Raw genomic sequence first — 113,664 nt, forward strand, 5'->3', positions numbered from 1 at the left:
TTCAACGCCAGTCCGGCAATTGACGCGCCCGGCTGCAGGCAGGCGTCAATCAGCTTGCGCTTACCCTCAGCGTCAAACTTGCGCTTGCCTGCCGCGGTGACGCCGCTCACCCGCAGCGGAAGGAAATCAACTTCGTTCTCAGTCATAGGTTGCGTCCGCAAGTTGTAGTTGCGGACGCAAGCCTGCGCTCGTTCAGCTTCCGATTCTAGGTGCGCTTAAATTCGCGCTTACAGTACATCAACGCTGACCGCTTGCAGGTGGCCACGATCTCTTCCCGCTGATTGAAAGCCATGTGCCGAAAGACGACGATTCCATTGTCCGGACGCGACTTGCTTTTGCGCAAATCAAGCACTTCGGTCTCGACGCGAACGGTATCGCCCTCGAAGAGAGGCTTTGGGAAGCGGACTTCGTCCCACCCGAGGTTTGCAACCGTGGTACCTAACGTCGTGTCACTGACGGAAATGCCGACCATAAGCCCCAGAGTGAAGATGCTATTCATCAACGGGCGGCCGAACTCCGTTGTACTCGCGTATTCCCTATCCAAGTGAATTGCCGCTGGATTATGAGTCATTGCGCTGAACATGACGTTGTCCGTCTCTGTGACAGTCCTCCGCACGTCGTGCCTGAACACTTGCCCAACCTCAAACTCGTCAAACCATAGTCCGGCCATGTCTAAGGCCCCTCCGCAATGTTCGCCGCACGCTGTAGCAGTGGCCGGGAACGGCTCGAGCACCGATCATCGGCATAACAGTTCGCTTGCATACTATATCAATGCCATACCAACTGCAAGGCATTGTTTGGCATGTCGGACGTACTTGCCCCCAGTCGCATCGCGAACGCGTCTTGATCGAGCAGGGTAGTATTTTCGGCGACGCGCGTTGTACGCGGTCCTTACTGGGTTGCTACGGTCATGGATTCATTCGGTTGTCAGCCGCCACCGAGCGCCTTGAACGCAGCGACCGCCGCGCGAGCCGATTCCGCTTGTGCCTGGACCCGCCCATCGGACGTGCACAACAAGCTTTCCTCCGCCTGCGAGACTTCGATTAGGCTGACAGCACCTTTTTGATAGGCCGCGAATGAAGCCGCTCGAGCGCGGCCGAGCGAGTCCATGCCCTCGGCGCTTTATGCCGGCCAGCCCCGTTGATTGGAACTGCTTGAGAAAAACGTTCGAACCTGGCTAAAAGTGTCCTTGAGGAGCGAACTGGGAACGCCGACATGAATAACAACGACGCCGGCCCGAAGGCCACGTCGATTGCGGAAATCTCCGCGTTAACCCTCAAGCTTTTCTTTGCTCAGCGCGCGCGGCGAGCTTTCTGGACTCACTTCGACGTGGCCTTGCGAGGCACCGATGTTCACGCGTCCCAACTTGTAATGAGATCTGAAATGGCCGAGCGTCACTCATTGTCGCGGACGATAGCTTGCAGATTTCGTTTAACGCGGGTTAGCAAGTTCGTCAGATTTTCGCGGTCTTCAGCGCTCAGCCCTTCGAGGATACGCTCGTTCATCTGATCGCTGCGTACCTGCATTTCCTTAATCAGTTTCGCGCCCGCAGGCGACAAATAGATTCGCTTGGCGCGCCGATCAGCGTCATCCGCGCCACGGCGGACCAGGCCAGAAGCCTCGAGCCGGTCAATCAGTCCCCCAAGAGCGGCCTTCCCCAACTCGAGCAACTTAGCCAGGTCACTTTGGATCATGCCGTCGTGGCGAGCGAGATAGATCAGCACCCACCACTGGGAGCGCGTGATATTCAGCGGCTTCATATAGCCGTCGTAGGCGGTGCGGCGCAATCGTGAGACATCGTGCATCAAAAAACCGAGCCTCTGATCCCAGCCGCCTTCTTCCCGATTTTGCTGCACGCTATTGTTTGCCGGCGCGCTCGTCTTCTTCTTGCGGGCCGGCAACTCTGCCTTTTGGTTCATCCGTCATCCTTGAATGTTCGCTTACCCCGTTCCGGGCCGAAGTTCGAGCCCTTCTCGGAAACCATGACATACGTGTTTACCATATGTTAGCAGGCATTTCCGACGTCCCGCCACAACGCTCTCCCTCGGCGCGCTCCGTCTCAGACGTCGCTCACATGGCCGATTGGCGGTCGCACGCTGCAAAAGCCCGGGCCACGCCCCCCTCGTACGCAGCCAATCAATCACCCGCAAAGCTCCTCCACCATCAGGGACGTCAAGCGAATATCGCCTTGACGTTATGGTTCTCCGACAGTATTGTATGTGTACATACGGTATGCACATGTCCATAACTTCAGGTGCATATCGCAAGTGCCTCGGCACCCTCGACTGTAGTAGGTAGTACGCTTAATAGTCGAAGGCGGCGCTTATAAATTATATCGATGGAGACGATGCAGATGACACTTCGACATGGCGACGCCCCGCTGTATGGTGTCCTCGCTGCTTTGGGCATCTTGGGTGCAGGCGTCCGATGGTACCTGGCAGACAATCCTTCGAACGGTCTAATGGAATTCGTCATCTCCGTGAGCGCGGCGTTGTTCGTCTGTTTCGGAGTCACCGCACTCGGAGGATTCGTGAGCCTCGCCATCGGCAAAAAAATCGGCGAACAGCAGGACTTCTTTGCCTTCCTCGGAAGCATTGTGGGCGCCATTATGTTTTTTGTGTGGGTAGTCGCATCCGGTTGATCCGCTACAGCGCAGCTTGCATCGGAGAGACACTGTCGTTTCGCATATGCGACCCACTTCCCAAGAGACCGATTCGATCGTTGTCCACGGAGAGGCCGTGCCAACGTCATGTCGACGGCTACGCAGACCTTTATGTCTGACGATGTCCTGCTTCGGCCCCTCGCGTAATGGAAAACGAACGGCGCTGAACACCGCTCGTCAGAAACGCGAGCCAGCAGATGACGGCGTCAACCCTCGCACGATGTCAGGAGTTGAAGCATGGAAACCAAACCTTCTTTAGCCGTCATTGGTGGCACCGGTGACCTCGGATCAGGGCTTGCGCTTCGATGGATCGAAGCAGGATACCCAGTGATCATCGGTTCACGCGATCGTGAAAAGGCGGCAGCGGCTTGCAACCGCCTGCGCAGCGTTCTCGCCGAGCGAGGGGTAGCTCACGCGCACTTGACGGACATGGACAATGTTGCGGCAGCCGACGCTGCCGATATCGTCGTGCTGACTGTCCCGTTCAGCCATCAGCAGGGTACGTTAGCGGCTGTCAAAGAACATATCAACGGCAAAATCCTGGTCGACGTTACAGTACCGCTCGTGCCGCCCAAGGTCGGCACCGTCCAGTTGCCAGCGTCCGGCTCCGCCGGCCAGGCCGCGCAGGCCTTTCTTGGCGATGCCGTGCGCGTGGTATCGGCATTTCAGAACGTTGCGGCCGATCACCTGCAGTCGGGGCACGATCTCAACTGCGATGTGCTCGTCTGCGGCAACGACCCTGAGGCCCGGGCGGCGGTCGTGAAACTTGTCGAAGCATGCGGCATGCGCGGCTTCCAGGCCGGCCCGATCAACAATGCCGCGGCGGCGGAAGCCCTCACATCGGTGCTGATCACGATCAATCGCCAGTTCAAATGCCATGCGGGGATCCGTATTACGGGTGTTTAGCAGGCACGTCCCACGACCGTTATCTGCCGGAAACCGTACCAAAGCGAGTCAACCGTGCCAACCCAATTGACGCTAACCGCGCTGCCGGAAATTCCGGCGATTGAGCCAGGAGACGATCTCGCACAGATCGTATTAGACGGCTACGCGCGAGCCAGGCTTGAACCGAGCACTGGCGACGTCGTAATCGTCGCGCAAAAGGTGGTGTCCAAAGCGGAGGGCCGCTACGCACGGCTGTCGGAAATCACGCCGTCTGCCGCGGCCCTCGAACTCGCCACCACTACCCAGAAGGATCCACGAGTGGTGGAGCTGATCTTGAAGGAATCGCGTGAGGTGGTGCGCCAACGGCCGGGCGTGATCATCGTCGAGCATCGGCTTGGTTACGTACACGCGAACGCAGGCATTGACCGCTCTAACATCACGTCCGATGACAATGAAGATCCGCGCGTGCTGCTGTTGCCGGTAGATCCCGATATGTCGGCTCAAGCTCTGCGCGATACGCTGCGCGTACGCTGCAACGTCGATATTGCCGTGATCATCAACGACTCAGCCGGACGAGCTTGGCGCAACGGCGTCGTGGGCTTCGCGATCGGTTGTGCGGGCATCGAGCCGGTGCGCGACATGGTGGGCCAACCCGACCTGTTTGGGCGCAAACTTGAACGCACGCAAATTGCCATCGTCGATGAATTAGCTGCCGCCGGCTCCCTCTTGATGGGGCAGGCCGACGAAGGCACGCCGGTCGTACTCGCACGTGGGGTTCGCTTCCGCTGCAGCAGCGCTGACGGCAGGGCGTTGATTCGCCCGAAGAGTGAGGACTTGTTCCGATGAAGAAAATCAGCACGATTGCGTTCTCCGGCGGCGTCGGAGGCGCAAAACTCGCGCTCGGCCTTGCACGCGCTCTACCGCCCGACGAACTGCTTATAGTCGCTAACACAGCCGACGACTTCGACCACCTCGGTCTACATATTTGCCCGGACCTCGATACCATCACCTATACCCTTTGCGGCAGGGCAAATCGATCACAGGGCTGGGGCGTAGAGGGCGAGACATGGAGCTGCCTGGACGCACTGTCCGAGCTTGGTGGCCCGGACTGGTTCCGTCTCGGCGACCGCGACATCGCAACGCATCTATATCGCACTCAGCGGCTGCGCGAAGGGGCACGCTTGAGCGAGGTCACAGCCGAGATGTGCGCCGCCTTCGGCATTGCGCAGCGCTTGTTGCCCATGTCTGACGACTCTGTGAGCACCATCGTCCATACAGCGGAAGGCGAACTGCCTTTTCAAGACTACTTCGTACGCCGTCGCTGCGAACCTCGCGTCACGGGTTTCCACTTCGCTGGAGCGGACAGCGCCGCCATGCATCCCGAGCTGCGTGCCGGACTTGACTCTCCCCATCTTCGCGCGGTGATCTTCTGCCCGTCGAATCCCTTCGTTAGTATTGCCCCCATGCTAGCCATTCCCGGCATTGAGGAAGCGCTGCGGTCCATCCACACACCTATCGTCGCGGTGTCACCCATTATCGGCGGCAAGGCCGTCAAGGGCCCCGCCGCAAAGATGATGAGCGAGCTGGGACTACCGATCTCCTCGCTTGCCGTAGCAAAGCACTACCGCGATCTGGTCACCGCCTTCATCGTCGACGAGACGGACAGTGATGAGGTCGCGTGCATACGCGAGCTGGGCCTCGCCTGCGAGGCCATGCCGACATTGATGAACAACGACGACGACAAACTGCGTCTCGCACGGTCCGTGATCGCATATTGCCATGAGCTCTCGCGCTGACGTGATTTGGGCCGTCGTGCCCGTCAAAGACTTTGCCATGGCGAAGAGTCGGCTGGCGGCCACCCTGAGTTCCGCCGCCCGCGCCGAACTCGCTCGCGCCATGTCCGAAGACGTGATCTCCGCCCTGCAAAGCGCGAAGGTTGCTGAGCACGTTTGCGTGCTGTCGGATTCGCCTGCGGTTCAGCAACTGGCAGCCCGCAACGGCGCGGTCTGGCTTGACGAAAGGACCGTCGCTGGGGCACCGGGATTGAATGCCGCGATCGCCGGCGCCGCGCGAGTCGCGGCCGCAAGAGGCGCGACCGCGCTGCTGGTCGTGCATGCCGACCTGCCGCTGCTGACTGCAAGTGCCCTCACACATGTGCTCGATACCTGGAGCAATCTCAGCGGCAAGGGGCGCGTCGTGCTTGCCCGTTCGCGCGATGGCGGTACCAATATTTGTCTAGCTGAGCGGCCAGACGCATTCACTTACCACTACGGGACAAATAGTCATGCTCTGCACGTCGACGAATGCGTTCGGCAGCATCGCGTCGTCGCCAACGTTGAGATGCCTGCTACCGCGCTCGACGTAGACACCGTAGACGATCTCGAGATACTCAGGGCCGCTGCACGAACGAACGCGTGCAGTTCACACACTGCCGCATTTCTCGCCAAAATCGCCACCCCGGTATTCGGGAATGAAATCGAGGCCGCACCATGACCGATATTCAATCTGTGATTCGCGCCGCCGCGAGCGGGGCTCTGCCGTCCGCAAGGGAGGCGCTCATGCTCGCCGCCTGCGATGACATGCCACTGCTGTTGGCCGCGGCGACGGAAATTCGCGACCGTGGCGCGCGTAATGTTGTCACCTATTCCCGTAAGGTGTTCTTGCCGGTCACGCGGCTTTGCAGGGACGTCTGCCACTACTGCACCTTTTCACGGCAGTCTCCATCCGTCCATACAGCATACCTGACGCTCGACGAGATGCTCGAGACAGCCCGTGCAGGCGCCCGCATGGGATGCAAGGAAGCGCTGTTCACGCTTGGAGAAAAACCGGAACTGCGTTATCCCGCTGCACGGGAAGCATTAGATAAGCTGGGCTTCGAAACGACCATTGACTACGTGGTGCACGTTGCCGCAGCGGTGTTCAGGGAGACCGGACTGCTCCCGCATGTCAACGCCGGCTGCCTCTCCGATGAGGAGATCACCAAGCTACGCCGCGTGGCGCCCTCCATGGGCATCATGCTGGAATCCGCGTCCGACCGCCTCTGCCAGCGTGGGATGCCCCATTTTGGTAGTCCCGATAAAATCCCGGCGGCGCGACTAGCCACGCTCGAGGCTGCAGGACGGCAAAACGTGCCCATGACTTCCGGGATTCTCATAGGTATCGGAGAAACCCGGCGCGAGCGCGTCGAAGCCCTGCTAGCGTTACGCGAGATACACGCTCGCTACGGCAATCTACAGGAAGTCATCGTCCAAAATTTCCGAGCGAAACCAGGCACTCCGATGGCCGGTACCAGCGAGCCAAGCCTCGATGAATTGTGCTGGACGATCGCAGTCGCCCGGATCATTTTCGGCTCGGACATGGGGATCCAAGCGCCTCCCAATCTTTCCCCAGGCGTGCTGCGCACACTGTTGGAAGCCGGCATCAACGACTGGGGCGGCGTGTCGCCTTTGACTGCGGATTTCGTCAATCCCGAAGCCCCTTGGCCTCATCTCGAAGAGCTGACCCGGGAAACACTGGCGAGCGGCAAGTACCTGCAAGAGCGGTTGACTATCTACCCTCGATTCGCCGCTGACATTGCCCGTTGGGTCGACGAAGGACTGCGTACCGCCGTGCTCCGCAAGATCGACACCGAGGGTTTTGCGCGTATTGACGATTGGGTGGCGGGAGGCCAGGTGCCCCCGCCGGCCGCCGACCTCTCTTACTTGCGCGAAGCCGATCGTGCACTGGTCAGCCCGGATCTGGACGAGATCGTCCGGCGCGCAGCCAATGGAGGCGCGCTAGGCGAGCAAGATGTGATCCGACTGTTCCAGGCACGGGGCGAGGACTTTGCACACGTCTGCCACGCGGCAGATCAATTGCGGCGAGCCCACTGCGGCGATACGGTGAGCTACGTGGTCACGCGCAACATCAACTACACCAATATCTGTTACTTCCACTGTCAATTCTGTGCGTTCTCCAAAGGCCAACGCGCCCACCGCGGCGCCGGATATGACCTCGATCAAGCCGAGATCGGCAATCGCGTTCGCGAAGCATGGGAACGAGGCGCGACGGAGGTTTGTCTGCAAGGCGGCATTCATCCGTCGTATACGGGGGAAAGCTACCTCTCGATTCTTAAGACCGTCAAAGCGGCCGCGCCCGACATTCACGTTCACGCTTTCTCGCCACTCGAGATCTGGCAAGGTGCTCAAACGCTCGGCCTGCCGCTCAAAGAATATTTGTCGCGCTTGAAGCATACCGGCCTCGGCACGCTCCCGGGGACGGCCGCAGAGATCCTTGACGACGAAGTGCGGGCTACGCTTTGTCCCGACAAACTGAAGACGGATCAATGGTTGGAAGTGATGTCCGTTGCTCATAGTCTGGGCCTGAAGAGCACAGCCACGATCATGTTCGGCCACATCGAGCGGCTGGAACACTGGGCCCGCCATCTTCTCCGGCTGCGGAACCTCGCGGCCGACACCGGGGGCATCACCGAATTCGTCCCGCTTGCGTTTGTCCACATGGAATCGCCGATCTATCGCAAAGGCAGATCGCGCAAGGGCCCGACGTTTCGCGAAGCGTTGCTCATGCATGCCGTATCGCGACTCGTGCTCCATCCGCACGTTGGGAACATTCAGACATCGTGGGTCAAGATGGGGCCGCTCGGTGCACAGGCCGCACTCCGGGCGGGTGTGAACGATATGGGCGGCACGCTAATGAATGAGTCGATCACGCGCAGCGCTGGTGCCGTTCACGGCCAGGAAATGACGCCTTCAGCACTGTCGGCGCTCATCACGTCAGAAGGTCGGCTGCCTCGACAGCGGACCACCGCCTATGGTACGGCTCCGGAAGAGCGGATTGCGGCCAGCGCAGCCCACGTCGGTCCGAGCGATTCAATCAGCATCAAGGTAATCCCGGTTTCCGCCTCCGAGGGATAAACGCTTACCGCAAGCAAAGCGGCAAACCGTCACCCTGCACGGTTCGGATCGTCCCATATTGCATACGAAGGACAGGACGCAAAGATTGTGAAACTCCGGAAAAGCCAGGAGGAGACTGCAATGAAGCGACGCACTCGAGCAATTCTGATGATTGTGGCGGCAGGTATTGTAAGCGCCGTCTGTTTCGCGGTCTTCTCTCGGCCCGCCCTAACCGAGGAACCATGCATCTATTATCAAGGCAAGTGCATCGATATACGTGTTCTGATGACCCCATCGCCTCGTCATCTGTTACCGTGAGCAAGGGCTGGTCAGCACTCAGCGCGACGTCGTCGCGCGTAGTTCGGATTCCGTCTCCTCTTGAGCCCTATACACGTTCGAAGATAGCCGCGATTCCCTGCCCTCCACCGACGCACATCGTGACTAGCGCGTATCGGCCGCCAGTGCGATGCAGCTCGTGGATCGCCTTGGTGGCAAGGAAAGCCCCAGAGCAGCCGATGGGGTGACCCAACGCGATGGCACCCCCATTCGGATTTGTCTTTTCCATGTCGAGTTCCAGCGCGCGTGCCACCGCGATAGCCTGCGCGGCAAAAGCTTCATTGCTCTCGATCACGTCCATCTGATGGAGCTCAAGTCCGCTCTTTTTCAGCGCCAGCCGCGTAGCGGGAATCGGGCCTTCGCCCATAACGTCGTTGGGCACCCCAGCCACAGCGTAAGACACCAGCCTGGCGATCGGCTTGTGGCCGGCCGCAGCCGCCGCAGCCGAATCAGCAATGACGAGAAAGGCCGCTCCGTCGTTGATGCCCGAGGCGTTGCCCGCGGTAACCGACCCGTCCTTTTTGAACGCCGGCTTCATCGCGGCAAGGATATCCAGCGACGTGTTCGGTTTCACGTGCTCGTCGGTGTCGAAAATCGTTTCCCCCTTTTTCGTTCTCTTAACGATGGGAATGATCTGCGATTTAAACCGCCCTTCCGCGATTGCCCGTGCCGCACGACGATGCGACTCAACGGCCAGCATGTCCTGCTGTTCACGCGTTATGCTCCATTTGGCCGCCAGGTTCTCGGCCGTGATACCCATATGACCCACGCCGAACGGATCGGTCAACGTGGCGACCATCGTGTCGACTAGTTTCGTGTCCCCCATGCGCGCGCCCGAGCGCATCGCGGTGGATAAATAGCCGCCGCGACTCATCACCTCGACGCCGCCGCCGATGCCGAAGTCACAGTCACCGAGCAACACGCTGTGGGCACTCGTCACAACTGCCTGGAGGCCGGAGGAGCAAAGCCGATTAACTGACATCGCAACGGAATCCATCGGGAGTCCCGCGTTGATGGCCGCCACGCGGGCCACGTAGGCGAATCGGCTGTCGGTGGGAATCGTATTGCCTACCGTCACGTAGTTGACCGCAAGCGGGTCGACACCGGAGCGCGCGACGGCTTCCTTCATTACGATGCCGGCAAGCTCGGGAGGCTCCATGTCGGCGAGAGATCCGCCGAAACTTCCGATTGCCGACCGGACCGCCGAAAGGACCACTACGTCACGCTTGCTCACGGTTACTCTCCTCGTCCATTGAATAACGGAAAATCCGCCCATGCGGTCGCCACCGCATCCCGGCCTCGCTGGCTAATGCTAGCCCAGCAGTGAAGTCGTCTTTGACGCGACGAGCGCGTCAGAACACAGAATTCGTCACACCGCCATCGATAACCAGGCTTTGCCCGGTGATGTAATTGCTTTGCTCAGCGCAAAACATCGCCGCGATGCAACCAAAGTCGTCCGCCGAACCAAACCTGCCCGCAGGAATCGGTATCGATCGCACTGCCTCGGCTATCTCCCAATCCACGTCCGTGCCGTTTTCGGCTGCCTTAGCACCGTAGATAGCTCGAATCCCGTCTGTATCGTGCATCGCAGGAAGCAGCGTGTTTATGGTGACGTTGTACTGAGCAACCTGTCGAGCCACCGCAACAGAGTAATTAGTCAATGCGGACCGCGGTGCGCCCGACAAGATTCGCCAAGGGTGGGGGAACTTGGCCGCTGCTGTAGCAATGTTCAAGATGCGCCCCCACCTGCGTTCAGCCATGCCGTCTACCACACATCGCATGAACTCGACCGGAGAAATGATTGTGAGCTCGAAATTGCGACGCCAGTCATGTTCTGAGATCGAGCGAAAATCCTCGATGTAGGGCGGTGGCGAGCAGGTGCCAACGAGGATATCCGGCTCCGGGCAGCGAGCTAGAATTCGCGCTCGGCCTTCCGTCGTCGCGTGATCTGCGACTACAGCTACAACCTTCGCGCCGGTGGAGCGACGGATCGCTTCGCAGGCATCGTTCAACCTTGCTTCGTTACGAGCCGAGATGAAAAGATCGACGCCTTCGCGAGCCAGCGCATAGGCTGTTCCTAGACCAAGTCCGGCGCTCCCACCGTTGATAATCGCTTTCCGCCCTCGAATACCGAGATCCATTTCGTTCCTTTACACGCGACAAAAAATCGATCGCTGAACGTTCTACCGTTGGACTTGCGCCGATACGGGGCTACGGGATGAGCGCCCGCTCACACGTTGGGCGATAGCCGCATCGCATCACGTCGTTGAATCTAGCCGAGCAAGCCAAGCGCTGCCTTCAGATGACCAATGCGGGTGGGATAGTAGGCCTTGAGCGCCATGTTGACATCCGCGGCATGTTCACTACGAGCATCCAAGCCGGCCACCCAGTCGACGCGAGTAGATTCGGCGCTAAGCGGTGTCAGCGTAATGCAACCCTTTACGCCAATGTTCGCCACCCGACTGCATTCGACGACCGTGTACTTGATGACGCGCTCGAGACCGTCCAGTCGCTCAAGCCGCTCGGTCGCCCACCAGTCACGGAAGTGCACCGTCCGCAAGGCGCCCACACCGTGGCCGACGGTCTCGCACCGAATGGCTTCCGGGTGCCACCGCTTGAGCCCGCTAAAGTCGGCGACGATCATCCACACTCGCTCGACAGGCGCCTTGATGAAATCAGTGACGACAATGGTCATTGTGTGCCCCCGGCCATCGCGAGACGCGAGCAGGCCATCAGGCCTGCCCCTGAGCCTGTCGACGCGTCGCTGAACGACGGTTATTCTCGCGGAAGGTCGGGATGCACCGCGATCATGCCCCCGTCGACGACCAACTCGGCGCCCGTGACGAACGGCGCTTCGTCCGACGCAAAAAAGACTGCAGCCGCGGCAACCTCCTCGGGCCGCCCCATGCGCCCCACGGGGGCCATCGCGTTCAGCGCCTTCATGATCGGGGCCATATCCGTCCCCGCGGGCACGGCATGCGAAAAAATAGCCGTGTCGATGGGCCCAGGATGGATGGAATTACACCGAATGTTTGTCTTCGCCTGAGCACACCAAACAGCGACCGACTTCGTGAGATTCCGCACCGCTGCCTTAGTCGCGCTGTACGCGATGTCATGACTCAACGCGACGTATGACACGGTAGACGCCGTGTTGATGATAGAGCCGCAAGACCCCCCCGGATTCCGGCGCATCAACTTCACGGCGTGGTGGCAACCGAGCAACACCCCAGTCTGATTGATGGAAATTAGACGATTCCATACAGCGAGATCGATTCGATCCACGGTGTTCTCGCCGCCTACAACTCCCGCGTTGTTGAATAGAACGTCAAGGCGCCCAAAGCGTTTCTCCACCTGAGCAGCCAGGCTTATCCAGTCCTCATTGCTCGCAACGTCGAGACGCGCGAAGGTCGCCCCCGTTTCCTTGGCCACTTCGCCGCCAAGATCTTCCTGAATATCGGCCACAAACACTTCCGCACCTTCGGCTCGAAATCGTTTTACTGTGGCAGCGCCCATCCCCGACGCACCGCCCGTGACAATCGCGACCTTTCCAGCCAGACGTCCCATGCTCATCAGTGCCCTCACTTACCGTTCGTTCAGAAAAAGGGCGGCGCAGATTCGAGTGAATAGAGGTTCGCACCTCGCCCAAAAGTCAGCACCATCCCATTCGATCCGCCGGCGCCTTAAAAAACATCGGTAGGGCGATGGCGATACTGGTATCGTACCATACCATATGGTAGATTCCTAGCGCTTCACCGCGATCCATCACAAACATGTGACATCGTCCGCCTCTTGCAGGCAATTCTGCTTCGCAGACCACCACGAGGGAGGCGTGCGATCGAGCAGCTACAAGGCGATCGGCTGCGTGAGGCGGAAGTCGCATCCGGCAATACCTGGCCGACCTGAATCAGCACGTGCGCTGACCTCGCACGGGGGACGGTGTGCATCGCGATCGCCTAGGATCGGCCTGACGTGGCGCAGCCTCCTCTCCATTACAATTTACCGCCATGATCTATGATCTACGCCATTGGGCACAGCGCCACCCCGAGCAAATTGCCGTTCAGATCGGCGATACCGTGCTCACCTATGCCGAGCTGGAATCTCAGGCAAATCAGTTGGCGCGGCTTTTCGACGCCCTAGGGCTGAAGCGTGGCGACCATGTCGCGGCCAGCCTGACCAACTCGCCGTTCACGCTGGTCATGGCTTGGGCCGCCTGGCGCAGCGGTCTGTATTACACGCCGATTGCCACCACGCTCGCGCTGCCCGATGCGGCCGCCATCATCACAAATTGCAGAGCCCGTCTGGTGGTTGCCGACCGATCGGTGCAAACCCATGTGGCGAAACTGCCTGCGCACTGCGCTGCGGTGGCGCACTGGTTCTGGCACGGTGATGCGGTGCCGGGCTTCCGATCGCTGAGCGAGGACATGGCAGACCAAAGCGAGTTGCCGCGAGTCGGTGAAGCACCTGGCGCCTTGATGCTCTACACGTCAGGCACCACGGGGGCGCCAAAGGGCGTCTGGCGTCCTCTACCGCCGGCCGATCAACGGGCAACCCCGACCTTTGCGGCCGACCTGATTCCGCTCTTCGGCTTCGACCACGGCGTGCGTTATCTGTCCACGGCGCCGCTTTATCACGCAGCCCCATTACGGGCGGCACTGGCGGTTACCGCTGCGGGCGGCTGCGTAATCGGTATGCGCAAGTTCGATGCGGCCGAGGCGCTCCAGCTGCTCGCGACGCAGCACATCACGCACTCGCAATGGGTGCCTGCTATGTTCCAGCGCTTGTTGCAACTGCCTGAATCAGCACGCCGGGACTTCCGGTCGCCCTTGCACCGCGTGGCGCTGCATGCGGCCGCGCCGTGTCCACCGCAAGTGAAACGCGCGATGATCGACTGGTGGGGGCCGATCCTGGTCGAATACTATTCGGGCTCGGAAGGCGTGGGCCTTACGATGATCAGCACGCAGGAGTGGCTGACCCATCCAAGCTCGGTCGGGCGCACCGTCAAGGGCGTGCCGCACGTGTTGGACGAAGAATTCCGCGAGCTGGCACCAGGTTGCACGGGACGCATCTACTTCTCTGGCGTGACACCGTTCGAATACTTCGGAGATCCGAACAAGACGGCGGATCGAACGAGCCCGCAGGGCTACCAGACGCTTGGCGACATCGGCTACCTCGACGCGGAAGGCTATCTATACCTGACCGACCGCATGGACGACGTGATCATCTCCGGCGGCGTGAATATCTATCCACAGGAGATCGAAGCCGCACTGCTGGAAATGGTGGGCGTGGCAGACGTGGGCGTAATCGGCACCGAGGACGAGAAGTTCGGCGAACGTCCTGTCGCGTTCGTTGTCGCCGTGGCCGGATGCGACGAGCACGCGCTTCGACGCGATCTGCCGGCGTGGTGCGAGGCGCGGCTGGGCCGCATCAAGGCTCCGGCCCGCTTCGAATTCGTGCATCAGTTGCCCCGTTCGCCAACGGGCAAGCTGATTCGACGCGAGTTGCGCGAACGGCTGTATCAGCATCAGCCACCAGGCGCGAACTGAGCCGGGGCGCCTTGGGGTGCCGGTTCGGTAGTCTGTACAGCTTTGGGTGCGTAGGCACGCAAGAACGTGTCGATGGCGCGGCTGGACATGCGCCGGACATCGACGTCGGCAATCGGGCCGTCGGTCGCACATAGCAGCAGCGGGTCGATCACCTCCGCCTCGAGGAGCAGGCGCAGCTGCGTGGCGGCAATGTGCGCGTCGGCTCGGTGCAACCGCCCGTGTGCCATCCACCTCGAAACGAAGGACGCGAGTTCCTGCTGAAAAGTCTGGAATCTTTCGTAGAACATCCGGCCAACACCGCCGCGCTGCGCCTCGCTGATCATCAGGCGCCGAACCGAGACGACCTCTGAAGTGCACGCTAGGCGGAGAAAGGATTCGCCGAACTCCCGCAACTGCGCGTCCAGATCGTTGCTTTCGGCGCGCAGGCCTTCGAGCATGCGGGCCATCGAGTACTCGGGTACGGAGAACATGCAATCGACGAAAAGCTTCTCCTTTGATCCGAAGTGCGCATAGATCGTCCCCTTGGACCCACCGACGACGGCCACTATCGCAGACATCGAGGTCCTCTCGAAGCCGTTTGTACGGAATAACTGGTACGCCGCCTCCAGGATCGCTTGTCGTTTCTTCAAGTTTCTGACCGCCACTGTTCCCATCTCCTTTTCACCATCGCGCCGAGAGCTCGGCTTGCTATGCGCCACCTTGACAATCGGCCCGCTCGATATGTACGATACCATATCGTACTGTACGGTACGATTTTCAATTAAATGCGCTCACAGTTGCGCGGGCTAGGAGACACGATGCCAATGACGCCATTAGTCAGCCAAGTTCTACCCGCCCGCCCAAAGCGGTTCGGCGTCTGTCCAGACGCTCAACCGGTGAGGCGCGCCTGATGGCCCGCCTCGTCGTGATCCGGCGCGATGGCGCCGAGTCGGTCATCGAGGCGGGTGATGGCCGTTCAGTCATGGAACTGATTCGCGATCATGGCATCGACGAAATGCTCGCGATGTGCGGTGGCTGTTGCTCGTGTGCAACCTGCCATGTGCACATCGTCGATCTAGCGTTTGCAGACCGGCTGCCGCCTATGAGCGGCGAAGAGAGCGATCTGCTCGACAGTGCCCGATCGCGCGACGCGACATCGCGCCTGTCGTGTCAGATTCCGTTCACCGAGGCGCTGGATGGCTTACGCGTGACTATCGCCGAGGAGGCGTGACATGGACCGTTCGTATGACGCGCTGATCGTGGGGGCGGGCCATGCCGGTGCCCACACGGCACTGGCGCTGCGCCAGCAGGGTTTCGACGGCAGCATCGCCCTGCTCGGTGACGAGCCCGAACTGCCCTATGAGCGACCCCCGCTTTCGAAGGAATTCCTCAGCGGAGAAAAGCCATTCGACCGGCTGCTGATCCGTCCGGCATCGTTCTGGGTTGAACGCAATGTGCAGGTATTGAGCGGCCATCGTGTCGTCGTCGTCGACCCTGCCGCACACACTGTGCGGACGGCGGGCGGCGAGACCTTCGGTTACGGTCGGCTGGTATGGGCCTGCGGTGGACGGCCACGCCCTCTGAACTGCCCGGGCGCGGAGGCCAAGGGTGTCCATGGTCTGCGCACGCGTGCCGATGCGGACGAAATCCAGCGCGCAATGACCGGCGTTCAGCATGTCGTCATCGTCGGTGGCGGTTACATCGGCCTGGAAGTAGCCGCGGCGCTGGTGGCGAAAGGCAAGTCGGTCTCCGTGCTAGAGGCCCGCGAAAGGGTGCTGGCACGCGTGGCCGGTGAAGCGCTGTCACGGTTCTATGAGGCTGAACACCGCGCGCGAGGCGTCGTCGTTAAGCTCGGCGCGATGGTCGATGCTATCGAGACATGCGACGGCCGGGCCACCGGTGTCAGGCTCGCCGATGGCAGCGTGTTACCTGCGGAGATGGTAGTAGTGGGCATCGGCATCGACCCTGCCGTCGAGCCCCTGATCGCGGCTGGCGCCGCGGGGTCCAACGGCGTCACGGTCGACGCGTTCTCGCGCAGCAGTCTGCTCGACGTCCTGGCCGTTGGTGACTGCGCGCTCCACCCGAACTCGTTCGCCGACGGCGCTCACGTTCGTCTCGAATCGGTTCAGAACGCGGTGGACATGGCCACCACAGCGGCGCGCACGATCGTCGGCGATCCACGTCCATACCACGCGGTGCCGTGGTTCTGGTCGAACCAATTCGACTTGAAGTTGCAGACCGTGGGGTTGTCGACGGACTACGACCAGACCGTGGTCCGCGGCGACATGTCGACACGGAGCTTCTCGGTTGTCTACCTGCGGCGCGGGCGAGTGATCGCGCTCGACTGCGTCAATGCCGCTCGCGACTTCGTGCAAGGGCGCGCGTTGGTCGCCAATGGCGCAAAGATCGAGCCGGCCCTGCTGGCGGACGCTTCCCTGCCCCTCAAGCAAGCGCCCGCTACACCGGTGTGAACAGATGCTCGCGGCTTTCCACTACTCCTTTTTTCCGAGCCCGTAAAACCGCTCATCCGGAGCCACGATGAACCAACACCCCGACTGAGGTAGAACTCAAGCCCCGCCCGCAGATCCCTTTTGAATTGAGCTGCACTTCACAAATACCTAAACGAGGTAACCGACTGTGGCAATTGACTTTGACGTGATTGTGATCGGTGGTGGAGGTGCCGGATTGTCCGCGGCGTGCCATGCGGCAAGGAATGGTGCGTCCGTGATGATCCTGGAAGCCGACAAGATGCTGGGAGGCGCCACCGCGCTTGCGGGCGGCGTTGTTTATGCGGCGGGTACCCGTGTCCAACGGGATGCCGGCATTGTCGACTCACCGGAGGCGATGTTCCAGTACATGATGTCCCTTAATCAATGGTCAATACGGCCCGCGCTTGCAAAAATCATGTGCGAGGGTGGCGCTTCCATCATCGACTGGTTGATTGAACTTGGCAATGAGTTCCCGCCAAGCGCCATTGTGGAATCCGGTGTGGGCGGGTGCCCGCGTGGACATCAAAGCATTGGCGCAGGAATTGGCATCGTACAGTCGCTCGCCAACGATGCGGGCGCGAACGGCGTGGAAGTGGCGCTGGGGTCGCGAGTTTCTGAACTGATCGTCGAGGGGGGGCGCGTGTGCGGGGTTCGCGCTGCAGGAACGGAATTGCGTGCGAAGGCAGTCATCGTCACCACGGGCGGATTTGGAAACAGCTTGGAGATGATCAAACGGCTTTGGCCGACCGCCGCGGCCCACGGCAGCCGTGTGTACTCCTTCTATGAAAAGGTGCCGTTCAATATGGGCGACGGTATCAAGCTCGGCGAGAGCGCGGGCGCCAATGTTACCGGAATTGACAACGGCTTACTCGTATGTAGCCCGAATTTCGTCAAAGATACTGAAGCGTTTCTTCCCGACTGGGCGATGGTCGTCAATCGCGACGGTCGCCGTTTCATTGCGGAGGATGCTTCCTATGCGGTCTCGGGCTACCTGGTGAACGAACAGCCTGAAATGCGATGTTTCGCGATTTTCGACGAGCCGGCACTTGCCGAGGCCTGCGCCGACGAGAATGTGGTGAAACACTACATCAATGATCCCGGATCGGAAAGCTGGCGCGTCAATGTCATCCGCAGGCACGTGGAAACCGGCAGAGTGAAAGTGGCCGACTCGATCGAAGAACTCGCGCACCGCGCAGATATCTCCGCTGAGGCTCTACGCGCTTCGCTAGATCGCTACAACGAATACGCTAAAACGGGCGATGATCCCGAGTTTTTCAAGAAGACGAAAAAGATGTACTCGTTCCGGACCCCGCCGTTCTATGCACTGGAGATTCGGGCTTCGACCATCGTCTCATGCCACGCCGGACTGGATATCGACAATTTCGGCAGGGTGCTGGACGCGAATGGTCGATCGGTTCCTGGCCTCTACGCGGGCGGCGAAGTGCTTGGATGCACCATGGGACGCCGCTACGTCGGTGGGGGGATTGGTATCGCCAATGCATTAATTTTCGGCAGACTGGCTGGCCTGACTGCAGCGGCAGACGTTCACTCCGCCGCAAACTAAGACCGCACGGTGCGGGCCGCGGCGGGCGAAGCGCTCGCCTACGGCCAGCTGATCTGAGCTGCCGGTGGACGAGCGCGCACGCTGACATGCAACGGAGTTGAAGTCATCGGCGTCCATAACGACGCGCTCTTGACATTTTTGTAACGGCCGAATTGAAGGCCGACCAGACGAGGCCCGCGCCATGCGACGAGGCCCGCTTGACCCATCGCCCGGAGCTCGGGTGCAAGGAGAGATAATGAGCATCGAAGCCAGTAACCCGCCGATCAGCTTCGCCGACCGCGAAGTCTATGCTTGCCCGTTTGCGGCCTATGACCGTCTGCGCGAAGAGCAGCCGGTGTACCGCGATCCGAAGTCCGGCCACTATATCCTCACGCGGTACGACGACGTGCGCAAAGCGATGCTGAATGTCGCTGCGCTGAGCAACAACACGGGGGTGATGGGCGATCGTTGGGCATTGGAAGCCAACCGTCTGTTCGAGACGGAAGGCTGGCTGCCCATGAACACGCTGGTGTCGAACGACCCGCCAGGCCATCGCACCTATCGCACACTCGTCGATAAGGTCTTCACGACGCAGAAGGTAGCGAGCCTGGAGCCCCGAATTCAGGAGCTCATTGACGAGCTGATCGACGGCTTCGCAGGCCAGCCCGAGATTGACTTCCTCGACGCGTTCGCAGTGCCGCTACCCATGTACGTGATTGCCGAGCAGTTGGGCGTGGCACGCGAAGACCGGGAGCGATTCAAGCGGTGGTCGGACGTCGCCATGCAAAGCCTTGACCCGCTGCTCACGCCAGAACAACAGGTCGATCTCGCGCGCGAGTTGATTGAAATGCAGCAATACATGGCACGCCAAATCGAACGTGTGCGCGCGACGCCCGACGACAAGCTCCTGAGCCGTCTGGCAAACCTCGACACCGATGGGCGTCGGCTCGACATGCGCGAGTTGCAGAGCTTGATCTTGCAGATCTTGGTCGCGGGCAACGAGACGACCACGACGACCCTCGCGCTTGGCATGAAGACGCTGATCGAGCGCCCGGAACTCGTCGATGAAATCCACCTAAACCCCGATCGGGCGCGTGCGTTCGTCGAAGAGACGTTGCGTGTGACCGCACCGCTGCAGACACTGTTTCGGCGAGCGCTTATCGATGTCGAGATCGGGGGTGTGACCATTCCTGCCGGCTCGATGGTCGAGGTACGGTTCGGCGCAGCGAACCGCGACCCACGCCAATTCGGCTGTCCGGCGGACGTCAACCTGGATCGCCCGAACAGTGCGAGTCATCTGAGCTTTGGTGCAGGCATCCACCTATGCGTCGGCAATCAGCTTGCGCGCGGCGAACTGCGCCTCGCGTTTCAAACCCTGACCCGACGGCTGACCGATTTGCGCATGTCGCGTGGCGCCGACAGCCTGCACTGGATAGATAATTACGCCGCCTACGGACCCGATCGGATGTGGATGGCGTTCACTGTTCGGCCCCACTGAGATCATAGATTGGGATAATTCGGCCCGCCGCCGCCTTCGGGTGGAACCCACACGATGTTCTGCGTCGGGTCTTTAATGTCGCAGGTCTTGCAATGCACGCAGTTCTGAGCGTTGATCACCAGCCGGTCGCTGCCGTCGTCGTTCTTTACGAATTCATACACGCCCGCCGGGCAAAACCGGCTTTCTGGCCCCGCGTATATTCGCAGGTTTACATTTACGGGCACACTCGCGTCCCTGAGCGTCAGGTGCGACGGTTGGTTCTCCCCGTGGTTCGTGTTAGAGATAAACACCGAGGATAGGCGGTCGAATGTCAGCTTGCCATCGGGCTTCGGGTAAGCGATCGGCTCGCACTGCGAAGCCGGCTTCAGCATCTCGTGATCCGCATGCTTGTGATGTAGCGTCCACGGCACGTTACCGCGCATCACCTTCTGCTCGAGCCCGACCATAAGCGTGCCAAGATACAGTCCCTTCGCCATCCACTGCTTGAAGTTGCGCGCGCGATACAGCTCCCGATACAGCCAGGACTGCATGAATTCGTCGGGGTACGCGCTCAGTTCGTCCGCCCGGCGGCCGGTGCGAACCGCGTCGAACGCGGCTTCGGCAGCCAGCATCCCCGTCTTGATCGCCGCATGACTGCCCTTGATGCGCGATGCGTTTAGAAAGCCCGCTTCGTCGCCAAGCAACGCACCGCCAGGGAATACGAGCTTGGGCAACGACAAGAGGCCGCCGGCCGTGATCGCTCGCGCGCCGTACGACACACGCTTGCCGCCTTCGAGGAACGCACGGATCGACGGGTGCGTCTTGTAGCGCTGAAACTCTTCGAACGGCGACAGGTACGGATTCGTGTAGCCGAGACCGACCACAAAGCCGACCACCACTTGGTTGCTGTCCATGTGATACAGGAACGAGCCGCCATACGTATCCGACTTGAGCGGCCAGCCGGCCGTGTGGACCACAAGGCCCGGCTTGTGCTTCGCGGGATCGACTTCCCACAATTCCTTGATGCCGATCCCGTATGCCTGCGGATCGGCGTTCGCGTCGAGTTTGAACTTCGAGATCAACTGACGGCCGAGATGGCCGCGGCAGCCTTCGGCGAAGAGCGTGTACTTCGCGTGTAGTTCCATGCCGAGCTGGAAGTTTTCGAGCGGCTCACCGTCCTTGGACACACCCATATTGGCAGTCGCAACGCCCTTTACGGAGCCGTCGTCGTTGTAGAGAATTTCGGCGGCCGGGAAGCCGGGGAAAATCTCGACGCCGAGCGCCTCGGCCTGTTGCCCAAGCCAGCGCGTGACATTGCCCAGCGAGATTACGTAGTTGCCATGATTCTTGAAGTTGCCGGGCAGCGCCCAGTTTGGCGTCGCGACCGCGCCCTTCTCGGACAGGAACAGGAAGCGGTCCTCCGTCACTTCGACGGTGAGCGGCGCGCCCCGTTCCTTCCAGTCGGGGAACAGCTCGGTGAGCGCGCGCGGGTCCATTACGGCCCCCGACAGAATGTGGGCGCCAATCTCGGATCCCTTTTCCAGCACGCACACGCCGATCTCGGTTCCACTATCAGCGGCCAACTGCTTGAACCGGATCGCGGCCGAAAGACCGGCTGGGCCGCCGCCGACGATCACGATGTCGTATTCCATTGAATCGCGTGGGCCGTATTGATCGACAAGCGTGTCGCTAGGCATTATGCCTTCCTCACTCCGTAGTTAGCGTGTTACTGCGCGGACTCGATATGGGTCGTATGGTCAAGCTACCGCCTTGACCATTTCCTCGATGGTCTTTTTGGCGTCGCCGAAAACCATCATCGTCTTGTCCATATAGAAGAGATCATTGTCGAGGCCCGCATAGCCCGCCGCCATCGAACGCTTATTGACGATCACCGTGCGGGCCTTGTACGCCTCGATGATCGGCATGCCCGCGATCGGCGATTTCGGATCGTTCTTCGCGGCCGGGTTCACGACGTCGTTCGCCCCGAGCACCAGCACCACGTCCACTTGGCCGAATTCGCCGTTGATGTCCTCCATCTCGAGCACAATCTCGTACGGCACTTCAGCTTCCGCGAGCAACACGTTCATGTGCCCCGGCATTCGCCCCGCGACCGGGTGGATCGCATAGCGCACGTCAATGCCTTTCTCGATCAGCTTGTCCGTCAATTCCTTCAGGGCGTGCTGCGCGCGGGCGACGGCAAGACCATAGCCCGGCACGATGACGACCGATTCCGCGTTGCCGAGCATGAACGCCGCGTCGTCCGCCGAGCCCGATTTCACCGGGCGTTGCTCCTGCGCAGCGCCCGCTCCGCCAGCGGCCGCGTCGCCACCGAAGCCGCCGAGGATCACGTTGAAGAATGACCGGTTCATAGCGTGGCACATGATGTACGAGAGGATCGCACCCGACGAGCCGACGAGCGACCCGGCGATGATCAGCATCGCGTTGTTCAGCGAGAAGCCGATGCCAGCCGCGGCCCACCCTGAGTATGAGTTCAGCATGGACACGACCACCGGCATGTCCGCCCCGCCGATCGGGATGATGATCAGTACGCCGAGCACGAATGCGATCGCCGTCATGATGACGAACGGCAGCCACGACTGCGTGATGAAGAACAGGATGCCGAAGCCGAGCATCGCGAGCGCGAGCATCAGATTGATCAGGTGCTGGCCCGCATAGACGACCGGCGCGCCCTGGAACAGCCTGAACTTGTACTTACCCGATAGCTTGCCGAACGCAATCACAGACCCGGAGAACGTGATCGCGCCGACGAAGGTGCCGATGAACAGCTCGACGCGGTTGCCGTACGGGATGAAGCTCGACGACACCGCGTCCTGCGGCACGAGGCCGAACGCTTCCGGCTGCGACACCACCGCGTACGCGATGCATACGGCCGCGAGACCGATCAGCGAATGCATCGCCGCGACGAGCTCGGGCATCTTCGTCATCTCGACGCGCGCGGCGACGAACGCACCGACGCCGCCGCCGACAATCAGCGCGCCGAGCACGAGCGCGATGCCGAGCGGCAGGTTCGCGCCGAGCCACGCGGCCTGCTTGACGATCAGCGCGATCGTCGTGAGGATCGCGATGGCCATCCCGACCATCCCGAACAGGTTGCCGCGCCGTGCGCTCTTCGGGTTCGACAGGCCCTTCAGCGCCTGGATGAAGCACACCGATGCGACGAGGTACAGCAGCGTGACGACGTTCATGCTCATCGCGCGCCCTCCTTGCCGCCCTCGACACGCTTGGGCTCCTTCTTCCGGAACATCTCGAGCATTCGCCTCGTCACGAGAAAGCCGCCGAACACGTTGACGGCCGCGAGCGCGACCGCGAGCGTGCCGAAGGCCTTGCCGGCCGCACCGACGGTGAGCGCCGCCGCGAGCATTGCGCCGACGATCACGATTGCGGAGATCGCGTTCGTCACGGCCATCAGTGGCGTATGCAGCGCAGGCGTGACGTTCCACACCACGTGGTAGCCGACATACACCGCCAGGACGAAGATGATCAAGTTGATCACCGTGTGATTGATGACTTCCATGGTCTCCTCCGTTATTTGCGGGTCACTTCGCCGTCGCGGCAGAGCAGCGTCGCGGCGACAATGTCGTCTGTCAGGTCGACGGTCAGCGCGCCTTCCTTCGAGATGATCAGCCTTGTGAAATCGAGCACGTTGCGCGCATACAGCGCGGAGGCGTCCGATGCGACCATCGATGCGAGGTTCGTGTAGCCGGCGATGGTCACGCCGTTGTGCACGATCACTTGATCGGCGACCGTCAGCGGGCAGTTGCCTCCCTTCCTTCCGTCGATGTCCGGCCCGCGGCCAGCCGCGAGATCGACGAGCACCGAGCCTGGCTTCATCGACTGGACAGTCTCCACGGAGATCAGAGTGGGCGCGGGGCGCCCGGGGATCAGCGCCGTGGTGATCACAATGTCGGCTTGCTTCGCACGCTCATGCACCAGTTCAGCCTGCCGCGTCAGCCAAGACTGCGGCATCGGCCGAGCATAGCCGCCTACGCCTTGAGCAGCCTCCCGCTCTTCGTCGGTTTCGTACGGGACGTCGAGGAATTTCGCACCGAGCGATTCGATCTGCTCCTTGACCGCCGGGCGTACGTCGGACGCTTCGATCACCGCCCCCAGCCGCTTTGCAGTCGCGATCGCCTGCAAGCCCGCGACGCCTGCGCCGAGAATCAGCATGCGCGCAGCCTTCACGGTGCCCGCCGCCGTCATTAGCATCGGCACGAAGCGCGAATACAACGACGCGGCGACGAGCACTGCCTTGTAGCCCGCAATGTTTGCCTGCGACGACAGCACATCCAGGCTTTGCGCGCGCGTTGTACGCGGCGCCGCTTCGAGAGCGAAGGCGGTCACGCCGGCTGCAGCAAGCTTTTGCGCACTTTCGGCGTTAAATGGATCCAACATGCCGATCAAAACCGCGCCGCGCTTGAGCCAGGACAGTTCCGACTCGGTTGGCGACTGGACTTTGAGAACCAGGTCGCCACTGAAAGCTGTAGCTGCATCAACGATTTCCGCACCAGCAGCAGCAAACGCCTCGTCTTGAAAGCTGGCGGTTGTTCCTGCGCCGCTACCAATGGTGACCCTATGGCCTTGCGCCACGAACTTCCTAACCGTTTCGGGCGTTGCGGCGACGCGTGTTTCGCGCGCATGCGTCTCGGCAGGCACTCCGATGTGCATTGTGTCTCCGTTTCCGTTTTCGTTGGTGAAAATGCATCAGCACTGATCGAGCCGCGAGAGCGGCTCGCCGCCGGTCGAATGGGAAGCTATATAGATGAACTACTCGACGGTTAGTAAGACTTCGGCAATCCGAGGACCTTTTCCCCGATAAAGCTGAGTGCTAACTGAATCGAAATGGGAGCAATACGAGGCAACATTGCTTCGCGGAAATATCGCTCAACGTGATATTCCTTTGCGTACCCCATACCGCCATGCGTCAATACGGCGGTCTCGCAGGCCCGAAACCCCGCCTCCGCACAGAAAAACTTCGCTGCGTTCGCTTCCGCCCCGCAGGATCGTCCTTCGTCGTAGAGAAACGACGCGCGTTGATATAGAAGGGTTGCTGCCTCGAGATCCACCCAGCGCTCGGCCAAAGGATGCTGGATGCCCTGATTCATGCCGATAGGACGGTCGAAGACGACGCGCTCCGCTGCGTATGTCGATGCCCGGCGCAGCGCAGCCTTGCCCAAACCGGTCGCCTCTGCTGCGACAAGGATGCGCTCTGGATTGAGGCCGTGCAGGACATACTCAAATCCCCGCCCCTCCTCGCCAATACGATCCTCCAACGGGATCTCCAGTCCGTCGATAAACAGCTGATTTGAATCCACGGCCTTTCTGCCAAGCTTCTCGATTTCTCGCACTTCGACTTTGCTACGGTCCAAATCCGTATAGAAAAGGCTCAGCCCATGTGTTGCCGCCGCCGCTTCATCAGCGGGGGTCGTGCGCGCAAGAAGCATGATCTTATCGGCGACCTGGGCGGTCGAAATCCAGACCTTCTGACCATTCACAACGTAGCGATCACCTTGACGAACAGCCGCCGTCTTCAGCTTGAGTGTATTCAGGCCCGTATTCGGCTCCGTCACCCCGAAGCACGCTTTGTGATGTCCGTCGATGATCGATGGCAGCCACCGCGCTTTCTGTTCATCCGTGCCATGGACAACGACTGGATGAAGACCGAACACGTTCATATGTATAGCTGATGCCGCCGATAGACCTCCGCCCGAGGCCGCAACGGTCTCCATCATCAGCGCCGCCTCGGTAATGCCCAGCCCTGCGCCACCGAATTGTTCCGGCATCGCTATCCCGAGCCATCCGGCCTTAGCCATGGCCGCATGGAACTCGTGAGGAAACCCCCCATCCCTGTCACGCTTGAGCCAATAGTCATCGTCGAAATATCGACAGATTTCTTCAATGGCGGAGCGTATGGCAATCTGATCGTCAGTAAGAGCAAAGTTCATAAGGGTTTCGTCTTGATGTGGACTTCACATGCCGCCAAACATCGACGCATGCAAGCGCAGCTGCATTTTTCTAACCAAGCTCTTTGACGAGTTCCGGTACGATCGTGAACAAGTCTCCGACCAAGCCATAATCGGTGACGCTGAAAATCGGGGCCTCGGCGTCCTTGTTAATAGCGACGATGATCTTGCTATCCTTCATGCCCGCGAGGTGCTGGATCGCACCAGAAATTCCGACCGCGACATACAGTTGCGGCGCGACAATCTTGCCCGTCTGGCCGACCTGAAAGTCGTTGGGCACGAAGCCCGCATCGACAGCCGCGCGCGATGCTCCGAGCGCCGCATGCAGCTTGTCGGCAAGGGGTTCCAGCACCTGCCTGTAGTTGTCGCCGTTGCCGAGACCTCGACCACCGGAGACGATGATCTTCGCCGACGTCAGCTCGGGACGATCAAGCTTCGTCACTTCACGGCTTACGAACTGCGAGATGCCTGCATCCGCCGCTGCGTCGATGTTCTCCACCGATGCGGTGCCGCCTTCCGCCGCTGCCGCGTCGAAGCCGGTCGTACGCACGGTGATGACCTTGATCGGGTCGGTCGATTGCACCGTCGCAATAGCGTTCCCTGCGTAGATCGGCCGCTCGAATGTGTCCGCGCTGTCCACTGCGGTGATGTCGCTGATTTGTGCGACATCGAGCTTCGCGGCAATACGCGGCGCGATATTTTTACCGTATGCCGTTGCAGGCGCGAGGATGTGCGAATAGTCCTTTGCAATGTTCAGCACCGTTGCCTCGACGTTCTCCGCGAGGCCTTCGGCGAGCTGCGGCGCGTCGGCGAGCAAGACCTTGCTGACGCCCGCGATTGCCGTAGCGGCATTCGCCGCAGCCTGGGCGTTGTGGCCGGCCACCAGCACGTGAATGTCGCCACCGATCCTCTGAGCGGCGGCGATGGTGTGCAATGTCGCGGACTTGATGGATGCGTTGTCGTGTTCTGCCAATACCAGATTAGCCGGTTTCGTCATTTTTCCAGTCCCCTCTCACAACACCTTAGCTTCGTTCTTTAGCTTCCCGACCAGCGTTTTCACGTCCGGCACCGTCACGCCGGCGGAGCGCTTCGGCGGCTCCACAACCTTCAGGGTTTTCAGTCGCGGTGCGACATCGACACCAAGGTCTTGAGGCTTGATCGTTTCGAGTGGCTTCTTTTTCGCCTTCATGATGTTCGGCAGCGTGACGTAGCGCGGCTCGTTCAGGCGCAGGTCTGCCGTGATGAGAGCCGGAAGCGTAAGCGACAGCGTTTCCGCGCCGCCATCCACTTCACGCAACACCGTGGTTTTGCCGTCAGCAACGGTGATTTTCGCCGCGAACGTCGCTTGCGGCAGGTGCGCCAAGGCTGCAAGCATCTGGCCCGTTTGATTCGAATCGTCGTCGATCGCCTGTTTGCCAAGAATGATGAGTTGCGGCTGCTCCTTGTCCACTAACGCCTTCAACAGTTTGGCAACGGCAAGCGGCTGCAGCTCTTCTTCAGACTCGATCAGAACCGCGCGATCTGCGCCGATCGCCAGAGCGGTACGCAGGGTTTCCTGCGATTGAGGTCCCCCTGCGGACACCGCAACCACTTCTGTTGCAATCCCGGCTTCCCTCAGACGAACCGCTTCTTCAGTCGCAATTTCGTCGAAGGGGTTCATTGACATTTTCACGTTTGCGATGTCGACACCCGTGCCGTCTGACTTGACTCGCACTTTGACGTTGTAGTCAACGACCCTCTTGACCGCCACCAGTATTTTCATTTCACATTCCATTCAATGACTTCGATAGATCACTCTGCCCATCCCCCCAAAAGATAGGCCGAGCTTCCGTGCCGCGACCCGATCCTCTCTCATGCCGCGAGCGCCGCTAACGGATGTGGCGCGCAACACGTCCACGGCGAAAAGAACTTGTCCAGAACGGCGGAATTGACGTCTTCAAGCGTAGGAAACATCCAGCGCGGAGCGTTGTCGCCATCAATCACGTGCGCCCTAACCCCCTCGCAAAAATCACCCACCTCTATTGCGCGCATGGTCAGGTCGAATTCCATGCGGCAATTTTCGGCAAGCGTCATTTTCCGTCCGCGCAGCAAAGCTTCACGCATCACGTTCAGCATCAGTGGAGAATGTGCTCGAAGGGAATCAAGCGTTGCTTGAAACCATGCCCGCTTGGCCGCTTCCGACTCACGACGGAACCCATTTGAGAGCGATCCAATGCACTGCTCAACCGAATAATGAGCAGCGAAGTGTTCTCGAATCAACGGCAGGAAAGCCGCCAAGGAGGTGTCCGGAACAACGTCCGATGGAGACACGAATACCTCTCTTAGGCTTTGCCGAAGGTCGCTTGCATCCAGCAGATTTAAGCGCCTTTCAAATCCACGCAGAGACGAACTGGATGCATAGGCGTCGGCAAGACCGCACCCGATCGCATCGGCACCGGTTATCGTTGCTGACGTCAAACCGATATACAGCATCAACTCGACCGGCAGCTTGCCCAGGAACCATGTGGCACCTCCATCCGGAACGAACCCAATGCGTGGTCCGTTTAACTGAAACCTGCTTCGTTCACTGACAATGCGCAGCGACGCGCATTGCACCAAGCCAATGCCGCCCCCTGTTGAAAAGCCGTCCATTACAGCCACCAGCGGCTTCTTCAGTTGCTGGAAGGTAAAAATTAGCCGGTACTCGTCGGCGATAAGCTGACGCCACTTCTTATCGCCTGCCATGGCGGCTAGATACAAGGTCCGAAGGTCGACGCCCGCGCAAAACGTATCGCCCATCCCCATCACGATAACTGCCGCTATGTCTCTGTCGACCCCACAGTGCTCGATGTGAAGCGTCAATTCGCGCACCATTTCTGGCGACAATGTGTTGAGCGCGGACGGTCGATTCAGCGTAATGATCGCCACGCGATTGACCACTCGAAACATCACGGGTAAATCGCTCGATGTGCGCCCCAGGACCCGCGGACCTTCTCGATCAACCGCCGCGATGCATCCAATCTTGCTCATGATCGAACTCCTTGCCGCTCCACGATAACTTTCCGACGAATTCCGTCGCCAAGTCGCTCCTAAACCAAATACTTTCTGTTGTCATCCACGCGGATCCGAGCATCACACCAATCACAGTGCGCGAAACGGGTTGCGCGACCTAGACCATGAGCTTCAGGAGTACTCGAGCTCGGCGGTCGACTGTCACCCCGACTATAGTATGGTTGCAGACGATATGCAAGTATCTGCAATTGTCGGGCGATGGTCGATGTGTGCGACGTGGACCAATGTGGAGACATTGCGTCGGGCTACGGCTTGAAAAGATCGCTTACGGGCGATGTCTGATCGGGAAGCGCGAGCGGCCTTAAACAGCACCGTGCGCGGCTCCTCCGATAGAGGGAGCTCGCATCGCCGCGGCGTCCCGGCGAACGAGCGCTGCGAATGACATCAACTTCGTGGTTGACGCCTCCAAGGTCGCGCTGCATACTTAGTATTGAAGCATACTATAGTCATGCAGTACATTTATCAAAGACTCCCCTGACCCGGGAAGCTTCCGCCTAACCGCAACTTAAAGTCGAGAGCATCTTCCTATGGAACGTCTTCTGGAAGGAAAAGTCATCATCGTCACCGGCGCCGGAGCTGGCGTCGGCAAATGCATTGCCCTTGAAGCGGCTCGCCAAGGCGCGAGCGTTATCGTCAACGATCTCGGCGTCAACATCGACGGTTCGGGAAGCGACACCGGCCCAGCGCACCAGACAGTTAAGGAGATTCAAAGCTTCGGCGGCATAGCGACCGCCAACACGAATAGTGTGGCCGAGTGGGATGCGGCGCAGGCAATCGTGCAACAAGCCATAGACGTATATGGACGTCTCGATGGCATTGTGAACAACGCGGGCAACCTCCGCGACATCATCTTTCACAAGATGAGCGAGGATGATTTCGATGCGGTAATCCGAGTGCATCTGAAGGGCAGTTGGAACATGTCACGTGCCGCCGCCCCGCATTTCAAGGCTCAAGAAGGGGGCGCGTTCGTACACATGACCTCCACATCCGGTTTGATTGGAAATTTCGGGCAAGTCAACTATTGCGCTGCGAAAATGGGCATCGTGGGCATGTCGAAGGCAATCGCGCTGGACATGCAGCGATTCAACGTCCGCTCAAACTGTATCGCTCCGTTCGCTTTCACTCGTATGGTAGGAACCATTCCCACCGACACTCCGGAGGGGATCGAGCGCACGAAGATCAACATGCGCATGGAAGCCGCCAAGATCGCGCCGTTCACCTGCGCGCTTCTTACGGACGGCGCAAAGGACGTCACAGGTCAGATATTCGGGGTGCGTAGCAACGAAATTTATCTGTTCTCGCAGCCTCGCCCTATTCGAACGGCGCACGCCGGCGACGGATGGACCGTCGAGAGTTGTGTCGAGCGCGCTATTCCGATGCTGAGTGGATCGTTCTCTCCCTTAGACCGGTCGCGCGATGTATTCACTTGGGACCCAGTCTGATCTCTGAAGGGACCGTGACCTATGAACCTCGAAAGATTACTTGCCAAGCGGTTTTCGCCGATTGCTCAGCACATTAGCCCGCAGGACTGCATTCTGTATTCGCTCGGCATAGGCATCGGCGCAGCACCCAGTGACAGGAACCATCTGCAGTTCACTTACGAGGATGGGCTAAAAGTATTCCCATCCATGGTTAACGTAATCAGCCATCCAGGGGCTTGGCTCAAGGAACCTGAGCTGGAAGTAGATTGGGTCAAGATTCTGCACGGCGAACAGTCATTCGCGATTCACCGTCCGCTCGAACCGGGGAAGACTTACGTCGGCTCCTATCGCATCAGCGGAGTCATCGATAAAGGGGCCGGCAAGGGTGCCATGCTGTACCTCGAAAAGCAGCTGCGCGAAAAGGATCGCGACGACATCGTCAGCACAGTCACCTCCACATACGTCTTGCGCGGAGACGGGGGGTGCGGGAGCACCATTGCCAACGCTCCACCGGTCCACTCGATCCCGGAGCGTCCAGCAGACTTTGAATGTTCGGTTGATACGCTGCCCCAAGCCGCTCTTATCTACCGCTTGTCGGGTGACTACAACCCGATCCATGCCGACCCTGAACTAGCCAAGAAGGCAGGTTTCGAGCGGCCTATCCTCCACGGACTATGCTCGTTCGGTGTCGCCACGCGCGCCATTTTGCAAACATGCTGTGACAACCGCCCTGAACGGCTACGCGCAATGCAATTGCGTTTCTCCTCGCCGGTTTACCCCGGGGAGACAGTCGTTACCGAAATTTGGCGAGACAGCGAAATCTTCAGTTTTAGGTCGCGTGTAGCGGAGCGCGATGTGGTCGTGCTCAACAACGGGCGCGCCGAAGTCGAAGCAGCGTGATTTCGATCGGCTGTGACCACACACTACGCATCAACAGGCCACCGGCTGCAAGAAGACCTTCAACACTATCGTAACCCGTGCCGTTGCAGCCAGATCTTCCGGTTCGAAAGAGGAACTGAACATGCTCGAATACGTCAAGTTTGCTGTCAACGAACGGGTCGCAACTATCACGTTGGATCGTCCCGAGGCTCGCAATGCCTTAAACCCTGAGCTCACCAGCGAGCTGATTCATAAGGTACGTTTGGCTAGCGCCGACCCAGCGGTCAAATGCATCGTCATCCAGGCAGAAGGTGAAGCCTTTTGCGCTGGGGGAGACCTGAAAGGCTTCAGCGAGCTGCTGTACCTCTCCTCCGAAAGGCGATTCGATGCCTTCGAACAAAAACTCTTGATCGGCAATCGGCTGCCCAAGGTTTTACTCGACTCGCCGAAACCGATCGTCGTTGCCACGCGTGGAGCGGTGGCTGGCGCCGGGCTATCGCTATGCTTGGCGGCTGATTTCGTCATCAGCGCCGAGAGCACGTATTTCATTGCCGCGCACGTGCTCGTTGGTTTGTCGTTGGACTGTGGTCTGAGTGGGATGCTTACGGCAGCGATGGGCATAAAGGCTGCGAAGCGGCTCGCGCTCCTCGGAGAGCGGCTTGATGCAAAGCTGGCCATGGATTTGGGCATTGTCACGCAAGTAGTAAGTGAATCGGAGCTACAAGACGCAACCCAAAAGCTAGTGCGGCGCCTAGCCGCAGGGCCCGCCACCGCCATGGCCAAAACAAAGGCTCTTCTCAACCGTGCTGCCTACGGCAGTTTTGACGACCAGTTGGCCCAGGAAGCGACGGCCATTGCTCACTGTGCCGCCACTGACGACTTGCGCAAGGGCGTCGAGGCAGCGTTGGGAAAGCAACGTAGCAACTTCGACTGAATGTTAGTGCACACGGCATGCCTTCTGTCGAGCCCCCTGCAACATATATCTGCGAGCGTCGAACAACATGCCCAGTAATGAGCTTGATGCAAACAAACAAACAGCACTTCGCTTTCTTGCACTTGCCTTCGAAATGAAAATGCAGGAAGCGATCTCGTTGCTCACCGATGATGCAACCTGGTGGGTCATCGGCGACCCTGAGCGCGTAAAGGTCGCGGGCCCCAAGGATGCTGCACGAACGCGTCGCATGATGACCAATATGCATCGAGTGTTACCGAACGGAATGGAGCACCGAGTACTTGGCCTCACTGCCGAAGGTGATCGAGTCGCCGTTGAGTTGGAAGCGGAAGGCGAGTGGCACGATGGCCGAACGTATCGCAATCGGTACCACTTCCTGGTTCAGATTCGCGATAACAAGGTGTCGTCCATTCGCGAGTACATGGATCCGATGCAGATTCCGGTCTAGCAAAACCTTTGAAGGAGAAATCCATGCCGGTTGACCCTCGTGTGCAAGAACTTCTCGACGCCATGGCCGCCGCCGGTGTACCAAAGGTCGGCAGCATTTCTGTCGCTGCGCTTCGAGAGCTCACGCGGAGCCTCAGCGCTCGCGCGTTGCATGGGCCAGAGCTTTGTAGCGTCAAAGACTGCACTGTGCCCGCCGCAAACAGGGCAATTGCCGTCAAGAAGTACCTGCCTTGCGAGCAGCCTTCCGCGCTAATGGTTTATTACCACGGTGGGGGCTGGACCGTAGGGACGCTTGAGGACTACGATGCGGTCCTCCGAAAACTGACCACTCGCACAAACTGCGCGATCATCTCGGTCGACTACCGGCTCGCTCCTGAACACCCGTTTCCCGCCGCTGTTGACGATGCTTACGCTGCGTTGTGCTGGGCGGCAAACAACATGGAAGGCATCGCCGGGAAGACGGTGCCGGTCATCGTGGCGGGCGATAGTGCGGGCGGTAACCTTGCCGCAGTAGTGTCGCAACTTGCTCGAGATGCCGCGGGACCGATAGTCTCCGCGCAGGTTCTCGTCTATCCGAGCGTCGCCGGCGACATCGACTCCGAATCTATGCGTAAGTTCGAGCCACCGTTTCTGACTCGAGATGAGATCGCATGGTTTTTTGACCAATATATCCCGGAAAAAACACAGCGGCGAGACCCGCGGTTCGCACCTTTGTATGCTGATGATCTGCGCAACCTGCCGCCGGCGTTCGTGCTTACTGCCGAATATGACTTGCTATGCGCAGAGGGTGAGCAATATGCGCAGAGGCTTTCCCAAGCCAACGTTCCCACGCGCGTCAAGCGTTACGACGGCACGATCCACGGGTTTCTCACGATGGACGGGGGCTTGCAGCACTCCGTTAGCGCAATGGAGGACATTGCCGACTTCGTCACAATGATCGTTCAGGCGTCACCCGCGCCCACCGCCTGGCAATGACCACCCCACTCCCCTTGGTCGACAATCACGCATTGGCGTCGCGGGGAGGTTCAGCCGCTTGCTCGCGCCTCGATTCCGCCCATTCGACTAACGACGCAATCGAGGGCCGCAGTGCAAAGCCGCTTTTTTGACAAACGCAGAAACTCAAGGAGTTCTCGTGAAGATTGGAATCATCGGAATCGGTAACATTGGCGGCACCATCGCACGCAAGATGAAAGCCGGAGGGCATGAGGTATATGTCGCAAACGCAGATGGCGTGGAAGGTGTGCGCAAATTTGCTGACGAGATCGGCGCAAAAGCGGCGGATCTATACGGGGCGGTCGCTGGCGCCGACGTCGTCGTCCTTTCCATCCCGCTGCCAGCAATGAGCGAACTTCCGTCCGATCTGTTCGATGCCGTGCCGCAGGACGTACCCGTTGTCGACACCAGCAATTACTATCCGGGCCTGCGTGACGCCCGGATTCCCGAGCTTGACGACGGGATGACGGAAAGCGTTTGGGTTTCCAGGCAACTCGGGCGGCCCGTGATCAAGGCGTTCAACAATGTGTTGGCATACTCGCTCCAGAAGCTTGGGCTGCCGGAAGGCCATCCGGGCCGTTTAGCCATGGCCGTCGCCGGGGACGACCCTCGATCGAAGCAGATCGTTATGTCACTCGTCAACCAGGCTGGTTTTGACCCGATCGATGCCGGCTCACTCGAGGATTCGTGGCGCCAACAGCCCTCCACGCCGGCGTATTGCTGCGACTATGATGCGAAAACGATGCGCCGAGCACTCGCCGCTGCAATCAAAGGGCAAGCCGCAGAAAAGCGTGACCAGATGCCAGAGCATTTTGCGAAGCTGGGGGCAAACCCCAGCCACGAGGACGTGGTCGCAATGAACCGTTCGCTGAGTCCGTTGAAGTAGCGGCGAACCGGCCCTGGCCTCCGCTCGCGGGCCGGGCTGTTACCCTAACCCGCGATTGCTACGGCAGGCCGGTATTCCACTTGGTGATTCGTGTGTACCCCTGGCAAACCGTTTTGGCCATGCCCGGTTCAATGCGGAGAAACCATTGCGCCGGCATCACGGTGTCACGTGCCACGCAGGTCCGGCGCACCGATCTGCGCGTCGACGAGCGATGCCCCGCTGGCGAAAATTCGCGCCGGCGCACCGCCCATCAACCAACAGGCAGTATCGAAGTCGTGGATCATCATATCCCGATACAAGCCGCCCGATACCTCGATGTACGACAACGGCGGCGGCGCCGGATCCGCCATCGGCCTCGACTCTGGCGAAAAGTGCCAGTTCCGTGTATGCCGGCCCTCGGCGCACTAGAGCTCCACCGGAGTTGTTGCACAACAGACCGGACGTGCTGCCGTATCAATGCACCTTCGGAAAGCCGTAACGCGCGGCCAGCAGCTCGAGAATCCGGTTCGTATCGGTGATGAAGCGCTTGTCGCCGAGGGCCTGAGCGTCGTCTGGGATCGGATGCTCATCGCCGAACACCAGGGTCGGCAAACTCTGATGCGCTTCGTCGAGCGCGGCGATCACATCGGGCCTCGGCCGCGCGAACGGCACGCGCTTGATATCGAGCCGTACGGTGCGCGCAGGGTCGCTCGCGAGCAGCCCTTCGATCGGCGCGCTATGCGGGCAGATAAAACGTTCGCCCGGATGAGCGGGATCGGTAAAGCCCGGTTCAAGCAGCAACAGCAGGTCTCGACTCATGGTTCGAAATAACTCCTCTCAGATGTTGATTGGCGAGACGTCAATGCGCTTGCGGCGGCTCGGAAACGAGCGCCACCTTCGCGTAGCCCGCGTCGTTGATTTGCCCCATCGTCGCGACGACCTTGCCGTACGGCAGCGACTGGTCGCCGCGCAGATAGATGCGCCGCTCGCGATCGCCGCCCGATGCCTGCGCGAGCGCCGGCACGAGCGCCTGGTCGCTGACCGCCGTCTTGTCGACGTACACCTGGCCGTGCGCGTCGAGACTGACCGCGATCGGCGGCTTTTCTTCGTTGAGCGGCTTCGCATTGCTCGTCGGCAGATCGACCTTCACGCCGGACGCCATCAGCGGTGCCGCGACCATGAACACGATCAGGAGCACCAGCATCACGTCGACAAGCGGCGTCACGTTGATCTCGCTGACTGGCGCGCCGAACGCGGCGCCCGGCCGATGACCCGGATTTCGCAGTCGCGCACCCATGTCAGGCTCCGCTCACGGCCGCGCCACCGTTGACGAACGCCGCGTGCGCGGCGGCCACGCCGCTGCCGGCATGCGCGTTGCGCGCGCCGCCGCCGCCCGGGTTCACGCCGGGCGCGCCGGCGGCATGCGCAAGCCGCGCCTCACCCGCTTCGAGCGCGCGCGACAGCTCGACCTCGACGATGCCCGCGAGGGTGCCGAGACGGTTTGCATACGCGCCGAGATCGCCCGATGCGCGGTTGTACGCCACCACTGCGGGAATCGCGGCGGCCAGCCCGAGCGCCGTGGCGAACAGCGCCTCCGAAATGCCCGGCGCGACCACGGCGAGGCTCGTGCTGTTGGTCGAGGCGATGCCCTGGAACGAGTTGATGATCCCCCACACCGTGCCGAACAGCCCGACGAACGGCGCTACCGAGCCGACCGTCGCGAGCAGCTGCAAGCCGCGCTGCAGCTGCTCGATTTCGACGCCGGCGGCGATCTGCGCGACGCGCGCGATGCGCTCCTTCAGCGCGTCTCGCGCGGCGGGCGTATGCGTCAATTGCGCGGCGTGGCTGCGGTCCCATTCAGCGGCGATCGCGGTTTGGACCCGCGCGAACGGGTCGGCCGGCTCCTTCGCGAGCGCCTCGGACAGCGCGGCGAGTCCGTCAGGCTGCGCGAGCGCGGTCTGCCAGCGCGCGGCGCGGGCGCGCAGTTCGCGAAAGCGCCACAGCTTGTCGGCGATGACCGCCCAGCTCGCGAGCGAGGCGAGCGCAAGCAGCACCATGACGATCTTGACGATTGCGTCGGCCTGCAAAAAAAGCCCCCACGGGGACAAGTGCTGCGCGATTTGAACAGTGCTCATGAAGTGAAGTCCTCAACGATGATGCGTGGCAGGCCGTTGGACGGTTGTTTGGTCGGTTGGTCGGTTAATCGGCCTGATAAACGATGGCGCCCTGCAGCACATACGACGAGCCGCCCAGATCGGGCAAGCGCGGGAACGGCGCAGCGGCGCGGATGGCGTCGTTCGCAGCGGCGTCGAGCGTTGCGTCGCCGGACGAATGCAGTTCGCAGTGCAGAAGCGACCCGTCGGGCGCGAGCGTCAGCCGGTAGCCGACGCGTCCCTCCAGGTGGTTGAAGCGCGCGATGCGCGGATAGTGCGCGGCGGCGCTGCTGTTGATGCGCTGGAACACCTGGTTCACGTAATCGGAGGGAATGCCCTCCTGGCCGATCACGCGCGACGCCGGGGGAGCGGACGGCGCGGCCACGGGCGCAGGCGTGGCCGATTGCGCGGGCGGCGCGGCGGCGATCTGCGCGGTCTCGGCCGGCGCGGCCACCATTCGCGGCTGCGGCGCGGGCGCGCTGCGCAAAGGCTGCGGCACGACACGTGGCACGCTGCGATGGACCGGCTCGGGCTGGGCGCGGGGCACTTCCTTGAGCGGCTCCACCTTCGGCGGCACAATTTTCAGGGGCTGCGGCGCGGGCCGCTCCAGCACCAGCGTGACCACCTTCTCGGACGGCGCGCTCTTCGGCACATACGAGGACCAGGCGACCAGCGCCGCGACCGCGGCGGCGTGCAGCGCGACTGATGCCAGCAGGCCGCGCCGACCGCGCCACGGCGAGGGCTCGGGCCGCGCGGGCGCATACGCGGAAGGCGGTAACGGCCACAAGAGAGCGGAAGACTCGAGCGTGCTCATAAATGATTCCTTTACGCGGACGATCAGGTTCAGTAGTTCGGCAACCCGGGCGGATCGGTGTCAGAGCACCTTCGACAAAAATTCCCGCGTGCGAGGATGCTCCGGCGCCCCCAGCACCTTCCCCGGCGAGCCGGACTCGACGATGCGGCCACGATCCATGAACACGATCGTGTCGGCCACTTCGCGCGCAAAGCCGATCTCGTGCGTGACGATGACGAGCGTCGTGCCCGACCGGGCCAACTGGCGGATCACGTCGAGCACTTCGGTGACGAGCTCAGGATCGAGCGCGGAAGTCGGTTCGTCGAACAGCAGGACCTTCGGCTTGAGCGCAAGTGCGCGGGCAATCGCGACACGCTGTTGCTGGCCGCCCGACAGCTGGCGCGGCCAGGCATCGGGCTTGTCAACGAGACCGACGCGCGCCAGCAACTCGCGCGCGAGCTGCTCGGCATCGGCGCGCGGCACCCCGGCGGCGATCGGCGCTTCGACGACGTTCTCGAGTACATTCAAGTGCGGAAACAGGTTGAAGCCCTGGAACACCATGCCGACCTCGACACGCCGCGCGAGGATGTCCTTCTCCTTGAGCTCGTAAAGCGTGCGACCCTCGCGGCGGTAGCCGACCAGTTCGCCGTCGATGTCGATGAAGCCGTCGTCGACGCGCTCCAGATGGTTGATCGAGCGCAGCAGCGTCGACTTGCCCGAGCCCGATTTTCCGAGTATCACGGTGACGCTGCCCGATGGCACCGTCAGCGAAATATCGTCGAGCACTTGGTGCGTGCCGAAACGCTTCGACACGCGATGGATGCGTACCGCGCCACCGGTGCGGCGCTCGGCCCAGCGGGCCGCGTCCGCGGCGTCGTTCGCCGGCGCGGTCCTCTCCGGCTGCGCGGCCTCTGGCGGATTCGCCAGCGCGGCTCGGCGGCCCAGCCAGCCCGCGAAAACTGCGCCGAGGCGGGAGCGAGCCGGATTGCGAGTGGCGCCGCGCGCGAAATAGCGTTCGACGTGCACCTGAATCGCGGACAGCACCGTCAGGATGATCAGATACCAAACGGTCGCGACCATCAGCAGCGGAATCACTTCGAGGTTGCGGTGATAGATGATCTGCACGGTGTAGAACAGCTCTGGCATCGCGAGCACATAGACGACCGAGGTACCCTTCGCGAGGCCGATCACGTCGTTGAATGCGGTCGGCAGAATCGAGCGCATCGCCTGAGGCAGCACGATGCGCCACGCTTGCCGGCCGCGCGGCAGGCCGAGTGCCGCAGCCGCCTCGAGCTGTCCCTGATCGACCGACAGAATCCCGCCGCGAATAACCTCCGACGAGAACGCCGCGTGATTGAGCGCAAGCCCGAGCACGGCGGCGAGGAACGGTCCGATCAGTTCGGTGGTCGGCTGCTCGAAGAACGTGATGTGCGTGAACGGCACGCCGAGCCACACGTGCTCGTACAGATAGCCGAGATTGTTGAGGATCAGGAGCAGCACGATCAGCGGGATCGAGCGGAACACCCAGACGAACGCCCACGCGCACGCCGCGAGCAAGGGCGAATGCGATACGCGCGCGAGCGCCACCGGCACCCCGAGCAGGAAGCCGAAGCTCGCGCCGAGCGCGGTCAGCAGCAGCGTGCGGCCGAGCCCCGACAGCACCGGCTCAGCAAAGAACCATTGCGCAAACACGCCCCAGCCCCAGCGCGGATTGCCGAGCACCGAGCTGCCGACGATCACGATCAGCGCAATTGCGAGCAGCGTGCCTGCCGTGCGCGCGCGATTGCGCGAGGGCACGATCCGGTAGTGCGCGTAGTCGTCGGGCTGGCGCGCGTCGGCGCCGAGCAGATGGGCCGGCGCGGTGGTGTGCAGCAGGGAATCGCTCATGAACCGCTCCTTCTCGCGCGCGCCGTCAGGCCGTTTCCGCGAGCGCGTAGCGGCTTTCGCGTCGCGGCAGGCCGAGGTGATCGCGCAGCGTCTTGCCGGCCGGCGAGCGGCTGTAGCGGCCACGCGCTTCGAGCACCGGCAGCACGTGCGCGATGAAATCGTCGAGCCCCTGGGCCTGGACCGGGAAGCCGAGAATGAAACCGTCGGCGGCGCCCGCGTCGAGCCAGCGGATTAGCTTGTCGGCGATCTGCTCGCCCGTGCCGACAAACTGCGAGCGCGGCGTCGCGACGTTGAGCGCGACCTCGCGCAAGGTCAGGCCGTCCTTGCGCGCATCGGCCTTGATGCGGTCGGTGGTCGAGCGGAAGCTGTTCTTGCCGAGATCGCCGAGCTCGGGGAACGGCGCGTCGAGCGGATATTGCGTGAAATCGTGGTGATCGAAAAAGCGCCCGAGATAGGCCAGCGCCTCGTCGACGGAGAGCAGATTGCGGATCGCGTCGTGCTTCGCCTCGGCCTCTTCAGCGCTCGCGCCGACGATCGGCCCGATGCCCGGATAGATCTTCACGTCGTCGGCCGAGCGGCCATGCTCGACCGCGCTTTGCCGCACGCGCTCCCGGAACTCGCGGTTCTCTTCGAGCGACGGCGAATGCGTGAACACCGCATCCGCGTATTTGCCTGCGAGCGCGATGCCGGCGTCCGACGAGCCCGCCTGGAAGATCACCGGCTGCCCCTGCGGCGAGCGCTGGATATTGAGCGGCCCCGCCACCTGGAAGAATTTGCCTTCGTGATTGAGCGTGTGCAGCTTGTCGCGATCGAAAAAGCGGCCGCTCTCGCGGTCGCGCACGAACGCGTCGTCGTCCCAGCTGTCCCACAGGCCCTGCGTGACGCTCAGATATTCGTCGGCGATCTCGTAGCGCAGCGCGTGATCGGGATGTGAGCCTCCATAGTTCTTAGCGGTCCCTTCGAGCGGCGTGGTCACGACGTTCCAGCCCGCGCGCCCGCCGCTGATCAGATCGAGCGAGGCGAACTGGCGCGCGACCGTGAACGGATCGCTGTACGACGTCGAGACGGTGCCGGCCAGACCGATCGTCTTCGTGACGGTGGCAAGCGCCGAGAGGATCGAGATCGGCTCGAAACGGTTCAGGAAGTGCGGTATCGACTTCTCGTTGATGTAAAGACCATCGGCCACGAAGCCGAAGGCGAAGCCATGCGCCTCGGCCTTCTGCGCAATGCCGACCATGAAATCGATGTTGACGCTCGCATCAGCCGGCCCGGCCGGATGCTTCCATGCGTTCATATGGCCGCCCGGGCCGTGCAGCATGATGCCGAAATTGATGTTGCGCTGAGTAGACATGGTCGAGTCCTGGTAGCGGGTATTGGGGCTGAACGGAATTCAAAGCGCCGCGGCGTGGACCGCGCCGGCCAGCAGCTCGACCGATGCGAGCCGCAATGAGTAGTCAGTCACCGGCGAATCGATCACGAACTCGTCGATGCCATAGCGCGCTTGCAACGCGTCGAGCTGCGCTCGCACCGCGTCCGGCGTGCCCGCGATCACGTGCGGGCGCGTTTCGTCGAGGCGGTAGTCGGTGATGCCGGCTTGCCGCGCGAATTCCGCGGCGACTTCCGGGCTCGGCAGATTGACGCTCTGCCCGCTCGCGAAGCGCATCTTGAAGATACGCAGCGGTCCGATCTGACATTCGGCCTCGGCCTGCGACGCCGCCGCGAACGCAAAGAGCGCGAGCAGCGGCGCGCGTCCGGTGGCACTGCGAAAGGTGTCAAGCGAGCGCTCGATGTTCGCCTCGTCGCCGTTAAAATGCCCGGCGTAGCAGAAGTCCCAGCCGTAACGCGCCGCGAGCGCCGCGCTTTCCGGGCTGCCGCCGAGCACGATGCGCTGCGGCGCCTCCGGCGGCACCGGCAGTGCGAGGGCGCCGGCGAGTGGATGATCCTCGGCGACACCCAATTTCAAGAACGCGTCGAGCTCGGCCAACTGATGCTCGAAGTCCGACTTCTTTGTCTTGTCGTGGAACCATTGCAGCGCGCGCGTCGTCAGCGGCAGGCCACCAGGCGCCTTTCCGACGCCGAGATCAACGCGGCCCGGCGCGAGCGCCGCGAGCACCTTGAACGTTTCGGCCACCTTGAACGGGCTGTAGTGCTGCAGCATTACGCCGCCGGAGCCAACGCGGATGCGCGACGTATGCGCGAGCACGTGCGAGACAACGATTTCCGGCGCGGAACTCGCGAGCCCTGGTGCACCGTGATGTTCGGCGAGCCAGAAACGTCGGTAGCCGAGCGCCTCGGCGCGCTGAGCGAGTCGCACGGAAAAGCGCAGCGCATCGTGCGCGTTTGACCCTTCCGCGAGCGGGCTTTTGTCGAGAATCGAAAGCGAATAGGACATGGAATGAAATCCAAATTGCGCACGCGAATCCGCGCGACAAGAGGTTGAACGGGTACGATTCACCGCATCAACAGAGCAATACCGATTATGGTGAATGGCTCTTCCCGGCGTTGCGATAAATCGTGCTATCGATAGCAGCGCATGGCGCGCATCGTTTCTTCAGTCAAAACTGATATCGCGCGCGCAAATAGTAGAAGCCGCCGTTCGGGCTGATCTGTGAACCCGTGCCGTCGTACTGGAGACCCTCCAATTGCGCGATGACCGGCAGCTTGTTCGGATAGGCGTCGAACAGATTGTTAGCGCCGACCGCGATTTGGAAGTGGTGCGTAATGTCGTAGCGCACTTCAAGGTCGGTGATGTACTTCGCCGAGTTGTGGAACTCGAGGAAGTTTGTCGTCGAGAACGCGTTCGGTCCGCTGAAATACGTGGCCTGCGTCGTGGTCGGGCCATAGCGCGTTTCATGTAGGCTCACCGCCCACTTATCGAGACGCCAGGTGCCGCCGACGATGATCTTGTTCTTCGGCGTCGCGGTAGAAAGCCACGCGATCTGCTGCGCGTTGAGCGTCGACTGGCCGTTGACGCCGGTCGCGACCTTCGTAACCGACGTGTTGTTCACGTTCACGCCTAGATCCCAGTCGACCTGCCCCCACGGACCGAAGCTCGAGTGATAGGTGCTCGTCAAATCGAGGCCCGTGGTGCGCGTGCTCGCGCCGTTCGTGAAGTAGCTCGCCGACACCGCACTCGCGGGCACGGTCGACGGAATCGCGATGCCCGCCGCCTGCATCGCGGCGATGGCTGCCGCGCCCGACGCCGTGCCGCCGGCGACGATGCGATTGCGGATATTGATCTGGTACGCGTCGATCGTCACGTTCAGGCCTTGCACCGGATTCAGCACGAGCCCGAGGTTGTAGTTGGTCGACTCTTCAGGCTTGAGCGGCGTCGCGCCGATCAGCCGCGCCGCCGCCGAGTTGGCGGCGAGAAGTCCCTGTGCTGATTGAGGCGACACATTCAAGTTGGTGAAATACTCCTCGGCCAGCGACGGCGCGCGAAACCCCGTGCTGATGCTGCCCCGCAACGCGATCTGCGGCGTGAAGTCGTAGCGCGTCGAGATCTTGCCGTTGGTCGTATCGCCGACCTCGCTGTAATGCTCATAGCGGCCCGCGAGCTCGATCTGCCATTTCGGCGTGATCCGCGTAGACAGGTCGATATAGGTGCCGAGCACGTCGCGCGAGTTGTTGCTGGCGCTGACCGGCGCGAAGCCCGGCAACGCTTGCGCCCCACCGTCGAGATACGAAGCGGGCTCGCCCGCGCCGACCGCGTAGGTCTCGTGTCGGTGCTCCACGCCCACCGACACGTTGAGCGGCGCCGGCAGCAACGCGAAATGGAATGGCCGCGAGAGGTCGAGGTTGTTGGTCCACTGTGTATTCTGCAGGCTGCCCAGGCGAAAGCTCGTCGGCGTCGAGCCGGTGGCCGTGAACAGGCCGGTATTGGCGGAATCCACCATGCCGAGGCCAATGTAGTCGCCGCCATACGTCGTGCTCAAGTCCCACGACCAGCCGAACAGATGCTCGCCCTTCGCGCCTGCAGTGACCGAGTAGTCGTTCTCGTTGATGGTTTCCTGCGGCGTGAAACCGTTCGGATACACCGCGGGCAGCAAACTCGGCGAACGGATGTTCTGATACGCGGCAGCGTTGCGGTGTGCGTAGGTGCCGAAGCCGTAAAGCTCGACGTTGTCGCTGACGAAGTAGCCCGCATTGAAGCCAACCACTTCGCGGGTGTTGGACGGGTCGCCTTCGATCGGGTTCGGCAAGCCATTCGGGACCGTGCCGAAATCGTTGTCAAACCCCGTGCGCACCGTGTGGTTCTGCCGGTCGTATTCGGCGCTCAGATCGACGAAGCCGTTCTCGCCGAGCGCGATGCCGGTGCTCGCCGAATTGCTCTGCTTCAGGCCGTCGCCTTTGTAGGTTTGGCCGGTCGTGTTGTCGATCGAGCCGCCATGCGTGTTCGATTTCAGGATGATGTTGATTACGCCTGCGATCGCATCCGAGCCGTACTGCGCCGAAGCGCCGTCGCGCAGAATCTCGATGTGATCGATCAGGCCGACCGGAATCATATCGATGTCGACGCCGGTCGAGCCTTGCTGTGGTCCGGGGTCCAGAGAGATGTTCGCCGTGCTGTGGCGCCGCTTGCCATTCACGAGCACAAGCACATGATCGGGGGAGAGTCCGTGCAGAGTCAGCGCATCGGTCAGCAGGGCAGCATCGCCAGCATACTGCTGACGCGCGATGGCCGGCGACAGCTGCACCAGCGCGTCGCGCAGGTTGGTCTGACCTGTGGCCTGCAGCGCCTTGCCGCTTATCACGTCGACGGGGCTCAAGCTTTGCGCCGCTTTCTTGTCGGTCTCGCGCGTGCCCGTGCTGACGACGACATCCTGCACCGTGCCCGCGAAGGTCGACTGCTGTTTCGTTGCGGCCGCGCCACTCGCCGCAGCGGGAGCAGCGGCCGTCTGGGCCCGCACGGCCCCGCTGCTTGCCAGCATAAACGCAGCCAGCGCGAGTGCTGTCTTGCGTTGCGCGTGCCCGCCGGTGCGCACGCGCCCCCTGATTTCTGTCAATTTTTGCATTGGAATCGCTCGATTTCGTTACGCGCGGACGCGTCAAACCATTGCCGGAAAAAGACGGCATCTCGCTGTGATTGAAGGGAAATTCGCGGCGCTGCAGCGGCCGTCGTCCCACCGGCATTGATTTGCATACCTCATCATCAATGGCGGATGGGCGGCTGCATGGCAGCCGTCATGAAACTCGTCGAGCCGTCAGGTCTTGGGCAGACCCGGCGGATTCGTCTGCGCGCGTTCGAGTGCTTCCGAGTCGAGATTCCAACGCTCGAGCACCTGACGATACTTGCCGTCCTCGATCAAGTCGTTCAGCAGGATCGTCAGCGGCGCCGCCAAGCCGCTGCCCTTGCGCGTCGCGATCGCGACCTCGGCGGTGCGCGGCCAGCCGCCGCTGATCGCGCCGACGGAGCGGATCTTGCCCTGCTGCGCCTCCTCGTAGGCGAGCAGCGCGTTCACGCTCAGGATCACGTCGGCCCGCCCCGACAGCAAGGCCACCGTGCGCACCGCGGCGTCGTCGTAGTACTGCACCTGCACCGGCTTCAATCCGCGCGCGACGTTCTCCTTGTCCCATTCGAGCAGGATCTTTTCCTGGTTCGTGCCTGCGTCGGTGATCACGCGCAAGCCCGCGATGTCTTTCGGCTCCCGGATCGACTTGATTGCGCTGCCGCTCGCGACGTAGAAACCGAGCTGATCGCGCCGATAGGTCGAAAAGTCGAATTTGTCCTTGCGCTCCTCCGTCACCGTCACGTTCGCGATCACGGCGTCGACCTTGCCCGACTGAAGCGCGAGCGGCCAATCCGGCCACGACAGCGCGACGATCTTCAGCTTGCGCCCGAGGCCATCCGCGACGAGCTGCGACAAGTCCGGATCAAATCCGACGAGCGTCTTCGCATCGGTTGCATAGGTGCCGAGCGGTGGCAAGCCCGCCACCACGCCGACGGTCAGCGCATCCTTGCCGACAAACGGAAACGCCTGCGGGACAGCGCCGATCGCGGCCGCATCGGTTGCCGCGCGTACGCGCCCGACCTGCTGCGGACTGAGGTCCAGCGGATGCGCCGCCAACGCGGCATCCGATGCGCCGAGTGCGAGCGCGAAGAACGCGGGCGCGAGCCTGCGCGCCAAGTAGTGACCAGGATTCATGATGGTGTGAAGGCGAGTGGAGAAGGCGGACCGAGGCGGTGCAAAGCCGCCGTTACTTATTGAAGCCGAGCGGCTCGAGCGGGCGTAGATCGTCGAGCGAATCGGTCCGTCCAGGGTCGAGCAGATCCTTGCCGAACGGCAACACCAGATGAATCTCGGGCGCAATCGAACGATCGAACAAGGGAGTGTAGCCGGCGTTCGTGTACAGCGCCCAGGCTTCCGGCTGCTTGAATCCGGTGGTCAGGTAGATGCGCCGATATCCCTGGCGCAGCGCACGCACTTCGAGCGCATCGACGACGCGGCGCGCGAGGCCTTGGCGGCGCAGGTCGACATGCGTCCAGATCCGCTTGAACTCGGCGGTATGCGCGTCCTTGCGCTTGAATCCGCCCCCGCCGATGGTTTCGCTGTCGCGCACCAGCACGATGAACGCGCCATCCGGCGGCGCGAACAATTCGGCCGGATAACGCGCAAGCTCGGCGGCTGCGGCGGTATCGCTATCCGCGCGATATTCGCGGTAGCGGGTCGCATATTCGTACTGCAATGCGTTGATTAGAGGCCGTGCGGCCGGATCGAGCGGGGAAACATCGACAATGTGGTCATTCGTGGCCATCGTTTAAGCGCCCAGGATGAGCCGGCCGTTCGGAAATCATCCGAATCGCCCGGTTTTATTCATCGTTTCTTAATTGCTGGTTCAGTGAATTTGCAGTAAGTTTAAGAAACAATACCCGAGCGTTACTCGCCAATTAACCAACTTTTTTCGATATCGATTTCGCGCGTTGCCCCATATCGACTGCATGTTTCCGGTTTCGTTGCGTCCGCATCGATACGGGGGTTCGGATGGCGAGCATCACTCGTCCGGCTCGGCAAGATGGAGCAGACAATCGCCACGCTGCACGGCCGCCGTTGCGCGCTTGCAAACCACGAGCCCGGCGGCCCCGAAATGCAGCGTGACCGGTTCGCGCAATGGCGTATCCGGAAAGTGAATCCGCGCGGCGGGCTGATCGGCTTCGACTGCTTCGCCCAGTTCAACAAGCGGCTCATAGACGCCGCGCTCGTACGCGTACACGTAGTGCCGCGAGCCCGAGACGCGCATGAAGCGCGTCTCGCCCGGCGGCCGTGCGGGCACAAGCGGCCCGGTCAGCACGCCGATATGGCCGAGCAGATGCAGTAAGCCGTGCCGCGCTTCGCGCAGCAGCGCAGCTTGCACTGCGCCGCCGCCGCCCAGTTCGGTCAGGATCGAGATCGCGCCCTGGCGGCGCGCCGCCGTCGAGGCATGCACGGGATTGGGCGGATGCAGGAACGCGCGCGGCAGGCCGAACGCCGTAAGCAAGCCATGCAGCCGGTCGCGCTCTTCGGCGTCGCGCGGCTCGATCGCCAGCATGTTCGCGCCGTCATAGACGAGCGAGCTGCCGCCGGAGTGTAGATCGATCAGGTACTGCACGCGGGAGAGCAGCGTGTTCTCGATGTAGTCGGCGATGACCTGGGTAGGCGTGCCCGCCGGATCGCCCGGAAAGCTGCGGTTCAGGTTGCCGCCATCTAGCGGCGAGGTGCGCAGGCCCGCTTCCGCAGCAGGAAAGTCCGCCATCGGCAGGAAGATAATCTGGCCACGCACCGCTTGCGGGTCGATTTCGCGCATCATTTGCGAGACAAGGATTTGGCCTTCGTATTCGTCGCCGTGGTTGCCCGCCATCAGCAGCACACTCGGGCCCTTGCCGTTGCGTATTGAAGCGATCGGGACCGGAATCCAGCCGTACGCGGACCGGTGCACCGAATGCGGCAAGCGCAAATAGCCGGTATGAAGGCCGTCCGCATTCAGATCGATTTCGCTTCGAATGGGGTTGGCTTCGGTCATAGATGTCGGAAAGAAGTTAGCACGAGGCAATTCTCTTTCAAGCCGGACCGGCGCACCACCAACGATTTCGAAATACCATGCCAGTTTGCCCGATAAGCGCGGGTAGTGTGCGCTGATGAGGAGTGGAAGCCTTACGCCGGCCCGATCAGATGCAGACACTGCGTGAAGCAGTGGCGTCGCTCTCTGGGCCGATGTCTTGTTAAAAGCTGGCGTCTTTGACCGCGAGGACAAACCGCCGGTCCGTCATCGCCTACCCTTTGCTGAACGACGCGCTGCGGCGGTCCGGCTTCGTTCGATAGCCTCCGAGCACGTATTTACCGCTGAAAGCATGGCCTACAGGTAACTCCGTTGTCGCATTTGCGCGACAAACTAATTAGTTTTTTTAAGCTGCCTGCGAGCGAGTACATTAATGAGTACAAGCTGTGATTCACTTCACGAAATTTATCTTAATATCAGTTACATAGCCGCGAAGTCAGAGTCCTCTCCTGGGCACCAAGGATTGAAACAAAGGCCAAGTCTTCGTGACTTGGCCTTTTGTTTTCAAGGACTTGCAGGGCTCCTTGTTCCTTGCGATGACGCGATTGGCGTAATTTTTGGCGTAATGGCGTACGAGACCGCCGGCGTCGTCTGAAGCGCCCTTATCCACCCACCTTCGACGCCAGAATGGCGTGGGGCATCAAGAATAGGGATCATCGAACCAGCTCATCAATAGCATCGCCCCCTTCAGCACGAAACGGTCAGCGTGGCGGGATCGACTTAGCCGAAACAGAAGGCGTTCCAGAGCGAAACGCGTGAGCACCAGATCGAAGCTCTGGCCGTTCGCCTTCGAAAACTGCGCGTCACATCCTGGTCTGCCGCTTCTGCCTTGCGTTGCCGTCGCTGAGATGGATCTCATCTTCCCGGTGCCAAACGTCAAAAAGGCGTCCCGTGCCTTCGCTTTTTTGCTCCGCAATTTTTTGTCCGGATATTTGCCGGAACCGAGAGCGCACGGTCACTGCCATGTGGGTTTATGCTTAAGTACCTTGTGCTCCTCGGCTGCATTGCTCTTTCGCTGCTCTACAACACGCGGTAAGGCTCAACGGGCGCGCTATTCGATATCGATGAGACGTGACTCGAGCAGGCGCGCGAGAGCCAGGCCACCTTCGCGCATGATTGAATCGTGATTCCAGCGGAATGCTAGCCGCGCGAGCGGCGCGAGCGCGACCGCGTTCATCCAGGCACTGGCAGTCCTGACGTGCCAGTCGTAGCGCACCACAGTGCGGCTGCCGTCGGCTGCGAAATGCCAGCGTCCCACGCCTTCCAGCGCGCCGCTGGCCTCTCCCTCCAGCGCAACGAGGGGCGCGACGCGCGTGACGCGCACGTCGATGATCACACGATAGGGCAGCACTCCCTTCCACGTGTAACGATGCACGGCGCCCAGACCGTCGGCCCCGCCTGCTTGCAACTCGCGCACCGCTTCGACATTCTTCCACCACCTCGGCCAATTAATTGAATCGTGGATCGCGTCCCACACCGGCTGCACCGGCGCCTCGATGCACCACAAGGTGGTCAAACTGAATTCCGCCATCGTTCTCTTCCTCCTTGTTTGCGATACGGCTACCCGTCTTTGCAGGCCGCCCCCGCGCATCCGGGTATGTTCGCGCGAGCATCGTGGGGCGAAGCCGTGCTGCAAATTCACCCATCATCCACGGCCGAGTACGTTCGAGTATAGGAGGCGGCGATGCGCATACTGATGATCGGGGCCACAGGGCTTTTGGGCCCGGAAACCGCGAGGCTCTTGTCCCACGACCACGAGGTAATCGGCGCAAGCAGCTGAGGCCCGAGCGCGATACCGGCGGTAGCCGCTCCACTCCCGGGCCGTCCCAAGGGTGCACAATAGTCCCATCGCGGCCGATCAACGCCGCGCTTCGGTAAAGGAGCATGGTCGATGCGTTCGCGAGCGACGTTCGTGAGCTTAAGACTTAATGCGATCACGATTGCGGTCATCATAGGCGTCCTCATCATCGCCGGACGCCTGGTTAGCGTGCTGGTCGACTGGCTCTGGTTTTCATCGATCGGCTATGTCGACGTCTTCTGGACGATCGTCGACGCCAAGGTACTGCTCTTCGTCGCAGCCTTTGCCGCAACGACCGCCGCGCTTTGGATATCGGGAAACTTGGCGCTCCACTATGCCGCGGCCTCCCGCGACCCGCATCCGGCGAAGATCTATCCGCGCGATGAGGCGCAACCGTTCTCCGATGTCGTCGATCTAATCGCCTCGCGCACCCCTTGGCGCTTGGCCCTCCTCGGCGGCGCCGTGGTGCTTGGATCGCTCATCGCCGCTATCGAGGTGTCCAACTGGGATATCGCACTTCGCTATCTCCATCAAGTCCCCGTCGGCAAGCGCGATCCAATCTTTGGCCACGACATCGGTTTTTATCTCTTCTCCCTGCCGGCGTACCTTGCAGTCAAGAACTGGCTCCTATTGCTGACCCTCGGATGCACGCTCATCGCTGGCACGCTTTACATCGCACATGGCGACATCACCTTCGAACCGGCGCCAATTGCGTTCTCCCCCGCTGCAATGGGGCACGGCTCCGTGCTGTTTGGTCTCTTCTTCGCGTTGAAGGCCTGGTCCTACTGGCTCGATCGCTTTCGATTGCTTTACGCCGAAAACGGAGTGCTTTCCGGTGCCGCTTAACAGATGTCCATGTCAAGTTGCCGGTTCTGTGGCTGCTTGCCGCCATCGCCGCCTTGGCATCCGTCGCCTCGCTGGCGAACATGCGCTGGCGCACCCACCGCGTGCCGGTCATTTCTCTACTTGCTGTCTTCGGCGGCTCGTTCCTGCTTTTGTTCATCTATCCGGCGCTTTTCGAGAGCCTCTACGTGAAGCCAAGCGAACTGCAGCGCGAAACGCCGTATATCGAACACAGCCTCGCGTTGACGCGAGCGGCCTACGGCCTCGACAAAATCGAGGTCACACAGTTCCCGGCCGAAGAGGATCTGGATCCCGCAACCCTTGCAGCCAATCGCGCGACCATCGACAACATCCGCCTTTGGGATGTGCAACCGCTCATGGACACCTATGCGCAATTGCAGGAGATCAGGACTTACTACAAGTTTCTCTCGGTGGACATCGATCGCTATCAACTCAGCACCGGCTATCGACAAGTCATGCTGTCGGCGCGCGAATTGGAGCCCGCACTGCTTCCCGCGAACGCCCAGACCTGGGTGAACCAGCATCTGCTGTTCACGCACGGCGATGGGGTCGTGATGTCGCCCGTCACCGAAAAATCAAAGGAAGGCTTGCCGTCGTTTTATTTGCGGGATATTCCGCCCGTCGCAAACGGGGGTCCCTCCATCGACGAGCCTCGGATCTATTTCGGTGAAGGCGAGGCCGGCTATGTCATCGTCAAAGGCAGCTTGCCCGAATTCGACTACCCGAAGGGAATGGAAAATGCCTATACGACGTATAACGGCCGCGATGGTGTTGCGGTCGGCAACATCGCGCGACGCGCTCTCTTCGCCTGGCGATTCGCCGACCTCAACATTCTGCTCACCAGCTACATCACTCACGCGAGCCGGATCCTGCTCTATCGCAACATTCAAGAAAGAGTCAGCAAGATCGCCCCGTTTCTCGCGCTCGATCACGATCCCTATATGGCAGTGAGTCATGGGCGACTGCTGTGGATACAAGATGCATATACCACCAGCCGCTGGTTCCCCTATTCGAAAGCGAGTACCGACCACGGCATCAACTACATCCGAAATGCGGTCAAGATCGTGATCGACGCCTATGACGGCACCGTCAACTTGTATGTCAGCGATCCGACTGATCCGATCGTGCGCACCTACGTGCAGATATTTCCGACTTCGTTCAAGCCTCTGTCGGCAATGCCGCTGGACCTACAGCGACACATCCGCTATCCAGAAGACCTCTTCCTGATCCAAGCGCAACGCTACGGCGCATACCACATGAACTCGCCGGAAGTGTTCTACAACCGCGAGGATCTTTGGAACTTCCCGCGAGTGCCGGCAAGTATCGATGAAGCGAGCGCGCAGGGCACCACGATGGCGCCCTACTACACGATCATGCGGCTGCCAGGACGACGCGAACCCGAGTTCGTGCTGATGCTGCCAATGGTGCCGAGCCAACGGGAGAACATGATTGCGTGGTTGGCCGCGCGATGCGATTCAGACGAATATGGCAAGCTCATCGCCTACACCTTTCCCAAGGAAAAGCTCATCTATGGGCCGTTCCAGATCGAAGCACGCATTCAACAAGACACAGAGATCTCGCAGCAAATCTCGCTGTGGAATCAGATGGGCTCGCGTGTGATCCGCGGACACCTCGTGGTGGTGCCGATCGGAAATGCGATCCTCTATGTCTCGCCGCTGTACTTGCGTTCAACCGCGGGGCAACTTCCCGAGCTGAAGCGCGTCATTGCTGCTTACGGCGATCGTGTCGTCATGGAGGAGACATTGAGTGCAGCGTTGGCGGCGCTCTTCAAGGAAGCCGCTCCGATGGCGATACCGCACGAGGGTACCGTGGACGCGCGCGCCCGTGCGGCACTCTCGCACTACAACCGCGCCATCGAACGGCTCAAAGCCGGAGACTGGAGCGGCTTCGGCTCCGAGCTCGACGCGCTACGGCCATTGCTCGAAGGGCTCGCGGCGGGTGGTGCGAAGGATCGGCGCTAGAGAAAGTGAGCCAAGAGAAAGCGGCTATCCCACTAGGAGTACAGTATGCTGCTGATGATACTTGGCCGAGGAGGACCGCAAGATTTTGCTTGCCCCCTTTTTGCGCTGGAGATCCATTTCCGTGAAACTCAACCCGCGCGAACTAGAAGACATCAGCGTCATCACGTTGCAGCACTACAACGCGCATGCGGAACAGTTCCTTGAAGGCACGCGCGACCACGATGTCTCGCAGAACATTGCGGCGTTGCTGCGCCACATCGATGCAGAGCCGCCTTTTGCGATTCTAGATTTTGGCTGCGGGCCGGGGCGGGATCTCAAAGTCTTCAGCGCGCTGGGCCATCGCGCGGTCGGGCTCGATGGGGCCGAGCGCTTCGTTGCAATGGCGCGCGCCGAGACCGGCTGCGACGTGTGGCAGCAGGATTTTCTGCGCCTCGACTTACCGCACGCACAATTTGACGGCATTTTCGCTAACGCCGCCTTGTTTCATGTACCGAGTCAGGACTTGCCGCGCGTACTTCGGCAGTTGTACTCGACGCTGAAGCCCGGGGGTGTGCTATTCAGCTCGAACCCACGAGGCGCGAATCAAGAGGGCTGGAGCCTCGGCCGTTACGGCGCTTACCATGATCTCGAAGCGTGGCGCCGATATATGGCGGACGCGGGCTTCGTCGAACTCGAGCACTATTACCGGCCCGCTGGCCTACCGCGCGAGCAGCAGCCCTGGCTCGCAAGCGTCTGGCGCAAGCCGTACAGATAGACCGCCTTGAGCGTCGCCAGCTTCGCCCGTGCCAAGCGCAACCTCGCCCGGGCCGAGCGTGCAGCGAGGAACCGCTCATGACGTCGTCCCAAGCGTATGACCGACGGCACAAACGACAGCTGACAGCAAAGTGCTATAATTGACGTCATTGAAAGCACGGATGGAGATTTGACAATGGCTGTTCTGACTGTACGCAACGTGCCGGACGAGGTGCATCGCGCCCTAAGGCTTCGTGCTGCGCAGCACGGGCACAGCACCGAGGCCGAGGTTCGAGCGATTCTTTCCAGCGCGGTAAAGCCAGAAAAGCGTGTGCGCTTGGGCGATGCTTTGGCGGCCTTAGGTCGCAAGGCCGGTCTAACCAATGAGGACTTGGCGATCTTTGACCAAACACGGGAGAAGACACCGGCTGAGCCGATGAGGTTTGAATGATCGTTCTGGATACCAACGTGGTTTCCGAAGCGATGAAACCTGAGCCGGACGCAACCGTTCGAGCGTGGCTCAACGAGCAGGCCGCCGAAACCCTGTACTTGTCGAGCGTGACGTTAGCCGAGCTGCGGTTTGGTATCGCGGTGCTGCCGACCGGTAAGCGCAAAAGCGCCCTAACTCATTCGGTGGATGGTTTGTTCGGCCTGTTTGAGGGACGTCTGCTGCCGTTTGACGTCAATGCAGCGCAGCACTATGCCGAGCTGGCAGCGACGGCAAGAAAGAGCGGGAGCGGCTTCCCGACGCCGGACGGCTATATCGCCGCCATTGCCGCCTCGCGAGGGTTCATCGTCGCGTCCCGCGATACCTCGCCCTACGAAGCGGGCGGACTGCAGGTTATTAATCCCTGGATCCCTACGACCTGATCTGCCCGATCAGTTGAATCGCGGGGCACCCGTCCCGTGTACCGGCGAAATTTTTGTACGGCTACAAGGCGGACGTGGGCTTAAATTCGCGCTTACGACTAGTCGAACAGCCTGCAAAGCCCCGCGATTGCGCAACCCATTGGACCAAAGGGTGCTCGCTGCATCCTTGCCATGTCACCCTGCCGCTCTTTTTGTCTCAACTTCGGATGACCGCGAAACTAAGCCAATCGAACGCAGATTTCCGTCGGTACAGTGTCATGTGCCGCTCCGAGCGTTGCGTTTGCGCGACAAGCGAGCGTCGTTGGCAAGTCAGCCCGAAATGAGTACATCAATGAGTATGCCGACAAGAGGCATTCAACTTAAACGCTGCGCGCGCTCGACATACGGAAGCCTTGCGGACGCACCTGCGCGCTGACCTCGGAGCACTAATAGCGCTTGAGTCAGAATGGCGTAGCGACAAATTGCGACTTATTTCGCGAACAGCTGGCTCATGTCCTTGAACGCCTTGAATTCAAGGGCGTTGCCGCACGGGTCGAGCAGGAACATCGTTGCTTGCTCGCCGACTTCACCCTTGAAGCGGATGTATGGATCAATGACGAACTTCGTGCCGAACGACTTCAGACGCTCGGCCAGCGCTTCCCATTCTTCCCATTTCAGCACGATACCAAAGTGCGGCACCGGCACGTCGTGACCGTCGACCGGGTTGCTATTCAGCTTTTCCTGCGACGGCGTCTTCGGCTGCTCGTGAATCACCAACTGGTGGCCATAGAAGTCGAAGTCGACCCATTGCTTGCTCGAGCGGCCTTCGGGGAGACCGAAAACTTCACCGTAGAACTTGCGTGCAGCAGGAAGGTCGTAAACCGGGATGGCGAGATGGAAAGGAGAGAGACTCATTTTTAAGCAAGACCAGTTGTAACGTGTTCGTCGCGCGATTTGCCCGAACGAACGTGATTATGGGAAGCAGCCAAGCCCGCTTAATACGGGCTTAGTCGCCATAGTGCGACTCGCAACATATAGCCTCATCGCATCTGTACCAATACTATGACGCGAGTCGCAAAAAGAAAAACAATATATTTTTTCCTTTACACAAAGAACATTGTTGATTCAAAAAGGCGCGGACGCGAGTATCGCCCTGCCGTCATGGCTCAGATAAGCCACAAATCCTCGGTGCGGATGCCCTCTGACGTTTTTTGAAGCGACTTGATTACGCCAATGCTTCGTCTGCAGTCTCACGGACCCGAACCGACGTCACGAACCCGATAATCGATGCGGCCACCAGAAGGAAGGCAGGGCTCAGCAGGTTGTGAGTCTGACCGATTATGGAAGTGGCGACGTAAGGCGTCACGCCGCCGCCCAGAATCGTGCCGAAGTTGAAACTGAACGCCATGCCCGTGTATCGAACCCGAGTTGGGAACTGTTCCGCTTACGTGGGATAGCCGACCGATTGAACGATGGGCATCGGCAAGGCAACGACGAACAAAGCGATAAGCGTCAGCACGGTGTTGTGCAGGTTCATCAATGCCATCATGGGAAACACCAGGATGGCGTAGGCGGCGAACCCGATGGACAGCACTTTCTTGCGGCCGATTCGGTCCGACAAGCCACCCCACATCGGCATCAGCATCGCCATCGTGATGCTTACTGCCGACATTGACCAGTACACCGTCGTCTTGTCGTACTTCAGGTAGGTGATCAGGTAGATGCTCATGAACACAAAGCCAACCCAATACCCGACGTTCTGCGCGAAAGAAATCAAGAAGACTCGGAGCATTGCCGGGCGATGGTTGCGCAGCACATCCGAAAGAGGCGCTTTCACGGGTTCGCTCGTCTCGACCGCGCGACGAAACATGGTCGACAACGCCCCCCACGCTGCAAACGTACGCGAATTCAGCCGCTCCTGGTCCGCTGAGCGTCCGCGATGCTGATAACACTGAACCGGACCGACTCTCCCGGCATCCTTTGAGCGAGTCGCGGCAGAGTCCGCTGCGCATACGTGCGCGATTTTCGGGTAACCCCCTGTGGTTTGACGGTCCGCCATCAGCACGATGGGATTGCCGTCAGCCGGCACTTGAATCGCACCGAACCCAAGCGCTTCCGATTTCATCTGCGTTGGCTGCCTCAAATCGAGCTTAGGACCTTCCAGGCGAAAGCCCATCCGGTCGGATTGCGGCGTCAGGCGAAACGCTTCCTGCTGGAATGCTTCCTGCGAAGCCGCATTAAAGAGCTCCCATTCGCGTCCGACGATGACTCGGATGGAAGCATCGGCATCCCAAAGCACGTCTTGGCTCAACGCTGCGAGCTGCGGGTTTGGCAACTGAACGTCGGACTTGGCTGCATCCTTCAACTCAATCACGCTGCCCTTAGCGAGAGCGCGGCCTGCGAAGCCGCCGTAGCCGCCTCGCGCGAAGAGGCTCGCGCTCCCCATGATCAGGTCGGCGTGGTAGCCGCCGCGAACAGCGATATAAGCTCGCACACCCGAGCGACGCTTTCCGAAAGCCAGTTCGCTGCCGGCGGTCACGCGCGTTGCCTTATTCAGCGCCAACGGTTCGCCGTTCAGCTTCGCGTCGAGGTCCGCGCCAGTGACAGCAATGACCGCGTCGGAGGTGAAACGCAGTGTCGGTCCCATCAGCGTGACTTCCAACGTCCCTTCGCTCTGCGCATTGCCGACGAGGACATTTGCCAGTCGATGCGAACGCTCGTCCATCACTCCGTTGACGGGGACGCCGAGCTTCTGGAAGCCTCGTCGCCCCAGGTCCTGCAGGGTGGTCAGCGCTCCGGGTTTCAATACTTCAATGCTCATTGCGCTGCTCCTGCGTGTTCATTCAATGCGTCGAACTCAGCTGGGCTGATCGAGACAAAGCGGACTTTGTCGCCGGCATGGAGGAGACAAGGGTCGGCGCGCGACGGATCGAACATCTGCAACGGCGTTCGGCCGATAAGATTCCAACCGCCCGGCAAGGTCACCGGGTATATGACCGATTGGCGATTCGCGAGGCCGACCGATCCAGGCGCGACCGCGGTACGCGGCGTCGCACGGCGCGGCGGCGTGAGTTTGTCGTCCAGAAGTCCAATGTACGGATGGCCGGGGGCGAATCCAATCATCATGACGTCCACGAGTTCGCCAGAGTGCAGCTTCACCACTTCGTCGACCGACAGGCAGCAGGTCTGCGCGACCTCGGCAAGGTCAACGCCGTATTCGCCGCCGTAGCAGACGGGGATGTCAACCACGCGTCCACTATCGGTTGCCCCGTCACTGCTGTCGTTGACGACCTGTTCGAGCAAAGCCTCGACAACCTGATACGGAAGCTTGTCCGCCGAACTCAATTCTACGCGGTGCGGGTCGTAATGGACGCCGACCGTGGTCATCGCGGGGACGATGTCGTGAATGAACGGGTGGTTGCCGGCCGCAATTCGAGCGGCAATTTCACGGGTAACGCGATTCGCAGCCACCCGGTCGCTCGACCGCACCTCGACAATGACGGTTCGCTCGCCCGAATGACTCAGCCGGCATGTCGTTGAACCGTCGGTGCTGCTGATGCTGCTCATGCTTATACTCCAACGTGCACTTCACCGCTTGCGACTGCGAGCAGATTCGTGATTTCCCGCTGAACGAAGCCCGTATCGACGCGCCCCGCAACAAACTCAGGGTTCTGAATCAGCGCCGACAGAAAGGCGCCGTTATGTTTGATTCCGTCGATATGGAGCTGCGCGAGCGCGACGGTCATGACATCGAGCGCCTGCGTTCTGTCGGTTCCGAACGAGATGAGTTTTGCAATCATCGGGTCGTAGAACGGCGAGATGGAATCGCCGGCACGAACGCCGGTGTCGATACGCAGGCCTTTGACGGTTTCCGGCAAAACAAATCGCTCCAGCTTGCCTGGGGATGGCAGGAAGTTCTTGGCTGGATTCTCAGCGTACAGACGACACTCGACGGCGGCGCCGCGTCGGCGAATGGCGCGTTGCTCGAGACGCTTCAGATGACCGGCTGCCAACAAAATTTGTGCTTGCACGAGGTCCCATCTCAAGCCCAGGAACTCATCCGGATGTACAACAGCCTAGGAACAACGCCCGTCGATAGTCCGGTCAATGTGGTTGTAAACGTGGGTGCAATTGCTTCACTTCAGCGCTCGCTCCTACCCGACGCGCTAACGAGGTTTCATCGGCAAAGTCCCGAGGCTCGCTCACGTGTGATTCCCGGACTCTCGATGGAACTGGTCAACCTCGTCGACGCCGGTGAAATCGACATGGCGGCAATCATCCGCCCGCCGTTCTCTCTTCACAGTGATCTGCGCTGGACAACACTGGCGAGCGAGCCGTTTCGCCTGCTTGTTCCTCGGAACGCACCCGACGAAGATTGGGCGGGGCTCTTAGCGAGTCGGCCGTTCATTCGGTACGATCGCACGTCTTTTGGTGGACGACTGGTAGACCGTTTCCTGCGCAGGATGCACTTTTCGCTACACGAGGTGTGCGAAGTGGACGAACTGGAAGCCATCGTGCGGCTGGTCGCAAACGGGCTTGGCGTGGCCTTGGTGCCAGAGGTGGCAACGCATAAGCGATGGCCGGCAGCCGTCCGAGCAATCGATCTGGGCGAACACACCTTCCACCGTGACGTAGGACTCGTGCATCGAGCTCGCGGAAGCCTCAGTGAACCTGCGCGGTTGCTGACGAAGCTGATCATCAGCGTCGCAGGCGAAAGGTCGGGAGAGGAATAGTGTAGCCAGACCATCGCCCTTCGAACCCGCAATCTGACGTCCGGCGTGGCTTGGTCCGCAATAAGCCACGCGCCATGCTAACGCATGGTGTCAGATAGGTGGGCGAGGCGTTCAACTTTTGCTTTCGTTAATGCTTTGTGAACTGTGGTTCATACGGAACGAGAGACGTCGCTCCCCGGGGCGCGATGCGAGCACCTGGTTCGTACGGCGGGCGAGATCGGTGGCGGTTACAGTAGTCATGTGGGCCTTCGGTCAGAATAATACGCACTTTACGCAATTTGGGCGGCAAGGTCGCGAGCAGCAGACGAAATCCCCCACTAGGTTTCAACGTGGTTTCACAACCAACTGCATAACCTTTGAAAAGCACCGCCGAATCGTATTTTGGTAGCGCGGATCCTTCCGCTCATCGACAAGCAGAACGAGGAGCGAGAAACCCATCGGGAACAAACCAAAGAAAATTGCCGCTATGCCCATCGAGAGTTCGCGCTTCCATTCACCGCGCTCGGCGGCATCATTGCGAACGACCCACGACGGATGAGTGAGTGACGCGCGCAATTGGGTCGACGCGAGTGAACTGCAATAACGCGCGATGATCGCGGCTCGATCATGAGCGTCGACGACGGCTGAATCAGACGAGGCAGGATAAGTGGGGGCGTCGTTGGGTGACCAGAGATCGCTGTATTCCCGTTTCATGCCTTCGCCATACCTCCAAGTCGCGAAAAGCCGCCAGTAATACTCTCCGTTCTTTCGTTGAGACAAACTTGGGTCGCAACGTTCAAGCCGTGCTTCGGTGATCGGCCAGTTGCGAGCCTTCAGTAACAGAGCAGCATTAAAAAGGCCCGAACAGCCGCCGCCGAAGCTGAGCAGTCCCACAAACATCAGCATCAGGAAGAGCAGCAGCCGGGACGACGCGTGGAGCGATTTTCGAACAAACGTGAACATGTTTTTACGGCGTCAGGGACGTGATGTTTCCGGTCACAGTTGATAGATCGTAATCGCCTCTGTCACAAGACGCCCGTGTTCTGTTCAAGCGCGCGTGCGAGGATACGTGGATGTTTGCCCGATGCGTTGACGCAGTCGACATCGGCGCAACCGGCCGACGACCCTTCCGCCTCCCGATGACAAAACGTCAGTGTTCAGGAGGCCAAGCCTCGAATGTGACAGGTTTCGCGGGATTTTCGCGCGTCATCCGGGTTGTGTCCGGCGTGTTGCCGAGTGGATCGAAGGAGTTGAAGATATCGCTGTGAAACAACCAGGCGTGGCGCTGAGGCGCGTAACGGAACGTGATGAAATCGCTCCAATGAGCACCGCACGCGACACCGTTTTGCACCGTGAAATATTTCCCTTTGACGGCGATTCCGTTATCACCGTCTTCAAACGGGTCACACTGGCCGCCGTCGTTGGCGCGCAGCACGACCGCGTCATTGCGCGCGGCGCGCTTGTAGGTACCATCGGCTTTTTCCTCGAAAATCAGGAAAGGGCGTGGCGAGGGCGTATCCGCCGTATCCTTGTGTCGGTGGACAACGACGAGCCACGTGTGCCGCCCGCCATCGATCAGAGGGCCTGGCTCGAAGACCATCGGCTCGAAACCGGACGGTAGCTGCGAGGCGACATCGGCAGGCAGATCAGCTGCATACAGCCGGACCGAGGCCGAGAGCAGAAGCACGGGTACCACACGCAGGAAGCGTCTCATGAAAATCATCGGCTAACATGTTCCGCCATGCGATTGTCGACGGTGCATTTTAACGGGCTTCGCTCGCCGGGGTGCGAACCGGCGCAGGATCGAAATCACACTATCGTCTCCCGCTTGCCATGCTGGGCCTGTTACCTCCACATGGCACGCAACCGTCGGAGCCTGCTCGCGATGCGCGAAATCAGCCACGTGACCAGCAGCGCCAGTAGAAACCGGTCCACTATCTGCGGGCTTGCGCGCGGTCATCGGAGCGTTGAAGGCCTTAAATCGATCGACGCCCCCGCCCGCTTCAGAACCACGATGGCGATCAGCGCGCCGGCCACCATTCCGCCCCCCGCTATCATCGCGGCAGTGTGCAGGCCGCTGACTTTGTCGCTGACGGTTCCGACAAAGAGTGATCCGAATACGCCGACTCCGATCGCGCCTCCAATCTGGCGTGCTGTGTTCAGGACACCTGACGCGATGCCAACATATGGCGGATCGATATGAGTCAACAGCGCGACATTGATCGATGGCACGGCCAGCGCAACGCCGACGCCGATCGCGAGTAACGGCACCGTGATCGTCAGGTAACTGCTGCCTGCGCCGATCATCGTGAACGATAAAAAAAAGCCGGTCGCCGCTAGCGCCTGCCCGACCACCATCGGAAGACGGTAGCCGAATCGCGCGGCGAGGGCTCCGGATACGAGGTTGGCCACTGTCACGACGGCAGTCATCGGCAGGAACGCCAGGCCAGCTTCGAGCGGCGTATAGCTCTGTACAGTCTGGAAGAAAAGGCTCATCGCGAACATCAGGCCGTAATAGCCGAAGTTGAGGAGCAGACCGACGACGGACGTCACGTTGACCGCAGGTATCCGGAACAACAAAAGCGGCAGCATCGGATGTGGCTGTTGCCTTTCAACCATGACGAACAGTGCGCTAAATACGACGAAACCCGCGAGCCCCGTCATAACCGACGGACTTTCCCAGCCGAGCCTCCCGCTTTCGACGACGCCGAACGTCAGTGCGGCGAGCGAAATCACCCCCAATGCCTGCCCCGGCAAATCGATATGCCGCGCAGCATTGCGCGCCGAATCTGGCGCATGGGCCAGCGTCAGCCAGATGCCGACGACGCCAAACGGCACGTTGATCAAAAAGATGCTCGGCCAGCCGAAACGATCGACTAGCACGCCACCCACGACGGGGCCGGCTCCTAGCGCAAGTGCGGCCGTTCCTGCCCAAACGCTCACGGCTTTGGCTCGCGCCGTCGGATCGGGAAAGCACGTGTTGAGAAGTGAAAGCGACGAAGGCACGCATAGCGCCGCCGCGATGCCCTGCACTACCCGCGTTGCGATCAGCACGCTCGCACTAGGCGCGAGACCGCATGCGATCGATGCCAGCGTAAATAACGCAAGACCACCGACGAACACGCGTCTCGCGCCGAGCCGGTCTCCCAGCGCACCCGCGCTGAGAAGCAGGCTGGCGAACGCGAGCGTGTAGGCGTTGACTACCCACTCCAGCCCCGTTGAGCCGACGGATAGCGTCTTCCCGATACGTTCGAGCGCGACGTTCACGACCGTGACGTCGAGACAAATGATGACGAAACCAAGGCTGGCGGCGAGCAAGGCGAGGCGCGGCGATCGCGCGGAGGCGGATTGTCTGTCCATGATGGGCTGGGTTCGGTCCGGCGCGATACGAACGGAACCGTTCGATCGTTGGCCACGGCGCACTTTATTCCCGCTCTTTTGATTGATAAAGCGGATGTCGGTCAGCAGAGAACCAACTATTATTTGGTAATGGACCTTCTCAAGGCGATGACCATCTACGTGCAAGTAGTCGAGACCGGCAGCCTGACAGCTGCCGGGCTTGCCTGCGACCTGACGCCGACTATGGTCGGCAATCATCTGCAGGCGCTTGAAGCGCGGCTTGGCACTCGGCTCATACACCGCACCACGCGCAAGCAGCAGGTCACCGCGTTCGGGCAGGTCTATTACGATCGTTGCGTCGAAATACTCAACCTCGTGAGCGACGCCGACCGGCTCGCTCTCGACCATCACGCGACACCTCGCGGTCGTCTGCGTATTACCGCGCCGGTGATCTTCAACAACGAGTGCCTGATTCCCGCCATCGCGGATTATTGCGAGCGCTACCCAGAGGTTCAGTTGGACGTCGTGGCGACCGACGCCTTGTCGGACCTGATGGAAGACGGTTTCGAAGCAGCGATCCGCATCGGTACGCCCAGCACTCCTGATCTGGTTGCGCGCCCGCTGCAACCGTACCGGTTAGTGCTATGTGCTTCGCCCACATACCTCGCTTCGAAGGGCGTGCCGGCGACGCCGGAGGAGCTTCGAACTCACGAATGTCTCACCTACGCCTATCCGCCGCGCTCGGAAATGCGCTCTTCGCAACTGGATTGGACGTTGTTCGGACCGAATGGCCGCGTGAGCTTTCGGATCGCGGGGCGATTGAAAGTCGACAATGCCGACGCGCTACGCAGGGCCGCGCTTGCCGGAATGGGCATCGCGATGCTGCCGGGCATACTTATCGACGCGGACATTAAGGCCAAACGACTTCTCGAGGTGCTTCCGGACCACTCGCCCCCTGCCCGGCCGCTCAACCTGCTTTATTTGCGCGACCGGCAGATGACGCCGAAGCTTCGTAGCTTCGTTGAGTTCGTCGTAGAGCGTTTTGGCGATTCCGCAAACTCTGAGGCTTCCAACGGAACGCATGCTGGGTAACGAGTGCCGACGGAGAACGATGTACTTGTGACCGATGTGCGGACCTTTGCGTTCGCTACGCAATCAGACAACCGAGCGAACTGCGTAAGGCAAATGTCGCGATCTTGACAGCCGCCCCGAATGGAGTTGATGCAGTTCGCGCAGATCGCGACACGCATCGGCGGGGCCGTTACCGTGATGACCGCGCTGGCTGTCTTCGCTTAGCTGCGTTAGAAGTGAGCGCGTTGCTTGAGGCGTCTGCTGATCATCGCTAACCCACATTGACTACGAACCAGCGCTACGCCGTCAACACCCGCTCCGTTCCCTTCACGGCTGCCGCATGGTCTTCGATCAGGGAATAGACGGTTTCCCCTGCCACAGTCTCCCATTCGAGCAACCGGTCCGCAATCGCACGAAGCACCGGTTCATTCGCGCGAAGCAGCGAGTAGCACTCGTCGTTCAATTCCTTCAGCAGGGTATTGGCGTGTTGAATCGCATTCTTCAGTTGCAAACCGGCATATTGCTGCGGGAGCGCCGCGAGGCTGAACAGATTGCCGTCGACGTTGAATCCGAACTTTGAAACCATGTCGAGGCTGATCCGCGATGCCTCCTGCAGATCCTGCGCGGCACCGCTCGACGCCTCCGAGAGAACGAGCAATTCCGCGTTACGCCCGCCGAGCAGCACCTGGATCTCGTTGCGCATTTCCGTCTCGCGGTAGAGGTGCTTGTCCTGGCGCTTGGTCACCAGCGCCACGCCGAGTGCGCCGCCTCTCGGCATGATCGTAATCTCCTCGAGCACGCCCGTGCCGAGCAATGCAGCCACGAGGCCATGGCCCGCTTCGTGGACCGCGATACGCGTACGCTCTTCGTCCGACAGCGCGCGTTCAGCTCCGTTCACATCGCCGATGCGCGCAATCTTGATCGCCTCGATGAAATGCGTCGAGCTCACTTTGTCGTCACCGCATTTACGCGCAATCAGGCCCGCCTGATTGACGATCGTCGAGAGCGCCGCGGGCGACAAGCCCGTCGTCAGCCGGGCGAGCTGCTCGAAATCGAGATCATCCGCCTTCGACTTCAGCTTGGTAGCGTAAAAGCGTAGGATGTGCACGCGATCGTGGAGGTCGGGCAGGCGAACCTGCACCGTGCGATCGAAACGGCCCGGCCGGCGCAGCGCTTCGTCGAGATTGTCCGGGTGGTTCGTCGCGGCGACCACGATCACGCCCGCGTTCGATTCGAAGCCGTCCATCTCCGCAAGCAACTGATTGATGATGCGATTGCTCTCTGCTTCGACGGGACCCGCGCCGGCATCGGTGCGCTTGCCGAGACCATCGGCTTCGTCGATGAAGATGACGGTCGGCGCGTTCTTGCGGGCGAGCTGGAACAGGTGCTTGACTTTCTGGATACCGACGCCGTAGTACTTCGCGCTGAAGTAGCTTCCGGTGATGGCGATGAAGCTCGCCCCGCATTCGCCGGCAAGTGCCTGTGCGAGGCGCGTCTTGCCGACACCCGGAGCACCCGTCATCAGCACGCCGCCGGGCGCGCGCACCCCCATGCCGGTGAACTGCATCGGATCGGTCAGCCAAGCCTTCACGTCGGCGAGGGCGGCTTTGGCTTCGCCCGCGCCGATCACGTCGTCGAAGCTCAATTCGGGCGATTGCTGAAGCAGGCTCGCACCGCCTTTCATCTCGCGGCGCATGAACCATACAAGACCGGCCATCATGAGAACCGGAAAGATAAGCGTCAATGCGTCGCGTGTCCTGTCGATGACATCGGACCAGCGCACCGCGCCGATATCGACGTCGACATCCGGCAGCAAGATCAGTTGAAACGACGAGTCGCTCGCCGCTTTCATGATCGTGGGCATCAAGGCGCTCGCGAAGGCGGCGTTTTGGTCCGCGACGAAATACTTTCGGCCGTCTGTCGTCGAAACGAGAATCGCGTTCCGGCCCGCGCCGATTGCAGCGACATCGTGCCCCTGAATATCGCGCAACACCGTCGACGCGTCTTTTTCGTCGCGCGTCCAAGCCGACGAATCGTTTCGCATTTCATTCGCCATTCCCGTCAAGGAAGGACTGCCTTGAATGTAGCGCTCGTGCTGTTGCCAATGGAACCATACCAGCGCTGCCGCGAGCACCGCCGCGATCACGCCGAACGTCACGTATCTGCCGATGCGTGACCACCACGAATTTGTTGCCGGTTTCATTACGAGAACTTCCAGAACTTCTAGACCTTCGGACCACCATTAAGGTCTGATAAAACGGAGGGAAAATAAAATGCGACCCCGATTATGTGCGCTGCATCAACGCCATTATGCCAGCGCTGCACGGGTTCCGAAATGGCCAAATCGACGCGGGGAACAGCGTTTGCTCACTACCAAGTACGCCCGATCGAATGGGACCGGAACGGAGGAAGCATCATGCTGTACTACGCTCTGATATTTTTCATCATCGCCATCGTTGCCGCGGTATTCGGCTTTGGCGGAATCGCCGCCGGCGCGGCGAGCATTGCCAAAGTCCTGTTCTTCATCTTCGTCATCATCTTCGTCGTCACGCTGATCATGGGATTGGTCAGACGCTGAGGCCCCGGTACGCGAGCAAAGCCGCATCGCGATGCGACGCGGTTTGTGCTCGCCTTCAGCCGTTGCCGGCGGTCGCGCGTGGATAGCGGCCGGCCTTCCCCGCGATGGGCCGGCACGGCTGCTATTGAGTGATAGTCCCAGCGGTCGCGAGGTTTCTAGACGAATCGCCGACGTACACGGTTGATCCGCCGCTCGCGGGCGTCCACTGCTGCGCGTCCTTGTCCCAAGTGCTCAAGGGGTGATTGTTCGCTTTCGGATCGATGTTGATCGTCACGGTCTGAGAAGCGCCCCAACACTGCCCCTATCATTTCGGACTACTGGCAACGGCCGCCGCCTTCTCGCTGGCGCCGGCAAACGACGCGGGCGATGCAGGGGACGGCGGCGGTTGCGGTGCGGCGGCGATGAACGGCGATACCGCCTGCACGGGCTTATCGGCCGCGTACGGCGGCGAGGCGTTGACCTGCGCTTCATTCATGTCGGTTTGCGCATGCAGCGCCTTTTCCTTCGTGACGAAATGCAGCGCCGACCAGTTGACGGCGATCATATGGCGCGGCGCTATCCCGCTGCTGACATCCAGCACCACCGCTTGCGGGTGCGCGGCAGCGTCGATGAACACGTCGACCACGCGGCCAACCTCCGAACCGTTCGGGCGCTGCACTATCGCGTCGATTATGGGCAGCTCGGCCGGCGTGGGGGCGGGGTTCGGGTGGTCCGGCACGGGGTTGATCGTGATGGGCGCGGTCTTGGCGGCCGGATTCACGCGAATCGCAGACCATGGAAAGCTCGCCTTGCGATCGCCGACACCGAGAAAGCCCTGCAAGTTCACCACGATCTGGACTGGATTGCCGCTTGCGTCGGCCACCATGTCGACGGCTCGACCGACTACCTTGCCGTCGGGCTTTTGCACTTCGGTGCCGAGGAGCGCCCGCGTGCTGGCGCGGTCAATGAGCCGTGTCGTAATGAGCGGCTTAGGTACAGGCGCCGGTGGCGGCGGCGGCGGTGAAGGTGGCGGGGCCGGCGGCGCCACCTCCTCTGGCTTGCGTGGATGGAAAATGACGTGCTTCGGCTTCTTTGGCGCGGGCGCTTTCGCTTCCTCGGTCGTGCTTGCCCCTTCGACCGGTTCGGCCGGAGGCGGCGCGCTCGCCGCCACCTCGGGCTGCAGCATCACGGATTCTTCCACGATCGGCGCCGGCGGTCCGACGCGCGTGAAGCTGCAGCCCGAAAGCAGAGCGACCAGCACGGCGATCAGGCAGTACAGGGCCGCGACCGGACGTTGGAAACCGGGCCTCATCAGCTGGAACTCCCAGGACCCGAACCGACGCGCCAACGCGCGCGTCGGTCGGTGCAATCGAGTGCAATTCGAAAGAAGTGAATCCTGCACCCGAGTGTAACCCTCCCGCCATGGCTATTGCCATGCTGTCGATGGGTCTGATCTCAGCGGAACTGGAGCCCGACAAATTGCGCTATCTCCCAATGAAACCGGACGTGCACACAGGGAATCCGTGGCAGGTCGACGAGATTACGTCGGATTGCGGGCCTCCCGACATGGATGTCCCGCTCCTCGCGCCACCGACCGCCTCATTGGTCATCGCCGCGCCCGAGATATCGGCGACAGGTGCGCCCTCAGTAACGGATTGTCCGCTTTCGCCGCGTTGCGCCTGGACTCGCCGCTGGGCCACCTGCAGATTGTCGGGATAATGATTCCGGTCCGACGGGTTGTAGCCGGCCCCGATGAGCTCGGCCACCTCGGCCCGCACCTGCGCGCGCGTGACGGTCGTCTGCTGCTGCGCCGCTACCGGTACGGCGAATGCGCCAACGGCAAGCAATGAAATCATGGCGCGAAGCACCGGAACTGCGTGCGAGCTCAAATGAATCGAAGCTTTCATGATCAGTCTCCTGTGCCGTCCCGACGAGCGGCACCGGCCGCGGCGTTTCACCGAAACGCGGCACCAGTTCCTAGAGCGAGCCGGCCAAACACTAGTGGATAGTCCTTCACCTCGTGTACCGGCATCGCTCTGGGTCGCAGTGCGCTCGCGCGGTCACACCGTAAGTTCGTTTCGAAGCCTGCTGCGGTTACAGCGCTTGATCAGCGTTCTTCTGCTTCTCGATGAAATCCTGTGCGGCAGGGGCCGCAGCGGGTACCTGTACGCCTGTGACGTGGTACCGCACCCTGGCCCATAGGTTGCGAACAAAGCTGATAGTCCACGTCGGCTACACGCCGTGTTCAGCAAGCGAGGCGAAAAATGGGCGAAAGCAACACGACCTTGAAGGGGCAGGCGGCGCTCGTGACGGGCTCGAGTTCAGGGATCGGCGCCGCCATCGCGCGGAAGCTGGCGCAATGCGGGGCCTCGGTCTGCGTCAACTTTTACAGCGGTCCGGATCGGGCCAATGACGTCGTACGCTCGATTGTGGCCGAGGGCGGCCAGGCCTTCGCCGTACGCGCCAATGTCGCCGACGAATCAGAGGTGCGGCAGCTATTCGAGCAGTGTGCCGCCCGCTTTGGCCGGCTCGACATCGTCGTGGCAAATGCCGGAATCCAACGCGATGCGGCCCTCGCCGACATGACGCTCGATCAATGGCGCACGGTAATCGATGTGAACCTGACGGGCTATTTCCTGGCCGCCCGCGAAGCCGTCCGATATTTCTCTCGTCAGCGCGTCGATCCTTCAGTTTCGCGCGCCGCGGGAAAGCTCATTTTTATCAGCTCGGTTCACGAGTTGATACCGTGGGCTGGCCACGCCAACTATGCCGCAAGCAAGGGCGGCATCATGCAGCTGACGAAGAGCATCGCACAGGAAGTCGCGCCCCAACGCATTCGCGTCAACGCGATCGCGCCGGGCGCCATCAAAACGCATATCAATCGATCAGCGTGGGAACAGCAGGATGCGGCCGACCGGCTGTTGCAGCTCATTCCCTACAACCGAATCGGAGAACCCGATGATGTGGCCGAGGCAGCGGCTTGGTTGGCGTCGGATGCGGCGGATTACGTGGTCGGCACAACGCTCTTCGTCGATGGCGGAATGGCGTTGTACCCCGGTTTTGCGACAGGAGGCTGAGGCCTGCCGGCTCACGCCGCTTCGCGACCCGCCTCGGCGACGCTCAAACATCCTCGGCCCATGCGATGTTCTCGCGTGCAACCAACGCCGACGATGCCGCTGGCCCGTAAGTGCCGGCGAAATAGCTGCGCGGCTTGTCGCCGAGTGATTTCCACTCGTTGAGGATCGGCTCGGCCCAGCTCCAGGCTGCTTCGAGTTCGTCGCACCGCATGAAATGCGTCAGTCGTCCCCGGATCACGTCGATCAGCAGGCGCTCGTACGCTTCGGGCCTGCGCCCGGTCATCGCCTGCTGAAGGTCGAGATTCAGGCTCACGGGCAGGACGTGCATGCCGCTGCCCGGCTCCTTCGCGAGCATCTGTAATTGGATCGATTCTTCCGGCTGGATCTGAATCACGAGGCGGTTCGCGTGGCCGTATGGGCCGCGCGGAATGATCGAAAACGGCATGTCGGCGAAATCGATGACGATCTCGGAGCGTCGCTCCCGCATGCGCTTCCCGGTTCTCAGAAAGAATGGAACGTTAGCCCAGCGCCAGTTGTCGATTTGTGCTCGCAATGCGACGAAGGTTTCCGTCCTACTGCCCGCCGGTACGCCCGCCTCGTCCTGATACCCCTTGACCGTCTCGCCGTCCACGGCGCCGGCGGCATACTGGCCGCGCACCGTATCGCGGGCAATCGTCTCGGCCGTCATCGGCCGCAGCGAGCGCAGCACTTTCAGCTTTTCGTCGCGGACAGCATCCGGATCGAGCGATACCGGCGGCTCCATGGCGACGATGCAGAGCAGTTGCAGCAGGTGGTTCTGGACCATGTCTCGCATCGCGCCCGTTCCGTCGTAGAACCCCGCCCTGCTCCCGACACCGACGGACTCCGCGACAGTGATCTGCACGCTCTTGATATGCGGCGCCTGCCATAGGGGCCCGAAGATCGAGTTGCCGAAGCGCAAGACCATCAGGTTCTGCACCGTCTCCTTGCCGAGATAATGGTCGATTCGATAGATCCGGTCTTCCGAGAAGTGACGCCCGACCGCCGCGTTGATCGCCTTCGCGGACGCCAGGTCGTGCCCGAGCGGCTTCTCGAGCACAACGCGCGCACGCTCGTCGACGAGCCCATAGGCGGCGAGGTTGTCGCAGACCGTTTCGAACAGGCTCGATGCGGTCGCAAGATAGAACACACGCAACGCGTCGCGGCGCGTCGCCGCGACGAGACGCTCGTAGTCGGCCGCGACGCCGATGTCGACACAGGCGTAATCGAAACGGGCGAGGAAGCTTTCCCAAGTCCGTGGATCCAGCGCGTGAGTGTCGACAAACGGACGCGAACGGTCCTCGATGAACTTCAGGTACCGCTCGCGCGTCCAGTCGCTGCGGCTGACGGCAACAATGCGCGTGTCGGCAGGCAGACTGCCGTGCAGATGCGCCATGTAGAGCGCCGGAAGAAGCTTGCGCGCCGACAAGTCGCCGGCGCCGCCGAAAATGACCATATCGAGGGAATGGTCGGGCGCAAAAGAGGATGCGGGAGTGCTCATCGTCGTCTGTCGGGTGAATCCATCCTGGTCAATGAGGGACCGAGCACGCCTGTCAGGCGCGCTCCGAATATTTGCGTCGTCAGCCGCGTAGATTAGCAGTTTTGATCAGTACTCCTGAGATTGCCTGGCAGCGACTATCGATCGCTGCCAGGCAGACTGAGGTAGCAGAAGGCCTCGCGCCAAAGGAGCGATTCTTGCTACATATCGCACGCCGCAATCATCGATCAGCTACTGCCGATAGCTTCGATCAGGAAGCCTCAGGCGGAAGGCTGAAACGGCCAGTAGTTCGACGGGCGGAGCGACGAAGTTGCCAGTCTTGTTGCGCGCGAAGAGGAGACGACAATGAAAACGATGGCGGTAGGCCTACGGTTAGCGTCCGCAATGGTATTGGCGATCGCCCTCGCTGGGTGCGGGGGTGGTGGGGATTCGCCCAGCATGGATGTCGGCGCATCCGCACGTGCTGCAGCCAAGGTCATAAAACTTCAGCGCTACCAGATCGACCCGGCGAAGGTCTTCGTTGCCGGCATTTCGTCTGGCGGTTTCGCGGCAGTGCAGATGCACGTTGCCCACTCTTCGACTTTCAAAGGGGCCGCGATTTACGCTGGCGGGGTGTACTGGTGTGCCGGCGCGGGCGGAGCCGCGACAGCGTTGGCAAACTGCGGCGGTTTGACGCTTCCGTCGAATCAGGCGTCGTACAACAGCACGCTCACGGAATCCGAGGCGTATCTGGACACGCAATCGTCCCTCGGCACCATTGACCCATCGACGAATCTGCGCGGGCAGCCCGTCTATCTCTGGTCTGGCACGCAAGACGAAGTCGTCAATCCGCTCGAGATGGCCGACCTCAACTCGGAGTACCAGCATTACGGGGCCAACGTTCGCTTCGATAATACGTTTCCCGCCGAGCATGGCTGGGAATCGCCTGACGGCGAACTTTCATGCGGCACGCTCGGGAGCCCCTACATGATTCGCTGTTCGGTGAACGGGGCCGTCTACGATTCCGTGAAGACGTGGTTGACGATGTTCCTCGGCTCGTTGAAACCGCGCAACGACGGCAAGCTTTCCGGGACGTTGTCCACATTCGATCAAACTGAGTTCGGAGCATCGCAAAACGTTTCGATGAGCTCGACGGGGAGCGTGTTCGTTCCGAAAGCCTGTGCGCAAGGGGACACTTGCGGATTCGTGCTCGCCCTCCACGGCTGTCTGCAGGAGGCATCGCTTATCGGCAACCGCTGGGTCACCGAGGCCGGCATCGATGAATGGGCCGACACCAATAAACTGGTGGTCGTCTATCCCGACACGATGCCGTCGTCAGCGCCGGGGCCGACGAACCCGAACGCGTGCTTCGACTGGTGGGGCTACTCAAATCAATACGACCCGAACTATGCACTCAAGAGCGGCTTGCAGATGTCGGTGCTCTACGCGATGGTGCAGCGCGTGACTGGCCTACCGTAGAACCGTTGGCGGGCGGTTCGAATCGGCGGCTCGCATGTCCTGCCGCCCGACTTCGCCAAGCTGCCGTTGAACACGTCCAGGCCCGGGCTATGCGCCTCAGTGGGATAGAGCACGAAGACCGGTGCTTGCGATGCGATCGCGCTCGACCGGCGACGGGCATATGTCCGGTCTGACTTACCAGGAGCAATGGGATGCTTACAACTATGTTTTTCGTGGCCCTTTTTGCGCTTATTGTCGCCATGCAGCGCGGCATCACCCGCAGGGAAGATGAGAGACTTCGCGCGCAGTTCGACGCTGAAGGCCCGGACAGCGAGCTGTCGCGGCAGTTGATGCGTGCGTCCGGATATGGCGTCTGAGTGATCGCATGAAAAACCCTTGGACAAAGAAGAATCCGTTCTTGAGCATGTGGCTAAGCGGCGCGAACGCGCTGCTCGGGTCGGTTCGCGGCCGGGCTACCGCTGAGGCGAAGCGCCAAATAGCGACCTTTTGGTCGGGTGCGCTTCCCCCGCCGAAACGGAAGAAACGTAGGAGACGGCGTTGAGCTAGCCCGCCGTCCGTGGCCCATGCTGCGCGAGCGCGGGCAGGAGCGGCGCGACCTGCGGCGGTTTTTACGAAAATGCACGCGGCGCGCATTCTTGCATGCGCTCGGGCAGCGGCCTCAGTGAATTCGTCGCATGGGCCGGTAAAGCCGCTCTCGACCCGACGTCAGGGATTATCGGCCGATGTGGCGCTCAATGACAGAAACGCAGGTGGACGATGGACCCAAGCGCGTGTTGCACGCAGGCGAGCGTTTCTACGAGCAGCCAGGAGCGGTGCACCGTGTGAGCCGGAACGCCAGCGCCACCGAGCCCGCCAAGCTGCTTGCCGTATTTGTCGTCGATACGAACGATCGCAACCTGACGCAACCCTTTAAGCAAAGAGAATGAAATGAGCAAACGTCTCGATTACGCACAAATTGCGCCGGCGGGCGTGAAGGCCCTCGGCACCGTTTACGGGTATGTGGCATAAGCGCCAACTCGAGCTATCGGACGCTGGTCCCACCGAATCGATTTACCGTGGCTCTTACTGACCAACCGCGTTTCCCTTATCTTGTCTTCTTAACGAACATGATTGAGCAGTCAACGGGAGAGCGACGTGGAGCAGCGTGTCAACGAATACGGGCAGGCGGTCGGCGAACCGATGCCGAACTGGCAATCAGCCAGGGCACCGGGCGATCAGCCGATAACGGGACGGTATTGCCGACTCGAGCGGGTGAACGTCGAGCGGCACGTGGACGATCTGTACGAGGCTTATCGCGCCGCGCCCGATGCGCGCGATTGGACCTATCTGTCGGTAGGACCATTCGAAAGCCGGCAAGCGTACCTCGACTGTCTCACTGCCCTCGCCGCATCGCCCGACCCGCTGCATTACGCCGTCATTGACCTATCGACAGGCAAGGCCGTCGGCACGCTCGCGCTGATGCGTATCGACAAGGCCAATGGCGTGATCGAAGTCGGCTTCATCGTGTTTTCGCGGCGCCTGCAGAAGACGCCCATGGCAACCGAAGCGATCTTTCTGCTCATGCGGCGCGCGTTCGACGAACTCGGCTACCGGCGCTTCGAATGGAAGTGCGATGCGCTGAACGCCCCATCGCGCAGCGCCGCGGCGCGCTTCGGCTTCACGTTCGAAGGCATCTTCCGCCAGGCTGTCGTCTACAAAGGACGCAACCGCGATACGGCATGGTTCTCGATCATCGATAGCGAATGGCCCCCGCTGCGTGCAGGCTTCGAGGAATGGCTCGATGAAGCGAATTTCGACGCGCAAGGCATGCAGCGGCGAACGTTGCGGGACTGCATCTCCGGCCAGCGCGGCATGTAGAGCGCACTCCCGCGCACTCCGAGCCGACTTGACGTTCGTGCTCAACGGAGCGGACAACGGGAAAGAAACAGGAATGGCGCGTGGGCGAAGCAGCTAGCGAACTGCCGTCCAAGCCACTGTGACGGCAAACGCCGCAAGAACGATAGACGCACCTCGAAGGAGGTACGCCGGCTCCAGCCATGCAAGTCGCCCCTTTCTCAATTGCGCGCCGAATGCCACCCACAGCAAGCCAATTGGAAACAGCAAGGCGATGAAGACTCCCATGACTTCGGTATAGCCAGCGGCGCTGGCGAACGCTTCCGCAGGAAAGAGCGTTCCGCCGAAGAGAACCGCTTTCGGATTCAGTAGCGTTGCAACGAAGAGTGTTCGCATGCCCACGGTTCTCGAATGTCCGCCTGCCAGGTCGAGCGTCGCGCTCCACATGCGAATGGCGAGATAGCCGATATAGACGGCGCTCGCTAAGCGTATCGCCCATGGAAGCCAGGGCAGTTTGTGTGCGAGCTCGAGCAAGAACAACCCCCAAATGGAGATCGCAATCACATACCCGCCGCATTCGGCTATCGTGAGCCCGGCCGATCGGCGAAAGCCATGCTCCAAGCCCGCCGTCGCGAGCAGCGTGTTCGTCGGGCCTGGCATCGCGAGCACGAGGAGCACCGCGAGCAAAAAGGAGGCAAGGCTATGTAAAGGGACCATGCGTTTGCGTTCCACGAAGGAAGCATGGGCAGCTCGCCCGGGCGAAGCAACCGGCATCCCTCGTCGTCGTTAGGCGCCGAGTTTACCCCATCCCGATTGGCAAAAGATTCGTCGGCGCTTCGCGCACATCCGCCTCCTCCACACGGCGCGGGTCCTCGCGCTCGATGAAGTGCGGCGCTGCCCAGTGAATGAGCGTATCGACGAAGTATTTCGCGCGAGGCCAGGCGCCAAAGCCGGATGCCACGTTGATGTGTCCGGCCGGCCCGAGGTTGATGAACGCCGCGCCCCAGGCGCGCGCAAGCGCCCGCGCACCATCGGCCGGCATCCAGGGATCGTTCTCACTGCCCACGACGATCGACCCGACGTTCAGACGCCAGCGGTACAGCTCGTTCTCGACGCCAAAGCGGGTCGGGCTCGCCGGTGCAACGAGCAGGGCGCCGGCCACGTCCGGCAGCCCCTGCCCGATTGCGTGCGCAGCGGCGAGGCATCCGAAGCTGTGCGCCGCCAGCACGAAGGGGCCCCGTTCGGACGAGAGCTGTCGCCGTATCGACGCCGACCACGCTTGCAGATCGGCATCATCCCAGTCGCTCTGCACGATACGGATCGGCCGGGCGAACTGCCGCGCGAGCCATGTTTGCCAATGCGCATCCTCGCTGCCATGCAGGCCCGGCACGATGACAACTCGCGGGGGCCACCGGGTGCTGCACGATGACATGTCGTTTCTCCCGAACCAAGGGTCGAACGCCACGCTACCTCGCATTGGCACGCCGCACAACGAAGAAAAGATGGAATCCAAATCAGCCCGCTGCGTCATGCAGCGGGTTATCGAGCGTGCCGACCGATCAATTCAGCGAAACGCCGTCGAACCGGTGACTACCCAACGGCGAAAGCAACATCCCATTCACCCGCTTCGACACAGGCAACGAGACGATCGAATGGGCGATGGGCGTATAGGGCACCTGCTCTTTGAAGATGACCTGCGCCTGCCGATACAGCGCGGTGCGCTCATCGACGTTTGGTGTCGCCCGCGCCTTGTCGATCAGCGCATCGAACGACTTGTCGCACCACTTCGACACGTTGCTGCCATGCACCGCATCGCAACCAAGCAAAGTACCGAGCCAGTTGTCCGGGTCGCCGTTGTCCCCCGACCATCCGTAGAGGATCGCGTCGTGCTCGCCGCCTTGCTTCGCGCGCCGATTGTACTCACCCCATTCGTAGCTGACGATCTTCGCGCGCACGCCGATCTTCGCCCAGTCCTGCTGGATCAATTGCGCCATGAGCTGAGCGTTCGGGTTGTATGGGCGTTGAACGGGCATGGCCCACAAGGACAAATCGAAGCCGTTCGGGAATCCGGCCTGCGCCAGCAACGCCTTCGCTTTGGCAATATCGCGCGGCGCATCTTTCAGTTGATCGTCGTAGGACCACTGCGCGGGCGGCATCGGATTTGTCGCGAGCCTCGCATTGCCCGAGAACACCGCTTGAATGATCGCTTGCTTGTCGATGGCCATGTCCAGCGCGCGCCGAACGTCGAGCCGATCGAGCGGCGAGTGTTGCGTGTTGTAGGCAACGAAGCCCACGTTGAACCCGATGCGCGAGATCAGTGTGAGCGAGGGATTGCGCTTGACCGTTTCGAGATCGCCGGGACGCGGGAACACAGAAACCTGGCATTCGCCGCCTGCGAGCTTCTGGATACGCGCGGCCGGATCAGGCGTGATCGAAAACACCAGGTGCGCGAGCTTGACGTCCTCCGGGCGCCAGTAATCGGGGTTTCCGTCATAGCGGATCAGTGCATCCTTTTGATAAGAGCGGAATACGAACGGCCCTGTACCGACCGGCAGCTGGTTGATATCGGCCTCCCGATGCGTCGCGCTCAGCTTCGCGGCGTATTCGGCCGAGAGAATCGACGCAAAACTCATCGCCAGATTGCGCACGAAGATGACGTCGGGCTGTTTCAGCCGGAAGCGCACCGTGTAGTCGTCGACTTTGTCGATTGCGTCGATGTTCTTGTCGAAGCCCAGGTCGGTGAAATACGGAAAACTGGCGGGATAACTCTTACGGAACGGATCGTCCGCATGAAGCATGCGATTGAATGTGAAGAGCACGTCGTCGGCATCGAATTCGCGGGTCGGACGGAACCACGCGGTCGTCTGGAACTTGACGCCCTTTCGCAGATGAAACGTATAGGCTCGCGCATCGGCCGAAACGTCCCAACTCGTGGCGAGTGCCGGCTCGAGATCGAGCGTACCGCGTTTGAATTGCACCAACTCGTTATACACCGTGTAGGTGCTCGCGTCGAAATCGGTGCTCGTCGTGTGCTGGCCGGGATCGAAGCCGGCGGGACTGCCTTCGGTGCACACCACCAGCGTTCCCGAAGGCGCCGCCAAAGCCGTCGAAGGTTGCAGCAATAGGCTGATTGCCTGCGCCACGAGTACGCCAAGCGTCAAAGCAAATCGGGATGGGCGCGCAAACGCGCGCTCGATTCGCGTAGAGAACCGATAGAATCGATGCGTCATAAGCATGGTACGAGATGAGATTAGTGCATGACGGCCGCTACCGAAGCTCGACGACTCGCGGGCTTCCCGAAGTATAGTCTTCCGCATCGATGTCGTACCGCCCCGGATGGCAGCGAATGGCGCATGCTAGCCAACGCGCCGCATCGCACGAAGCAACGTTTTCTCATATGCTTTTCGCGCCGACGAGCGCGTGCACGTGCGCACGAGGTCCTTCCAGTGCCAGGGCACACGCGCCCGCGCGACGTCCGCCCTCGTCAACCGCTGCGTGCGGACAACCGCCGGATGACCGACACCATCGCGTCGACTTCATCGCACGTGTTGTAAAACGCGAGTGAAGGTCGCACCGTGGCTTCGAGCCCGAAACGCCGCAAAATCGGCTGTGCGCAATGATGCCCCGAGCGCACCGCAATGCCCTCTTCGTTCAGCGCCCGGCCAACCTCTTCCGTCTCGTAACCCTTCAACACGAACGAAAGCACACTCGCCTTGTCGCGTGCCGTGCCGATGAGCCGGACACCCGGCACCGGAACGAGCCTGCTCGTCGCATAAGCGAGCAAATCGTGCTCGTAGCGCGCGATGTTCTCAATGCCGATCCGCTCGACATACTCGAGCGCGGCACCCAAGCCGACGGCATCGGCGATATTGCCCGTGCCCGCCTCGAAGCGATTCGGCGGCGGCTGAAACACCGTCCGCTCGAACGTCACGTCCGCGATCATGTTGCCGCCGCCCTGCCAAGGCGGCATGTCGTCGAGAATGGCACGCTTGCCGTACACCACGCCGATACCCGTCGGCCCAAAGATCTTATGGCCCGAAAACACGAAGAAATCAGCATCAAGCGCCTGCACGTCCACGCGCATGTGCGATACGGACTGCGCGCCGTCGACCAGTGCCTTTGCGCCCGCACGGTGCGCGAGCTCGACGATCTCGCCTACCGGCACGACCGTCCCGAGCGCATTCGACACCTGCGTAACCGAAACGATTTTCGTCCGGGCTGAAAGCAGCTTGCGGTATTCGTCGAGCAGCACTTGGCCTGAATCGTCGACGGGAATCACGCGCAGCTTCGCGCCCGTTTGCGCGGCGAGCTGCTGCCACGGTACGATGTTCGCGTGATGCTCGAGATGCGACACGATAATCTCGTCGCCTTCACCGACGTTGCTTGCGCCCCACGTCTTCGCGATCAGATTGATCGCCTCCGTCGCGCCACGCACGAAGACGATCTCGTCCGGCGACGCGGCGCCGATGAAACGCTGCGCAATGGATCGAGCATTCTCGTAGGCATCCGTCGCGCGACCCGCGAGTGCATGCGCGGCGCGATGGATGTTCGAGTTCTCATGCGCATAGAAATATGCGAGGCGATCGATCACGGCTTGTGGCTTTTGCGTCGTTGCCGCGTTGTCGAACCATACGAGCTGCTTGCCGTTCACCCGCTCTTGCAGGATCGGGAAATCCCGGCGAATCGCGTTGACATCGAACGGGGGACGAGCAACAGGCATCGCCGGACCTGCGCCACGCGGATCGCGCGTAGCGTGGGCATTGTCGAGGAAGTACGGCGCGGCGCTCTGCTCATGACGATACGGCTCGGCGCTCGTCGAAAAACGGTGAATCGAAAGCATCGAGCGCAGGTCGTCTTCTCCCGGCAATCCGAACGACTGCGGGGTTGCGCCTGCATCTGCGGGCACCGCCACGTCCTGAGCGGGACGTTGCCATCCCTGTTCCGGCGTGCCGACAAAATAGTACGGCGACGGTTGTCCTGCAGACGTGTCGCGCGCCGCAATCGGCGATGTGATCGACTTCGCCCCCTTCGCCGCAGCCGCGGACGACGGTACGTGCGCGTTCAAGGGCGGCACGCCCAGCGCCGCCCCACCGACACGCGGCTCCAGCGCGGGAGCAATCGTCACCATGTTGTCGGGCAAGCCGTTCTGCGCTGCCGCATGCGGTGCAAGCGCGGGTGCGCGATTGCCAAGCGTCAGCACGTGCGTCGGCGCGGCGGGCAGCAGATTTCCGCCCGGCACGCGGCCCGCCGGCAGCGATGCGCCGGGCACGCCCGTGCCTGTGCCGCCCGGCCCTGCGAGCGGCGAGCCGGCCGGCGCCGCGTTCGACATCGCGGGAAGAACGGGCGCTGCGGCAGGCCACGCGGACGGCAGCCCGCCGACGGCGGAAGCACCATCATGCGGCGCGGCCGCGCCCGGCAGCGTCGAAAAGAACGCGTTCGCGAGACGCGTGAGCGTATCCGCGTCGGGCAGCCCCGCCGGCACGGAAGCGGCGGGAATGTCGGGCAGCGCAGCGCCCGTGCGTCCGTTAGCGGTAGGTGTCGGGGTATTCATGGTACTTGCCGATTTCCACATCTTCGAGCACCGCGAGCGCATCGGGCGAATGAACCGCAAGCGAGCAATAGAGCGAGATCAGATACGACGCGATCGCCTGGTTGTTGATGCCCATGAAGCGCACCGACAGTCCCGGGCCCTGCTCGCCCGCGACGCCCGGCTGATAAAGGCCCACCACGCCCTGGCGCTTGTCGCCGACGCGCAGCAGCAGAATCTTCGTCTTGCCGTCGGCGACGGGTACTTTGTCCGACGGGATCAGCGGGATGCCGCGCCACGTGATGAACTGCGAGCCGAACAAATTGACCGTCGGCGGCGGCACGCCACGGCGCGTACATTCGCGGCCGAATGCGGCGATCGCAAGCGGGTGCGTGAGGAAGAATGCCGGTTCTTTCCAGACCTTCGTCAGCAGCTCATCCAGATCGTCGGGCGTCGGCGCGCCCGTCAGCGGGAAAATGCGCTGGTCGTCAGCAACATTCGCGAGCAAGCCGTAGTCGGGGTTGTTGATCAGCTGGCTTTCCTGCAATTCCTTGATCGTTTCGATCGTCAGGCGCAGTTGCTCCTTGATCTGGTCATGCGGGCTGCTATAGAGATCCGACACGCGCGTATGCACGTCGAGCACGGTGCTCACCGCATTGAGGAAGTACTCGCGCGGGTTTTCTTCGTAGGGGACGAAGGTCGTCGGCAGCGTGCCCTCGTCTTCGCGAGCCGTGCACGCGGCCCGCACGGCCTCCGGGTTCTTCACCTGGTTCAAGCGGTAGATGCCCGCCTCGACCGGTACCCATTGAAGCAAATGAGTCAACCAGCGCGGCGTGATCGTCGAAAGCTGAGGTACGGTCTTCGTGGCATTGGCAAGTTGCCGTGCTGCGTTATCGCCGAGCGCGGTCGGGCCGCTCACTATCGTCGACATTCGGTAAGCTCCAGGTCGATAGAAGAAAAACGGGAATGCTTATAACGGCTGAGAATTATCAGGAGCCCGAACGAACCGCTCAACATGCTATAGCCGTCACCGTCCGGCCGAACCGGCAACGCGTGACGGCCCCGCATGCACGCATGCTGGGATACGTCGATTCGAACACGGAGCGCCAGGCTTTAACTGTGATCGTGGACGGGCAGACTCTCGACGCTTGGCGCGGGCAAGAGCGTCGCCATCGAGACACCGAACGCACGTGCGAGCTTGTCGACGGTCACGATGGAGGCAATCGCCATCCCCCGCTCGATTTCGCCGACGTAAGAGCGATTCAGCCCGGCGTGCTCGGCGAGTTCCTCCTGCGACCACCCATGTGCTTCGCGAAGTGCGCGCACGGCCGCGCCGAAATTGCGGACGAGCGCAGTCATCCATGCGCTCCTATCGTCAGTCCCACGGCGATCTCAGACGAACGGGCAGACTCATTGCGCAGGCTGGCCTGCGTGACGTGACTGCCGGGCGCGACGTCGTGCGTGATCCACACGTTGCCGCCGATCGTCGCGCCGCGGCCGATCGTGACGCGGCCGAGTATCGTCGCGCCCGCATAGACGACCACATCGTCTTCGACGATGGGATGACGCGCGAGCCCCTTTTCGAGGTGACCGTCGGCGTCGCGGGGAAAACGCTTTGCTCCGAGCGTCACCGCCTGGTAAAGACGCACGCGCTCGCCGATGATCGCCGTCTCGCCGATTACGACGCCTGTGCCGTGATCGATGAAGAAGCCTGCGCCGATCCGCGCGCCCGGGTGAATGTCGATGCCCGTCTCCGCATGCGCAAGCTCCGCGACGATCCGTGCGAGCAACGGCAGGCCGAGCCGGTACAGCTCGTGCGCGAGCCGGTGATGGATCATGGCGAGCACGCCCGGGTAGCAAAGCAGGACTTCGTCGACGCTGCCCGCCGCCGGATCGCCGTGATAGGCGGCTATCACATCGGTATCGAGGAGCGCGCGAATCTGGGGGAGTCGCTGCGCGAAGGCTTGTACTGCTTTAATGGCGCGAGCGTCGACGACCGAAAGGGAGTCCCCGTGTGGGACGACCGAAAGGGAGTCCCCGTGTGGGACGACCCGAAGGAAATCCCCTTGAGGCGCGGCTCCACCATCCCCCGTCTCCCGTCGCGCAACATAGAGCAGCTCCAGTCTCACCTGCGCGAGCAATGCATGCAACGCGGCGTCGAGCGCATGCGCGACGTAGAAATTCTCGCTGTCCTGACGCAGATCGGTCGGCCCGAGCCGCATCGGAAACAAGACGCCTTTGAGCGCTGTGATCACTTCCGCAAGGGCATCGCGCGACGGCAAATCGCGTCCGCCCGGTTCAATCGCACGCTTTTGTTCGTCGCGCCATCGCCGCCTGACCGCCTGCAGCGATCCGAGGATTTCGTCGATATCGAATAGGGCCACCGCCTCACTCCAATTTGTTCATCGCCGGCGAGCGGCCGAGATAGTTCACGCCTAATGCCGTCCGACCGTCGAGCTACTAATGTGCCGAGCGAGACGGCCCCGCAATACTTATGGGCTGCAATGATCGTCTAGGAGTCCTCCTAGTCCTGCACCCAAGGCAACCCGTGGAAACGCCAGCCGCTTTTGCCGCCGCGATGCTGCGCGTCATCGAGATCGCCTTCGAATCCTTCCAGTACGTTGAACGCCTGCACAAACCCTGCTTTCGCCGCGGCTTCGGCCGCCAGGGCCGAGCGATTGCCGCTGCGGCAGAGCAACAGCACGGCCGCGTCCTTGCCGGCTTTCGCTTCGAGCTCGCGCACGAAGCGCGGATTGCGCGTGAGGCTCGTTCCGGTCGCCCAAGGCACGTGTATGCTGCCCGGCACATAGCCAACAAATTTGCGCTCCTCAGCGGTTCGCACATCGACTAACACCGCGCTGCCTTCGGAAAACAAGGCCCACGCGTCGCGCGGGGCCACGCCGCCGGCATGACCCAACCCTGCCGCCGCCGCCGATTCACGTGCTGTCTCGAGCACTGCTTGGAGCGGCCGTTCTTCGAGCACTGCTGCCATTGCGCCTCCTTTCCGTTCCGCGGCTGATTCGCCGCAAGCCGTCTATAGCCATCAAGAGGCGATGATGCGCTGCCCGCTCGCGAAGGAGAAACAACGAATTTTCATTTCTAAAGCAGCGATAAGCGATATGCGAGCCGTGCGGGCGACCCCATCACGGCATGACGGCATCATGGTATCGGTCGCCGGTGCTGTGACTCGTTGCTTGCGCTGATCCGCGATAACAAAAGCGCTCGATATTGTTTGCGCCGCAACGCGCGTCTTTTTACGATCTCGTGACCTTCACTTCGATCACATTTGCGTATGAAAACAACGAAGACGCTCAAGGCCGCATTCCTGTCCCTGCTCCTGACTTGCGGCATCGTGAGCGCGCAATCGGCGCTGGCCGATGGACAAACGGTGCGTGTCGGCATCATGTCGGGCGAAGACGAGGACGTATGGCGAGTGGTCGCGGCCAACGCCGCGAAGCACGGAGTCACCGTCAAGCTCACGACATTCTCCGATTACACGCAGCCGAACGAAGCCCTCGCCCAACACGATCTCGACGCCAACTCGTTCCAACATAAGCCCTACCTCGACGCGCAGATTGCAGCACGCCACTATGAGATCGTGCCCGTCGGCTTCACCTATGTGCAACCGATCGGCCTTTACTCGCGCAAGGTGCAATCGGTCACCGCGCTGCCGCAAAACGCGACGATCGCTGTACCGAACGACCCGAGCAACGAAGGCCGCGCGCTGCTGTTGCTGCAAGCGAACGGACTCATCAAGCTGAAGCCCGATGTCGGCCTGCTGCCGACGGCGCACGATATCGCCGACAATCCGAAGCAGATTCGGATCAAGGAACTGGACGCGGGCATCGTCGGCCGCGCGATCGACGACGTGGACGCAGCCGTCGTCAATACTGACTGGGCGATCAAGGCCGGCATCCGGATTCCGCAGGAACGCATCGCGCAGGAGAAGGTCGAGCGCAATCCTTATAGAAATTTCATCGCGGTCAATGCGAAAGATGCAAAGGCGCCCTGGGTGAAGGCGCTGGTGGATAGCTATCAGCAACCCAACGTTGCGTCGGCGATCCTGACCGTCTATCGCGGTGCGACACTTCCGGCATGGGAAGGTGCGCCGCAGCACTGAATCCGCGCCTCGGACAAGCGGCGGCTATCGTTCAAGTACGAGCGTTGTTGGCTCTTTGATCAACCTCGATCGTCCCCGTCGGGTCTTGCATGCGGGGACGATACCGCCTGGCACGGCGCGCCGCCAACGCCGGATGGCTTATGACGCAGTAGATTTGCCAGTCTCCCCCAGCCTCGAAAACAAGGCCTTCGCGGGCAGTTTGCTTGCAAGTCGGAGTTGCTCCTTATGCAGTTCGCTGAGCGTCGCGTCAATTTCCTCCCGCGTCGGCTTCAACGGTGCGAGCGCCGAGGCGAGCGCCGGCACGATCTGTCGCACCATGTAACGCCGCGACGTTGATTTGATCTGCCAGACCACCATGGCGAGACCGAGCGCCATGAAGAAGTAAATGCCGTAATTCGAATCTTCGGGCTCGATCATGCCGACCGTCACCGATCCAATAATCATTACGACGAACGCAACCAGTATCATCAGAATGTCCCTCCAATTGACACGGCTCGACGCGAAGTACCGCTCGACCTTGGTCGACAGCGCAATGAATGGATCGCGAATCAATTCCCGGCGCTCTTCCGGTTGCAGAGAAGGCAATGCAGTGCGCACCCGCTCTTCCAGCGCAAGCCGATCGCGCCAAGCCGATTCCAGGTTCGGGTAAGTCTCGGCCATCAGTTCGGGCAACGCCGCGCGCGCCTTCGCCACGCCGGCATAGGTGGACAGTTCGCTTTCGACCGGCGTGCTGCAAGTCAGGCAACTCCGGTGGTACCCCACCAATCGGCCCTCGCCCACGGAGATGTTGTACACGTGGCCCGCTGAGCCGACCCGTTGCAATTTGAACGCACGCGGCTCCCGGCAGATTGGACAAAAGTCCGCCACATAGCCGTGCTTGCGATAGACGAGTTTTCGGCCCCAGAAAATGAACATATATTCTCCCAGTCGTGCGCAGCGCCCGGCATGCGCCTTTCATTGATATTTCACGTGCTCGTCCGAAACGGAATGGCGGCCTATTCTGCCGCATCTTTCTTCAATTCGCGACGTTTTGTGGATTCGGCGTTTCCAACATACAACGCGGAGCGCGTCGAGCCCGGCTGTCAATCGACTGTGAATCGGCTGTTGCAACGGTGCAAATTGACAGATCCCTTAATCCGCGGGCTTCGACAGAATCGATTACTTTTCACATTCAGATGTCATAATCCAGCGCGAGGCAGGCGTCGCTTCGCCGCCAAGTCTGCAACGAGAAAACAAAGATGACGACCCTATACCCGCCCGGGCCGAGCGATGTGCCGGCCGGATTGACGCGCCCGGCCGCTTCATATCAGCGCAATGCATGGTTGGCCGTGACCGGCCTGCTGCTCTTCATCGTGCTTTATTTCGCGCTGACCGCTTGGTTTGCCTTTGCCGGCCTGAGGGGCGCGTTGCGGTTGGCGTTGGATGGCGCTTCGGCGAGTCTGCCGGAGTGGCTCCCCTGCGGCGGCAGCCTGTTCCTGGCGGCTTTCCTGGCCAAGGCGCTGTTCTTCATCCGCAAAGGCGAGCACGCCGATGGCGTCGAGCTGACGCGCAAAGAGCAGCCGCGCCTCATCGCCTTCCTCGAGCAGATTGCCGATGATGCCGGTGCCCCCCGCCCGCATAAGGTGTTCGTCAGTGCCCGCGTCAACGCGGCCGTGTTCTACGACTTGTCGCTGCTCAACCTCATCCGGCCCTCGCAGAAGAACCTGGAGATCGGGCTCGGGCTGGTCAACCTGCTCAACCTGAGCGAATTCAAGGCGGTGTGCGCGCATGAGTTCGGGCATTTTGCGCAGCGCTCGATGGCACTGGGCCGTTGGGTCTATACCGCCCAGCAGATCGCGGCCCATATCGTCGCCAAGCGCGATCTGCTCGATCGCTTCCTGCGCCGTCTGTCGAATCTCGATGTCCGCATCTCCTGGATCGGCTGGCTGCTCAGCCTCGTCGTGTGGGCGTTGCGAGCCATTGTCGACACGACGTTCCGCCTGGTGATCATCGCTCAGCGTGCGCTGTCGCGTGAAATGGAAATGCAAGCCGACCTCGTGGCCGTGTCGCTGACCGGCAGCAACGCGTTGGTACACGCGCTGCACCGGCTGCAAATCGCGGACGATGCCTGGGACCGGACGTTGGGTTTCGTGCGCAGCGAACTCGGCAATCAGCGCCCGCCGCGCGATGTGTTCATCGTGCATCAGGCTATGGCCGACCGACTCAATCGCATCTATAACGACCCGGCGTACGGTCAACGCCCGCGCGTTCCGGTCGAGGGGGCCGCTGCCTTTCGCGTGTTCAATCGGGAGCTCGCGCAGCCGCCCCGCATGTGGGCCACGCACCCGCAAAACCATGAGCGCGAGGAAAACGCAAAACGGACCTATCTGGCCGCGCCGGCCGACGAGCGCAGCGCATGGGCGTTATTCGACAATGCCGAGGAGCTGCGTGAGCGGATGACCGCCAAGCTGACCGGAAACACCGAGCACGCCGCGGTCGAGCCGGAAGTTTCTCTGAAGCAGTTGGACGAGCAGTTCACGCAGGAACACCTCAAGCCGCAGTATCGGGGCATTTACCTGGCGTTTCCCGCGACCCGACAAGCGCGCTCGGCAGACGCGCTGACGGAAGCGGTGACGTTGGCCGCCCCCCTGCACCTCGACATGCTGTATCCGGCAACCATCAGTCAGGATCTGGAGCGGCTGCGCGCTCTGGAGCGCGAGCATGCCCTGCTCTCGTCGCTGCGCGACGGGCGGTACGACGCCCCCGACGGGATCATCCGCCACCGGAATCGGGTGGTGCGGCGCGCCGAGCTGCCGGCCGTGATCGCCGCGCTGGATGCGGAGCGCGCGGCTGTCCGTGCCGCTCTACAGACCGTCCTGAAGACAGTGCGCAGTGCCCATCTTGCCGCCGCCGGTGCGCTTTGGCCGCAATGGCGCGACTATCTCAAAGGCCTGTTGAGCGTGCTGCACTATGCCGAGCACACCGAGGCCAACGTGCGCGATGCGCAGGCGTACCTGTCGCTCTGGAGGCAACGCGCAGCGGCGGGCGGCTCCATCAGCGAGAAAGGCGTGGGACATATCCTGCGCGCGGCCGAATCGTTGCAGCGGGCGTTGGTTCAAGTGTTTCGGGTGGCCGAAGACGTCGAGCCGGGTGCGCCCGTGTTGGCTGCGCTCGGCATCGAAAGCTGGTCTGCCGCATTGGGCCGCTTCGGCCTCAATGACCCTGTACGCGGCAACATCAACGACTGGCTGCGCGTGGTCGACGGCTGGGTTCACCATGCGGCGGGCCGCCTGTCCGCGCTGCGACGCGCCACGCTGGACGAACTGCTGCGCTCCGAGGCGATCGTTGCCGCAGCCCATGCCGCCCCGGGCACAGTACCGCCGGACGCCCCGCAGCCCGCACCGTCCGCGCCAGCAACCTTTGACACGCTGGTCGTCGGTACCGAACGCATCGCTCGCGTGGAGAAGCCGACGTTCTCGGAACGCTTCCGCTCCGCCAACGGCTTGCTCCCCGGCTTCGCGCGCGCCGTCGTCGCGCTCGGAATCGTTGGCTCCATGATGGTATTCGGCTGGACGCAGGGTCGCGTAACGATGTTGCACCACAACGGGTTGGCCCGCGATTCGTCGACGGCGATAGACGGACAGCGTATCGAGGTGCGATCCGGCGGCTCGACCCACTTGAGCTCGCAGGGCGGCCGAGAATGACCCGCGAATGACCTGTTCACGGCCTGGCTCGCGGCCTCAAACGCGCGCGGTATTCAGTTGCGGGTAACTGGAGCAAAGCTCCGCGAAGAGTGCATGCACCAGCCCGGCATAGCCATCGTCGTGCTCACCCTGCGAAGCGATCTCGGCGAGTCGCGCATCGAGCGCTTCGAAGAGTCGATGCTTGATGAAGTAACGCCACTGCACCGGCACACCCGCGAGGATCGACGTCAAGGCCGCATAACGAGCGTGCGTCCACTTCGCCTCGAACGCCTCGCGATACGGACCATACGAGAACGCCGGCACCGCGGCGTCCGCGAGCCGAGCACGCAGCTCATCGCGCAGCCGCTCTGTGCCGGCCGCATTGAGCTCATCGCCGTCGAGCAAGACGCCGTAGACGTCGCGCGCTTCGTCGGCGGTCACATATCCGCGCAAAACATCGTCGCGCACGCGCAGCGCCTCGCGATCGACGGGCCGACCATAACCGCCCGCGCCCGCACCGACGAGGCGAATGACGTCGCCCGGCAGGCAGACGACGAGATCGTTGTTGTCGAGCTCTTCCGCCCGCGGCGTGTCGGGATTACGCGTGAAGCGCGCATTCGCGCCGGCATGCCCGCCGCGCACGCCCCACGACGCGAAACGCGTACGGTCGCGGTTGCGCGCCGTGACGAGCGTGTTCGGCGCGAACACCTTGAATTCCATCACGAGCCCTTGCCCGCCGCGGTACTGCCCGGCGCCGCCCGATCCCGGCGCGACACCGTAGCGCAGGATGCGGATCGGCACCTCGGCCTCGTTGATCTCGACAGGGGTGTTGCGCAAAAACGCATTGTTCGCCCCGGAGCCGTCCTCGCCATCGTCGCTGGGGCCGCCGCCCGCGCCGCCGCCGATCGGCCCGATCGACGCCATGACCGTCGCGCCGTGGCGGTCCATCGTCTTGACGCTGAGAATCGACAGGCCACCCGCGGGACAGGCACCGAGGCGATCCGGCACGGCTCGCGAAAACGCGCCGAAGGTCAGCAGGTGCGTGAGCTTGCAGGTCAGGCTGCGCATGCCGACGGCCGAAGGCGGCAGCGCATTCACGACCGTCCCTTCGGGCAAAATACAACGCGCGACGCGCAGCATCCCCGAGTTCAGCAAGATCTCGGGGTTCAGCGTGTAGAGCACGTAGACGAGCCCAACCAGAGCGAGCGCATGCCGCTCGTGGCCCCCCGTCGGCATGTTCAGCGACGACTGCAACTGCGGATCGCTGCCCGTATAGTCCATCTCCACGGAGCCGTCGCGGATGCGCGCGGTCAGCGCAACGCGCATCGGCTTGCCGTTCACCGAGTCCTCGTCGGCGAATTCCGAGAAAAAATAGTCGCCGTCCGGAATGCCGCGCAGGATCGTGCGTGCCTGTTGCTCGGAATAGTCGAGCAGCGCCGTCATGCCCGCCTTGAAACCGTCGAGGCCGAAGCGTTCGATGATCTCGAGCACGCGCCGCTCGCCCGTATGCAGCGATGCTAGCTGCGCATGCAAGTCTCCTGTGTTCTGTCCCGGCACTCGAACGTTGGTGGCCATCAGCCGGATCAGCGACTCGTCGACCACCCCTTTGCGCACGATCTTGCACGGGGGAAAGCGGATGCCCTCTTGCTGAATCTCGGTGAGCGTGCGCGAAAGCGAGGCCGGTACCGCGCCGCCCATATCGGTGTTGTGAATATGGCCGCCGACGAAGCAGACGATCTCGCCCTCGTGGAAGACCGGCTTCCAGAGCACGATGTCGGGCGTATGCGTCGCGACGAAGCCGCTGTAAGCGTCGTTGGTCATGCCGATGTCGCCCGGCTCGTAGTGATCGATCATGCCGATCACGGAGCTGTAGTCGAGGCCGACATACCAGGTCGCGCCGAGCGTCTTCGGCGACGCGAACGTGAGACCTTCGGGCGTCGTGATCGCGCACGAGAAGTCCTCGGTTTCCTTCACGAACGTGGAATGCGCGGTCCGCACGAGTGTGTACGCCATGCTCTCGGCCGCGGCGACACAGTAGTTCGCGAAGATTTGAAGCACTGCCTTGTCGAATTGCATATGCGATGCTCCGTGCGGATTCATTTGCGATGCGTGAAAACAAGGTTGCCATAGGCGTCGACGCGGCCGCGGAAGCCGGGCAGTACGCTCGTCGTGCAGTCGTCCTGCGCGATCACCGCGGGGCCGTCGAGTTGCTGCCCCGCCTTCAAGTCCGCGCGACGATAAAGCGCCGCGTCATGGAAACCACCGTCCATGTACACGCGGATCGTGCCCGCCGGCACCGGCGGCGCATCGTCCGCTTCGATCGTCACCAGCTTCGGTTTCGGGGTCGCCGCGCTGATCACGAGCCGCAGCGCCACCACCTGCACCTTCGCTCTCTCGTCGCGGTGGCCATACAGGCGCTCATGCTCGCGATGAAACGCCTCGGCAAGCGGAGCGGTGTCGCCGCCTAGCAGCCAGCTCATCTCGAGCGGCGTGTCGATCTCGAACGACTGGCCTTTGTAGCGCATATCGGCCGAAACGAAGACGCTCGCGTCGATGTCGTTGCCGGTCTGCGCGCGCATCCAGTCGCGCGCCGCCGTTTCGAGCGCGCGCACGTCGTCGGCAAGCTGTGCGAGCGTCGTCGTATCGAGGTCGTAATACGTCGTCTTCACGAAGTCGTTGCGGGTGTCGGCAATCAGGCCGCCTAGCGCACTCAGCACGCCCGGGGCGGTCGGCACGACGATCTTTTCCATGCCCAGCGCCCGTGCGAAATAGCAGGCGAGCATCGGCCCCGCGCCGCCGAACGGCAGCAGCGCGAACATGCGCGGATCGATGCCGAAGCGCGACACGATACGGCTCACGCCCGCATACATACCCGAGACGGACACGTCGACGATCGCCTCGGCCGCAGCGTACACATCGATGCCGAGCTTGTGCGCGAGCGCGCCGATCGCGCGGTGCGCCGCGTCGTGATTGACCTTCACGGAGTCGTAGCCGAGGCTCGCATTGCCGATTACGCCGAGGACCACGAATGCATCCGTGATCGTTGCGCGCGTACCGCCGCGGCCGTAGCAGACAGGTCCCGGATTCGAGCCGGCGCTTTCGGGGCCGACCTTCAGCACGCCGAACTCGTCGACCCACGCGATCGAGCCGCCGCCGTCGCCGATCGACGAGACCGACACCGACGGAATATGGATCTGGAAATCGCCAATGTACTCGCCGCTCGCATATTGCGGCTCGCCGTCGACGATAAGCGCGACGTCCGCCGTCGTGCCGCCGATGTCGAGGCTCATGCAGCGCGACAGGCCGCTTTGCCGCGCCACGTGGGCTGCGCCGATCACGCCCGACGCGGTACCCGACAGGATCATCTGCACGCAGTTGCTCTTGCCCGCTTCGGCACTCATCACGCCGCCGTTGGACTTGGTCACCTTCATGTCGGCACCGATGCCGGTCTCGACGAGCGCGCGCTGCAGCGAGCTCAGGTAGTGCGACACTTTGGGCTGCACATAGCCGCCGATCACCGCGGTGGAGGTGCGCTCGTACTCGCGGATGATCGGCCACACATCGCTCGAGCAAGACACGAAGAATCCCGGCATCTCACGCTCAACGATCGCCTTCACCGCGTGCTCATGCCCGGGATTGCGATAGGAATGCAAGAGCGCGATGACGACACCCTCGCAACGTGAGCGTTTCAGTCGATCGATCGCGTCGAGCACGCTGGCCTCGTCGAGCGGCGTTTCGACGCTGCCGTCCGCCGCCAGCCGCTCGATCACGCCGAACACGCGTTCGCGCGGCACGAGCGGCGCGGGCCGCTTCGACAGCAGGCTGTACATGTCGGGGCCCTTAAGCCGCGCGAGATCGAGCACGTCCTCGAAATGGCGCGTCGTGATGAGGCCGAGCCGCAGGCCCTTGCGTTGCACGACCGCATTGACGCCGACGGTGGTGCCATGTGTGAAATAGTCGACGTCGGCGGGCACGATGCCATCGCGCTCACGCAGTTGCTCCATTCCGCGCAACACTTCGCTGCCGGGGCTGTCCGGTCGCGAGAAGACCTTGAGCGTCTTCAGCTCGCCGGTGGCATCGTCCAGCACCGCGAAATCGGCGAACGAACCGCCGATGTCCACTCCGATTCTCAAGCCCATCGATCAATACCCTCGCAAGAAGACCGGCCTTGACCTGCGCCGGACGAGTCACTGCCTGCCCCGGGACGGGTGCCCTCGGGGCGGCGGTCAAAGCCTGCTGGAGCGAGCGTCACGGCCGCAGCCTGCGCGGCCGGTGCGGCGGGTCTTCGCATGAAACGCCGACTACTGCTGCTGCACCGTCACGCGCGGCGAGGACGCGTCCGCTGTCGTGCCGTCCGCGAGCGGCAATATCTGGTATCGCTCGAGCTCGTCTTCGCCGCGGTGGCACAACACCTGCGCGCCGTTCGCGAGCGTTCGCGGAGTCGGCGCCGTGCGGTTGCACACACCGTCGATTCGCATCGGACAGCGCGCGAGGAACGTGCATAGTTCCGGGTCATCGGCGGACGAGCCGATCGGCGCGAGCGTCTGGTGACAGCGCTCGCTCGCTTCGTCCAGCCAGCCGGCGCGCAGCTCAGGCGCCGACGATACGAGCAAATGCGAGTACGGGTGGTACGGCGGCGCCGAGAGCGCGTCGCGATCGCCGGTCTCGATGCAACGGCCCGCGTACAGCACGACGATGTCGTCGCTGATCGCGCGCACCTTTGCGATGTCGTGCGTGATGAAGAGGTACGAGACGCCGAGCTTCTTCTGCAGATCGCGCAGCAGATCCAGAATCGCCGCGCCGACTACCGTATCGAGCGCTGAGGTCACTTCGTCGCAGAGGATCAGGTCGGGCTCGGCCGCGAGCGCGCGCGCCAGATTCACGCGCTGCTTCTGGCCGCCCGAGAGCTCGCCCGTGCGCCGCTGCGCGAGCGCGGCCGGCAGGCGCACGAGCTCGAGCAGCTCGGCGACGCGGCGACGCGCCGCCTCGCCCTTCATGCCGTGATAGAACTTCAGCGGCCGCGCGAGCGTGCGCTCGACGGTATGCACCGGATTCAGCGCCGTGTCGGCGTTCTGAAACACGATCTGAATACGGCGAAACTGCTCGCGCGTGCGGCGGTTCAAGTCGCCCGCCAGCGGTTCGCCGTCGAGCAGCAGGCTGCCGCCCGCGATCGGCACGAGCCCCGCGATCACCTTCGCGATCGTCGTCTTGCCCGAGCCCGACTCGCCGATCACGCCGACCGTCTGTCCGCGGCGAATGACAAGGTCCACTTCGTTCAGGATCACCTTCGCCGGCCAACCCTTCGTATCCTTGCGACCGTAACCCGCCGTCAGGCGGCGCACCTCGAGCAACGGGGCGCTCGTCTGCGATGCCTCCAGCGTCGCGGTTGCTTCGGAGGCCACCGGCGTCACGGCGGCGACGAGGCTTTGCGTATACGGGTGCGCCGGCGCATGCAGGATCTGCTCCGTCGCACCGGCTTCGCGGATCTGACCATCGCTCAGCACGACGATGCGATCGGCCATCTGCGCGACCACCGCCAGATCGTGCGACACGTAGACGGCCGTCATGCCGTACTGGCGAATCACGCGCTTGAATGCCTGCAGCACGTCGATCTGAGTGGTGACGTCGAGCGCGGTGGTCGGTTCGTCGAAAATCACGAGCTCAGGGTCGGTAATCAGCGCCATCGCGGCCATCAGCCGTTGCAACTGGCCGCCCGACACCTGGTGCGGGTAGCGCCGGCCGATCGTCTCGGGCTCCGGCAACGCGAGCGCGCGGAACAACTCGATCGCCTTCGCCTGAGCGGCGCGCTTGCCGAGCGTGCCATGGATCAGCGCGCTTTCGATCACCTGATCCATGATCGTGCGCGACGGATTGAACGCAGCCGCCGCGCTCTGCGCGATATAGGCGACCTTGCGGCCGCGCAGGGCGGCGAGCCCCTTCGCCGAAAGCGCGCGAACGTCCGTGTCGCCCACGCGAATCGATCCGCCCGTAATGCGGCAGCCGCCGCGCGCATGCCCCATCAGCGACAGCGCGATCGTCGTCTTGCCCGAGCCCGATTCGCCGATCAACGCGAGCACTTCGCCGCGCGCGATGTCGAAGTCGATGTCGTGGACGATCGTCGTATCCGGCTCGCCCGGCCGGTGCCCGGCCACGCGCAGACCGCGCACCTCGACGAGATTGCCGTTCGCCCGCAAAGCGGCTTCGGCGGCGAGGTTGGAGAGTTCGTCGCTCATTCAGTGCCCTCCTTCCGCATTCGCCGCCTGCTTGCGCCGCGCGCCCCAATGCGGCAAGCCGTCGATCAGCAGGTTGACGCCGACCGTCAGCACCGCGATCGCAAGCGCGGGCAGGATCGTGACCGGCACGCCTTCGCCGAGCCCCGCGATGTTTTCGCGCACGAGCGAACCGAGGTCCGCGTAGGGCGGCTGCACGCCGAGACCAAGGAAGCTCAGGCTGCTCAAGAGCAGCACGACGAACGTGAAGCGCAGCCCCGTATCGGCGAGCATCGGGTGAATCATGTTCGGCAGCATCTCGAAGCAGGCGATGTAGAGCGCGCTCTCGCCGCGCGCCCGGGCGACCTGCACGTACTCCAGCGTGCCGATGTTGACCGCAAGCGATCGAGCGATCCGGTATGAGCCCGGCATATAGCTGATCGCCGCCGTCAGGATCAGCAGCGTCAGCGACGAGCCGAACGCGGCCACGATCATCAGCGCGAACATCTTCGATGGAATCGACGTGATCGCATCGAGCAGCCGGCTCATCGTCTCGTCGATGCGGCGGCCGGCCACCGCGGCAAGCAGACCGAGCGTCGTGCCGGTGATGGCCGCGAGCAACGCCGAAGCGAGTGCCAGCACGACGGTGAGCCGCGTGCCGTAGATGATGCGGGTCAGCATGTCGCGGCCGAGGTAGTCCGAGCCGAGCGGCAGCTTCGCGCTGAAGCCCGCGAACACATCATTCGTGACGATCTCGCCTACCTGATGCGGCGCGATCCATGGCGCGAAGGCCGCGACGAAGAGCGCGCAGCAGACCATCGCAAAGCCGATCCAGCCGCCCGTCGAGAGGCCCATGCGCTGCGTCAACCTGCGGCGCCGCGCGGGCTCACGCGGCGGCGGCATCGGCGCTCCGCCGCCCCACGGCCGCGACGGCTCGGCGCCGGGCGGCAACGCGCTGCTGCGCTGCACGGGATCGACGGCATCCGGCCGGGCGGGCTGTCGCCTCGGTTGCTGAGAGAACGGTCGAAGCATCGTCATGTCCGCAGCCTCGGATTCGAAAGAATGGCGCAAAGGTCGGCCAGCAGCACGAGCGCCAGATAGCCGAGACAGAAGAGCAGCGTGCACGCCTGCACGAGCGGGAAGTCGCGGTTGCTGACCGCATCAACCATCAGGCTCGCGAGGCCGGGGTAGTTGAAGATCGTCTCGACGACGATTACGCCGCCAAGCAGGTACGACAGGCTCAGCGCGATCGCGTTGGCGATGGGCCCGATCGCGTTCGGCAGCGCATGCCGAAGCACGACGCGCGTGGGGCTTGCGCCCTTGAGCATCGCCATCTCGACATACGACGAGCTCAGTTGCTCGATCACCGCCGCGCGCGTCATGCGCGCCATTTGCGCGATCACGACCGCGCACAGCGTGACGACCGGCATCGCATAGGCACGTAGGAAATCGTGCAGGCTGTCGATCTCGCCGCTATACGACAGCGCGGAAAGCCAGTGGAGCTTCACGGCGAGCACGAACACCGCGACCGTCGCGATCAGGAACTCGGGCGTCGCGACGAGCGAGAGCGTGCCGAGGCTCACGATCCGATCGACGAGCGACTCGCGCTTCACCGCGGCGACGATGCCGGCCGACACCGCGATCGGCACTGAGACGGCCGTCGTGATCGCCGCGAGCGTCAGCGACTTCGGCAGCCTTCCCGAGATCAATTCGGTCACCGGCAGGTTGTTCGACAGGGAGACGCCGAAATTGCCGTGTAGAAGGCCTGCGAGCCAGTGCAGATAGCGCAGCCACGCGGGCTGATCGAGACCGAACTGCTGGCGCAGCGCCGCGATCGTCTCGGCTGTCGCCGACTGGCCGAGCGCGGCCTGCGCGGCATCGCCCGGCAGCAGGTTCGTGATCGCGAAAATGATGATCGAGACGATCACCAGCGTGAGCGCGGTGACCGCGATGCGTCGGCCGATCAACTCGACGATGTTGCGGTTCATCTGCGAGGCCCTCCCTGGATGCGACGGGGCGTGGGCGCGGAAAGACGCCCGGCCGGGCCCGTCGCAGCCCTCATCAGAGCATGCGGCGGACAGGACGAAAATCCGGCGGACTACCGTGTCGCCGCGCGCCGCGGCAGCCGCCCTCCAAGTCATGAGCCGATCAAGCGTTCCACCACACGTGCTCGGCGAACATGAAGCCCATCATCGCGCCGCTCGGGATGGAAGCGAGCCCCTGCAAGCGTTTGTCGTGCGCATCGATCAAGCTCAGGAACGTCGGGATGCCGATGCCGCACTGCTCCGACACCAGGGCCTGCATGTCGCCGTACATCTGCTTGCGCTTCGCGTCGTCGGTTTCCGAGCGCGCGGCGGCGAGCAGCTGATCGAACTTGGGATCCTTCCAGCCGGACTCGTTCCACGGCGCGTCGGACTTGAAGAACTGCGTGAAGAGCACGTCGGCGCTCGAGCGCGGGTTGATGCTGCCGAAGCCGAGCGGGTGTTTCATCCAGTGGTTCGACCAGTAGCCGTCGGCAGGCACGCGGTTGATCGTCAGGTTGACACCGATCTTCGCGGCCGACTGCTGCAGCAGCTCGCCCATCTCGATCGAACCGTTGGCGTCGGACGTCGCGTAGATCGGCGGCAGCGGCGTCCCGATCGCGCCCGCCTTTTGGAAGTGGAATTTGGCCTTGTCGAGATCGAACGGGCGCTGCGGCAGCGACGCGTTGAAATAGCGGTGACCCGGCGGGATCGGCTGATCGTTGCCGACCACCGCGTAGCCGCGGAACACGGCAGTCCTCACCTGGTCGCGGTCGAACAGGTATTTCATGCCCTGCACGAAGTCGGGGTTACCCGAGAGCGGATTGTCGCGACGCATGATGAGATCGGTGTAGAGGCCCGATTTTGTCTCCTTCACCTCGTAACCCTCCGTCGACGCGATGCGCTGCGTCGAGCGCGGGTCGACCGCGGCGATTAGCTGCACGTCGCCCGAGAGCAGCGCGTTCACGCGCGCCGCGCCGTCGCCGATGCCGATCAGTTCGATCTGGTCGAGGTACGGGCCGCCGCCCGTCTTCCAGAAACTGCCATTACGCACACCGATCGTCGACACGCCCGGCTTGAACGACTTGACCTTGTAGGGTCCGGTGCCGTTCGCGGTCGTAAAGTCGCTCGTGCCGTCCTTGATGATCACTAACTGCGGCGTCGCGAGGATCACCGGCAGGTCCGCGTTGGGGGAGACGAGCGTGAGCGTCACTTCGTTGGGACCCGTCTGCTTCGCGTCGGCGAACTGGTCCGCGAGCGTCTTCACTTTCGAGCCAACCGCGGCATTCTTGTGGCGCATCAGCGAGTAAACGACGTCGGCCGGCGCGAGCGGCTTGCCATCGTGGAACGTCACGCCCTTGCGCAGCTTGATCACCCACGTCTTTGCGTCGCTGGTATCGACCGCCTCGGCGAGATTCATCTGCGGCGTGAGCGACGCATCGAGCTGCGTCAGGCTGCTGTAGAACATGAAAAAGCGGATGTAGTCGGCGCCCGTCGAGCCCTTCGCCGGATCGAGCGTATCGGCCGTCGACGACGAGTCGTACGCGACCCGGATCTTGCCGCCCTTCTTCGGCGTGGGGGCGGCGAGCGCGGACGTGGCACCCGTCAGCAAGCTCCCCGCACCAACGGCGGCCATGCCGGTCGCGGCCAGCAAACGCAATGCTTCGCGGCGGCTGATACCACCTTTTTCGATTTCGTCGTCGTACATGAGAACTGCTCCTCACTCGAAGAATGGGACGTGGGATTTCCAGCTTTCGTCTTCGACGGAACACGCGTGCTGGTCGCGGTCCGACGCTGCTGCATGAATCGATTTAAGCACCGCAAAAAATGGCAGATGTCGCATATCGCTGGGTCCGACCATTCGAAATGACGGTTTTGGGTAGGCTTTGCAGCATGTTTTGCCATACCTCGCGTTGACCCTTACCCGCACGCCACCCCGCGGGCCCCCGGCCACACCGTTTCGGGCGTCGTCCTCCGCGCGCTTCGCGCCCGGCCCGCTGGGCGCCACCGCCTCTTGAACTTCGGCGCCCGCGTCCCGCCGCGCTATTAAGCGGCCGCAGCACAAAATGCTGTCAACCGGATGCAAAACGCGACGCGCGCACTCTTTCGGGGATTTTTTGGCAAAGCGGTGCGCACACCGCTCTCGCTACCATCGAGCAGTCCAGTGCCACCTCATAACGGGGGAAATCCCATCATGTCCAGTTCATCGCTCATCGACGCCGACCGCAAGCACCTCATTCACCCGGTCATCAACTATCGCGCGCACGAAGCGCGCGGCGCCACCGTGCTCGAGTCGGGCCACGGCGCTTACCTGCGCGACATCGACGGCAACGAGTTGCTCGACGCATTCGCGGGCCTCTGGTGCGTCAATGTCGGCTACGGCCAGCAAAGCATCGTCGATGCGGCGACGCGGCAGATGACGAAGCTGCCCTACGCAACCACCTATTTCCATTTTTCGTCGGAGCCCGCGATCGAGCTCGCGGAGAAGCTCGTCTCGCTCGCGCCCGCTTCGCTGCGGCGCGTCTATTTCACGCTCGGCGGCTCGGACGCGATCGACTCGGCTGTCCGGTTCATCACGCATTACTTCAACGCGACGGGCCGCCCGTCCAAAAAACAGATGATTGCGCTGGAGCGCGGTTATCACGGCTCGTCGTCGGTCGGCTCCGGCCTCACCGCGTTGCCCGCGTTCCATCGCCACTTCGACTTGCCGCTGCCGCATCAGCATCATCTGCCGTCGCCGTACGCGTACCGCCAGGCGAACGGCGACGATCCGCAAGCGCTCATCGCGGCATCGGTCGCGGCGCTCGAGGCGAAGGTCGCGGCACTGGGCGCCGACAACGTTGCCGCGTTCTTCTGCGAGCCTATCCAGGGCTCGGGCGGCGTCATCGTGCCGCCGGCCGGCTGGCTCAAAGCGATGCGCGACGCGTGCCGACGCCTTGGCATCCTGTTCGTCGCCGACGAGGTGATCACCGGCTTCGGCCGCACAGGCCCACTCTTCGCGTGTGAGGCGGAAGGCGTGGAGCCGGACCTGATGACGGTCGCGAAGGGGCTGACCTCAGGGTATGCCCCGATGGGTGCCGTGCTGATATCCGACGAGATCTACCAGGGCATTGCCGGGGACGCGCGCGATACCGCGGTCGTCGGTCACGGCCAGACCTACTCCGCACATCCGGTCAGCGCCGCGATCGCGCTGGAAGTGCTGCGCCTCTATCACGAAGGGGGTCTGCTCGCGAACGGCCAGGCGCAGGCGCCGCGCTTCGCGGCCGGGCTCGACGGTCTGCTCGAACATCCGCTCGTCGGCGACTCGCGGCACCGGGGGCTGCTTGGCGCGTTGGAGCTCGTGGCCGACAAGGATTCGCGCGCGCGTTTCGATGCCTCGCTGAAACTGCCCGAGCGCATCGCCGCGGCCGCTTATCGCAACCGCCTCATATTCCGCGCGTTCGGCGACAACATTCTCGGTTTCGCGCCGGCGCTCTGCTATACCGAGGCGGACTTCGACGAGCTCTTCGCGCGTCTCGAGCGCACGCTCGACGAAGTGCTCGACGAAGCGGAAGTGCGAGCGGCGCTGCGCTCCGCCAGCCGCGCGGCGGCCTGACCCGGCGGGCGCTGGACGCGCTTGGGCGCGTGATAACATCGGTCTGCTCGACACGACGTGCGGTGCGAAGCGAATCCTTCGACAGGCAGACCGATAGATGACGATGAGCGGTGACACGAAACTGGACCGAATCGACCTGCGTATTCTTTCGCAACTCCAGAAGAGAGGCCGCATCACCAACGTCGAGCTGGCCGACGCCGTGGGGCTCTCGCCGAGCCCCTGCCTGATCCGCGTGAAGCGGCTCGAGAAGGCCGGCTATATCGTCGGTTACGGCGCGCATATCCAGCTGCAGAAGCTCGGCGACGTGCAGATCGTGTTCACCGAGGTCACGCTCGCCGACCACCGCCGCGAAGACTTCGCGAAGTTCGAGGCGGCGATCCGCCCCGTCGACGAGATCGTCGAATGCCATCTGGCGAGCGGCGGCTACGACTACCTGCTGAAGTTCGTCACCCGCAGCGTCAACCACTATCAAAGCGTGATCGAAGGGCTGCTCGAGCGCGACATCGGCATCGAGAAGTATTTCAGCTACGTGATCATCAAGACGCCGTTCGTCAAGACCGAGTATCCGCTCGAGTCGCTGTTCTCACGGCAGCATCAGTAATCGCGCGCGCAACCCTCACGCGGTCCGCGTAGCCGAGTGGCCCGCCGCGTCGTCATGCGCGGCGGCGGCGCCCGTCGCGAAACGGCGGATGTCGAACGGCTCGATCGGCGTGCTGGTCGCACCTGTATCGATGAGCTCGGCCATCGTGTCGCCGACGCCCGGCCCGAGCTGAAAGCCGTGCCCGCAGAAACCGAACGCGTAAAAGAGGCCGCTCGTCGTGCCGCTCGCGCCCATGATCGGCCGATCGTCGGGCATGTAGCCCTCCACACCGCTCCATACCCGAATGATGTTGAGCTTGCGCAGCATCGGCGCGACACGCTGCGCCTGGCGGAACTGCAGCAGCGTGTTCTGCGGCAGCACCTTCGCGCGGCGTTCGTCGAGAAATGCCGGCGCACGCGCGCAACCACCGATCACGATGTTGCCGCGCGTGACCTGGCGGAAATAGACGATTTCCTCCGTGTGCGGCGACGACACGCCGACGACCGGCTGGAGCGCGTACGGCACGGGCTCGGTCACGCACATCTGCGGACCGTTCACGGCGATCGGCACCGACTCGCCGAACTGCTGCGAGAGCAGGTTTCCCCACGCGCCCGCGGTGATCAACAGCACCGGCGCATGGAACGTGCGGCCGTCCGCGCTCGTCGCGCGAAACTCGTTGCCCTCCTTCTCGACCGTCACGACGTCGCAGTTCTCGACGATCCGTGCGCCGAGCCGAGCCGCGGCGCGGCCGAACGCGGGCGCCGCGAGCCGCGGATTGGCGTGGCCGTCCATTTGCGAGTATGAACCGGCGAGCACTTCGGGCCCGAGGAACGGAAAGCGCTGATGAAGCGCGTCGCCGCGCATGAGGTCGAGTTTCAGGCCGTAGTGCGCCGCTTCCTTCGCATACGCCTCGAACTGGTCCGCCTGTTCCTCGCGATAGCAGACCCGCACGTGGCCCGACATCAGGAACTCCGCATCGTGCTGAATCAGCTCGGGCAGACGTCCCCAGATTTCACGCGAGCGGTTCGCGAGCGGTAGCTGCGGCAAAAAGCGCCCCTGCCGGCGCACGTTGCCGAAGTTCGTGCCGCTCGCCTGCTGTCCGACGAGCTGCCGCTCGAGCAGGATCACCGACCGGCCCCGCTTTCTCAGAAAGAAGGCGGTCGCGGCGCCCATGAAGCCGCCGCCCACGATCAGGACATCGGCTTGCGCGCGGTGAGTATTCATTCGGCGTCCTCCACGGTCGCGATCGAGAGCGGCTTGACGGGCGCCTGCCCGCGCAGTCGCCCCACTTGTTCGAGCGGCACGTTCGCCGCGGCCGCGATGATCTCGGCGCCGGCATGGCCGCAGTAGCGGCCCTGACAGCGCCCCATCCCGACCCGACTGAACGCCTTCGCGCGGTTCGCTTCCTGCGCGCCCTCCTCGCGCACGACGCGGCGCAGCTCGCCCGCCGTGATGCCTTCACAACGGCACACGACCGTGTCGTCACTGAGCCGCGCCGCCTGCTCGACGGGCCATGCGAACGCCTCGACGAGACCGAGCCGGAAACGATCCATTTTGCGCTGTTCGCGCTTGAGTGTCTCGAGTGTCGCGGCCGGAACCTCGTGGCCGAGGTCGATCAGCGCCGCATAGGCGGCGAGCCGCCCCGCGATCTCGGCGCCGTCCGCGCCCAGCACGCGCGCGCCGTCGCCCGCGATGTAGACGCCCTTTTCGCTGGCGCGGCCCAGTTCGTCGATCCGCGGTACCCATTGGCGCGTCGTGGCGTCGAAGCGGAACGCACAGCGCGCGAGGTCGGCGAGCTGTGTCTCGGACCGCAGGTGATAGCCGAGCCCGACGGCATCGCAATCGATCTGCTCTACTAGGTTACCGTTCGCGGCGCGATAGCGCACGCCCCGCACGCCGTCGGTCGGATCGCCGACGATTTCGACCGGCTCGATGCCGTTCGCGATCATCACGCCCGAACGCTTGAGCGACGAGACGAGCGCACTGCCCTTGCGCAGAACGTCGAAGCGCGCGAGCAGCTTCGGCAACGCGCGCAGCCGCGCGCTCGTCTTCGACGTATCGAGCAGGGCCGCCACTTCAGCCCCCGCCTGAATATATTGGTTCGCGACGAGATAGAGCAGCGGCCCGGTACCCATGAAGACGACACGGCGGCCGATCGCGCAGGCCTGCGATTTGAGCGCGATCTGCGCGGCGCCGAGGCTGTAGGTGCCGGCCAACTGCCAGCCCTTCACGGGCATCAACCGATCGGTCGCGCCGGGGCACAGGATCAGCGCATCGTACGGCAGCGCGCTCGCATGGCCGTCTCTGACGATATGCAGCTTGCCCTGCGCGACGTTCCACGCGAGCGTCTGCGGGCGATAGTCCAGCCGTCCGCGCAGCCGCTCGAACGTCTCGTGCAGGCTCTCGGCACGCGACGCCTCGGTGCCGTACAGCTTCGCATAGGGTCGCGTGAAGCCCTCCGGCTGGCGCCGATAGATTTGTCCGCCATCGCGGCGGCCCTCATCGACGACGACCGGGCGAACGCCCGCCGCGAGCAGCGTTTCGGCACAGCGTACGCCGGCCGGCCCCGCGCCGACGATCACGATACGAGTTTCACCCATTGCGCCTCCGGTTGAGTCGTCACGATCCGCATGCCCGCTTCGACGACGGTCGTGCATGCGCGCAGCCGCTCGCCGTCGTGCGTCCAGACCCAGCAGTCCTGACATGCGCCCATCAGGCAAAAGCCCGCGCGCTTTTCATCGCCGAACTCCGACTGGCGCACGTGCCGCACCGAGCAGAGCATCGCGGTGAGCAGCGTATCGCCGGCGAGCGCTTCGACCTGCGCGCCGTCGATCGTCAGCGTGACTTTCTCGCGGCCGGTTTCGCCGAGCCGCACGAATCGTCCGTTCATGCCACTGCTCCTGTCGCGCCGTTTGGCGCGTGTGGGGCTTCGACGCGGTTCGTCAGCACATGACGCAGAAACTCGCGCGTGCGTGCTTCGCGCGGCGAGCAGAGCACCTGCTGCGCGCTGCCTTCCTCGATGATGAGGCCCGCGTGCAGGAAGCAAACACGATCGGCCACTTCACGCGCGAAGCCCATTTCGTGCGTGACCACGAGCATCGTCATGCCTTCGCGCGCGAGCGTGCGCATGACGCTCAACACTTCGCCGACGAGTTCCGGATCGAGCGCTGAAGTCGGCTCGTCGAAGAGGATCGCCTTCGGCTTCATCGCGAGCGACCGCGCGATCGCGACGCGCTGCTGCTGACCGCCCGACAGTTGGTGCGGATAGGCGTCGAGCTTTTCCCCAAGCCCGACCTTGTGCAGCAGCTCGATCGCCTCGCGCCGCGCTTGCTCGCGCGGTTCGCGCTTCACGTGCACCGGCCCCTCCATCACGTTCTCGAGCGCCGTGCGGTGCGGGAACAAGTTGAAGCGCTGGAACACCATGCCAACCTGCGTGCGAAGCTGGTTGATGTGGCGCGAGCGCTGCTCGACGCGCTGATCCAACAGCGTGATCTCCCCCGAATCGTATGACTCGAGCGCGTTGATGCAGCGCAGGAGCGTCGACTTGCCCGAGCCCGACGCGCCGATCAGGCAGACCACTTCGCCGTGCTCGATCCTGAGCGTGATGCCCTTGAGCACGGGCACCGCGCCGAAGCTCTTGTGCACGTCCCTGATTTCGATCATTTCAATCTCGCTTCGACTTCATTGGATCCTCGTCGGGCCTCAACGCGCCCTGTGCCGGCCGAATCGGCGCTCGAGCGAGCGCGTCATGCTCATCAGGGGCAGGCTCATCGCCAGATAGCCGAGCGCGACGAGCGTGTAGACAGTCATGTTCTGGAACGTCGACGCGGCGATCAGCTGGCCCTCGCGCGTCATCTCCGCCACCGTGATCGTCGAGGCGAGCGACGAGTCCTTCAGCATCATCACGAGCGTGTTGCTGTACGGTGGTAGAGCGACCTTGATTGCCTGCGGCAGAATCACGCGCACCATCGTTTTCACGCGGCCCATGCCGATCGACTGCGCCGCCTCGAACTGCCCCGGATCGACCGCCTCGATGCCCGAGCGGATGATCTCCGCGACGTAGGTGGAGTAGCCGAAGCCGAGGCCGATGATGCTTGCCTCGAGCGCCGACACCTGCACATGAACGTCGGGCAGGACGAAGTAAATGTAAAACAGCAGCACGATCATCGGCAGGCCGCGCACGACGTTGATCATCGCGCTGACCACGCGCACGACCCTCGGGTAACGCGACATCTTCAGCAACGCCCAGACGAGGCCGAGCGCCGTGCTCAGCAGCAGGCAACCGAGGGTGATGAAGATACTCATCACCGCACCCTGGAGCAGAATGGGTACAAAGTCGACTATATCGTGCCAACGCATGTCTTGCCTTTTGCAATCGCTCGTTGCGGTCTCATTGCGGTCTTTTCGTCGGCTCGATCAACCGGCGAGGTGCCACTTTTTCAGGATCGCATCGAGCGAGCCATCCGCCTTCATTTTCGTGAGCGCGTCGTTGATTTTCGTGAGCAGTTCGCTGTTGCCCTTCTTCACCGCGATGGCTATGTCGAACTTCTTCATCGGCACGTAGTCGTCGTCCACGCGTGTCCCGGCGAGCGCGCCCGCCGCTTCCTGCGCCTTCAGAATCGGGTAGTCGTTGAAGCCCGCCGCGATGCGGCCGAGCGCGACGTCGCGCGTCATGTCCGCGGGACTGTCGTACATCTTGACTTCCTTGAAGATGCCGAGCTTCATGAGTTGATCGCCGTAGTCCGTACCCGTTCCCGCGCCGACCGACAAGCCTTTCAGGTCCTGCACCGAGCGGTAATTGGTCTTGTTCGACTCCTTGACGATGATCCCTTCACCGAACGCGGTGACCGGCTGCGAGAAATCGACGACCTCGGCGCGCTTCGGCGTCGGCGTCATGCCGGCGACGATGATGTCGATCTTGCCCGACACGACCGACTGGATCAGCGCTGAAAACGGCACCGCGTCGTACGACACGTTGAAGCCTTCGCGCTTGCCGATTTCCTTCACGACGTCGGGCATCAAACCTTCGATCTTCTGCGTCTTCACGTCCATGAACGTGGTCGGTGCGCTCGACGGCGGCGAGCCCGCCGTGAGCGTTTGCTGATCGGCGGCGTGGGCGGCGCCGAACATCATCGACAGTGCGACGCCGGCACCGGCCAGGAAACGTTGAACGGCGTGCGGGCGGACGGCGGAAGCGGACTCAAAGCTGAAACGCGACATGGGATCTCCTCAGGGATTGACCTTCAATGTGTTTTCGGCCGTACCGTTTACTCGGTACGGCTCGTGACACCGTTCAATGCAGCACATCCTGCAACCGGTAATACGCGCCGACGAGCGGCAGGAACCAGGCACGCCCGAAATGTCCCGGAATCGCCGGCCATTCGAGCGTTCGCCACGGGTTGCGCGCGGCGGAGCCGAACATCACGTCGGCCATCACTCGCCCCATGTGCACGGACATTTGCACACCGTGGCCGCTATAGCCCATCGAATAGAACAAGCCCTCGTGCTGCCCCGCGCGCGGCAGGCGGTCTATCGTCATGTCGACGAGGCCGCCCCAGCAGTAGTCGATGCGGACGTCCGCAAGCTGCGGGAAATAGGTCACGAGGCCTTCGCGCAGAATGCGGCCGCTCTTTTCGTCCGAGCGCGGATTCGACATCGCGAAGCGCGCGCGGCCGCCGAACAGCAGGCGCTCGTCCGGCGTCGCACGAAAATAGTTGCCGATATGGCGGGTGGTCACGTAGGAGCGGCGCGTCGGCAGCAGCGCGTCGAGGCGCGCCTTGCCGAGCGGCTCCGTCGCGACGATGAAGCTGCCGACCGGCGCGAGCCGGCGGCGGAACCACTGCAGCGGCCCGACCTGCGAGGCGCCGGTGGCGATCAGCACACGGTCGGCACGCAGCGTGCCGCGCGCGCACTCGAGCTCGAACGTGTTGCCGCCGAGCGGCTTGAGACCCGTGACGGGCGTTTCCTCGAAGATCCGCGCACCGCGGCGCGCGGCCGCTTCGCCGAGCCCGACACCGAATTTTCCCATGTGCATCTGCATGCCATTGCGCTGCACGAGACCGCCGAAGAAGCCGTCCGAGGCAACCTCGTCGTGAATGCGCTCGGGCGGAACGAGCTCGACGTCCGGATCGACTTCTCGCTTGAGCACTTCGTACGACTTCGCGAGCGACGCGAAATGCTGCGGCTTCGCCGCAAGCTTGATCTTGCCGCTTTGCCGCAGGTCGCAGTCGATCTGCTCTTCCACGATGATCGACTTGACCGTCTCCACGGCGCCCGCATAGGCACGATAGAACTCCGATGCGCGTTCATTGCCGATGCGCGCGGCGAGCGATGCGTAGTCTTGCGCAACGCCGGTATTGCAATGGCCGCCGTTGCGGCCCGACGCCTGCGCGGCCAGCCGCCCCGCCTCGAGCACAACCACCGACTTGCCGCGCTTGGCCAGCTCGAGCGCGGCCGACAGTCCGGTGAAACCGCCGCCGACCACCGCCACGTCGACGCGTCCCGCGAGCGGTCCTTGCGCGGGCTGCGAGAAACGCGGCGCCGTATCGAGCCAGTACGAGTCGAGCTTCATCCTGATGTCCTGTTGCGTTTGCTGCCGATTGGCGGCACGCGAGTGGTGGCTTAGCGGGTCTGCCCGGCCCGAATCACAGGCCGAGCAGCGACGCGAGTTCCGGAATGCCCTTGACCTCGTTGACCTGGTAGTACGGATTGAGCGGCTCATGGCCACGGTTGACGAAAGCCTTGTGCTTGATGCCCATGTCGTAGGCGGTCATCAGGTCGTAGCGGAAGCTCGACGAGACATGCAGCACGTCTTCCGGATTGCAGTCGAGCTGCGAGAACATGTATTCGAACGCCTTTTGCAGAGGCTTGTACGCTTGCGCCTGCTGCGCGGTGTAGACCTTGTGGAACGGCGCGCCGAGCTTGTCGACATTGCTCTGAATCTGATCGTTCGACGCGTTCGACAGGATGACAAGCTTGTACTTCTTCGCAAGGCGCGAGAGCCCGTCCGGCACGTCAGGATGCGGGCCCCACGTCGGCACGGCTTCATAGATTCTCTCGGCGGTCGCGAGGTCGAACGGCACACCCGTGCGCTCACAGGTGCGGCGAACCGAGTTCACGACCACGTCGCGATACGGTTTCCATGCGCCGAGCACTTCATCGAGCCGGTAGCCGCGGAAGAACTCGACGAATTCGTCCATTTTCGCGTGGTCCAGCTTGTCGCCGTAAAGCTGACGCGCCGTCTGGGCCATCTGAAAGTTCGTCAGCGTGCCATAGCAGTCGAATGTGATGTACTTCGGCTCGAAATCGATCATGGTCAAATTCCTGTCGTCGTGCGAACCCGCTGCGGGTTCAAGTTGGCCTTCATCTTTCTGATGCGCCGCTCATTGCAGTGAACGCCGCGCGCGGTGCATCAGGCTGCCTCTCTCCGCGTCGGCGCGATTACATCGCGTCGAAGTCGATCAGCACGCTCTTGTGACGCATGCTGGCTTCCAGCGCCTGCCGCCCGAGATCCTTGCCGATACCCGACTGCTTGAATCCGCCGGTCGGAATGATCATGTCGCCGCTGCGGCCGTAACGGTTGATCCAGATCGTGCCCGCCGCGATACGGCGCATCGCGCGCAGTGCCTGACCGATATCGCTCGTATGGACGCCCGCGCACAGGCCGTACGTCGGGTGGCCGGCGAGCGCGATCCCCTCCTCCTCGTCCTCGAACGTCTGCACCGTCAGCACCGGGCCGAACAACTCCTCGCGCACCGCGGGCGTGGCTTCAGTCACGTTGGCAAGCAGCGTCGGCCGATGGAAACAGCCGTCGCCCGTATCCTCGAAATAACCACCGCCGAAGATCACTTCGGCGCCGCTCGCGCGGCTTTCTTCGATCAGCGAATCGATCCGCTTGGCCTGGCCGCGGCTGATGAGGGGCGAGTAGCGCGTCGTGCTATGCCACAGGGGCCCGGGCGCAATCGGTGTCAGCAAACGCTGCACCGCGTCGAGCAATGGCTCGGCGATGCGCTTGTGCACGATCAACCGCGTACCGGCGACACAGACCTGGCCGCCGTTGGTCGTGAAGCCGCGAGCAATACAACGCGCCGTGTGCTCTAGGTTCGTCAGACGTTCGAACACCAGTTGCGGGCTTTTACCGCCGAGCTCCAGCGTGACCGGCTTCGTTCCATGCAGCGCGGCGTCGCTCATGATCGCGGCGCCGGTACGCGTCGAACCGGTGAAGCTGACTTTGGAAACGTCGGGGTGGCGCGTGATCGCCGCTCCCGTCGTCGCGCCGTGGCCGTTCACGACGTTGAAGATGCCGGGCGGCATGCCGGCTTCGATCGCGAGCTCCGCCAGGCGCAGCGTGGAGAATGGCGTCATTTCCGACGGCTTCAGCACGACCGCGTTGCCGGCCGCGAGTGCGGGCCCGCATTTCCACGAGCACGTCGACAGCGGGAAATTCCACGGCGCAATCGCGCCGATGACACCGTAAGGCTCGGCCGTCACGAAGCCCAGACTGTCGCGACGCGTCGCCGCGACGTCGCCGCCGAGCTTGTCGGCAAGCTCGGCGAAGAAGCGGATCGCATCCGCCGTGAACGGCACGTCGAATGAGTACGCTTCGGCCACCGGGCGCGTCGAGCTCACCGTCTCGAGCTGGGCGAGACTCACCTTGTTCCGTTCGATCAGTTCGGCCCAGCGCGTGAGCACCCTTGCGCGCTCGCGCGGCGACTGCGTCGCCCAGCTGCTCGTCTTCCACGCATGCAGCGCGTTGCTCACCGCATAATCGACCGTGGAGGCGGAAGCATCGGGAACGTAGCCGAGCAATTGACCATCGGATGGACGGTAGACGGCGATCTGCGGCTCATTGGTCGAGTGGTACGCACCGCCAATGAAGTGTCCCTGCGGCAATGGGACGGTAGACGGATCGAAATCGAGTGACGGTGTGGACATGCTTAGCCTATGCGTAACTTCGAAGCATGTAGTGAGATGCCGACATCGCCTGTCTCCTCCGGCACATCACCACCAGTTGTTGTTGCGCCTGCTCATCGCGCTGCTACTCCCGCAATGAACGAGCACCGAGCGGATTTCATTATAGTGAACGCGAAATGAATTCCTAGTGGTCAAAAATAAATCTTCGAAAAAACTTGTGGTGCGGCGCGCAAGAGATCCGTTCATCCCGGTCGGCAAGCGATCATGTGAAGTGTTCGACACGCAGCATTGGCGCCGCACGCGCTGATTTGAACGGGGGCGCTGCAATGCAGCGGAGTTCAATGGTGCGGGAGGTTCAGACTGTGGCTGAAGGAGGAGTCCGCGACTGCACCGGATGAACAAAGATGCAGCGCGGACGCGCTGGAATGAACGACTACGCTGAACGATCGCGCGTCATCGAAGGGATGAAAGTAACAACGCGGAACGGATCCGGTGAGTACGACGGATCAGAGATGAACGACCGGCGGCTGCGTGTTCATGATCCACAGCAGGCGCGCCGTCTTGCCGCTTTCGTTGCGCACGCTGTGCGGGACCGTGCTCTTGAACTGGAAACTGTCACCGGTCCGCAACTCGGCGCGGCGATCGCCGACGTTGAGCACCACCGTGCCTTCGAGCACCAGGCCGGCTTTTTCGCCCACACCGATGAGGACCTCTTCGGAGCCCGCGCCCGGCGGCAGCAAGATGATCATCATCTTCAGATCATGCTCGCCGTGCGGCGACAGCAGTTCTTTCTGCATGCCGTTCTTGCCGACCTCGAAGATAGGCCGCTCGGCCGCCTTGCGCACGAAGTCGCCTGTGACGGGATCCGATATGGCGTCATCCGCCTCGAGCAGCGTCGCAAGAGGCACGGCCAGCGCCTGCCGCAGCCGCTCGAGAATGCGCACCGACGGATTCGCCTTGTTGCGCTCGACCTGGCTCACGGTACCGACCGACACGCCGGCACGCATCGCGAGCTCATTGACCGACAGTCCCTGAGCGACGCGCAGCGCCCGCAGGCGGGCGCCGACGTCGGCGTGGCTCGGTTCGGCCGCGCGCTTCTTGCTGAGCTGTGTTCGCTGCATATGATCCCTGTTCAAAACGACGCGGATGGTCCCGACCTCCGCTTCCACGCACATCTGATCGCTTGCATGCCGGCGCTCGTCCAGCGCGAAGCGACGTTTTGGCTGCCGCCGGTACGACGAACGCTCGACGATCTTGCTCATTATATTGAATAATGCGACATTGTAGTGAACGCCGACCTTTGCGGCCTTCTGCCGACCGGTCGGTCTCGAGACAAACAGATCGTCCTATCAACCGCCCGGCGACAATCGAACAGTGGAACGCGTCGCACGGCCCAGGGCGATCGGCCGCCAACAGGAGCGCTCAGTGTCCGAACCACTCGTCAAGCAGACCCCGACCTATCGAGCCTTTACGTCCGACGACATTGCCGCCGCCCATGCGCTGTCGCTTGCCGTGCGGTGGCCGCATCGCGCGGAAGACTGGCGCTTCATGTTCGATGCCGGTGCCGGCTTCGTCGCGGAAGACGACGGCGCCGTGATCGGCACGGCCCTCTACTGGAAGTTCGGCGTCGACCGCGGCACGCTCGGGCTCGTGATCGTATCGCCCGAACAACAGGGGCGGGGAATCGGCCGCAAGCTGATGGAGCTGGTGCTCGAAGCGCTCGGCAACCGTATCACGTTCCTGCATGCGACAGCCGCCGGCAAGCCGCTCTACGAGAAGCTCGGCTTCAGCGAGTGCGGCACGCTCGCTCAGTATCAAGGCGCGATCGGCAACGTGCAGCCGGTCATGCCGCCAGTTGGAGATCGACTGCGCCCGCTGACAAGTGACGACGTGCCGAAGGTCATCGAAATGGCATCGCATGCGAGCGGGCTCGATCGCAGCGCGACGATCCCCGCGCTGCTCGATGTCGCGCAGGGCGTCGTGCTCGAACGCGACGGCGAGCTGGTGGGCTTTTCGCTGTTCCGCCGTTTCGGTCGCGGTTATGTAATCGGCCCTGTCGCAGCGACGCCTTCGCCCGACGATCAGCGCGCGAAGTCGCTGATCGCGCATTGGCTCGCGAAACACGCCGGCGAGTTCGTGCGTATCGACGTGCCGGGCGGCACCGGCCTCAACGACTGGCTGATCGCGCTTGGCATGGCGCGCATCGACTCGGTCGTGAAGATGGTGCGCAATGCACCTGCCGATGCGCACAGCGATCAGCACGATACGCCGTATCGCGCGTTCGGCATCATCAATCAGGCCATGGCATAGCGACGTGAGCGATATTAGGGATATGACTGTGCTCTACAAGGCCGACCCCGTGCGCGGCGCGATCTGGGCGGAGCGCTTCGCGCAGCTCGCGCCGGATACGCCGTTTCGCGTCTGGCCCGACATCGGAGACCCCGCCGCCGTTCGCTATCTGATCGCCTGGCAACCGGACGATCTGGCAATCACGCTACCCAATCTCGAGGTCGTTTTCTCGGTGGGAGCCGGCGTCGATCAGCTCGATCTCGCGCGCATTCCCGCGCATCTGCCGGTCGTGCGCATGATCGAGCCGGGCATCGTGGAAGGCATGGTCGAGTACGTGACCGAGGCGGTGCTGGCCATCCATCGAGACCTCTTCGACTACGCACTGCAGCAGCAGGCGCGCGTGTGGAAACCCATGCCGCTGCGGCCGGCCGCAGCGCGGCGCGTCGGCGTGCTGGGGCTCGGCATGCTTGGCACCGCGGTGCCCGAGCGGCTGCGTCTTTTCGGGTTCGCGTGCGCAGGGTGGAGCCGCTCGCCGCGCGCTATCCCGGGCGTCGAATGCTTCGCGGGTGAAGGCGCGCTCGATGCGTTTCTCGCGCGCACCGATGTGCTGATCTGCCTGCTCCCGCTCACCGACGCGACGCGCGGCCTGCTCGATCGACGTATTTTCGCTATGCTGCCGAGAGGCGCATCGCTCGTGCATGTAGGCCGCGGACCGCAACTGGTCACGGCGGATCTGCTCGATGCGCTGAACCGCGGCCAGATTCACAGCGCAGTGATCGACGTGACCGACCCCGAGCCTTTGCCGGCCGATCATCCGCTCTGGGGCCAGCCGCGCGTGCGGATCACACCGCACATCGCGAGCGCTACGCGCGCCGATACGGCTGTCGATGTCGTACTGGAGAATTTGCGCCGTCATCGGGCAGGCGAGCCGATGATCGGCGAGATCGACCGGGCGCGCGGATACTGAGCCGAGCCCGGCGAGCCGAACGACGATTTTGTTCTTGCCGTGCGCAAAGCGTCGAAGCTGTGCGCAGGCCCTCAAGGAGACATGTATGGCCCGGACTTACCGCATTGCCGTCATCCCCGGCGACGGCATCGGCACGGAAGTGATGCCCGAAGGGGTGCGCGTGCTCGACGCCGCCCGCGAGCGTTTCGGCATCGGCATCGACTACCGCCATATCGAATGGGCATCGTGCGACTACTACGAGCAACACGGCCAGATGATGCCCGACGATTGGAAGGCACAGTTGCAGGACTGCGATGCCATCCTTTTCGGCGCGGTCGGCTGGCCCGCGAAGGTCCCCGATCATATTTCCCTCTGGGGATCGCTGCTGAAATTTCGGCGCGAATTCGACCAATACGTGAACCTGCGCCCCGCACGCCTCTTCGAAGGCGTACCCAGCCCGCTCGCGAACCGCAAGCCCGGCGACATCGACTTCATGATCGTGCGAGAGAACACCGAGGGCGAGTATTCCTCGGTAGGCGGTACAATGTTCGAGGGTACCGAGCGCGAAGTCGTGATGCAGCAGTCGATCTTCACGCGCCACGGCACCGAGCGCGTCATGAAGTTCGCGTTCGAACTCGCACGGCGCCGCGCGAAAAAGCTCACCGTCGCGACGAAGAGCAACGGCATCTCGATCAGCATGCCATGGTGGGACGCACGCGCCGACGAGATGGCCGCGCGCTATCCCGACGTCAAGATGGACCGCCAGCACATCGACATCCTCTGCGCGCGCTTCGTGCTCAATCCGGACCGCTTCGACGTCGTCGTCGCATCGAATCTGTTCGGCGACATCCTCTCGGATCTCGGCCCCGCCTGTACCGGCACGATCGGCATCGCGCCGTCGGGCAACCTCAATCCTGACCGGCGCTTTCCGTCGCTGTTCGAGCCAGTGCACGGCTCGGCGCCCGACATCGCCGGCAAGGGCATCGCGAACCCGATCGCGATGATCTGGTCCGCGGCGATGATGCTCGATTTTCTCGGCAACGGCACGGGCGCGGAACATGACGCGCACGATGCGATCGTCGCGGCGATCACGCACATCCTCAAGGAAGGCCCGCGCACGGGCGACCTGGGCGGCGGCGCGTCGACGAAGGATGTCGGCGCGGCGATCGCGGCGCATGTCGTGCAAGCTCGCTAACGCAGCAGGAACGCAGCAGGAGACACTCGGATGAGCATCAATCTTGAAGAGCAGGCCCGCGCGCTGATCCGCGCCGACAATTTCATCGACGGCCAGTGGGTCGCCGCGGCGAGCGGGCGGCGCTTCGCCGTCACCGATCCCGCTACCGGCAAGCTAATTGCCGACGTTGCCGACAGCGGGCCGGCCGATGCAGGCGCCGCCGCGGACGCCGCGGCGAAAGCGTTGCCGGCTTGGCGCGCCAAGCTGCCGAAGGAGCGCGCCGCGGTGCTGCACCGCTGGCATGCGCTGATCGTCGAGCAACAGGACGCGCTCGGCGCGCTGATCTCACTCGAACAGGGGAAGCCGCTCGCCGAAGGCCGAGGCGAAGTGGCGTATGGCGCGTCGTACGTCGCGTGGTTCGCGGACGAAGCCACGCGCATCTACGGCGACGTGATTCCGCAGCAGCAGCGCGGCAAGCGCATGAGCGCGATCAAGGAACCCATCGGCGTCGTCGCGGCGATCACGCCGTGGAATTTCCCGCTGGCGATGATCGCGCGCAAAATCGCGCCCGCGCTCGCCGCGGGCTGCACCGTCGTCGCGAAGCCCGCGGAGGATACGCCGCTGACCGCCATCGCGCTCGTCATGCTCGCGCATGAGGCGGGCGTGCCCGACGGCGTGCTCAACCTGATCTCGGCGTCGCGCGAGTCGGCCGCCGAGACGGTAGGCGAATGGCTCGCCGATGGCCGCGTGCGCAAGATCACGTTCACGGGCTCGACGCCGGTCGGCAAACACCTGGCGCGCGAATCCGCGGGCACGCTGAAGAAGCTTTCGCTGGAGCTGGGCGGCAATGCGCCTTTCATCGTGTTCGACGATGCGGACCTCGATGCGGCCGTGACAGGTCTCTTGGCCGCGAAATTCCGCAACGGCGGGCAGACCTGCGTGTGCCCTAACCGCATCTACGTGCAGCGCGGCGTCTATGAGCGCTTTTCCGCGCTGCTGAGCGCGAAAGTGGCCGAGCTGCAAGTCGGCCCCGCGAGCGATCCGGCGTCACAGATCGGCCCGATGATCAACGCTCGCGCGGTCGACAAGATCGCGCGTCACGTCGAGGATGCGGTCGCTAACGGCGCGCTCGTGCTGACGGGCGGCAAGCGCCTGACGGAACTTGGGCCGCACTACTACGCGCCGACGGTGCTGGGAAACGCGACGCCGGACATGATGCTCTGCTGCGAGGAAACATTCGGACCTGTCGCGCCGCTCTTCCCGTTCGACACCGAGCAGGAAGCGGTGGACGCCGCGAACGATACCCCGTTCGGCCTCGCATCGTACTTCTATAGCCAGGACGTACGCCGCATCGATCGCGTATCGCGGGCGCTCGAGGCGGGCATCGTCGGCATCAACGAAGGTGCGCTCGCGTCGGAAGCGGCGCCTTTCGGCGGCGTGAAGGAATCCGGCTACGGCCGTGAAGGCTCGAAGTACGGCCTCGATGACTATCTGTCGATCAAGTATCTCTGCCAGGGAGGGCTGGAATAAGATGGATGCCTATCCGATCGAAGTCGATTTCCCCGATATCGCCCCGCA

100 protein-coding genes and 8 pseudogenes (1 of these 108 only partly in view) are annotated in these 113,664 nt (G+C 62.4%); 40 read left to right on the forward strand and 68 right to left on the reverse strand.

Annotation, left to right across the window (positions count from 1 at the left end; translation table 11 throughout):
* The 4 genes and pseudogenes from B0G57_RS00005 to B0G57_RS00020 form a co-directional block, all read right to left on the reverse strand.
* Positions 1 to 146: pseudogene (locus B0G57_RS00005) on the reverse strand (IS66-like element accessory protein TnpA); the annotation flags it as partial.
* A 59-nt stretch (positions 147 to 205) separates the two neighbouring features.
* A complete protein-coding gene (locus B0G57_RS00010) occupies positions 206 to 670 on the reverse strand; it encodes a MaoC family dehydratase (protein ID WP_018438492.1) in 465 nt (154 codons plus the stop codon).
* Between the two features lie 257 nt (positions 671 to 927).
* Positions 928 to 1,119, reverse strand: a pseudogene (locus B0G57_RS31505) (TolC family protein); the annotation flags it as partial.
* 275 nt (positions 1,120 to 1,394) lie between these two features.
* Positions 1,395 to 1,919 carry a MarR family winged helix-turn-helix transcriptional regulator gene (locus B0G57_RS00020; RefSeq protein WP_018438495.1) on the reverse strand — a complete coding sequence of 175 codons (525 nt, stop codon included), beginning with the start codon at positions 1,917 to 1,919 and terminating at the stop codon, positions 1,395 to 1,397.
* Between the two features lie 428 nt (positions 1,920 to 2,347).
* Here B0G57_RS00020 and B0G57_RS30720 point away from each other — a divergent pair, with 428 nt between their 5' ends.
* From B0G57_RS30720 to cofH, 6 genes are all read left to right on the forward strand, one after another.
* On the forward strand, positions 2,348 to 2,641 hold the full coding sequence (locus B0G57_RS30720) for a hypothetical protein (RefSeq protein WP_146013332.1): 294 nt from the start codon (positions 2,348 to 2,350) through the stop codon (positions 2,639 to 2,641).
* Between the two features lie 258 nt (positions 2,642 to 2,899).
* Positions 2,900 to 3,568 carry an NADPH-dependent F420 reductase gene (npdG, locus tag B0G57_RS00030; protein WP_026229268.1) on the forward strand — a complete coding sequence of 223 codons (669 nt, stop codon included), beginning with the start codon at positions 2,900 to 2,902 and terminating at the stop codon, positions 3,566 to 3,568.
* Positions 3,569 to 3,622: 54 nt separating this feature from the next.
* Positions 3,623 to 4,393, forward strand: a complete 771-nt coding sequence (gene cofE, locus B0G57_RS00035; RefSeq protein WP_035468023.1) for a coenzyme F420-0:L-glutamate ligase — start codon at positions 3,623 to 3,625, stop codon at positions 4,391 to 4,393.
* Positions 4,390 to 5,343, forward strand: a complete 954-nt coding sequence (gene cofD, locus B0G57_RS00040; RefSeq protein ID WP_018438499.1) for a 2-phospho-L-lactate transferase — start codon at positions 4,390 to 4,392, stop codon at positions 5,341 to 5,343. Before cofE ends, cofD begins: the two co-directional genes overlap by 4 nt.
* Positions 5,327 to 6,040, forward strand: coding sequence for a 2-phospho-L-lactate guanylyltransferase (cofC, locus tag B0G57_RS00045; protein WP_018438500.1), 714 nt, complete (start codon positions 5,327 to 5,329; stop codon positions 6,038 to 6,040). Before cofD ends, cofC begins: the two co-directional genes overlap by 17 nt.
* On the forward strand, positions 6,037 to 8,460 hold the full coding sequence (gene cofH / locus B0G57_RS00050; RefSeq protein WP_018438501.1) for a 5-amino-6-(D-ribitylamino)uracil--L-tyrosine 4-hydroxyphenyl transferase CofH: 2,424 nt from the start codon (positions 6,037 to 6,039) through the stop codon (positions 8,458 to 8,460). The genes cofC and cofH overlap by 4 nt, the downstream gene beginning before the upstream one ends.
* Before the next feature lie 364 nt (positions 8,461 to 8,824).
* Here the strand turns inward: cofH and B0G57_RS00055 are convergent, their stop codons facing one another.
* The 4 genes from B0G57_RS00055 to B0G57_RS00070 form a co-directional block, all read right to left on the reverse strand.
* The gene (locus B0G57_RS00055) at positions 8,825 to 10,051 is read right to left on the reverse strand and encodes an acetyl-CoA C-acyltransferase family protein (protein WP_020565950.1); all 1,227 of its coding nucleotides are present in this window, start codon (positions 10,049 to 10,051) and stop codon (positions 8,825 to 8,827) included.
* A 76-nt stretch (positions 10,052 to 10,127) separates the two neighbouring features.
* Positions 10,128 to 10,916, reverse strand: coding sequence for an SDR family oxidoreductase (locus B0G57_RS00060; protein ID WP_018438503.1), 789 nt, complete (start codon positions 10,914 to 10,916; stop codon positions 10,128 to 10,130).
* A gap of 131 nt (positions 10,917 to 11,047) precedes the next feature.
* Complete coding sequence (locus tag B0G57_RS00065; RefSeq protein WP_018438504.1) at positions 11,048 to 11,470, reverse strand: SRPBCC family protein; 423 nt, start codon at positions 11,468 to 11,470, stop codon at positions 11,048 to 11,050.
* A gap of 80 nt (positions 11,471 to 11,550) precedes the next feature.
* The gene (locus tag B0G57_RS00070) at positions 11,551 to 12,345 is read right to left on the reverse strand and encodes an SDR family oxidoreductase (RefSeq protein WP_018438505.1); all 795 of its coding nucleotides are present in this window, start codon (positions 12,343 to 12,345) and stop codon (positions 11,551 to 11,553) included.
* Positions 12,346 to 12,779: 434 nt separating this feature from the next.
* Here B0G57_RS00070 and B0G57_RS00075 point away from each other — a divergent pair, with 434 nt between their 5' ends.
* Positions 12,780 to 14,318: an AMP-binding protein gene (locus tag B0G57_RS00075; RefSeq protein ID WP_018438507.1), complete on the forward strand. Its 1,539-nt coding sequence runs from the start codon at positions 12,780 to 12,782 to the stop codon at positions 14,316 to 14,318.
* Here the strand turns inward: B0G57_RS00075 and B0G57_RS00080 are convergent.
* Positions 14,297 to 14,962, reverse strand: coding sequence for a TetR/AcrR family transcriptional regulator (locus B0G57_RS00080; RefSeq protein ID WP_158256592.1), 666 nt, complete (start codon positions 14,960 to 14,962; stop codon positions 14,297 to 14,299). The two genes, B0G57_RS00075 and B0G57_RS00080, sit on opposite strands and share 22 nt — an antisense overlap.
* Positions 14,963 to 15,207: 245 nt before the next feature.
* On the opposite strand from B0G57_RS00080, the gene B0G57_RS00085 reads away from it, so the two are divergent.
* From B0G57_RS00085 to B0G57_RS00100, 4 genes are all read left to right on the forward strand, one after another.
* Positions 15,208 to 15,528: a 2Fe-2S iron-sulfur cluster-binding protein gene (locus tag B0G57_RS00085; RefSeq protein WP_018438509.1), complete on the forward strand. Its 321-nt coding sequence runs from the start codon at positions 15,208 to 15,210 to the stop codon at positions 15,526 to 15,528.
* 1 nt (position 15,529) lies between these two features.
* Positions 15,530 to 16,768, forward strand: coding sequence for an NAD(P)/FAD-dependent oxidoreductase (locus B0G57_RS00090; RefSeq protein ID WP_018438510.1), 1,239 nt, complete (start codon positions 15,530 to 15,532; stop codon positions 16,766 to 16,768).
* 166 nt (positions 16,769 to 16,934) lie between these two features.
* Positions 16,935 to 18,350 (forward strand): FAD-dependent oxidoreductase, encoded by a 1,416-nt coding sequence (locus B0G57_RS00095; protein ID WP_026229269.1) that lies wholly within the window; start codon positions 16,935 to 16,937, stop codon positions 18,348 to 18,350.
* A gap of 235 nt (positions 18,351 to 18,585) precedes the next feature.
* Complete coding sequence (locus tag B0G57_RS00100) at positions 18,586 to 19,827, forward strand: cytochrome P450 (protein ID WP_018438512.1); 1,242 nt, start codon at positions 18,586 to 18,588, stop codon at positions 19,825 to 19,827.
* A 2-nt stretch (positions 19,828 to 19,829) separates the two neighbouring features.
* Here the strand turns inward: B0G57_RS00100 and B0G57_RS00105 are convergent, their stop codons facing one another.
* From B0G57_RS00105 to B0G57_RS00140, 8 genes are all read right to left on the reverse strand, one after another.
* Positions 19,830 to 21,503, reverse strand: coding sequence for an electron transfer flavoprotein-ubiquinone oxidoreductase (locus B0G57_RS00105; protein ID WP_026229270.1), 1,674 nt, complete (start codon positions 21,501 to 21,503; stop codon positions 19,830 to 19,832).
* 60 nt (positions 21,504 to 21,563) lie between these two features.
* Positions 21,564 to 23,018: an NAD(P)(+) transhydrogenase (Re/Si-specific) subunit beta gene (locus B0G57_RS00110; RefSeq protein ID WP_018438514.1), complete on the reverse strand. Its 1,455-nt coding sequence runs from the start codon at positions 23,016 to 23,018 to the stop codon at positions 21,564 to 21,566.
* Positions 23,015 to 23,341 carry an NAD(P) transhydrogenase subunit alpha gene (locus B0G57_RS00115; protein WP_018438515.1) on the reverse strand — a complete coding sequence of 109 codons (327 nt, stop codon included), beginning with the start codon at positions 23,339 to 23,341 and terminating at the stop codon, positions 23,015 to 23,017. The genes B0G57_RS00110 and B0G57_RS00115 overlap by 4 nt, the downstream gene beginning before the upstream one ends.
* Before the next feature lie 11 nt (positions 23,342 to 23,352).
* Positions 23,353 to 24,492: a Re/Si-specific NAD(P)(+) transhydrogenase subunit alpha gene (locus B0G57_RS00120; protein WP_018438516.1), complete on the reverse strand. Its 1,140-nt coding sequence runs from the start codon at positions 24,490 to 24,492 to the stop codon at positions 23,353 to 23,355.
* Positions 24,493 to 24,602: 110 nt separating this feature from the next.
* Positions 24,603 to 25,769: an acyl-CoA dehydrogenase family protein gene (locus tag B0G57_RS00125; RefSeq protein ID WP_102606762.1), complete on the reverse strand. Its 1,167-nt coding sequence runs from the start codon at positions 25,767 to 25,769 to the stop codon at positions 24,603 to 24,605.
* Positions 25,770 to 25,839: 70 nt separating this feature from the next.
* Positions 25,840 to 26,784, reverse strand: coding sequence for an electron transfer flavoprotein subunit alpha/FixB family protein (locus B0G57_RS00130; protein WP_018438518.1), 945 nt, complete (start codon positions 26,782 to 26,784; stop codon positions 25,840 to 25,842).
* A gap of 15 nt (positions 26,785 to 26,799) precedes the next feature.
* Positions 26,800 to 27,549 carry an electron transfer flavoprotein subunit beta/FixA family protein gene (locus tag B0G57_RS00135; RefSeq protein WP_018438519.1) on the reverse strand — a complete coding sequence of 250 codons (750 nt, stop codon included), beginning with the start codon at positions 27,547 to 27,549 and terminating at the stop codon, positions 26,800 to 26,802.
* 89 nt (positions 27,550 to 27,638) lie between these two features.
* A complete protein-coding gene (locus tag B0G57_RS00140; RefSeq protein WP_083925468.1) occupies positions 27,639 to 28,796 on the reverse strand; it encodes an enoyl-CoA hydratase/isomerase family protein in 1,158 nt (385 codons plus the stop codon).
* A gap of 569 nt (positions 28,797 to 29,365) precedes the next feature.
* Between B0G57_RS00140 and B0G57_RS00145 the strand changes: the two genes are divergently transcribed.
* The 6 genes from B0G57_RS00145 (at position 29,366) to B0G57_RS00170 (ending at position 34,416) form a co-directional block, all read left to right on the forward strand.
* Positions 29,366 to 30,280, forward strand: a complete 915-nt coding sequence (locus B0G57_RS00145) for an SDR family NAD(P)-dependent oxidoreductase (RefSeq protein ID WP_018438522.1) — start codon at positions 29,366 to 29,368, stop codon at positions 30,278 to 30,280.
* Between the two features lie 21 nt (positions 30,281 to 30,301).
* Positions 30,302 to 31,159, forward strand: coding sequence for a MaoC family dehydratase (locus B0G57_RS00150; protein ID WP_018438523.1), 858 nt, complete (start codon positions 30,302 to 30,304; stop codon positions 31,157 to 31,159).
* Positions 31,160 to 31,280: 121 nt separating this feature from the next.
* Positions 31,281 to 32,072, forward strand: a complete 792-nt coding sequence (locus tag B0G57_RS00155) for an enoyl-CoA hydratase/isomerase family protein (RefSeq protein ID WP_018438525.1) — start codon at positions 31,281 to 31,283, stop codon at positions 32,070 to 32,072.
* A gap of 67 nt (positions 32,073 to 32,139) precedes the next feature.
* The gene (locus tag B0G57_RS00160; RefSeq protein WP_026229272.1) at positions 32,140 to 32,538 is read left to right on the forward strand and encodes a nuclear transport factor 2 family protein; all 399 of its coding nucleotides are present in this window, start codon (positions 32,140 to 32,142) and stop codon (positions 32,536 to 32,538) included.
* Between the two features lie 23 nt (positions 32,539 to 32,561).
* Positions 32,562 to 33,512, forward strand: coding sequence for an alpha/beta hydrolase (locus B0G57_RS00165; RefSeq protein WP_018438527.1), 951 nt, complete (start codon positions 32,562 to 32,564; stop codon positions 33,510 to 33,512).
* Between the two features lie 157 nt (positions 33,513 to 33,669).
* The gene (locus tag B0G57_RS00170; RefSeq protein WP_018438528.1) at positions 33,670 to 34,416 is read left to right on the forward strand and encodes an NADPH-dependent F420 reductase; all 747 of its coding nucleotides are present in this window, start codon (positions 33,670 to 33,672) and stop codon (positions 34,414 to 34,416) included.
* A 164-nt stretch (positions 34,417 to 34,580) separates the two neighbouring features.
* Here B0G57_RS00170 and B0G57_RS00175 read toward each other — a convergent pair whose 3' ends face one another.
* The 13 genes from B0G57_RS00175 to B0G57_RS00240 all read right to left on the reverse strand — a co-directional run bounded on the left by B0G57_RS00175 (position 34,581) and on the right by B0G57_RS00240 (position 48,793).
* On the reverse strand, positions 34,581 to 34,766 hold the full coding sequence (locus B0G57_RS00175; RefSeq protein WP_018438529.1) for a Gfo/Idh/MocA family protein: 186 nt from the start codon (positions 34,764 to 34,766) through the stop codon (positions 34,581 to 34,583).
* A 103-nt stretch (positions 34,767 to 34,869) separates the two neighbouring features.
* On the reverse strand, positions 34,870 to 35,214 hold the full coding sequence (locus tag B0G57_RS00180) for a DUF3088 domain-containing protein (protein ID WP_018438530.1): 345 nt from the start codon (positions 35,212 to 35,214) through the stop codon (positions 34,870 to 34,872).
* A 40-nt stretch (positions 35,215 to 35,254) separates the two neighbouring features.
* On the reverse strand, positions 35,255 to 35,692 hold the full coding sequence (locus tag B0G57_RS00185) for an ExbD/TolR family protein (protein WP_018438531.1): 438 nt from the start codon (positions 35,690 to 35,692) through the stop codon (positions 35,255 to 35,257).
* Position 35,693: 1 nt separating this feature from the next.
* A complete protein-coding gene (locus tag B0G57_RS00190) occupies positions 35,694 to 36,530 on the reverse strand; it encodes a MotA/TolQ/ExbB proton channel family protein (RefSeq protein ID WP_018438532.1) in 837 nt (278 codons plus the stop codon).
* Positions 36,531 to 36,594: 64 nt separating this feature from the next.
* Positions 36,595 to 37,362: a TonB family protein gene (locus B0G57_RS00195; RefSeq protein ID WP_018438533.1), complete on the reverse strand. Its 768-nt coding sequence runs from the start codon at positions 37,360 to 37,362 to the stop codon at positions 36,595 to 36,597.
* Between the two features lie 60 nt (positions 37,363 to 37,422).
* Positions 37,423 to 39,228 carry an amino acid ABC transporter permease/ATP-binding protein gene (locus B0G57_RS32065; RefSeq protein ID WP_020565954.1) on the reverse strand — a complete coding sequence of 602 codons (1,806 nt, stop codon included), beginning with the start codon at positions 39,226 to 39,228 and terminating at the stop codon, positions 37,423 to 37,425.
* 25 nt (positions 39,229 to 39,253) lie between these two features.
* Positions 39,254 to 40,579: an LLM class flavin-dependent oxidoreductase gene (locus tag B0G57_RS00205; RefSeq protein ID WP_018438535.1), complete on the reverse strand. Its 1,326-nt coding sequence runs from the start codon at positions 40,577 to 40,579 to the stop codon at positions 39,254 to 39,256.
* Positions 40,580 to 40,618: 39 nt separating this feature from the next.
* Positions 40,619 to 41,620: an LLM class flavin-dependent oxidoreductase gene (locus B0G57_RS00210; RefSeq protein WP_018438536.1), complete on the reverse strand. Its 1,002-nt coding sequence runs from the start codon at positions 41,618 to 41,620 to the stop codon at positions 40,619 to 40,621.
* A gap of 163 nt (positions 41,621 to 41,783) precedes the next feature.
* Complete coding sequence (locus B0G57_RS00215; RefSeq protein WP_018438537.1) at positions 41,784 to 44,243, reverse strand: TonB-dependent receptor plug domain-containing protein; 2,460 nt, start codon at positions 44,241 to 44,243, stop codon at positions 41,784 to 41,786.
* 189 nt (positions 44,244 to 44,432) lie between these two features.
* The gene (locus B0G57_RS00220) at positions 44,433 to 45,374 is read right to left on the reverse strand and encodes an ABC transporter substrate-binding protein (protein WP_018438538.1); all 942 of its coding nucleotides are present in this window, start codon (positions 45,372 to 45,374) and stop codon (positions 44,433 to 44,435) included.
* Positions 45,375 to 45,426: 52 nt separating this feature from the next.
* Positions 45,427 to 45,984 carry a GNAT family N-acetyltransferase gene (locus tag B0G57_RS00225; protein WP_018438539.1) on the reverse strand — a complete coding sequence of 186 codons (558 nt, stop codon included), beginning with the start codon at positions 45,982 to 45,984 and terminating at the stop codon, positions 45,427 to 45,429.
* Between the two features lie 237 nt (positions 45,985 to 46,221).
* Positions 46,222 to 47,226 carry a succinylglutamate desuccinylase/aspartoacylase family protein gene (locus tag B0G57_RS00230; protein WP_018438540.1) on the reverse strand — a complete coding sequence of 335 codons (1,005 nt, stop codon included), beginning with the start codon at positions 47,224 to 47,226 and terminating at the stop codon, positions 46,222 to 46,224.
* A gap of 1,087 nt (positions 47,227 to 48,313) precedes the next feature.
* Complete coding sequence (locus B0G57_RS00240; protein ID WP_018438542.1) at positions 48,314 to 48,793, reverse strand: SRPBCC family protein; 480 nt, start codon at positions 48,791 to 48,793, stop codon at positions 48,314 to 48,316.
* 360 nt (positions 48,794 to 49,153) lie between these two features.
* Here B0G57_RS00240 and B0G57_RS00250 point away from each other — a divergent pair.
* The 4 genes and pseudogenes from B0G57_RS00250 to B0G57_RS00265 all read left to right on the forward strand — a co-directional run bounded on the left by B0G57_RS00250 (position 49,154) and on the right by B0G57_RS00265 (position 53,508).
* Positions 49,154 to 51,906, forward strand: a pseudogene (locus B0G57_RS00250) (UPF0182 family membrane protein).
* 121 nt (positions 51,907 to 52,027) lie between these two features.
* On the forward strand, positions 52,028 to 52,660 hold the full coding sequence (locus tag B0G57_RS00255) for a class I SAM-dependent methyltransferase (protein WP_026229273.1): 633 nt from the start codon (positions 52,028 to 52,030) through the stop codon (positions 52,658 to 52,660).
* Between the two features lie 174 nt (positions 52,661 to 52,834).
* Positions 52,835 to 53,089 carry a FitA-like ribbon-helix-helix domain-containing protein gene (locus tag B0G57_RS00260; protein WP_018438545.1) on the forward strand — a complete coding sequence of 85 codons (255 nt, stop codon included), beginning with the start codon at positions 52,835 to 52,837 and terminating at the stop codon, positions 53,087 to 53,089.
* Complete coding sequence (locus tag B0G57_RS00265) at positions 53,086 to 53,508, forward strand: type II toxin-antitoxin system VapC family toxin (RefSeq protein WP_018438546.1); 423 nt, start codon at positions 53,086 to 53,088, stop codon at positions 53,506 to 53,508. Before B0G57_RS00260 ends, B0G57_RS00265 begins: the two co-directional genes overlap by 4 nt.
* A gap of 468 nt (positions 53,509 to 53,976) precedes the next feature.
* On the opposite strand, the gene B0G57_RS00270 is transcribed toward B0G57_RS00265, so the two are convergent.
* The 5 genes from B0G57_RS00270 to B0G57_RS00290 all read right to left on the reverse strand — a co-directional run bounded on the left by B0G57_RS00270 (position 53,977) and on the right by B0G57_RS00290 (position 57,518).
* Positions 53,977 to 54,402 (reverse strand): VOC family protein, encoded by a 426-nt coding sequence (locus tag B0G57_RS00270; RefSeq protein WP_018438547.1) that lies wholly within the window; start codon positions 54,400 to 54,402, stop codon positions 53,977 to 53,979.
* A gap of 310 nt (positions 54,403 to 54,712) precedes the next feature.
* A complete protein-coding gene (locus B0G57_RS31520) occupies positions 54,713 to 54,895 on the reverse strand; it encodes a hypothetical protein (protein WP_018438548.1) in 183 nt (60 codons plus the stop codon).
* A 36-nt stretch (positions 54,896 to 54,931) separates the two neighbouring features.
* Positions 54,932 to 56,308, reverse strand: coding sequence for an MFS transporter (locus B0G57_RS00280; RefSeq protein ID WP_223258571.1), 1,377 nt, complete (start codon positions 56,306 to 56,308; stop codon positions 54,932 to 54,934).
* Complete coding sequence (gene pxpB, locus B0G57_RS00285) at positions 56,305 to 57,054, reverse strand: 5-oxoprolinase subunit PxpB (protein ID WP_018438549.1); 750 nt, start codon at positions 57,052 to 57,054, stop codon at positions 56,305 to 56,307. Before pxpB ends, B0G57_RS00280 begins: the two co-directional genes overlap by 4 nt.
* 2 nt (positions 57,055 to 57,056) lie before the next feature.
* Positions 57,057 to 57,518, reverse strand: a complete 462-nt coding sequence (locus B0G57_RS00290) for a biotin carboxylase domain-containing protein (RefSeq protein ID WP_018438550.1) — start codon at positions 57,516 to 57,518, stop codon at positions 57,057 to 57,059.
* Between B0G57_RS00290 and B0G57_RS00295 the strand changes: the two are divergent.
* A pseudogene (locus B0G57_RS00295) lies at positions 57,516 to 58,220 on the forward strand (LysR substrate-binding domain-containing protein); the annotation flags it as partial. The gene B0G57_RS00290 and the pseudogene B0G57_RS00295 overlap by 3 nt on opposite strands.
* A 324-nt stretch (positions 58,221 to 58,544) precedes the next feature.
* On the opposite strand, the gene B0G57_RS00300 reads toward B0G57_RS00295, so the two are convergent.
* The 3 genes from B0G57_RS00300 to B0G57_RS00310 form a co-directional block, all read right to left on the reverse strand.
* Positions 58,545 to 59,162, reverse strand: coding sequence for a hypothetical protein (locus tag B0G57_RS00300; RefSeq protein WP_018438552.1), 618 nt, complete (start codon positions 59,160 to 59,162; stop codon positions 58,545 to 58,547).
* A 187-nt stretch (positions 59,163 to 59,349) separates the two neighbouring features.
* Positions 59,350 to 59,922: a hypothetical protein gene (locus B0G57_RS00305; RefSeq protein ID WP_018438553.1), complete on the reverse strand. Its 573-nt coding sequence runs from the start codon at positions 59,920 to 59,922 to the stop codon at positions 59,350 to 59,352.
* A gap of 233 nt (positions 59,923 to 60,155) precedes the next feature.
* Positions 60,156 to 61,559 carry an MFS transporter gene (locus B0G57_RS00310; RefSeq protein ID WP_018438554.1) on the reverse strand — a complete coding sequence of 468 codons (1,404 nt, stop codon included), beginning with the start codon at positions 61,557 to 61,559 and terminating at the stop codon, positions 60,156 to 60,158.
* A 129-nt stretch (positions 61,560 to 61,688) separates the two neighbouring features.
* Here B0G57_RS00310 and B0G57_RS00315 point away from each other — a divergent pair, with 129 nt between their 5' ends.
* Complete coding sequence (locus B0G57_RS00315; protein ID WP_018438555.1) at positions 61,689 to 62,630, forward strand: LysR family transcriptional regulator; 942 nt, start codon at positions 61,689 to 61,691, stop codon at positions 62,628 to 62,630.
* Positions 62,631 to 62,722: 92 nt separating this feature from the next.
* A pseudogene (locus B0G57_RS30725) lies at positions 62,723 to 62,834 on the forward strand (2-hydroxycarboxylate transporter family protein); the annotation flags it as partial.
* A 73-nt stretch (positions 62,835 to 62,907) separates the two neighbouring features.
* Here B0G57_RS30725 and B0G57_RS00320 read toward each other — a convergent pair.
* Positions 62,908 to 64,812, reverse strand: coding sequence for an AAA family ATPase (locus B0G57_RS00320; RefSeq protein ID WP_020565956.1), 1,905 nt, complete (start codon positions 64,810 to 64,812; stop codon positions 62,908 to 62,910).
* 213 nt (positions 64,813 to 65,025) lie between these two features.
* Between B0G57_RS00320 and B0G57_RS00325 the strand changes: the two genes are divergently transcribed.
* Positions 65,026 to 65,187: a DUF1328 family protein gene (locus B0G57_RS00325; RefSeq protein WP_020565957.1), complete on the forward strand. Its 162-nt coding sequence runs from the start codon at positions 65,026 to 65,028 to the stop codon at positions 65,185 to 65,187.
* 121 nt (positions 65,188 to 65,308) lie between these two features.
* Here B0G57_RS00325 and B0G57_RS00330 read toward each other — a convergent pair.
* From B0G57_RS00330 to B0G57_RS00340, 3 genes and pseudogenes are all read right to left on the reverse strand, one after another.
* Positions 65,309 to 65,464, reverse strand: a pseudogene (locus B0G57_RS00330) (hypothetical protein); the annotation flags it as partial.
* 27 nt (positions 65,465 to 65,491) lie between these two features.
* Positions 65,492 to 66,478, reverse strand: a complete 987-nt coding sequence (locus tag B0G57_RS00335; protein WP_026229276.1) for a PRC-barrel domain-containing protein — start codon at positions 66,476 to 66,478, stop codon at positions 65,492 to 65,494.
* A gap of 172 nt (positions 66,479 to 66,650) precedes the next feature.
* Positions 66,651 to 67,073: a DUF4148 domain-containing protein gene (locus tag B0G57_RS00340; protein WP_020565958.1), complete on the reverse strand. Its 423-nt coding sequence runs from the start codon at positions 67,071 to 67,073 to the stop codon at positions 66,651 to 66,653.
* 357 nt (positions 67,074 to 67,430) lie between these two features.
* Between B0G57_RS00340 and B0G57_RS00345 the strand changes: the two genes are divergently transcribed.
* Positions 67,431 to 68,243: a glucose 1-dehydrogenase gene (locus tag B0G57_RS00345; protein ID WP_018438561.1), complete on the forward strand. Its 813-nt coding sequence runs from the start codon at positions 67,431 to 67,433 to the stop codon at positions 68,241 to 68,243.
* Positions 68,244 to 68,286: 43 nt separating this feature from the next.
* Here B0G57_RS00345 and zwf read toward each other — a convergent pair whose 3' ends face one another.
* Positions 68,287 to 69,762, reverse strand: coding sequence for a glucose-6-phosphate dehydrogenase (gene zwf / locus B0G57_RS00350; RefSeq protein ID WP_026229277.1), 1,476 nt, complete (start codon positions 69,760 to 69,762; stop codon positions 68,287 to 68,289).
* A 435-nt stretch (positions 69,763 to 70,197) separates the two neighbouring features.
* On the opposite strand from zwf, the gene B0G57_RS00355 reads away from it, so the two are divergent.
* The 5 genes and pseudogenes from B0G57_RS00355 (at position 70,198) to B0G57_RS00370 (ending at position 73,074) form a co-directional block, all read left to right on the forward strand.
* Positions 70,198 to 71,217, forward strand: a complete 1,020-nt coding sequence (locus B0G57_RS00355) for an extracellular catalytic domain type 2 short-chain-length polyhydroxyalkanoate depolymerase (protein ID WP_018438563.1) — start codon at positions 70,198 to 70,200, stop codon at positions 71,215 to 71,217.
* 203 nt (positions 71,218 to 71,420) lie between these two features.
* On the forward strand, positions 71,421 to 71,573 hold the full coding sequence (locus tag B0G57_RS31230) for a hypothetical protein (protein ID WP_018438564.1): 153 nt from the start codon (positions 71,421 to 71,423) through the stop codon (positions 71,571 to 71,573).
* 384 nt (positions 71,574 to 71,957) lie between these two features.
* Positions 71,958 to 72,143, forward strand: a pseudogene (locus B0G57_RS00360) (cupin domain-containing protein); the annotation flags it as partial.
* A gap of 1 nt (position 72,144) precedes the next feature.
* Positions 72,145 to 72,219, forward strand: a pseudogene (locus B0G57_RS00365) (carboxymuconolactone decarboxylase family protein); the annotation flags it as partial.
* Between the two features lie 132 nt (positions 72,220 to 72,351).
* Positions 72,352 to 73,074, forward strand: coding sequence for a GNAT family N-acetyltransferase (locus tag B0G57_RS00370; RefSeq protein ID WP_018438566.1), 723 nt, complete (start codon positions 72,352 to 72,354; stop codon positions 73,072 to 73,074).
* A gap of 93 nt (positions 73,075 to 73,167) precedes the next feature.
* On the opposite strand, the gene B0G57_RS00375 is transcribed toward B0G57_RS00370, so the two are convergent.
* From B0G57_RS00375 to B0G57_RS00410, 8 genes are all read right to left on the reverse strand, one after another.
* Positions 73,168 to 73,767, reverse strand: coding sequence for a LysE family translocator (locus tag B0G57_RS00375; protein WP_026229279.1), 600 nt, complete (start codon positions 73,765 to 73,767; stop codon positions 73,168 to 73,170).
* Between the two features lie 82 nt (positions 73,768 to 73,849).
* Positions 73,850 to 74,482 carry an RBBP9/YdeN family alpha/beta hydrolase gene (locus B0G57_RS00380; protein WP_020565960.1) on the reverse strand — a complete coding sequence of 211 codons (633 nt, stop codon included), beginning with the start codon at positions 74,480 to 74,482 and terminating at the stop codon, positions 73,850 to 73,852.
* A 127-nt stretch (positions 74,483 to 74,609) separates the two neighbouring features.
* A complete protein-coding gene (locus B0G57_RS00385) occupies positions 74,610 to 76,280 on the reverse strand; it encodes an ABC transporter substrate-binding protein (protein WP_051089942.1) in 1,671 nt (556 codons plus the stop codon).
* A gap of 254 nt (positions 76,281 to 76,534) precedes the next feature.
* Positions 76,535 to 78,601, reverse strand: coding sequence for a family 2A encapsulin nanocompartment cargo protein cysteine desulfurase (locus B0G57_RS00390; RefSeq protein WP_018438570.1), 2,067 nt, complete (start codon positions 78,599 to 78,601; stop codon positions 76,535 to 76,537).
* Complete coding sequence (locus B0G57_RS00395) at positions 78,576 to 79,508, reverse strand: family 2A encapsulin nanocompartment shell protein (protein WP_018438571.1); 933 nt, start codon at positions 79,506 to 79,508, stop codon at positions 78,576 to 78,578. Before B0G57_RS00395 ends, B0G57_RS00390 begins: the two co-directional genes overlap by 26 nt.
* A 182-nt stretch (positions 79,509 to 79,690) precedes the next feature.
* Entirely contained in the window at positions 79,691 to 79,936 is a 246-nt protein-coding gene (locus B0G57_RS00400) for a helix-turn-helix domain-containing protein (RefSeq protein ID WP_018438572.1), read from the reverse strand.
* On the reverse strand, positions 79,933 to 80,961 hold the full coding sequence (gene epsC / locus B0G57_RS00405; RefSeq protein ID WP_018438573.1) for a serine O-acetyltransferase EpsC: 1,029 nt from the start codon (positions 80,959 to 80,961) through the stop codon (positions 79,933 to 79,935). Before epsC ends, B0G57_RS00400 begins: the two co-directional genes overlap by 4 nt.
* A 140-nt stretch (positions 80,962 to 81,101) precedes the next feature.
* Positions 81,102 to 81,569 carry a rhodanese-like domain-containing protein gene (locus B0G57_RS00410; protein WP_102606761.1) on the reverse strand — a complete coding sequence of 156 codons (468 nt, stop codon included), beginning with the start codon at positions 81,567 to 81,569 and terminating at the stop codon, positions 81,102 to 81,104.
* Positions 81,570 to 81,869: 300 nt separating this feature from the next.
* Between B0G57_RS00410 and B0G57_RS00415 the strand changes: the two genes are divergently transcribed.
* Positions 81,870 to 82,697: a MetQ/NlpA family ABC transporter substrate-binding protein gene (locus B0G57_RS00415; protein WP_018438575.1), complete on the forward strand. Its 828-nt coding sequence runs from the start codon at positions 81,870 to 81,872 to the stop codon at positions 82,695 to 82,697.
* A 138-nt stretch (positions 82,698 to 82,835) separates the two neighbouring features.
* Here the strand turns inward: B0G57_RS00415 and B0G57_RS00420 are convergent, their stop codons facing one another.
* A complete protein-coding gene (locus B0G57_RS00420) occupies positions 82,836 to 83,612 on the reverse strand; it encodes a hypothetical protein (RefSeq protein WP_018438576.1) in 777 nt (258 codons plus the stop codon).
* A 323-nt stretch (positions 83,613 to 83,935) separates the two neighbouring features.
* Here B0G57_RS00420 and B0G57_RS00425 point away from each other — a divergent pair, with 323 nt between their 5' ends.
* Positions 83,936 to 86,380, forward strand: a complete 2,445-nt coding sequence (locus tag B0G57_RS00425) for a M48 family metallopeptidase (protein ID WP_018438577.1) — start codon at positions 83,936 to 83,938, stop codon at positions 86,378 to 86,380.
* A 36-nt stretch (positions 86,381 to 86,416) separates the two neighbouring features.
* On the opposite strand, the gene B0G57_RS00430 is transcribed toward B0G57_RS00425, so the two are convergent.
* From B0G57_RS00430 to B0G57_RS00455, 6 genes are all read right to left on the reverse strand, one after another.
* On the reverse strand, positions 86,417 to 88,435 hold the full coding sequence (locus B0G57_RS00430; protein WP_026229280.1) for a hydantoinase B/oxoprolinase family protein: 2,019 nt from the start codon (positions 88,433 to 88,435) through the stop codon (positions 86,417 to 86,419).
* A gap of 20 nt (positions 88,436 to 88,455) precedes the next feature.
* Entirely contained in the window at positions 88,456 to 90,498 is a 2,043-nt protein-coding gene (locus B0G57_RS00435; protein WP_018438579.1) for a hydantoinase/oxoprolinase family protein, read from the reverse strand.
* A gap of 162 nt (positions 90,499 to 90,660) precedes the next feature.
* Positions 90,661 to 92,592, reverse strand: a complete 1,932-nt coding sequence (locus tag B0G57_RS00440) for an ABC transporter ATP-binding protein (RefSeq protein ID WP_018438580.1) — start codon at positions 92,590 to 92,592, stop codon at positions 90,661 to 90,663.
* A complete protein-coding gene (locus B0G57_RS00445; RefSeq protein WP_018438581.1) occupies positions 92,593 to 93,606 on the reverse strand; it encodes an ABC transporter permease in 1,014 nt (337 codons plus the stop codon). It lies immediately after the preceding gene.
* Positions 93,603 to 94,556: an ABC transporter permease gene (locus B0G57_RS00450; protein WP_018438582.1), complete on the reverse strand. Its 954-nt coding sequence runs from the start codon at positions 94,554 to 94,556 to the stop codon at positions 93,603 to 93,605. The genes B0G57_RS00445 and B0G57_RS00450 overlap by 4 nt, the downstream gene beginning before the upstream one ends.
* Positions 94,557 to 94,716: 160 nt before the next feature.
* Positions 94,717 to 96,297 (reverse strand): ABC transporter substrate-binding protein, encoded by a 1,581-nt coding sequence (locus B0G57_RS00455; RefSeq protein ID WP_018438583.1) that lies wholly within the window; start codon positions 96,295 to 96,297, stop codon positions 94,717 to 94,719.
* Between the two features lie 486 nt (positions 96,298 to 96,783).
* On the opposite strand from B0G57_RS00455, the gene B0G57_RS00460 reads away from it, so the two are divergent.
* Entirely contained in the window at positions 96,784 to 98,184 is a 1,401-nt protein-coding gene (locus tag B0G57_RS00460; RefSeq protein WP_018438585.1) for an aspartate aminotransferase family protein, read from the forward strand.
* 103 nt (positions 98,185 to 98,287) lie between these two features.
* A complete protein-coding gene (locus B0G57_RS00465; protein WP_026229281.1) occupies positions 98,288 to 98,785 on the forward strand; it encodes an Lrp/AsnC family transcriptional regulator in 498 nt (165 codons plus the stop codon).
* Between the two features lie 15 nt (positions 98,786 to 98,800).
* On the opposite strand, the gene B0G57_RS00470 is transcribed toward B0G57_RS00465, so the two are convergent.
* The 10 genes from B0G57_RS00470 to B0G57_RS00515 form a co-directional block, all read right to left on the reverse strand.
* Complete coding sequence (locus tag B0G57_RS00470; RefSeq protein ID WP_018438587.1) at positions 98,801 to 99,988, reverse strand: NAD(P)/FAD-dependent oxidoreductase; 1,188 nt, start codon at positions 99,986 to 99,988, stop codon at positions 98,801 to 98,803.
* A complete protein-coding gene (locus tag B0G57_RS00475; RefSeq protein WP_026229282.1) occupies positions 99,985 to 101,364 on the reverse strand; it encodes an FAD/NAD(P)-dependent oxidoreductase in 1,380 nt (459 codons plus the stop codon). Before B0G57_RS00475 ends, B0G57_RS00470 begins: the two co-directional genes overlap by 4 nt.
* Positions 101,343 to 101,654: a (2Fe-2S)-binding protein gene (locus tag B0G57_RS00480; protein WP_018438589.1), complete on the reverse strand. Its 312-nt coding sequence runs from the start codon at positions 101,652 to 101,654 to the stop codon at positions 101,343 to 101,345. Before B0G57_RS00480 ends, B0G57_RS00475 begins: the two co-directional genes overlap by 22 nt.
* On the reverse strand, positions 101,651 to 102,427 hold the full coding sequence (locus B0G57_RS00485) for an amino acid ABC transporter ATP-binding protein (protein WP_018438590.1): 777 nt from the start codon (positions 102,425 to 102,427) through the stop codon (positions 101,651 to 101,653). The genes B0G57_RS00480 and B0G57_RS00485 overlap by 4 nt, the downstream gene beginning before the upstream one ends.
* Positions 102,428 to 102,466: 39 nt before the next feature.
* Positions 102,467 to 103,123, reverse strand: a complete 657-nt coding sequence (locus tag B0G57_RS00490; protein ID WP_018438591.1) for an amino acid ABC transporter permease — start codon at positions 103,121 to 103,123, stop codon at positions 102,467 to 102,469.
* Positions 103,124 to 103,180: 57 nt separating this feature from the next.
* Positions 103,181 to 103,984, reverse strand: coding sequence for an ABC transporter substrate-binding protein (locus tag B0G57_RS00495; RefSeq protein WP_018438592.1), 804 nt, complete (start codon positions 103,982 to 103,984; stop codon positions 103,181 to 103,183).
* A 73-nt stretch (positions 103,985 to 104,057) separates the two neighbouring features.
* Positions 104,058 to 105,335, reverse strand: a complete 1,278-nt coding sequence (locus B0G57_RS00500; protein ID WP_018438593.1) for an NAD(P)/FAD-dependent oxidoreductase — start codon at positions 105,333 to 105,335, stop codon at positions 104,058 to 104,060.
* A 73-nt stretch (positions 105,336 to 105,408) separates the two neighbouring features.
* Complete coding sequence (locus tag B0G57_RS00505; RefSeq protein WP_018438594.1) at positions 105,409 to 106,077, reverse strand: haloacid dehalogenase type II; 669 nt, start codon at positions 106,075 to 106,077, stop codon at positions 105,409 to 105,411.
* A gap of 127 nt (positions 106,078 to 106,204) precedes the next feature.
* Positions 106,205 to 107,698 (reverse strand): aldehyde dehydrogenase family protein, encoded by a 1,494-nt coding sequence (locus tag B0G57_RS00510; protein ID WP_018438595.1) that lies wholly within the window; start codon positions 107,696 to 107,698, stop codon positions 106,205 to 106,207.
* Between the two features lie 485 nt (positions 107,699 to 108,183).
* On the reverse strand, positions 108,184 to 108,798 hold the full coding sequence (locus B0G57_RS00515) for a cupin domain-containing protein (protein WP_020565961.1): 615 nt from the start codon (positions 108,796 to 108,798) through the stop codon (positions 108,184 to 108,186).
* 304 nt (positions 108,799 to 109,102) lie between these two features.
* On the opposite strand from B0G57_RS00515, the gene B0G57_RS00520 reads away from it, so the two are divergent.
* From B0G57_RS00520 to B0G57_RS00540, 5 genes are all read left to right on the forward strand, one after another.
* Positions 109,103 to 109,987, forward strand: coding sequence for a GNAT family N-acetyltransferase (locus tag B0G57_RS00520; RefSeq protein ID WP_026229283.1), 885 nt, complete (start codon positions 109,103 to 109,105; stop codon positions 109,985 to 109,987).
* A 22-nt stretch (positions 109,988 to 110,009) separates the two neighbouring features.
* A complete protein-coding gene (locus B0G57_RS00525; protein WP_018438598.1) occupies positions 110,010 to 110,933 on the forward strand; it encodes a 2-hydroxyacid dehydrogenase in 924 nt (307 codons plus the stop codon).
* Positions 110,934 to 111,018: 85 nt separating this feature from the next.
* Positions 111,019 to 112,107 (forward strand): tartrate dehydrogenase, encoded by a 1,089-nt coding sequence (locus B0G57_RS00530; RefSeq protein WP_018438599.1) that lies wholly within the window; start codon positions 111,019 to 111,021, stop codon positions 112,105 to 112,107.
* Between the two features lie 30 nt (positions 112,108 to 112,137).
* Positions 112,138 to 113,616: an NAD-dependent succinate-semialdehyde dehydrogenase gene (locus tag B0G57_RS00535; RefSeq protein WP_018438600.1), complete on the forward strand. Its 1,479-nt coding sequence runs from the start codon at positions 112,138 to 112,140 to the stop codon at positions 113,614 to 113,616.
* 1 nt (position 113,617) lies between these two features.
* Positions 113,618 to 113,664, forward strand: partial view of a M14 family metallopeptidase gene (locus tag B0G57_RS00540; RefSeq protein ID WP_018438601.1) — the 5' portion only. It continues 946 nt past the right edge of the window; only the first 47 of its 993 coding nucleotides appear in the window; the start codon lies at positions 113,618 to 113,620; its stop codon lies off the right edge, out of view.

The organism is Trinickia symbiotica (assembly GCF_002934455.1).
Taxonomy (GTDB): domain Bacteria; phylum Pseudomonadota; class Gammaproteobacteria; order Burkholderiales; family Burkholderiaceae; genus Trinickia; species Trinickia symbiotica.

What these genes read in the sequence shown, in the direction of transcription:
- B0G57_RS00010 (WP_018438492.1), bottom strand. Translation starts at nt 670, where the DNA reads ATGGCCGGACTATGGTTTGACGAGTTTGAGGTTGGGCAAGTGTTCAGG.
- B0G57_RS00020 (WP_018438495.1), bottom strand. Translation starts at nt 1,919, where the DNA reads ATGAACCAAAAGGCAGAGTTGCCGGCCCGCAAGAAGAAGACGAGCGCG.
- B0G57_RS30720 (WP_146013332.1), top strand. Translation starts at nt 2,348, where the DNA reads ATGCAGATGACACTTCGACATGGCGACGCCCCGCTGTATGGTGTCCTC.
- npdG (WP_026229268.1), top strand. Translation starts at nt 2,900, where the DNA reads ATGGAAACCAAACCTTCTTTAGCCGTCATTGGTGGCACCGGTGACCTC.
- cofD (WP_018438499.1), top strand. Translation starts at nt 4,390, where the DNA reads ATGAAGAAAATCAGCACGATTGCGTTCTCCGGCGGCGTCGGAGGCGCA.
- cofC (WP_018438500.1), top strand. Translation starts at nt 5,327, where the DNA reads ATGAGCTCTCGCGCTGACGTGATTTGGGCCGTCGTGCCCGTCAAAGAC.
- cofH (WP_018438501.1), top strand. Translation starts at nt 6,037, where the DNA reads ATGACCGATATTCAATCTGTGATTCGCGCCGCCGCGAGCGGGGCTCTG.
- B0G57_RS00055 (WP_020565950.1), bottom strand. Translation starts at nt 10,051, where the DNA reads ATGGGCGGATTTTCCGTTATTCAATGGACGAGGAGAGTAACCGTGAGC.
- B0G57_RS00060 (WP_018438503.1), bottom strand. Translation starts at nt 10,916, where the DNA reads ATGGATCTCGGTATTCGAGGGCGGAAAGCGATTATCAACGGTGGGAGC.
- B0G57_RS00065 (WP_018438504.1), bottom strand. Translation starts at nt 11,470, where the DNA reads ATGACCATTGTCGTCACTGATTTCATCAAGGCGCCTGTCGAGCGAGTG.
- B0G57_RS00070 (WP_018438505.1), bottom strand. Translation starts at nt 12,345, where the DNA reads ATGAGCATGGGACGTCTGGCTGGAAAGGTCGCGATTGTCACGGGCGGT.
- B0G57_RS00075 (WP_018438507.1), top strand. Translation starts at nt 12,780, where the DNA reads ATGATCTATGATCTACGCCATTGGGCACAGCGCCACCCCGAGCAAATT.
- B0G57_RS00085 (WP_018438509.1), top strand. Translation starts at nt 15,208, where the DNA reads ATGGCCCGCCTCGTCGTGATCCGGCGCGATGGCGCCGAGTCGGTCATC.
- B0G57_RS00090 (WP_018438510.1), top strand. Translation starts at nt 15,530, where the DNA reads ATGGACCGTTCGTATGACGCGCTGATCGTGGGGGCGGGCCATGCCGGT.
- B0G57_RS00100 (WP_018438512.1), top strand. Translation starts at nt 18,586, where the DNA reads ATGAGCATCGAAGCCAGTAACCCGCCGATCAGCTTCGCCGACCGCGAA.
- B0G57_RS00105 (WP_026229270.1), bottom strand. Translation starts at nt 21,503, where the DNA reads ATGCCTAGCGACACGCTTGTCGATCAATACGGCCCACGCGATTCAATG.
- B0G57_RS00110 (WP_018438514.1), bottom strand. Translation starts at nt 23,018, where the DNA reads ATGAGCATGAACGTCGTCACGCTGCTGTACCTCGTCGCATCGGTGTGC.
- B0G57_RS00115 (WP_018438515.1), bottom strand. Translation starts at nt 23,341, where the DNA reads ATGGAAGTCATCAATCACACGGTGATCAACTTGATCATCTTCGTCCTG.
- B0G57_RS00120 (WP_018438516.1), bottom strand. Translation starts at nt 24,492, where the DNA reads ATGCACATCGGAGTGCCTGCCGAGACGCATGCGCGCGAAACACGCGTC.
- B0G57_RS00125 (WP_102606762.1), bottom strand. Translation starts at nt 25,769, where the DNA reads ATGAACTTTGCTCTTACTGACGATCAGATTGCCATACGCTCCGCCATT.
- B0G57_RS00130 (WP_018438518.1), bottom strand. Translation starts at nt 26,784, where the DNA reads ATGACGAAACCGGCTAATCTGGTATTGGCAGAACACGACAACGCATCC.
- B0G57_RS00135 (WP_018438519.1), bottom strand. Translation starts at nt 27,549, where the DNA reads ATGAAAATACTGGTGGCGGTCAAGAGGGTCGTTGACTACAACGTCAAA.
- B0G57_RS00140 (WP_083925468.1), bottom strand. Translation starts at nt 28,796, where the DNA reads ATGAGCAAGATTGGATGCATCGCGGCGGTTGATCGAGAAGGTCCGCGG.
- B0G57_RS00145 (WP_018438522.1), top strand. Translation starts at nt 29,366, where the DNA reads ATGGAACGTCTTCTGGAAGGAAAAGTCATCATCGTCACCGGCGCCGGA.
- B0G57_RS00150 (WP_018438523.1), top strand. Translation starts at nt 30,302, where the DNA reads ATGAACCTCGAAAGATTACTTGCCAAGCGGTTTTCGCCGATTGCTCAG.
- B0G57_RS00155 (WP_018438525.1), top strand. Translation starts at nt 31,281, where the DNA reads ATGCTCGAATACGTCAAGTTTGCTGTCAACGAACGGGTCGCAACTATC.
- B0G57_RS00160 (WP_026229272.1), top strand. Translation starts at nt 32,140, where the DNA reads ATGCCCAGTAATGAGCTTGATGCAAACAAACAAACAGCACTTCGCTTT.
- B0G57_RS00165 (WP_018438527.1), top strand. Translation starts at nt 32,562, where the DNA reads ATGCCGGTTGACCCTCGTGTGCAAGAACTTCTCGACGCCATGGCCGCC.
- B0G57_RS00175 (WP_018438529.1), bottom strand. Translation starts at nt 34,766, where the DNA reads ATGGCGGATCCGGCGCCGCCGCCGTTGTCGTACATCGAGGTATCGGGC.
- B0G57_RS00180 (WP_018438530.1), bottom strand. Translation starts at nt 35,214, where the DNA reads ATGAGTCGAGACCTGCTGTTGCTGCTTGAACCGGGCTTTACCGATCCC.
- B0G57_RS00185 (WP_018438531.1), bottom strand. Translation starts at nt 35,692, where the DNA reads ATGGGTGCGCGACTGCGAAATCCGGGTCATCGGCCGGGCGCCGCGTTC.
- B0G57_RS00190 (WP_018438532.1), bottom strand. Translation starts at nt 36,530, where the DNA reads ATGAGCACTGTTCAAATCGCGCAGCACTTGTCCCCGTGGGGGCTTTTT.
- B0G57_RS00195 (WP_018438533.1), bottom strand. Translation starts at nt 37,362, where the DNA reads ATGAGCACGCTCGAGTCTTCCGCTCTCTTGTGGCCGTTACCGCCTTCC.
- B0G57_RS32065 (WP_020565954.1), bottom strand. Translation starts at nt 39,228, where the DNA reads ATGAGCGATTCCCTGCTGCACACCACCGCGCCGGCCCATCTGCTCGGC.
- B0G57_RS00205 (WP_018438535.1), bottom strand. Translation starts at nt 40,579, where the DNA reads ATGTCTACTCAGCGCAACATCAATTTCGGCATCATGCTGCACGGCCCG.
- B0G57_RS00210 (WP_018438536.1), bottom strand. Translation starts at nt 41,620, where the DNA reads ATGTCCTATTCGCTTTCGATTCTCGACAAAAGCCCGCTCGCGGAAGGG.
- B0G57_RS00215 (WP_018438537.1), bottom strand. Translation starts at nt 44,243, where the DNA reads ATGCAAAAATTGACAGAAATCAGGGGGCGCGTGCGCACCGGCGGGCAC.
- B0G57_RS00220 (WP_018438538.1), bottom strand. Translation starts at nt 45,374, where the DNA reads ATGAATCCTGGTCACTACTTGGCGCGCAGGCTCGCGCCCGCGTTCTTC.
- B0G57_RS00225 (WP_018438539.1), bottom strand. Translation starts at nt 45,984, where the DNA reads ATGGCCACGAATGACCACATTGTCGATGTTTCCCCGCTCGATCCGGCC.
- B0G57_RS00230 (WP_018438540.1), bottom strand. Translation starts at nt 47,226, where the DNA reads ATGACCGAAGCCAACCCCATTCGAAGCGAAATCGATCTGAATGCGGAC.
- B0G57_RS00240 (WP_018438542.1), bottom strand. Translation starts at nt 48,793, where the DNA reads ATGGCGGAATTCAGTTTGACCACCTTGTGGTGCATCGAGGCGCCGGTG.
- B0G57_RS00260 (WP_018438545.1), top strand. Translation starts at nt 52,835, where the DNA reads ATGGCTGTTCTGACTGTACGCAACGTGCCGGACGAGGTGCATCGCGCC.
- B0G57_RS00265 (WP_018438546.1), top strand. Translation starts at nt 53,086, where the DNA reads ATGATCGTTCTGGATACCAACGTGGTTTCCGAAGCGATGAAACCTGAG.
- B0G57_RS00270 (WP_018438547.1), bottom strand. Translation starts at nt 54,402, where the DNA reads ATGAGTCTCTCTCCTTTCCATCTCGCCATCCCGGTTTACGACCTTCCT.
- B0G57_RS31520 (WP_018438548.1), bottom strand. Translation starts at nt 54,895, where the DNA reads ATGGCGTTCAGTTTCAACTTCGGCACGATTCTGGGCGGCGGCGTGACG.
- B0G57_RS00280 (WP_223258571.1), bottom strand. Translation starts at nt 56,308, where the DNA reads ATGAGCATTGAAGTATTGAAACCCGGAGCGCTGACCACCCTGCAGGAC.
- pxpB (WP_018438549.1), bottom strand. Translation starts at nt 57,054, where the DNA reads ATGAGCAGCATCAGCAGCACCGACGGTTCAACGACATGCCGGCTGAGT.
- B0G57_RS00300 (WP_018438552.1), bottom strand. Translation starts at nt 59,162, where the DNA reads ATGTTCACGTTTGTTCGAAAATCGCTCCACGCGTCGTCCCGGCTGCTG.
- B0G57_RS00305 (WP_018438553.1), bottom strand. Translation starts at nt 59,922, where the DNA reads ATGATTTTCATGAGACGCTTCCTGCGTGTGGTACCCGTGCTTCTGCTC.
- B0G57_RS00310 (WP_018438554.1), bottom strand. Translation starts at nt 61,559, where the DNA reads ATGGACAGACAATCCGCCTCCGCGCGATCGCCGCGCCTCGCCTTGCTC.
- B0G57_RS00315 (WP_018438555.1), top strand. Translation starts at nt 61,689, where the DNA reads ATGGACCTTCTCAAGGCGATGACCATCTACGTGCAAGTAGTCGAGACC.
- B0G57_RS00320 (WP_020565956.1), bottom strand. Translation starts at nt 64,812, where the DNA reads ATGAAACCGGCAACAAATTCGTGGTGGTCACGCATCGGCAGATACGTG.
- B0G57_RS00325 (WP_020565957.1), top strand. Translation starts at nt 65,026, where the DNA reads ATGCTGTACTACGCTCTGATATTTTTCATCATCGCCATCGTTGCCGCG.
- B0G57_RS00335 (WP_026229276.1), bottom strand. Translation starts at nt 66,478, where the DNA reads ATGAGGCCCGGTTTCCAACGTCCGGTCGCGGCCCTGTACTGCCTGATC.
- B0G57_RS00340 (WP_020565958.1), bottom strand. Translation starts at nt 67,073, where the DNA reads ATGAAAGCTTCGATTCATTTGAGCTCGCACGCAGTTCCGGTGCTTCGC.
- B0G57_RS00345 (WP_018438561.1), top strand. Translation starts at nt 67,431, where the DNA reads ATGGGCGAAAGCAACACGACCTTGAAGGGGCAGGCGGCGCTCGTGACG.
- zwf (WP_026229277.1), bottom strand. Translation starts at nt 69,762, where the DNA reads ATGAGCACTCCCGCATCCTCTTTTGCGCCCGACCATTCCCTCGATATG.
- B0G57_RS00355 (WP_018438563.1), top strand. Translation starts at nt 70,198, where the DNA reads ATGGATGTCGGCGCATCCGCACGTGCTGCAGCCAAGGTCATAAAACTT.
- B0G57_RS31230 (WP_018438564.1), top strand. Translation starts at nt 71,421, where the DNA reads ATGTTTTTCGTGGCCCTTTTTGCGCTTATTGTCGCCATGCAGCGCGGC.
- B0G57_RS00375 (WP_026229279.1), bottom strand. Translation starts at nt 73,767, where the DNA reads ATGGTCCCTTTACATAGCCTTGCCTCCTTTTTGCTCGCGGTGCTCCTC.
- B0G57_RS00380 (WP_020565960.1), bottom strand. Translation starts at nt 74,482, where the DNA reads ATGTCATCGTGCAGCACCCGGTGGCCCCCGCGAGTTGTCATCGTGCCG.
- B0G57_RS00385 (WP_051089942.1), bottom strand. Translation starts at nt 76,280, where the DNA reads ATGACGCATCGATTCTATCGGTTCTCTACGCGAATCGAGCGCGCGTTT.
- B0G57_RS00390 (WP_018438570.1), bottom strand. Translation starts at nt 78,601, where the DNA reads ATGAATACCCCGACACCTACCGCTAACGGACGCACGGGCGCTGCGCTG.
- B0G57_RS00395 (WP_018438571.1), bottom strand. Translation starts at nt 79,508, where the DNA reads ATGTCGACGATAGTGAGCGGCCCGACCGCGCTCGGCGATAACGCAGCA.
- B0G57_RS00400 (WP_018438572.1), bottom strand. Translation starts at nt 79,936, where the DNA reads ATGACTGCGCTCGTCCGCAATTTCGGCGCGGCCGTGCGCGCACTTCGC.
- B0G57_RS00410 (WP_102606761.1), bottom strand. Translation starts at nt 81,569, where the DNA reads ATGGCAGCAGTGCTCGAAGAACGGCCGCTCCAAGCAGTGCTCGAGACA.
- B0G57_RS00415 (WP_018438575.1), top strand. Translation starts at nt 81,870, where the DNA reads ATGAAAACAACGAAGACGCTCAAGGCCGCATTCCTGTCCCTGCTCCTG.
- B0G57_RS00420 (WP_018438576.1), bottom strand. Translation starts at nt 83,612, where the DNA reads ATGTTCATTTTCTGGGGCCGAAAACTCGTCTATCGCAAGCACGGCTAT.
- B0G57_RS00425 (WP_018438577.1), top strand. Translation starts at nt 83,936, where the DNA reads ATGACGACCCTATACCCGCCCGGGCCGAGCGATGTGCCGGCCGGATTG.
- B0G57_RS00430 (WP_026229280.1), bottom strand. Translation starts at nt 88,435, where the DNA reads ATGCAATTCGACAAGGCAGTGCTTCAAATCTTCGCGAACTACTGTGTC.
- B0G57_RS00435 (WP_018438579.1), bottom strand. Translation starts at nt 90,498, where the DNA reads ATGGGCTTGAGAATCGGAGTGGACATCGGCGGTTCGTTCGCCGATTTC.
- B0G57_RS00440 (WP_018438580.1), bottom strand. Translation starts at nt 92,592, where the DNA reads ATGAGCGACGAACTCTCCAACCTCGCCGCCGAAGCCGCTTTGCGGGCG.
- B0G57_RS00445 (WP_018438581.1), bottom strand. Translation starts at nt 93,606, where the DNA reads ATGACGATGCTTCGACCGTTCTCTCAGCAACCGAGGCGACAGCCCGCC.
- B0G57_RS00450 (WP_018438582.1), bottom strand. Translation starts at nt 94,556, where the DNA reads ATGAACCGCAACATCGTCGAGTTGATCGGCCGACGCATCGCGGTCACC.
- B0G57_RS00455 (WP_018438583.1), bottom strand. Translation starts at nt 96,297, where the DNA reads ATGTACGACGACGAAATCGAAAAAGGTGGTATCAGCCGCCGCGAAGCA.
- B0G57_RS00460 (WP_018438585.1), top strand. Translation starts at nt 96,784, where the DNA reads ATGTCCAGTTCATCGCTCATCGACGCCGACCGCAAGCACCTCATTCAC.
- B0G57_RS00465 (WP_026229281.1), top strand. Translation starts at nt 98,288, where the DNA reads ATGAGCGGTGACACGAAACTGGACCGAATCGACCTGCGTATTCTTTCG.
- B0G57_RS00470 (WP_018438587.1), bottom strand. Translation starts at nt 99,988, where the DNA reads ATGAATACTCACCGCGCGCAAGCCGATGTCCTGATCGTGGGCGGCGGC.
- B0G57_RS00475 (WP_026229282.1), bottom strand. Translation starts at nt 101,364, where the DNA reads ATGGGTGAAACTCGTATCGTGATCGTCGGCGCGGGGCCGGCCGGCGTA.
- B0G57_RS00480 (WP_018438589.1), bottom strand. Translation starts at nt 101,654, where the DNA reads ATGAACGGACGATTCGTGCGGCTCGGCGAAACCGGCCGCGAGAAAGTC.
- B0G57_RS00485 (WP_018438590.1), bottom strand. Translation starts at nt 102,427, where the DNA reads ATGATCGAAATCAGGGACGTGCACAAGAGCTTCGGCGCGGTGCCCGTG.
- B0G57_RS00490 (WP_018438591.1), bottom strand. Translation starts at nt 103,123, where the DNA reads ATGCGTTGGCACGATATAGTCGACTTTGTACCCATTCTGCTCCAGGGT.
- B0G57_RS00495 (WP_018438592.1), bottom strand. Translation starts at nt 103,984, where the DNA reads ATGTCGCGTTTCAGCTTTGAGTCCGCTTCCGCCGTCCGCCCGCACGCC.
- B0G57_RS00500 (WP_018438593.1), bottom strand. Translation starts at nt 105,335, where the DNA reads ATGAAGCTCGACTCGTACTGGCTCGATACGGCGCCGCGTTTCTCGCAG.
- B0G57_RS00505 (WP_018438594.1), bottom strand. Translation starts at nt 106,077, where the DNA reads ATGATCGATTTCGAGCCGAAGTACATCACATTCGACTGCTATGGCACG.
- B0G57_RS00510 (WP_018438595.1), bottom strand. Translation starts at nt 107,698, where the DNA reads ATGTCCACACCGTCACTCGATTTCGATCCGTCTACCGTCCCATTGCCG.
- B0G57_RS00515 (WP_020565961.1), bottom strand. Translation starts at nt 108,798, where the DNA reads ATGCAGCGAACACAGCTCAGCAAGAAGCGCGCGGCCGAACCGAGCCAC.
- B0G57_RS00525 (WP_018438598.1), top strand. Translation starts at nt 110,010, where the DNA reads ATGACTGTGCTCTACAAGGCCGACCCCGTGCGCGGCGCGATCTGGGCG.
- B0G57_RS00530 (WP_018438599.1), top strand. Translation starts at nt 111,019, where the DNA reads ATGGCCCGGACTTACCGCATTGCCGTCATCCCCGGCGACGGCATCGGC.
- B0G57_RS00535 (WP_018438600.1), top strand. Translation starts at nt 112,138, where the DNA reads ATGAGCATCAATCTTGAAGAGCAGGCCCGCGCGCTGATCCGCGCCGAC.